Source organism: Achromobacter sp. AONIH1 (genome assembly GCF_002902905.1).
GTDB lineage: Bacteria > Pseudomonadota > Gammaproteobacteria > Burkholderiales > Burkholderiaceae_B > Achromobacter.
Genome location: NZ_CP026124.1, coordinates 6,314,408 through 6,423,006, shown reverse-complemented (window position 1 = coordinate 6,423,006; position 108,599 = coordinate 6,314,408). Strand labels below are relative to the sequence as shown.

At 69.5% G+C, this 108,599-nt stretch carries 109 protein-coding genes (1 of these 109 cut by a window edge); 41 read left to right on the top strand and 68 right to left on the bottom strand.

All coding sequences use genetic code 11. The features are described 5' to 3' along the window. The first annotated feature begins 9 nt into the window (after window positions 1-9). Window positions 10-777: an arylamine N-acetyltransferase gene (locus C2U31_RS29360; RefSeq protein ID WP_103276018.1), complete on the top strand. Its 768-nt coding sequence runs from the start codon at window positions 10-12 to the stop codon at window positions 775-777. Between the two features lie 6 nt (window positions 778-783). On the opposite strand, the gene C2U31_RS29355 is transcribed toward C2U31_RS29360, so the two are convergent. Continuing rightward, a complete protein-coding gene (locus C2U31_RS29355; RefSeq protein WP_103276017.1) occupies window positions 784-1,227 on the bottom strand; it encodes an anti-virulence regulator CigR family protein in 444 nt (147 codons plus the stop codon). Between the two features lie 290 nt (window positions 1,228-1,517). Between C2U31_RS29355 and C2U31_RS29350 the strand changes: the two genes are divergently transcribed. Next, window positions 1,518-2,411, top strand: a complete 894-nt coding sequence (locus tag C2U31_RS29350; protein ID WP_103276016.1) for a prohibitin family protein — start codon at window positions 1,518-1,520, stop codon at window positions 2,409-2,411. Here the strand turns inward: C2U31_RS29350 and C2U31_RS29345 are convergent. Beyond that, a complete protein-coding gene (locus C2U31_RS29345) occupies window positions 2,404-4,485 on the bottom strand; it encodes a PTS sugar transporter subunit IIC/EAL domain-containing protein (protein ID WP_103276015.1) in 2,082 nt (693 codons plus the stop codon). The genes C2U31_RS29350 and C2U31_RS29345 overlap by 8 nt on opposite strands. A 270-nt stretch (window positions 4,486-4,755) precedes the next feature. On the opposite strand from C2U31_RS29345, the gene C2U31_RS29340 reads away from it, so the two are divergent. Beyond that, window positions 4,756-4,998: a hypothetical protein gene (locus C2U31_RS29340; RefSeq protein WP_103276014.1), complete on the top strand. Its 243-nt coding sequence runs from the start codon at window positions 4,756-4,758 to the stop codon at window positions 4,996-4,998. Window positions 4,999-5,109: 111 nt separating this feature from the next. Here C2U31_RS29340 and C2U31_RS29335 read toward each other — a convergent pair whose 3' ends face one another. Then, window positions 5,110-5,703, bottom strand: coding sequence for a TetR/AcrR family transcriptional regulator (locus C2U31_RS29335; protein WP_103276013.1), 594 nt, complete (start codon window positions 5,701-5,703; stop codon window positions 5,110-5,112). A 162-nt stretch (window positions 5,704-5,865) separates the two neighbouring features. Here C2U31_RS29335 and C2U31_RS29330 point away from each other — a divergent pair, with 162 nt between their 5' ends. The 3 genes from C2U31_RS29330 to C2U31_RS29320 are packed head-to-tail and all read left to right on the top strand — an operon-like array spanning window position 5,866 to window position 8,778. Further along, window positions 5,866-6,921 (top strand): sugar phosphate isomerase/epimerase, encoded by a 1,056-nt coding sequence (locus tag C2U31_RS29330; protein WP_103276012.1) that lies wholly within the window; start codon window positions 5,866-5,868, stop codon window positions 6,919-6,921. A 19-nt stretch (window positions 6,922-6,940) separates the two neighbouring features. Further along, window positions 6,941-7,825, top strand: coding sequence for an alpha/beta fold hydrolase (locus tag C2U31_RS29325; RefSeq protein WP_103276011.1), 885 nt, complete (start codon window positions 6,941-6,943; stop codon window positions 7,823-7,825). 2 nt (window positions 7,826-7,827) lie between these two features. Further along, window positions 7,828-8,778 carry an alpha/beta hydrolase gene (locus tag C2U31_RS29320; RefSeq protein ID WP_103276010.1) on the top strand — a complete coding sequence of 317 codons (951 nt, stop codon included), beginning with the start codon at window positions 7,828-7,830 and terminating at the stop codon, window positions 8,776-8,778. Here the strand turns inward: C2U31_RS29320 and C2U31_RS29315 are convergent. Next, a complete protein-coding gene (locus tag C2U31_RS29315; RefSeq protein WP_103276009.1) occupies window positions 8,775-8,999 on the bottom strand; it encodes a hypothetical protein in 225 nt (74 codons plus the stop codon). The two genes, C2U31_RS29320 and C2U31_RS29315, sit on opposite strands and share 4 nt — an antisense overlap. Window positions 9,000-9,018: 19 nt before the next feature. On the opposite strand from C2U31_RS29315, the gene C2U31_RS29310 reads away from it, so the two are divergent. Next, window positions 9,019-9,714 carry an HAD family phosphatase gene (locus tag C2U31_RS29310; protein ID WP_103276008.1) on the top strand — a complete coding sequence of 232 codons (696 nt, stop codon included), beginning with the start codon at window positions 9,019-9,021 and terminating at the stop codon, window positions 9,712-9,714. Window positions 9,715-9,747: 33 nt separating this feature from the next. On the opposite strand, the gene C2U31_RS29305 is transcribed toward C2U31_RS29310, so the two are convergent. The 4 genes from C2U31_RS29305 to C2U31_RS29290 all read right to left on the bottom strand — a co-directional run bounded on the left by C2U31_RS29305 (window position 9,748) and on the right by C2U31_RS29290 (window position 13,298). Next, complete coding sequence (locus tag C2U31_RS29305; RefSeq protein ID WP_103276007.1) at window positions 9,748-10,521, bottom strand: short-chain dehydrogenase/reductase; 774 nt, start codon at window positions 10,519-10,521, stop codon at window positions 9,748-9,750. Window positions 10,522-10,550: 29 nt separating this feature from the next. Continuing rightward, entirely contained in the window at window positions 10,551-10,934 is a 384-nt protein-coding gene (locus C2U31_RS29300; RefSeq protein WP_103276006.1) for a VOC family protein, read from the bottom strand. Between the two features lie 93 nt (window positions 10,935-11,027). Then, entirely contained in the window at window positions 11,028-11,681 is a 654-nt protein-coding gene (gene alkB / locus C2U31_RS29295; RefSeq protein ID WP_369869716.1) for a DNA oxidative demethylase AlkB, read from the bottom strand. Between the two features lie 72 nt (window positions 11,682-11,753). After that, window positions 11,754-13,298, bottom strand: coding sequence for a phospholipase D family protein (locus tag C2U31_RS29290; protein WP_103276004.1), 1,545 nt, complete (start codon window positions 13,296-13,298; stop codon window positions 11,754-11,756). A gap of 97 nt (window positions 13,299-13,395) precedes the next feature. Between C2U31_RS29290 and C2U31_RS29285 the strand changes: the two genes are divergently transcribed. Both C2U31_RS29285 and C2U31_RS29280 read left to right on the top strand, forming a co-directional pair. Then, entirely contained in the window at window positions 13,396-13,968 is a 573-nt protein-coding gene (locus C2U31_RS29285) for a helix-turn-helix domain-containing protein (RefSeq protein WP_103276003.1), read from the top strand. A 23-nt stretch (window positions 13,969-13,991) separates the two neighbouring features. Then, a complete protein-coding gene (locus tag C2U31_RS29280) occupies window positions 13,992-14,534 on the top strand; it encodes a GNAT family N-acetyltransferase (RefSeq protein ID WP_369869715.1) in 543 nt (180 codons plus the stop codon). 17 nt (window positions 14,535-14,551) lie between these two features. Here the strand turns inward: C2U31_RS29280 and C2U31_RS29275 are convergent, their stop codons facing one another. Beyond that, window positions 14,552-14,884, bottom strand: a complete 333-nt coding sequence (locus C2U31_RS29275) for a hypothetical protein (RefSeq protein WP_103276002.1) — start codon at window positions 14,882-14,884, stop codon at window positions 14,552-14,554. Between the two features lie 155 nt (window positions 14,885-15,039). Beyond that, window positions 15,040-15,930, bottom strand: coding sequence for an alpha/beta fold hydrolase (locus C2U31_RS29270; RefSeq protein ID WP_103276001.1), 891 nt, complete (start codon window positions 15,928-15,930; stop codon window positions 15,040-15,042). A 315-nt stretch (window positions 15,931-16,245) separates the two neighbouring features. Between C2U31_RS29270 and C2U31_RS30885 the strand changes: the two genes are divergently transcribed. Together C2U31_RS30885 and C2U31_RS29265 are read left to right on the top strand one after the other, a co-directional pair. Beyond that, window positions 16,246-16,395: a hypothetical protein gene (locus C2U31_RS30885; RefSeq protein WP_199770917.1), complete on the top strand. Its 150-nt coding sequence runs from the start codon at window positions 16,246-16,248 to the stop codon at window positions 16,393-16,395. 137 nt (window positions 16,396-16,532) lie between these two features. Further along, window positions 16,533-17,282: an SDR family NAD(P)-dependent oxidoreductase gene (locus tag C2U31_RS29265; RefSeq protein ID WP_103276000.1), complete on the top strand. Its 750-nt coding sequence runs from the start codon at window positions 16,533-16,535 to the stop codon at window positions 17,280-17,282. A gap of 73 nt (window positions 17,283-17,355) precedes the next feature. On the opposite strand, the gene C2U31_RS29260 is transcribed toward C2U31_RS29265, so the two are convergent. After that, entirely contained in the window at window positions 17,356-18,141 is a 786-nt protein-coding gene (locus tag C2U31_RS29260) for a sulfite exporter TauE/SafE family protein (protein WP_103275999.1), read from the bottom strand. A gap of 242 nt (window positions 18,142-18,383) precedes the next feature. Between C2U31_RS29260 and C2U31_RS29255 the strand changes: the two genes are divergently transcribed. After that, a complete protein-coding gene (locus C2U31_RS29255; protein ID WP_103275998.1) occupies window positions 18,384-19,307 on the top strand; it encodes a LysR family transcriptional regulator in 924 nt (307 codons plus the stop codon). A 124-nt stretch (window positions 19,308-19,431) separates the two neighbouring features. After that, window positions 19,432-19,908: a MarR family winged helix-turn-helix transcriptional regulator gene (locus C2U31_RS29250; protein WP_103275997.1), complete on the top strand. Its 477-nt coding sequence runs from the start codon at window positions 19,432-19,434 to the stop codon at window positions 19,906-19,908. A 36-nt stretch (window positions 19,909-19,944) separates the two neighbouring features. Here the strand turns inward: C2U31_RS29250 and C2U31_RS29245 are convergent, their stop codons facing one another. From C2U31_RS29245 to C2U31_RS29235, 3 genes are all read right to left on the bottom strand, one after another. Further along, window positions 19,945-20,877, bottom strand: coding sequence for a DMT family transporter (locus C2U31_RS29245; RefSeq protein ID WP_233772549.1), 933 nt, complete (start codon window positions 20,875-20,877; stop codon window positions 19,945-19,947). A gap of 93 nt (window positions 20,878-20,970) precedes the next feature. Next, window positions 20,971-21,771: an AraC family transcriptional regulator gene (locus C2U31_RS29240; protein WP_103275995.1), complete on the bottom strand. Its 801-nt coding sequence runs from the start codon at window positions 21,769-21,771 to the stop codon at window positions 20,971-20,973. Between the two features lie 119 nt (window positions 21,772-21,890). Next, window positions 21,891-22,850 carry a LysR substrate-binding domain-containing protein gene (locus C2U31_RS29235; protein WP_103275994.1) on the bottom strand — a complete coding sequence of 320 codons (960 nt, stop codon included), beginning with the start codon at window positions 22,848-22,850 and terminating at the stop codon, window positions 21,891-21,893. 122 nt (window positions 22,851-22,972) lie between these two features. On the opposite strand from C2U31_RS29235, the gene C2U31_RS29230 reads away from it, so the two are divergent. Beyond that, entirely contained in the window at window positions 22,973-25,273 is a 2,301-nt protein-coding gene (locus C2U31_RS29230; RefSeq protein ID WP_103275993.1) for an NADP-dependent malic enzyme, read from the top strand. 180 nt (window positions 25,274-25,453) lie between these two features. Here C2U31_RS29230 and C2U31_RS29225 read toward each other — a convergent pair whose 3' ends face one another. From C2U31_RS29225 to C2U31_RS29135, 19 genes are all read right to left on the bottom strand, one after another. After that, a complete protein-coding gene (locus C2U31_RS29225; protein WP_103275992.1) occupies window positions 25,454-25,834 on the bottom strand; it encodes a hypothetical protein in 381 nt (126 codons plus the stop codon). A gap of 195 nt (window positions 25,835-26,029) precedes the next feature. Beyond that, entirely contained in the window at window positions 26,030-26,404 is a 375-nt protein-coding gene (locus tag C2U31_RS29220) for a DUF4148 domain-containing protein (RefSeq protein WP_103275991.1), read from the bottom strand. Between the two features lie 320 nt (window positions 26,405-26,724). After that, complete coding sequence (locus tag C2U31_RS29215) at window positions 26,725-26,940, bottom strand: SlyX family protein (protein ID WP_103275990.1); 216 nt, start codon at window positions 26,938-26,940, stop codon at window positions 26,725-26,727. A gap of 86 nt (window positions 26,941-27,026) precedes the next feature. Then, on the bottom strand, window positions 27,027-27,635 hold the full coding sequence (locus C2U31_RS29210; RefSeq protein ID WP_103275989.1) for a nitrogen fixation protein NifQ: 609 nt from the start codon (window positions 27,633-27,635) through the stop codon (window positions 27,027-27,029). A 119-nt stretch (window positions 27,636-27,754) separates the two neighbouring features. After that, window positions 27,755-28,183: a DUF3995 domain-containing protein gene (locus C2U31_RS29205; protein ID WP_233772548.1), complete on the bottom strand. Its 429-nt coding sequence runs from the start codon at window positions 28,181-28,183 to the stop codon at window positions 27,755-27,757. Window positions 28,184-28,360: 177 nt separating this feature from the next. Continuing rightward, window positions 28,361-29,470: a hypothetical protein gene (locus C2U31_RS29200; protein WP_103275987.1), complete on the bottom strand. Its 1,110-nt coding sequence runs from the start codon at window positions 29,468-29,470 to the stop codon at window positions 28,361-28,363. Next, complete coding sequence (locus C2U31_RS29195; RefSeq protein ID WP_103275986.1) at window positions 29,467-30,885, bottom strand: hypothetical protein; 1,419 nt, start codon at window positions 30,883-30,885, stop codon at window positions 29,467-29,469. Before C2U31_RS29195 ends, C2U31_RS29200 begins: the two co-directional genes overlap by 4 nt. Before the next feature lie 274 nt (window positions 30,886-31,159). Beyond that, window positions 31,160-31,510: a cytochrome o ubiquinol oxidase subunit IV gene (cyoD, locus tag C2U31_RS29190; RefSeq protein ID WP_103275985.1), complete on the bottom strand. Its 351-nt coding sequence runs from the start codon at window positions 31,508-31,510 to the stop codon at window positions 31,160-31,162. Beyond that, window positions 31,510-32,124, bottom strand: coding sequence for a cytochrome o ubiquinol oxidase subunit III (gene cyoC, locus C2U31_RS29185; RefSeq protein WP_103275984.1), 615 nt, complete (start codon window positions 32,122-32,124; stop codon window positions 31,510-31,512). Before cyoC ends, cyoD begins: the two co-directional genes overlap by 1 nt. A gap of 3 nt (window positions 32,125-32,127) precedes the next feature. Beyond that, a complete protein-coding gene (gene cyoB / locus C2U31_RS29180) occupies window positions 32,128-34,104 on the bottom strand; it encodes a cytochrome o ubiquinol oxidase subunit I (RefSeq protein WP_103275983.1) in 1,977 nt (658 codons plus the stop codon). Window positions 34,105-34,106: 2 nt separating this feature from the next. Beyond that, window positions 34,107-35,015 (bottom strand): ubiquinol oxidase subunit II, encoded by a 909-nt coding sequence (gene cyoA / locus C2U31_RS29175; protein WP_103275982.1) that lies wholly within the window; start codon window positions 35,013-35,015, stop codon window positions 34,107-34,109. Between the two features lie 224 nt (window positions 35,016-35,239). After that, window positions 35,240-35,791: a response regulator transcription factor gene (locus tag C2U31_RS29170; protein ID WP_103275981.1), complete on the bottom strand. Its 552-nt coding sequence runs from the start codon at window positions 35,789-35,791 to the stop codon at window positions 35,240-35,242. Between the two features lie 2 nt (window positions 35,792-35,793). Then, window positions 35,794-36,996: an ATP-binding protein gene (locus tag C2U31_RS29165; RefSeq protein ID WP_103275980.1), complete on the bottom strand. Its 1,203-nt coding sequence runs from the start codon at window positions 36,994-36,996 to the stop codon at window positions 35,794-35,796. Window positions 36,997-37,207: 211 nt separating this feature from the next. Then, the gene (locus C2U31_RS29160) at window positions 37,208-37,570 is read right to left on the bottom strand and encodes a DUF4148 domain-containing protein (protein ID WP_103275979.1); all 363 of its coding nucleotides are present in this window, start codon (window positions 37,568-37,570) and stop codon (window positions 37,208-37,210) included. A gap of 223 nt (window positions 37,571-37,793) precedes the next feature. Then, on the bottom strand, window positions 37,794-38,306 hold the full coding sequence (locus tag C2U31_RS29155; protein ID WP_103275978.1) for a copper chaperone PCu(A)C: 513 nt from the start codon (window positions 38,304-38,306) through the stop codon (window positions 37,794-37,796). Between the two features lie 28 nt (window positions 38,307-38,334). Next, entirely contained in the window at window positions 38,335-38,955 is a 621-nt protein-coding gene (locus tag C2U31_RS29150) for an SCO family protein (RefSeq protein WP_103275977.1), read from the bottom strand. A 64-nt stretch (window positions 38,956-39,019) separates the two neighbouring features. Further along, window positions 39,020-39,442: a DUF2946 family protein gene (locus C2U31_RS29145; protein ID WP_103275976.1), complete on the bottom strand. Its 423-nt coding sequence runs from the start codon at window positions 39,440-39,442 to the stop codon at window positions 39,020-39,022. A gap of 76 nt (window positions 39,443-39,518) precedes the next feature. Next, window positions 39,519-41,042 carry an acyl-CoA-binding protein gene (locus C2U31_RS29140; protein WP_103275975.1) on the bottom strand — a complete coding sequence of 508 codons (1,524 nt, stop codon included), beginning with the start codon at window positions 41,040-41,042 and terminating at the stop codon, window positions 39,519-39,521. Then, window positions 41,032-42,327 carry an MASE1 domain-containing protein gene (locus tag C2U31_RS29135; RefSeq protein WP_103275974.1) on the bottom strand — a complete coding sequence of 432 codons (1,296 nt, stop codon included), beginning with the start codon at window positions 42,325-42,327 and terminating at the stop codon, window positions 41,032-41,034. Before C2U31_RS29135 ends, C2U31_RS29140 begins: the two co-directional genes overlap by 11 nt. A 303-nt stretch (window positions 42,328-42,630) precedes the next feature. On the opposite strand from C2U31_RS29135, the gene C2U31_RS29130 reads away from it, so the two are divergent. Next, the gene (locus C2U31_RS29130) at window positions 42,631-43,317 is read left to right on the top strand and encodes a peptidoglycan DD-metalloendopeptidase family protein (RefSeq protein WP_369869804.1); all 687 of its coding nucleotides are present in this window, start codon (window positions 42,631-42,633) and stop codon (window positions 43,315-43,317) included. A gap of 50 nt (window positions 43,318-43,367) precedes the next feature. Here C2U31_RS29130 and C2U31_RS29125 read toward each other — a convergent pair whose 3' ends face one another. Further along, window positions 43,368-44,267, bottom strand: coding sequence for a LysR substrate-binding domain-containing protein (locus C2U31_RS29125; protein ID WP_103275972.1), 900 nt, complete (start codon window positions 44,265-44,267; stop codon window positions 43,368-43,370). Between the two features lie 93 nt (window positions 44,268-44,360). Between C2U31_RS29125 and C2U31_RS29120 the strand changes: the two genes are divergently transcribed. From C2U31_RS29120 to C2U31_RS29110, 3 genes are read left to right on the top strand one after another with little or no spacing between them, the layout of a single operon-like run. Further along, window positions 44,361-46,019: an FAD-dependent monooxygenase gene (locus C2U31_RS29120; RefSeq protein WP_103275971.1), complete on the top strand. Its 1,659-nt coding sequence runs from the start codon at window positions 44,361-44,363 to the stop codon at window positions 46,017-46,019. A gap of 29 nt (window positions 46,020-46,048) precedes the next feature. Continuing rightward, window positions 46,049-47,371 carry an MFS transporter gene (locus tag C2U31_RS29115; RefSeq protein WP_103275970.1) on the top strand — a complete coding sequence of 441 codons (1,323 nt, stop codon included), beginning with the start codon at window positions 46,049-46,051 and terminating at the stop codon, window positions 47,369-47,371. A gap of 34 nt (window positions 47,372-47,405) precedes the next feature. Next, the gene (locus C2U31_RS29110; protein WP_103275969.1) at window positions 47,406-48,107 is read left to right on the top strand and encodes an SDR family NAD(P)-dependent oxidoreductase; all 702 of its coding nucleotides are present in this window, start codon (window positions 47,406-47,408) and stop codon (window positions 48,105-48,107) included. 3 nt (window positions 48,108-48,110) lie between these two features. Here the strand turns inward: C2U31_RS29110 and C2U31_RS29105 are convergent, their stop codons facing one another. The 3 genes from C2U31_RS29105 to C2U31_RS29095 all read right to left on the bottom strand — a co-directional run bounded on the left by C2U31_RS29105 (window position 48,111) and on the right by C2U31_RS29095 (window position 50,410). Then, window positions 48,111-48,866 (bottom strand): amino acid ABC transporter ATP-binding protein, encoded by a 756-nt coding sequence (locus C2U31_RS29105; RefSeq protein WP_103275968.1) that lies wholly within the window; start codon window positions 48,864-48,866, stop codon window positions 48,111-48,113. After that, on the bottom strand, window positions 48,863-49,522 hold the full coding sequence (locus C2U31_RS29100; RefSeq protein ID WP_103276637.1) for an amino acid ABC transporter permease: 660 nt from the start codon (window positions 49,520-49,522) through the stop codon (window positions 48,863-48,865). Before C2U31_RS29100 ends, C2U31_RS29105 begins: the two co-directional genes overlap by 4 nt. Before the next feature lie 105 nt (window positions 49,523-49,627). Then, window positions 49,628-50,410 carry an amino acid ABC transporter substrate-binding protein gene (locus C2U31_RS29095; protein ID WP_103275967.1) on the bottom strand — a complete coding sequence of 261 codons (783 nt, stop codon included), beginning with the start codon at window positions 50,408-50,410 and terminating at the stop codon, window positions 49,628-49,630. Between the two features lie 228 nt (window positions 50,411-50,638). On the opposite strand from C2U31_RS29095, the gene C2U31_RS29090 reads away from it, so the two are divergent. Together C2U31_RS29090 and C2U31_RS29085 are read left to right on the top strand one after the other, a co-directional pair. Then, entirely contained in the window at window positions 50,639-51,685 is a 1,047-nt protein-coding gene (locus tag C2U31_RS29090) for a P1 family peptidase (protein WP_103275966.1), read from the top strand. Window positions 51,686-51,770: 85 nt separating this feature from the next. Continuing rightward, window positions 51,771-52,403, top strand: coding sequence for a hemolysin III family protein (locus tag C2U31_RS29085; RefSeq protein ID WP_103275965.1), 633 nt, complete (start codon window positions 51,771-51,773; stop codon window positions 52,401-52,403). Between the two features lie 54 nt (window positions 52,404-52,457). Here the strand turns inward: C2U31_RS29085 and C2U31_RS29080 are convergent, their stop codons facing one another. Then, the gene (locus C2U31_RS29080) at window positions 52,458-52,931 is read right to left on the bottom strand and encodes an Lrp/AsnC family transcriptional regulator (protein WP_103275964.1); all 474 of its coding nucleotides are present in this window, start codon (window positions 52,929-52,931) and stop codon (window positions 52,458-52,460) included. 140 nt (window positions 52,932-53,071) lie between these two features. Here C2U31_RS29080 and kynU point away from each other — a divergent pair, with 140 nt between their 5' ends. Further along, window positions 53,072-54,322: a kynureninase gene (gene kynU / locus C2U31_RS29075; RefSeq protein WP_103275963.1), complete on the top strand. Its 1,251-nt coding sequence runs from the start codon at window positions 53,072-53,074 to the stop codon at window positions 54,320-54,322. 73 nt (window positions 54,323-54,395) lie between these two features. Further along, window positions 54,396-55,802 carry an amino acid permease gene (locus C2U31_RS29070; protein WP_103275962.1) on the top strand — a complete coding sequence of 469 codons (1,407 nt, stop codon included), beginning with the start codon at window positions 54,396-54,398 and terminating at the stop codon, window positions 55,800-55,802. On the opposite strand, the gene C2U31_RS29065 is transcribed toward C2U31_RS29070, so the two are convergent. Then, the gene (locus tag C2U31_RS29065; protein ID WP_103275961.1) at window positions 55,750-56,703 is read right to left on the bottom strand and encodes a LysR substrate-binding domain-containing protein; all 954 of its coding nucleotides are present in this window, start codon (window positions 56,701-56,703) and stop codon (window positions 55,750-55,752) included. The two genes, C2U31_RS29070 and C2U31_RS29065, sit on opposite strands and share 53 nt — an antisense overlap. Before the next feature lie 98 nt (window positions 56,704-56,801). Between C2U31_RS29065 and C2U31_RS29060 the strand changes: the two genes are divergently transcribed. After that, window positions 56,802-57,929 carry a pyridoxal-phosphate dependent enzyme gene (locus tag C2U31_RS29060; RefSeq protein WP_103275960.1) on the top strand — a complete coding sequence of 376 codons (1,128 nt, stop codon included), beginning with the start codon at window positions 56,802-56,804 and terminating at the stop codon, window positions 57,927-57,929. Between the two features lie 15 nt (window positions 57,930-57,944). On the opposite strand, the gene C2U31_RS29055 is transcribed toward C2U31_RS29060, so the two are convergent. Next, window positions 57,945-58,859: a LysR substrate-binding domain-containing protein gene (locus tag C2U31_RS29055; protein WP_103275959.1), complete on the bottom strand. Its 915-nt coding sequence runs from the start codon at window positions 58,857-58,859 to the stop codon at window positions 57,945-57,947. Between the two features lie 118 nt (window positions 58,860-58,977). Between C2U31_RS29055 and C2U31_RS29050 the strand changes: the two genes are divergently transcribed. Continuing rightward, window positions 58,978-60,288, top strand: a complete 1,311-nt coding sequence (locus tag C2U31_RS29050; protein WP_103275958.1) for an SLC13 family permease — start codon at window positions 58,978-58,980, stop codon at window positions 60,286-60,288. Here C2U31_RS29050 and C2U31_RS29045 read toward each other — a convergent pair. From C2U31_RS29045 to C2U31_RS29030, 4 genes are all read right to left on the bottom strand, one after another. Continuing rightward, window positions 60,260-60,682: a VOC family protein gene (locus tag C2U31_RS29045; RefSeq protein ID WP_103275957.1), complete on the bottom strand. Its 423-nt coding sequence runs from the start codon at window positions 60,680-60,682 to the stop codon at window positions 60,260-60,262. The two genes, C2U31_RS29050 and C2U31_RS29045, sit on opposite strands and share 29 nt — an antisense overlap. A gap of 63 nt (window positions 60,683-60,745) precedes the next feature. Continuing rightward, on the bottom strand, window positions 60,746-61,477 hold the full coding sequence (locus C2U31_RS29040; protein ID WP_103275956.1) for a YafY family protein: 732 nt from the start codon (window positions 61,475-61,477) through the stop codon (window positions 60,746-60,748). 68 nt (window positions 61,478-61,545) lie between these two features. After that, complete coding sequence (locus C2U31_RS29035) at window positions 61,546-62,412, bottom strand: hypothetical protein (RefSeq protein WP_103275955.1); 867 nt, start codon at window positions 62,410-62,412, stop codon at window positions 61,546-61,548. Between the two features lie 181 nt (window positions 62,413-62,593). Next, entirely contained in the window at window positions 62,594-63,061 is a 468-nt protein-coding gene (locus C2U31_RS29030; RefSeq protein WP_103276636.1) for a CopD family protein, read from the bottom strand. A 148-nt stretch (window positions 63,062-63,209) separates the two neighbouring features. Here C2U31_RS29030 and C2U31_RS29025 point away from each other — a divergent pair, with 148 nt between their 5' ends. The 8 genes from C2U31_RS29025 (at window position 63,210) to C2U31_RS28990 (ending at window position 71,831) form a co-directional block, all read left to right on the top strand. Then, window positions 63,210-63,719 (top strand): sigma-70 family RNA polymerase sigma factor, encoded by a 510-nt coding sequence (locus C2U31_RS29025; protein WP_103275954.1) that lies wholly within the window; start codon window positions 63,210-63,212, stop codon window positions 63,717-63,719. After that, window positions 63,698-64,702 (top strand): FecR domain-containing protein, encoded by a 1,005-nt coding sequence (locus C2U31_RS29020; RefSeq protein WP_103275953.1) that lies wholly within the window; start codon window positions 63,698-63,700, stop codon window positions 64,700-64,702. Before C2U31_RS29025 ends, C2U31_RS29020 begins: the two co-directional genes overlap by 22 nt. A gap of 130 nt (window positions 64,703-64,832) precedes the next feature. After that, window positions 64,833-67,451 carry a TonB-dependent receptor gene (locus C2U31_RS29015; protein WP_103275952.1) on the top strand — a complete coding sequence of 873 codons (2,619 nt, stop codon included), beginning with the start codon at window positions 64,833-64,835 and terminating at the stop codon, window positions 67,449-67,451. 131 nt (window positions 67,452-67,582) lie between these two features. Beyond that, window positions 67,583-68,629, top strand: coding sequence for a hemin-degrading factor (locus tag C2U31_RS29010; RefSeq protein WP_103275951.1), 1,047 nt, complete (start codon window positions 67,583-67,585; stop codon window positions 68,627-68,629). A 13-nt stretch (window positions 68,630-68,642) separates the two neighbouring features. Beyond that, on the top strand, window positions 68,643-69,545 hold the full coding sequence (locus C2U31_RS29005) for a hemin ABC transporter substrate-binding protein (protein ID WP_369869803.1): 903 nt from the start codon (window positions 68,643-68,645) through the stop codon (window positions 69,543-69,545). Beyond that, window positions 69,529-70,527, top strand: a complete 999-nt coding sequence (locus C2U31_RS29000; RefSeq protein ID WP_103275950.1) for an iron ABC transporter permease — start codon at window positions 69,529-69,531, stop codon at window positions 70,525-70,527. Before C2U31_RS29005 ends, C2U31_RS29000 begins: the two co-directional genes overlap by 17 nt. After that, window positions 70,524-71,225, top strand: coding sequence for an ATP-binding cassette domain-containing protein (locus C2U31_RS28995; RefSeq protein WP_103275949.1), 702 nt, complete (start codon window positions 70,524-70,526; stop codon window positions 71,223-71,225). Before C2U31_RS29000 ends, C2U31_RS28995 begins: the two co-directional genes overlap by 4 nt. A 123-nt stretch (window positions 71,226-71,348) precedes the next feature. Further along, entirely contained in the window at window positions 71,349-71,831 is a 483-nt protein-coding gene (locus C2U31_RS28990) for a YajQ family cyclic di-GMP-binding protein (protein ID WP_103275948.1), read from the top strand. A 69-nt stretch (window positions 71,832-71,900) separates the two neighbouring features. Here C2U31_RS28990 and C2U31_RS28985 read toward each other — a convergent pair whose 3' ends face one another. After that, window positions 71,901-73,358: an AlkA N-terminal domain-containing protein gene (locus tag C2U31_RS28985; RefSeq protein ID WP_103275947.1), complete on the bottom strand. Its 1,458-nt coding sequence runs from the start codon at window positions 73,356-73,358 to the stop codon at window positions 71,901-71,903. Between the two features lie 204 nt (window positions 73,359-73,562). Here C2U31_RS28985 and ogt point away from each other — a divergent pair, with 204 nt between their 5' ends. Further along, complete coding sequence (gene ogt, locus C2U31_RS28980; protein WP_103276634.1) at window positions 73,563-74,093, top strand: methylated-DNA--[protein]-cysteine S-methyltransferase; 531 nt, start codon at window positions 73,563-73,565, stop codon at window positions 74,091-74,093. Window positions 74,094-74,133: 40 nt separating this feature from the next. Here the strand turns inward: ogt and C2U31_RS28975 are convergent, their stop codons facing one another. From C2U31_RS28975 to urtA, 12 genes are all read right to left on the bottom strand, one after another. Then, entirely contained in the window at window positions 74,134-74,739 is a 606-nt protein-coding gene (locus tag C2U31_RS28975; protein WP_103275946.1) for a phosphatase PAP2 family protein, read from the bottom strand. 92 nt (window positions 74,740-74,831) lie between these two features. Further along, a complete protein-coding gene (locus tag C2U31_RS28970; protein WP_103275945.1) occupies window positions 74,832-76,745 on the bottom strand; it encodes a 7TM diverse intracellular signaling domain-containing protein in 1,914 nt (637 codons plus the stop codon). 47 nt (window positions 76,746-76,792) lie between these two features. Next, complete coding sequence (locus C2U31_RS28965; RefSeq protein ID WP_103275944.1) at window positions 76,793-77,476, bottom strand: response regulator transcription factor; 684 nt, start codon at window positions 77,474-77,476, stop codon at window positions 76,793-76,795. A 119-nt stretch (window positions 77,477-77,595) separates the two neighbouring features. Next, a complete protein-coding gene (gene arsC, locus C2U31_RS28960) occupies window positions 77,596-78,024 on the bottom strand; it encodes an arsenate reductase (glutaredoxin) (protein ID WP_103275943.1) in 429 nt (142 codons plus the stop codon). A gap of 252 nt (window positions 78,025-78,276) precedes the next feature. Continuing rightward, entirely contained in the window at window positions 78,277-79,812 is a 1,536-nt protein-coding gene (locus tag C2U31_RS28955) for a PepSY-associated TM helix domain-containing protein (protein ID WP_103275942.1), read from the bottom strand. A gap of 8 nt (window positions 79,813-79,820) precedes the next feature. Beyond that, entirely contained in the window at window positions 79,821-82,028 is a 2,208-nt protein-coding gene (locus C2U31_RS28950) for a TonB-dependent siderophore receptor (RefSeq protein ID WP_103275941.1), read from the bottom strand. 247 nt (window positions 82,029-82,275) lie between these two features. Continuing rightward, window positions 82,276-82,680 (bottom strand): DUF2946 family protein, encoded by a 405-nt coding sequence (locus tag C2U31_RS28945; RefSeq protein ID WP_103275940.1) that lies wholly within the window; start codon window positions 82,678-82,680, stop codon window positions 82,276-82,278. 140 nt (window positions 82,681-82,820) lie between these two features. Next, the gene (gene urtE, locus C2U31_RS28940; RefSeq protein ID WP_103275939.1) at window positions 82,821-83,519 is read right to left on the bottom strand and encodes an urea ABC transporter ATP-binding subunit UrtE; all 699 of its coding nucleotides are present in this window, start codon (window positions 83,517-83,519) and stop codon (window positions 82,821-82,823) included. A 62-nt stretch (window positions 83,520-83,581) separates the two neighbouring features. Beyond that, the gene (urtD, locus tag C2U31_RS28935) at window positions 83,582-84,421 is read right to left on the bottom strand and encodes an urea ABC transporter ATP-binding protein UrtD (RefSeq protein WP_103275938.1); all 840 of its coding nucleotides are present in this window, start codon (window positions 84,419-84,421) and stop codon (window positions 83,582-83,584) included. Next, window positions 84,418-85,590, bottom strand: a complete 1,173-nt coding sequence (gene urtC, locus C2U31_RS28930) for an urea ABC transporter permease subunit UrtC (RefSeq protein ID WP_103275937.1) — start codon at window positions 85,588-85,590, stop codon at window positions 84,418-84,420. The genes urtD and urtC overlap by 4 nt, the downstream gene beginning before the upstream one ends. Then, window positions 85,587-87,209: an urea ABC transporter permease subunit UrtB gene (urtB, locus tag C2U31_RS28925; protein ID WP_103275936.1), complete on the bottom strand. Its 1,623-nt coding sequence runs from the start codon at window positions 87,207-87,209 to the stop codon at window positions 85,587-85,589. The genes urtC and urtB overlap by 4 nt, the downstream gene beginning before the upstream one ends. 14 nt (window positions 87,210-87,223) lie before the next feature. Continuing rightward, window positions 87,224-88,477, bottom strand: coding sequence for an urea ABC transporter substrate-binding protein (gene urtA / locus C2U31_RS28920; RefSeq protein ID WP_103275935.1), 1,254 nt, complete (start codon window positions 88,475-88,477; stop codon window positions 87,224-87,226). Between the two features lie 379 nt (window positions 88,478-88,856). Between urtA and atzF the strand changes: the two genes are divergently transcribed. From atzF to C2U31_RS28905, 3 genes are read left to right on the top strand one after another with little or no spacing between them, the layout of a single operon-like run. Next, window positions 88,857-90,689, top strand: coding sequence for an allophanate hydrolase (gene atzF, locus C2U31_RS28915; RefSeq protein WP_103275934.1), 1,833 nt, complete (start codon window positions 88,857-88,859; stop codon window positions 90,687-90,689). A gap of 29 nt (window positions 90,690-90,718) precedes the next feature. Continuing rightward, window positions 90,719-94,369 (top strand): urea carboxylase, encoded by a 3,651-nt coding sequence (uca, locus tag C2U31_RS28910; protein WP_103275933.1) that lies wholly within the window; start codon window positions 90,719-90,721, stop codon window positions 94,367-94,369. Continuing rightward, window positions 94,354-95,058, top strand: a complete 705-nt coding sequence (locus tag C2U31_RS28905) for a GntR family transcriptional regulator (RefSeq protein WP_103275932.1) — start codon at window positions 94,354-94,356, stop codon at window positions 95,056-95,058. Before uca ends, C2U31_RS28905 begins: the two co-directional genes overlap by 16 nt. A gap of 68 nt (window positions 95,059-95,126) precedes the next feature. Here the strand turns inward: C2U31_RS28905 and C2U31_RS28900 are convergent, their stop codons facing one another. The 5 genes from C2U31_RS28900 to C2U31_RS28880 all read right to left on the bottom strand — a co-directional run bounded on the left by C2U31_RS28900 (window position 95,127) and on the right by C2U31_RS28880 (window position 98,513). Beyond that, window positions 95,127-95,948, bottom strand: coding sequence for an anti-sigma factor (locus tag C2U31_RS28900; protein WP_103275931.1), 822 nt, complete (start codon window positions 95,946-95,948; stop codon window positions 95,127-95,129). Between the two features lie 139 nt (window positions 95,949-96,087). Next, on the bottom strand, window positions 96,088-96,600 hold the full coding sequence (locus C2U31_RS28895; protein ID WP_103275930.1) for an RNA polymerase sigma factor: 513 nt from the start codon (window positions 96,598-96,600) through the stop codon (window positions 96,088-96,090). A 21-nt stretch (window positions 96,601-96,621) separates the two neighbouring features. Next, window positions 96,622-96,990 (bottom strand): hypothetical protein, encoded by a 369-nt coding sequence (locus C2U31_RS28890; RefSeq protein WP_103275929.1) that lies wholly within the window; start codon window positions 96,988-96,990, stop codon window positions 96,622-96,624. Window positions 96,991-97,092: 102 nt separating this feature from the next. Beyond that, window positions 97,093-97,581 carry a GNAT family N-acetyltransferase gene (locus tag C2U31_RS28885; RefSeq protein ID WP_103275928.1) on the bottom strand — a complete coding sequence of 163 codons (489 nt, stop codon included), beginning with the start codon at window positions 97,579-97,581 and terminating at the stop codon, window positions 97,093-97,095. Then, complete coding sequence (locus tag C2U31_RS28880) at window positions 97,578-98,513, bottom strand: LysR family transcriptional regulator (protein WP_103275927.1); 936 nt, start codon at window positions 98,511-98,513, stop codon at window positions 97,578-97,580. The genes C2U31_RS28885 and C2U31_RS28880 overlap by 4 nt, the downstream gene beginning before the upstream one ends. A 61-nt stretch (window positions 98,514-98,574) precedes the next feature. On the opposite strand from C2U31_RS28880, the gene C2U31_RS28875 reads away from it, so the two are divergent. Both C2U31_RS28875 and C2U31_RS28870 read left to right on the top strand, forming a co-directional pair. Then, the gene (locus tag C2U31_RS28875) at window positions 98,575-99,663 is read left to right on the top strand and encodes a 4-oxalomesaconate tautomerase (RefSeq protein ID WP_103275926.1); all 1,089 of its coding nucleotides are present in this window, start codon (window positions 98,575-98,577) and stop codon (window positions 99,661-99,663) included. Window positions 99,664-99,695: 32 nt separating this feature from the next. Beyond that, window positions 99,696-100,670 carry a tripartite tricarboxylate transporter substrate binding protein gene (locus C2U31_RS28870; RefSeq protein ID WP_103275925.1) on the top strand — a complete coding sequence of 325 codons (975 nt, stop codon included), beginning with the start codon at window positions 99,696-99,698 and terminating at the stop codon, window positions 100,668-100,670. 10 nt (window positions 100,671-100,680) lie between these two features. Here C2U31_RS28870 and C2U31_RS28865 read toward each other — a convergent pair whose 3' ends face one another. From C2U31_RS28865 to C2U31_RS28840, 6 genes are all read right to left on the bottom strand, one after another. After that, window positions 100,681-102,087: a DUF1501 domain-containing protein gene (locus C2U31_RS28865; RefSeq protein ID WP_103275924.1), complete on the bottom strand. Its 1,407-nt coding sequence runs from the start codon at window positions 102,085-102,087 to the stop codon at window positions 100,681-100,683. Then, complete coding sequence (locus C2U31_RS28860; RefSeq protein ID WP_103275923.1) at window positions 102,084-103,646, bottom strand: DUF1800 family protein; 1,563 nt, start codon at window positions 103,644-103,646, stop codon at window positions 102,084-102,086. Before C2U31_RS28860 ends, C2U31_RS28865 begins: the two co-directional genes overlap by 4 nt. Before the next feature lie 145 nt (window positions 103,647-103,791). After that, window positions 103,792-104,496 carry an SDR family oxidoreductase gene (locus C2U31_RS28855; protein WP_103275922.1) on the bottom strand — a complete coding sequence of 235 codons (705 nt, stop codon included), beginning with the start codon at window positions 104,494-104,496 and terminating at the stop codon, window positions 103,792-103,794. A 132-nt stretch (window positions 104,497-104,628) separates the two neighbouring features. Then, window positions 104,629-105,081, bottom strand: a complete 453-nt coding sequence (gene azu / locus C2U31_RS28850; protein WP_103276633.1) for an azurin — start codon at window positions 105,079-105,081, stop codon at window positions 104,629-104,631. Window positions 105,082-105,343: 262 nt separating this feature from the next. Then, window positions 105,344-106,669: a ferric reductase-like transmembrane domain-containing protein gene (locus tag C2U31_RS28845; protein ID WP_233772543.1), complete on the bottom strand. Its 1,326-nt coding sequence runs from the start codon at window positions 106,667-106,669 to the stop codon at window positions 105,344-105,346. A 125-nt stretch (window positions 106,670-106,794) separates the two neighbouring features. Then, window positions 106,795-107,118, bottom strand: a complete 324-nt coding sequence (locus tag C2U31_RS28840; protein WP_103275920.1) for a PepSY domain-containing protein — start codon at window positions 107,116-107,118, stop codon at window positions 106,795-106,797. A gap of 129 nt (window positions 107,119-107,247) precedes the next feature. On the opposite strand from C2U31_RS28840, the gene C2U31_RS28835 reads away from it, so the two are divergent. The 3 genes in view from C2U31_RS28835 to C2U31_RS28825 are tightly spaced (each overlapping or abutting the next) and all read left to right on the top strand, a layout consistent with a single transcriptional unit that may run on beyond the window. Further along, entirely contained in the window at window positions 107,248-107,625 is a 378-nt protein-coding gene (locus tag C2U31_RS28835; protein ID WP_103275919.1) for a PepSY domain-containing protein, read from the top strand. Next, window positions 107,625-108,287 carry a response regulator transcription factor gene (locus C2U31_RS28830; protein WP_103275918.1) on the top strand — a complete coding sequence of 221 codons (663 nt, stop codon included), beginning with the start codon at window positions 107,625-107,627 and terminating at the stop codon, window positions 108,285-108,287. Before C2U31_RS28835 ends, C2U31_RS28830 begins: the two co-directional genes overlap by 1 nt. Then, on the top strand, window positions 108,284-108,599 hold the 5' portion of the coding sequence (locus C2U31_RS28825; RefSeq protein WP_103275917.1) for a sensor histidine kinase. 1,067 nt of this gene lie beyond the right edge of the window; the window shows 316 of its 1,383 coding nt (coding positions 1-316); its start codon is at window positions 108,284-108,286; its stop codon lies beyond the right edge, outside the window. Before C2U31_RS28830 ends, C2U31_RS28825 begins: the two co-directional genes overlap by 4 nt.

Below are 108,599 nucleotides of genomic sequence, written 5' to 3'. Positions count from 1 at the left end.
TCCCCCGCCATGCACGCAGATAATTTCTCCCTGGCCCGCTACTTCGACCGTATCGGCTACGCCGGCCCGGCCCACGCCGACCTGGCCACCGTGTCCGAACTGATGCGGCGCCAGTTGTACACCGTGCCGTTCGAAAACCTGGACGTGCAGGCCGGGCTGGGCGTGTCGCTGGCGCCCGAGGACATCGCCGACAAGATCCTGGCGCGCGGCAGGGGCGGCTACTGCTACGAGGTCAACGGCCTGTTCTGCATGGCCATGCAGGCGCTGGGCGTGCCGTATCGCTATGTGGCGGCGCGGCCGATGTTCTATCCCGCGCGTCGTCCCCGCACCCACATGGCGTTGGTGCTGCGGCTGGACGGCCAGGACTGGCTGTGCGACCTGGGCTTCGGCAGCTACGGCATCCGCGCGCCCATGAGCCTGGCGGTGCTGGACACCGACATCCGCCAGGATATGGATCGTTTCATGCTGAGCCGCGAGGCGGACGGGGTCTACGTGCTCAAGGCCTGGCGCGATGGCGGCTGGCAGAACCAGTACGGTTTCGACCTGTCGCCGCAGGAATGGATCGATTTCGCGCCCGCGAACTATCTGAATTCGAACCATCCCGACGCGATCTTCGTGCAGAAGCGCGTGGTGGTGCTGCACAGTGAGCGTGGCCGCGCGATCCTGGTCGGCAACACGCTCAAGCTGGTCGACGAGACCGGCACGGTCGAGTCCGAGCTGGACGACGGCGCTGTGGCGCAAGCGCTGCGCGAGCGCTTCGGCCTGGCGTCGGCCTGAGGCCGCTCAGTCGAACACGCCGGACAGCACGTCGGCGACCACCGAGGTGGCGATGGCCACCAGGATCAGGTCGCTGCCGGCTACGCGCCATTCATAGCCAGGGTGCACGGGCAGGCGCGCCAGCATGGCGCCCGGCACCATTTTCTTGGCGATGCCGGGAGGCATCGGCTTGCCGCGAGCCAGGTTCTTGCGGATGCCGGGCGGCAGCGAGCCGTAGCCGGTCGCGCCGGCCTGCACGGCGTAGCCGCGCGCCGTGGAGATGCTGATGCCGGCCGTGCTCAGCGTGACGCTGACCGAGCCGTCCGAATCGCGGTTGTCCTTGTTCTTGCCGTGACCCTGTCCGGCGTGATCGGGCTTGCCCTTGCCTTCGGGCGGCGCGGCATGCGCCGGGGCGGCGAGCACCAAGGCGGCGGCCAATATGGCACAGGACAAAGAGGAGGAACGGAACATGGCGTTGGTCCTTTGGGGTGGCATGCTGCGCTCAGCGTAGCGCCGCGCGGCCAACCATGCCACAGCTCGTCTCGGATTACTCTTAAAAATGGCGACAATCCGTGTCCTTGCAACGTCCCGGCCAGCTTTGGCGGATGAGCAGGCTAGAATGCCTTGCTTTTTTCCGGGAGGACGCACGATGAGGTATTTCCTGATCCTGGTAGGGGCCGCCGTAGTCGCCTACCTGCTCGCGCGGGGCATCGCCGCGGTCCTTTCCGACCGCAAACGTTCCAAGAAAGAGAGGGATTGAAATGAAGCCTGCGGATCTGCAGATCATCAAGGCGGCCAAGCCGCGCAGCCTGGCAGTGGCCATCGGCACCGGACTGTTGTTCGTGCTGATCCTGTTCCTGGCTTTCGGCTCATGGTTCCAGGTGGACCAGGGCGAGCGCGGCGTGGTGCTGCGCAACGGCAAGCTGGTGCGCGTGGCCGAGCCCGGCCTGGATTTCAAGACCCCTTTCATCGACAACGTGTCGGTGGTGTCGGTGCGCGACCATACCTTCGTGTTCGAGAACCTGGAAGCCTACAGCTACGACCAGCAGCCCGCGACGCTGCGCGTGTCGGTCACGTACCGCGTGCCGGCCGAGCGCGTGGCGGAACTCTATTCCGAGTACGGCACCATCAACAATCTGCAGGGACGCGTGCTGGAGCGCAAGACGCCCGACGCCGTCAAGAACGTGTTCGGCCGCTTCACCGCCGTGCGGGCCATCCAGGAACGCCAGAAGCTGGGCCTGGACGTGAACACCGCCGTGGTGGAAGCCATGGACGGCGCGCCGGTGCAGGTGGTGGGCGTGCAGATCGAGGAAGTCGGCTTCTCGAAGGCCTACGAGCATTCGATCGAGCAGCGCATGCTGGCCCAGGTGCAGATCGAGACCACGCGCCAGCAAAAGGAAACCGCCGTCATCAATGCCGAGATCCAGGTGGTCAAGGCCAAGGCCGAGGCCGATGCGCGGCGCCAGCAGTTCACCGCCGAGGCCGACGGCATCCGTTTGCGCGGCGAGGCCGAGGCGGCGGCGATCCGCGCCAAGGCCGAGGCCCTGGCCGCCAACACCAATCTGGTCGGCCTGAACGCTGTCGAGAAATGGGATGGCGTGTTGCCCACCACGCAGGTGCCGGGCGCGGCGCTGCCCTTCATCGGCATCAAGTAATCGCGCTGTCGGCGGCCTCGCGCCGCCGGGCGTAGTCCATCAGCCCGGGGCCGGGCAGCGCCTTGCTGAAGTACCAGCCCTGCACGATGATTTCGGCGCTCGATTCGAGCGCCGAAATTTCCTTGTCAGTCTCCACGCCCTCCACCACGATCTGCAGGTTCAGCGCCTCGCAGAATCGCAGCAGGCCGCTCATGACCAGCGCGCCGCGTTCGCTGCTTTGCGCCTGCACGAAGCTGCGGTCGATCTTGACCGCGTCGATGCGGAACTGGTGCAGGTAGCTGAGCGCCGAGTAGCCGGTGCCGAAATCGTCGATGTAGATGCGCGCGCCGATCTGGCGCAGGCGGTCGAAGGCCATGTGCAGTGCCTCGGCGTCCTCGACCAGCGCGTCCTCGGTCAATTCCACCGACACCTGCCCGCCGGCCTGCGCCAGCACGCCGATCAGCTTTTCCAGGTGGGGAGTGGACGTCAGGGTACCGCTGGTGACGTTGATCGTCATGGGCAGCGCGAAGCCCTGCGCGCGCCAGCTCTGGCATTGCACCACCGCCTGCCGGGCCACCCAGAGGTCGACGTCGCGCATCAGGCCGGCCTGGGCCAGGCCGCGCAGGAATTCCAGCGGCGCCTGTTGCCGGCCTTCGGGGCCGGTGGCGCGCAACAGCGCTTCGCAGCCGGTGCAGCGTCCGCTGCGCAACGAGACCTGCGGCTGGTATTCCAGATAGAAGTCATACTCGCTGATAGCGCGGATGCGGGTGATCTCGGCGCTGCGGCGCGCGCGGTCCGCGTAGGTGTTGATCAGCGGATCGTGCACGTAGAGCAGCGATTCGTCCTGCAGGCGCGGGAAGGTGGTGTCCAGCGATTTGAAGTACACGGTGGCGTCGGCCAGCTGCCGGCGTTCCAGCGCCAGCACGAAGGGCGTGTAGAGGCATACGCCCAGCGCCAGCAGTCCCAGTTGCAGCACGATGCCGCCCAGGTGACCGCCGGTGCTCAGGTAGGCGTTGACCAGCACGGGAGAGGTCAGCGGCAGTGTCACGGCTGCCGGCGGCAGCCAACCCAGCTGCACCACCGCCAGCGCGATCAGCGTGTTGCAGACCGGCGCCAGCATGAAAGGGATCAGCAGCCGGGGGTTGAGGATCAGCGGCAGGCCGAACAGCAGAATCTCGTTCACGTTCAGCAGCGAGGCCGGGACGCTGGCGACGGCCAGCATGCGCAGCGATTCCGTACGCGAGAACAACAGGATGGAGACCGCCAGCGACAGTGTCGCGCCGGCGCCGCCGATAAAGGTGAACGCGCCCATCAGGCTGCTGTTCAGCGCGTACACGCCTTCGTAGCCGGCGGCGTTGATGGCGGCGTTCAGGTAGGCGGCCTGGTCCAGCACGTCCATGATCGGCGCCAGCGCGTGGTAGCCGTGTATGCCGAAGAACCAGAGCAGCGAGTTCAGCGCCGAGATCAGCGCGCCGGTGGCATAGGGGTTCTGCAGCGAGGTCAGGCTGACGGGAATGCTGAACTGCGCCACGCCCGGAATGCTGAGCAGGGCGGACAGTGCGCCGATGAGCACGGCCGCGGTGAGGATGCCGGGCACGACCATGTTCAGCGTCTCGCGCACGTTCTCGCCGGTGAGGCCATCGGGCGCGAGCCGCGTCCAGCGGAACCGGTGCAGCCAGGACAGCAGCGGCACCGCGGCCAGCGGCGAGATGATGGCCACGAACAGGGTCAGCGTGGAGGCCGCCAGCGGATGGGCGGCCAGCAGCGTTTCGGCCACGGCCACGTAGGACAGGCACAGGAAGGCGGTGGGCAGGTGCGGCACGCGATGCCGGATCGACAGCATGTAGCCGATGGCCGCGGCCACCAGCATGGGCATGATGCCGGTGAGCTTCTGGTGGACCGAGGTCAGCAGTTCGGTGGCCGGTTCGGGCAGGCCGGCCTGGCGCGCCAGCACGGACAGGACCAGGAACAGCGCCGACACCAGCAGGCAGGGCAGGGTCCATAGCAGCCCTTCGCGGATGGCGCGCAGGGCGTTGGCGCTCGCGAGCAAGGCCAGTCGATCTTTCCGGTAGAGCGAGAGGATTGCTTTCAGCATTGTCGGTATGCCCAGATTGCCCAAGGTCTTTGGGGCAGAGCCTCCCCGCGCTTTGTAAGAATCCTTGTCGAATCCTAGCGCCTGCGGTCGGGCTTTAGCAATCCGGCCCGAAAATGTGGGCACTAGGGGATTCCCCTCTGTCAAGAATTGCAAAGCAGGCGCATCTTGCAGTGGCGGGGCCTGGACCGCGCTATACCATCGGCCCATGTCCCGCCGCGGCTCGCGGGCCGCGGCGCAGGCACGACAAGCTTCAAGCGGGAGGAGACACGGATGTCTCAGGGCAATTGGATGTCAGGCGATACCGCGCCGGAACGACAGGGATACTACGAAGCGCGGTATGACACGGGGCTGGTCGCCGTGACGTTGTACAGTGTGCTGGGCTGGCTGCCGACCCGCACGCCGGGGAACATGGTCGGCTGGCGGCCGCTGCCGCCGGGTGCCGAGAAGGAAGAGGCCGAACGGCATCTGCAGGAATTGCGCACCGCGCAGGCGCACATGCCGCTGGATGACTAGGACGAGTCCGAGGTCTGCGCCGGTCGCAGTTGCCCGTCGACGCGCCGATGGGCATGACGCGCCGGCAGGGGTCGGCGCGCCAGCCCATGACGAGCTGGCAATGCTGCCGGCCTAGCGCAAGGCCGCGTCCAGCGGCGCGAGGGCGGGTCCGATCAGGGCGAGCAGCCTGGCCTTGCCCACGCCATCGCGCGCTTGCACCGACAGGCCGTGCAACACGGCGGCGTAGTAATCGCCCAGGGCCTGTATGTCCGTGCCGGGAGCGAGTTCACCGTCCCGCGCGGCGGCGGCGATGCGGTCGACGACGGACTGCGTGCGCGCCTTGCGATGCGTCGCCAGCCAGCTCATCACCGGCTCGTTGGCGGCCGCGTAGTTGGTCGCGGCGGACACCACCATGCAACCCTGGGGACGGCCGCGCCGCGTGTACGTCAGCACGGCATCGCGCAGCATGTGCTCGACCGCGCTGCGTACGTCGCCCGCCTGCAACGCCTTTTCGGCAAAGGCGCCATCGCCCTCCTCATAGCGCGCCACGGCTTCGCGGAACAGGTCTTCCTTGGATCCGAACGCCGCATACAGCCGCGCCGACGCGAGCCCGGTGGCCGCGACCAGATCGGCCATCGACGTGCCTTCATAGCCGTGCTGCCAGAAGGCGAGCATCGCCTGCTGCAGCGCGAGATCGCGGTCGAATTCCCTGGGTCTGCCTGCCATTGCACTTTTGTCCTGATTGAAATTCCACGCAGTGTACCGCCGCGTCCTGAGGCGCGGTCGATTCAGGCGTGCTTGCGTCACAGATCGATTTTCGTCTATTCTTTGTCGTTTGACAAACAATTAGGGCGAGCCGGGAGACGGCAAGCCGAAGGCAGATTCATCATGCAAACCCTCAAAGGCCCGAGCATCCACCTCGCGCAATTCAGCGGCGCCGACGCGCCGTTCAACAGCCTGCCCGCCGTCGCCGAATGGGCGGCGGGCCTGGGCTTCAAGGCCCTGCAGGTGCCGGCCTGGGACCAGCGCTTCTTCGACGTGGAACTGGCCGCGTCCAGCCAGGACTATTGCGACGAGATCACCGGCATGCTGGCCGGCCACGGCCTGGTCATCAGCGAACTGACCACGCACATCTTCGGCCAGCTGCTGGCCGTGCATCCGGCCTACGACGCGATGTTCGACACCTTCGCGCCGGCGCCGGTCCGAGGCAATCCGGCGGCGCGCACCGAATGGGCCAGGCGCAACCTGTTGCTGGCGGCGCGCGCGTCGCGCCGGCTGGGCCTGACCGAGATGGGCACGTTCTCGGGCTCCTTCGCCTGGCCCTACCTGTTCCCGTTTCCGCAGCGGCCGGAGGGATTGATCGAGACCGCGTTCGACGAACTGGCGCGGCGCTGGCTGCCGGTGCTGGATGCCTGCGACGAGCAGGACGTGAATCTGTGCTTCGAAATCCATCCCAGCGAAGACCTGCACGACGGCATCAGCTTCGAGATGTTCCACGAGCGCGTAGCCGGGCACGCGCGCTGCGGCATCCTGTTCGATCCCAGCCATTTCGTGCTGCAGCAGCTCAACTACCTGGACTACCTGGACATCTACAAGGACCACATCCGCATGTTCCATGTGAAGGACGCCGAGTTCAATCCGACCGGACGCCAGGGCATCTATGGCGGCTATCAATCCTGGGTCGACCGCGCCGGCCGCTTCCGCTCGCTGGGCGATGGCCAGGTGGATTTCAAGTCCATCTTCTCCAAGCTCACGCAGCACGGCTATCAAGGCTGGGCCGCGCTGGAGTGGGAATGCTGCCTGAAGGACCAGGAGGCCGGCGCGCGCGAAGGCGCGGCCTTCATCAAGCAACACATCATTCCGGTCACGGACAAGGTGTTCGACGATTTCGCCGGCGCCGCCATCAGCCAGGCCCAGATCAACGCGCTGCTGGGCATCGCCTGAGCGGACAGGAACACAGACCATGACGAACTTTCATCAAGACATCCCCTCCGCCGGCGCGGAGTTCGCCCATCGCTACGTGATGGTGAACGGCGCGCGGCTGCATTGCGCCATCGCCGGCGACGGCGCGCCGGTGCTGCTGGTGCCCGGCTGGCCGCAAACGTGGTTCACCTGGCGCCACGTAATGCGCGCGCTGACGGGGCAGGGCTACATGGCCATCGCCGTGGACCCGCCGGGCACGGGCGATTCGGACCGTCCGGCCGCCGGCTATGACACGGGCGCCGTGGCGGCCACGCTGCATCAGCTGATGCGGCAGCTGGGCCATGCGCGCTATCAGGTCGTGGGCCACGACATCGGCATGTGGGTGGCCTATGCGCTGGCCAGCGACTTCCCGGACGCCGTCTCGCGGCTGGCGCTGACCGAGGCGGTGATCCCGGGCCTGGCGCCCGAGCCCACGATCTTCGCGCCGCCGGACCAGAACATCTTCCTGTGGCATTTCATGTTCAACCGGCTGCCCGACCTGCCGGAAGCGCTGATCGCCGGTCGCGAGCAGGCCTATCTGACCTATATGTTCGACAAGTGGTCGCACCGCCGCGACCGCGTGGCGGCGCAGGTCTATATCGACGCCTACGCGGCGCCGGGCGGCCTGCGCGCGGGCTTCTCCTACTACCGGGCGATTCCGGAAACGGTGCGGCAGAATGTCGAGCGCGCCCGGCGCAAACTGGCCATGCCGGTGCTGGCCATCGGCGCCGAGCATGCCACCCGCGACGCGCCGCTGATCACCATGCGCGAGAATGCGGTGGATGTGCGCGGCGCCATCATTCCCGACTGCGGCCACTTCGTCACGGAAGAATGCCCGGACGAGTTCCTGGCGCAGCTGTTGCCGTTCCTGTCGCGGGAGAGCTGAGCATGGCGCTGGATCCGAAGATCGATGCCTACCTGGCGCGGCTGTCCTCGACCGCCACGCCGATGTCCCTGGTGGAAATGCGCGCGGCCACCGAGACCAGCCTGGGCGCGCTGCACGGCCCGCTGGAAGACGTGGCTGACGTGCGCACCTACTTGGCGCCGGGCCACGACGGCGCGCCCCTGCGCGTGCGCGCTTACACGCCGGCGGGCGCGCCGCCCGGCGCCGTGCTGCCTGCGCTGGTGTATGCGCATGGCGGAGGCTGGTTCCTGTGCTCGCTGGAACTCTATGACAACCCGTGCCGCGCGCTGGCCAATGCCACCGGCTGCATGGTGCTGTCCGTGGACTACCGGCTGGCGCCGGAGCACAAGTTCCCGGTGCCGGTCGAGGACTTCTATTGCGCGCTGCGCTGGGTCTGCGAGCAGGCCAGCATGCTGGGCGTGGACCCGGCGCGCATCGCGGTGGGCGGCGACAGCGCCGGCGGCAACCTGGCGGCGGCCGCCGCCATCATGGCGCGCGACCGTGGCGGCCCCAGGATCGCGCACCAGCTGCTGTGCTATCCCGTGTTGGACCATTCCTTCAGCACCGATTCGTATCGCGCCTATGGGCAGAATTTCTTCCTGACGGAAGAGACGATGCGCTACTGCTGGTTCACCTACCTGCTCAACGAGCAGGACGGCGACTCGCCCTACGCATCGCCGCTGCGCGCGGCGGACCTGACGGGCCTGCCGCCGGCGACCGTGCTGGTATGCGAGTACGACCCGCTGCGCGACGAGGGCGAGGCCTATGCGCGCCGGCTGCGCGAGGCCGGGGTCGATGCGTGCGACCATCGCCTGCCGGGCATGGTCCATGCGTGCATCCACATGCTGGGCTTGACGCCGGCGGCGCGGCATCTGTTCGAACTGGCGGGCGGCGCGCTGCGCGCCGCCTTTGAGTCCGAGCCGCAAGCGGCCTAGGCGGACGCGTCTCCAGTGGCTTGCCGGCAGCGCACGGCCAGGGCCTGCCGGGTGATGACGATCACCACATCCGTGCGTGGCGCCACGGCGTCCGGATCGGCGACTTGTTCCAGATGGAAGGAGTCGTCATGCTCCAGCAGCGCGGACAGTTCATCGGGAGCGAGCAGGTCGTGGACATAAGTGCGCGGCTGGCCGTGCAGTATGCTTGTTGACTTGTTCATCCGTATCCTTCGCGAAGCAATGACAGACTTTCCTTTTGACGCCGTGCTGTTCGACTGCGACGGCGTGCTGGTCGATTCCGAACCCATCACCAGCCGCGTGCTGGCGGGCATGCTGACCGAGCTGGGCTGGGCCATCAGCACCGAAGAGACCATGCGCATTTTTACCGGAAAGGCGGTGCGCGATGAAGTGGCGCTGATCGAGGAGCGCACCGGGGCGCGCCTCAGCGAAGCCTGGCTGGCCGAGTTCCGCGAACGCCGCAACCAGGCGCTGGACCGCGACCTGGTCGAGATTCCGGGCGCGCCCGACGCGGTGCGCGCGCTGCACGGCATCCTGGACGGGCGCATCGCCGTGGCGTCCGGCGCCGATCGCCGCAAGGTCGAGTTCCAGCTGGCCAAGGTCGGCATCGCCGACTGCTTCGACGGCCGCGTGTTCAGCGGTCATGAAATGCCGCGCAGCAAGCCCTTCCCGGATGTGTACCTGGCGGCGGCCGAGTCGCTGGGCGCGGATCCGCGCCGCTGCGCGGTGGTCGAGGACACCGTCACCGGCGCCACCGCCGGCGTGGCGGCGGGCGCCACGGTGTTCGGCTACAGTCCGGGCGGCCTGGGCCATAGCGGCGCCGACGCGCTGCGCTCTGTGGGCGTGGCGCGCGTCTTCACCGACATGCGCGACCTGCCCGGCCTGCTGGCTGACTGGACCGGCCACTATCTGGGCTGAGCCCGGATCCGTCTCGGCCAGGACGCGCCGGGTTCAACCGGCGTATTGCTCGCCGCCGTCCAGGTCGATGACCGTGCCGCTCAGGTAGCCGGCGCGCGGCGAGGCGCAGAACGCCAGCATGTCGGCCACTTCGCCGGGTTCCATCAGGCGGCCGAACGGCAGGCCCGACAGCGTTTCCTGCCAGCGCGTTTCGTCACCCCAGCGCGCCTGGGCGCGCTGGCGCGCCAGCGTGAGTACGCGGTCGGTGCGCGTGCGCGAGGGATTCAGGCCGAAGACGCGCACGCCGTGGCGCGGAGCCTCGCCGCCCAGCGCGCGGGTGAAGGCGATCAGCGAGGCATTGGCCGCGGCGCCGCAGATATAGTCGGCGCGCGGCGCCGAGCCGGCCATGCCGATCACGTTGGCGATCACGCCGGCGCCGGCCTCGCGCATCAGCGGGTAGTACAGGCGCGCCAGCCGGATATAGCCGTGCACTTTCAGTTCCCAGCCCGCGAGCCAGCGTTCGTCGTCCACCTGATCCAGTGCGCCGCCTGGCACGGCGCCGGCATTGTTGACCAGGATGTCGACGGGGCCTGCCTGGCGCAGCAGTTCCTGCGGCGCGTCGGCGCGTCCCAGGTCCAGCGCCACGCAGGCGGCGGGCATGCCGGTCCGGGCGGAGACCGCGTCGGCGGCCGCGCGCAGCGCGGCCGGGTCGCGGCCGACCAGGGTGGGACTGGCGCCTTCGCGGGCGAAGGCCAGCGCCGCCGCCAGCCCGATGCCCTTGGACGCGCCCGTGATGAGCACGCGTTTGCCTTCAAGCTGCAGGTCCATGGCGGGTTCCTTCGCGTGAGCCGCGCGGCTCACTTCAGTTGCACGAGTACGAATTCGTTGCCGTACAGATCGATGAAATGCGCGTACACCGCGACGGCGTCCTCGACGGGCTCGCGCGTGAAACGCACGCCTTGCGCGGCGAAGCGCGCGTGATCGCGGCGCGTGTCGCTGGTGTAGAACACGCCCACCGGCTGGCCGCCGGTCTGGTCGCCCACGCGGTCGCGCTGCGCCTGCGTTTGCGCCTGCAGCAGCCATACGCCCACCGAGGGCTGCTCGGGCAGGCGCAGGTGCACGTAGCGCTGGGCGCCGACGGCCATGTCGACGAAGACCTCCATGCCCAGCTTGTCCTGGTAGAAGGCGATCGCGGTGTCGTAGTCGGTGACCAGGATGACGAGTCGGCCCAGCGCGTGCATATCGTTGTTCTCTTGAGGGTGTAGGGAAAGCGTGCGCCTATGCTAACCGGTTCCGCCCGCCTTGGTCCGGCGGGCCGGATCGGGCCCGCCGTCTCAACCCGCCTTGCGCAGCGTGAGGTTCAGACGCAGGCTGCCCAGGCGCGGATGCGGCCTGTCCTTCAGCGGCAGCACGCCGTGGAAACGCAGGCGGTCCGCGCCACCCCAGACCACCACGTCGCCGTGGAACAGCGGCACGCGGGCGGCGGGGTCCGAGCGCGCCAGGCCACCGAAAAGAAACACCGCCGGCATGCCCAGCGACACCGACACGATGGGCGCGCTGAAATCGCGCTCGTTGCGGTCCTGGTGCAAGGACATGCGCGCGCCCGGCTCGTAGCGGTTGAGCAGGCAGGCGTCCGGTTCGAAGCCGGCAAAGCCGGCCGCGGCGGCGGCCTCGCGTCCCAGGGCGGCGAAGGCCGGCGGCATGTCGGGCCAGGGCCGCCCCGACAGCGGGTCGGCCGGCGTGTAGCGGTAGCCGTCGTGGTCCGTGGTCCAGCCCAGCCGGCCGCAATTGCTCAGTGCGACAGACATCAGATGGCCGCCGGGGGTTTCCATGCGTCGGAACGGCGACTGCCGGATCACTTCGTCCAGGGATTGCAGCAGGGCGTCGGCGACGGGCAGGGCGTAGCCGCGCAGCACCACGGATCGCGGGCCGATGGATTCGCTGCGGGCGGGCTGGGGGTCGGCCTCGTCGAAAAGATCCAGGTTCATGCTCATGATGTTCAGTATGCCGCCGCGCGGGCTGAGGCGCGCTCCGCTTGTTGCGTCGCGTCCTGGCTGCGATTACAGCAAGGACTCCACCGGCAGCAGCGAGATGAACCAGACCGACAGGCGCTGCCAGACGCTGGCGCCGGGTTCGCTGTCATAACGTACGGTCTGGCCGTCGTCGCGCAGTTCCAGCCAGTAGACCTTGCCGCGTTCGTCCAGCAGCGCGCGATAGGCCGTGGCCGGCACGTCGCGCGTGAAGGCCGTCGAGATCTGGCTGGCCAGCCTGGGACTGTCGATGATGAAGCCGAGTTCGGTGTTGAGCCTGGCCGAGCGGGGATCAAAATTGAACGAGCCGACGAAGATGCGCTGGCCGTCTACCGCGAAGGTCTTGGCGTGCAGGCTGGACCCGGAGCTGCCCAGCGGGCCCAGGTTCTTGTTGCGTCCGCCGCCGGCGGCGCGCTTCATTTCGAACAGCTCCACCCCGCCCGCCAGCAGATCGGCGCGGCGCCTGGCGTAGCCGGAGTGCACGGCCGCCACGTCGGTGGCTTCCAGCGAGTTGGTCAGCACGCGCACCCGCACGCCGGCGCGGGCCATTTCGCTGAAGGCGCGCGTGCCGGATTCGCCGGGCACGAAGTAGGGCGACACCAGATCCAGCGACTGGGCGGGCTTGCCGATGATCTCGTGCAACTGATGCGGCAGCATGGCCTCTGGCGGCGCGGTGCCCAGGGTCTTGCGCGGATCGTCGCTGACCATGCGCGTGGGCGCCCATTCCAGTTCCAGCTCGCCCTTGAGCAACTGACGGATGAAGGGCAGGGCGCGCATGGCCTCGGCATAGGCGGCGGCGTCGGACGAGCGTTCCATGTCGTCGGCGCGCCGCTTGAGCAGGTCCAGCGCGCCCGCCTCGGCCGGCTTGAGCAGGCGCGCCACCGGATAGGCCGAGTCGCTGGCCCAGTAACGGTCGAAATCGGCGGACACGTCCTGCACCGCCGCGCCGATCGCCAGCACGTCCAGGTCGGTGAACAGCACGCCGTTGGCGGCGCCGAAATATTCATCGCCGACGTTGCGGCCGCCGATGATGGTGGCCTGGTTGTCGGCGGTGAAGGACTTGTTGTGCATGCGCCGGTTGAGCCGGCTGAAGTCGGTCAGGTAGCCCAGCGTCTTGGGCCAGCGCAGCGCGAAGGGGTTGTACAGCCGCACTTCGATGTTGGGATGTCCGTCCAGCGCGGCCAGCTCGCGGTCCAGGCCCGAGGTGCCGTTGTCGTCCAGCAGCAGGCGCACGCGCACGCCACGATCGGCGGCTTCGTGCAGCGCTTCGAGCAGCATCATGCCGGTCATGTCGCCGCGCCAGATGTAGTACTGCACGTCCAGGCTGCGCTCGGCGGCGCGCGCCAGCATCATGCGCGCGGCGAAGGCGTCGTGGGCGTCGGCCAGCGGGTGGATGCCGGACAGGCCGGCGTGGCCGGCGGCGACGGGCGCGATGGCGCGGCCCAGCGGGGTGGCCGCCGCCGCGTCGGGATCGAGCGCCTGCGACTGGCTGCGCTGTTCCTGCGAGGGCAGGGCGCAGCCGGCCAGCAGGCCCAGGCAGAGAATCGGCATGATCAGGTATCGAGCCAGGAACATGGGCCCTATTGTGCCGAATTCGGCGGGGCGTGGTTGACGGGCGGAGCGGACGCGGGCTCGCTTGACGGAATTTCTTATTTGAGAAAAAATCCCAAATATGGAAAATAATCCCGAATTCGATCACGGCCTGGACATGCGCATCGCCTCGCGCCTGAAGGGCCTGCGCCAGGAACGCGGCTGGTCCCTGGACGAACTGGCCGGCCGGGCCGGCGTCAGCCGCGCCACGCTGTCGAGGCTGGAAAACGCCGAGGTCAGCCCCACGGCCAGCGTGCTGGGGCGGCTGTGCGCCGCCTACGGCCTGACCATGTCGCGGCTGATGCTGATGGTGGAAGACGACTTCGCGCCGCTGGTGCCCGAAAGCGCGCAGCCGGTCTGGGTCGATGCGAGCGCGGGCTTCCGGCGCCGCTCGGTCTCGCCGCCGGCGGCCGCGCTGGCCGGGGAAGTGCTGGCCTGCGAGCTGGACGCCGGTGCCCGCATCGAATACCCGCAGCCGCCGCGTCCGAATCTGGAACACCATCTGCTGATGCTGGAAGGCGCGCTGCACATCACCGTGGATGGCCGCCGCCACGGGCTGCGTCCGGGCGACTGCCTGCGCTACCAGCTGGCCGGAGCCAGCCTTTTCGAGACGCCGCGGGACAGCGGCGCCCGCTACCTGCTTTTCATCGTCTGAACCACAACGTCTACAGGTGCTACATGCCCGACCATCTTGCCTCCCTGCGCATGGCCACGCTCTCGGCCGCCGAAACCGAAACCCTGCTGCCGGAACTGGCGGAGCTGCTGCACGCCAGCGTGCACGCGGGCGCCAGCGTCAGCTTCGTCCTGCCGTACAGCCCGGACGACGCGCTGGCGTTCTGGCGCGACAAGGTGCTGCCCGGCGTGGCCGGGGGCGGCCTGCTGTTGGTGGCCGCCTGGCAGGACGGCAGGCTGGCCGGCGCGGTGCAGCTCGATTGCGACACCCCGCCCAATCAACCGCACCGCGCCGAGGTGCGCAAGCTGCTGGTGCATCCGGATTTCCGGCGCCAGGGCATCGCGCGGGCCTTGATGGCAAAGGTCGAGGCGCTGGCCGTGGCTGCCGGGCGCAGCCTGATCACGCTGGACACGCGCACCGGCGATCGCGCCGAGCCTTTGTATGCCTCGCTGGGGTATGTGACGGTGGGCGTCATCCCGGGCTTCAGCCGCGATTCGCATGACGCGCACCGGCTGGACGGCACCACCATCATGTACAAGCAGCTGTAGCCGCCCTCGCGCGGGCGTCAGGCCAGCGGCTTGAGGCCCACGCTGTACGGGGGCGCGTTGCCGCGCGCGGCGGCCTTGATCTTCAGCATCGAGCCGCCGGGCGTGAACTCGAAATCCTGGTAGGGCACTTCGAACCATTGGTGGAAGCTGGTGCGCGAGAACTCGGGCACCCAGATCTTCGGACGCTTGGCGTCGCAGTGGAATTCCACCAGCGTGCAATCAATGCCCAGCGGGCGAGTATTGCCGATGCGGTAGCTGGCGCGCAGCTCCGCGCTTGCGGTGGCGCCGGGCCGCCAGACGAGGCCGATGGATTCCATGAAATGTTCGATCGCCTCGATGCCGCGATACATAGCTGACTCCGGATTACGGGCGCGGGCGACAGGCCCGCGAAAAACCGCCGCCCGGCGGGGCGGCGGCGCACAGACCGAATTATCCGTCATTCCGGGGGCGTGCAGGGGCGCGGGCCGGCTGACGAGCCGTGTACGGACGGATCCCGCGCCCGGTTTCAGGCCGGTTCGCAGAATCTCAGGATGGCCTGGGCCACCGCCTGCGGCGCCTCGCGTTGCGGGAAATGGCCAATGCCGTCCAGCACGCGGCGTTGATAGCGGCCGCTGAAATAAGCGTCCTTGCCCTCGGACGTGGCGGGCGAGTTGCAGGCGTCGGCCCCGCCGTGCAGCACCAGGGTCGGCACGGCCAGCTCCGGCGCGGGCGTCAGGCGCGCGGCATCTTCGGCATAGGCCGGGTCGCCCTGGGCGTGGCCCCAGCGCTGGCGATAGGAGTGCAGCACCACCTCGGCCCAGTCCGGATTGTCGAAGGCGCGGGCGGCTTCGTCGAAATCGGCTTCTTCGTACCAGCCGGCGGGCGACCAGGTGTCCCACATGTAGCGGGTGAATTCCCGCCGGCTGTCACGGACGGTGGCCGCGCCCCTGGGCGTGGCCATGAACCAGTGATACCAGTAATTGCGTGCCTGGGACAGCGGCACGGGTTGGTCCGGGCTGTTGGTGCCGTAGCCGACCGATAGCAGCACCAGGTGCGAGGCCGCGTCGGCGTCCAGGCCGCAGGCGTTGCCCGCGGCGCGCGCGCCCCAGTCGTGGCCGACCAGCACGGGGCGCTCCAGGCCCAGCTCCGAGCGGAAGTCCAGCAGGTCGCGGCCCAATGCGGCCAGTTCGCCGCTGCGGGGCGTGTCGGCGCGCAGGAAGCGGGTCGGGCCGAAGCCGCGCAGCGCCGGGCAGAGCACACGGTAGCCCGAGGCGGCCAGCTTGTCTGCCACGCTGTTCCAGCATTCGGGGCTGTCGGGCCAGCCATGCAGCAGCACGGCGGTGCGCGCGCCGGCCGGATTCCATTCCAGATAGGCGATGTCCAGCTGCGAGGTCTTTACGTGGTGATAGGCGGACATGGTGGAGCATTCCTGAGAGTCGTCACGCTTCGATCATAGGAGCGTTGAAGATCTTGATTGGTGAATAATTCTGCGTTGTTGTCCACGAATCATGACCAAAGACTTGCTGTCGGCGGGCGACAGCGGCGGTTGCCGGCGCGTCGGTGCTCCGTCCGGCGCGGCCGTCCGCAACGGTTCCAAATCCGGCGTCAATCGCCGCGATTGAACAAACCAAATGGACGCCCTGATGGCCTGCGGCCAAGATGAACCCCTGCTGTTTCCGCGCCGCCGGCCTGGCGGGCGGCGAGCGCATCATCTCAGCATGGAGAAAACATCATGACGGATTTTGTTCAAGCATTGGTCAGGGCCGAACTGTCGCTGTTCGGGGTTGTTGCAGGGGAACCCGCGCAGGACGAGGCCGCGCCGGCGCTGGCGGCCGATGCGCCGGCCTTCGACGCCGGGCACTATCGCAGCGCGCTGGGCTGAAGCTGTTTGGCGGGATTGCAGGATTAGGCAGGTTTCCCGCAAGAACGCGGCTGTACGCCGCGCGCCTCGTTTTCTAACATTCCTTTCCATGGCGCGGCGCCATCCGGCCCGCGCCGGGTTCTAGGGAAGGGATGAGCATGGAATCCGGAAAAATCTGGTTTGTGACCGGGGCCTCCGCGGGATTGGGACTGGCGCTGGTCAAGGCCCTGCTGGAGCAGGGCCATCGCGTGGCGGCGACCTCGCGCGACGTGGACGCCCTGCTGGAAGCGACCGGCGCGGCGCTCGATGGCCGCCTGCTGCCGCTGGCCGTGGACCTGGGCGATGAACGCAGCGTGCGGCGCGCGGTCGACGCGGCGCATGCCGCCTTCGGCGGTCTGGACGTGGTGGTGAACAACGCCGCCTGCGCCGCGCGGGGGCCGCTGGATCAGCTGTCCGACGCGGCGCTGCGCGAGGGTTTCGATATCGGCGTCTTCGGCGCCATGAACGTGATACGCGCCGCCATGCCGCGCCTGCGCGCGCAGCGTGGCGGGCATGTGTTCAATGTGTCGTCGATCCTGGGCTTCGATGGCGCGGCCGAGGGCTGGGGCGCGTACTGCGCGGCCAAGTTCGCGCTGGGCGGCCTGACCGAGGCCCTGGCCGTCGAAGCCGCGCCGCATGGCGTGCGCGTTACGCTGGTCTACCCGGGCGCGGCGCGCGTGCCGGCCCAGGTCGCGCGTACCCTTATCCAGGCCTCGCAGGCCCAGTACGCGCCACGGCATCTGTTCCTGGGCCGGGACGCCTTCGATCAGGCGCGCATCAAGATCCAATCGGTGCAGCAAGAGCTGGCGCGCTGGCGCGAGATGTCGATCGCCATCGGTCCGCTCGACGAGCGCCGCCTGGCCGCGTGAGGCGCGGGGAAGGCGACGCGGGGCGTCAGGACGCAAGCACCCCCGACCGCTTGGCAAGCGGCCTTGCTCGCCCCTAGGAATGGCTCGCGCCAGCTAGACCCTGGAAAACCTGGTAGATGCCCAGCAGCGCCAGGCTCGCCATGAAGCACAGCTTGAAGACGCGCGGGGACAGCCGGCCGCGCAGCCATTGTCCCAGTCCCATGCCCAGTAGCGCGGGCAGCAGCATCAGCAGCGAAGCGCCCGCCGCATCCGCGCCGTAGCTGCCGTTCAGCCACAGGCCCGCCGCCAGCGCCAGCGTGGACACCGAGAAGGAGATTCCCATGGCCTGGATCAGCCCGTCCTTGCCCAGGTTCAGCGCCTGCAGATAGGGCACGGCCGGGATCACGAACACGCCGGTGGCGGCGGTGACCAGTCCCGTCGCGGCGCCCACCGCCAGGCCCAGCGCGCCGTCGCGCCGCGTGGGAATGGAGGGTGGCGAACCGAACAGGCCCCAGGCCGCGTACAGGACCAGCGCGACGCCCATGCATACGCCTGCCCAGACGCCGGATGGCGCGCCCAGCCACCAGGCGCCCGCCAGCGTGCCGGCGCAAGCGCCCGCCTGCATGCCGGCGATGCGGCGCCAGATCGGGCCGAAGGTCGCGGCGGGCCGAGCCTGCCACAGGTTGGTGACCAGCGATGGCACCACCAGCAGCGCGGCGGCTTGCGCGGGCGCCATGATCAGCGCCAGCAGGGCCATGGAAATGGTGGGCAGCCCCAGCCCGACCACGCCCTTGACTACGCCGGCCAGGAGGAACACGGCGGCCGCCGCGGCCGCCAGCAGTGGCGTGGCGCCGGACATCATCAGGTCGGCGGGACTCATGGCCGGGCCTCCCGGTGGTCGGTGTCGACTGCCGAGGCTATGGAAAAGACTGATGGCAAGGCAGGCGCGGCAAGATCGGAATAGCGGGTGGACGTGGTTCGGATTGGCATGGAGAACACCGAAATAAAGGTTGTGGGTGCGGGCATGTCGTTCATTTTCGGCGCGTATCCGGCGCGGCCCTATCGGGAACTTGCGTATGCCGGGTTCGGAAATTCCATAGCCTGCGGTGCTACGATCCTTGCATGCGCTTCGATCTCACCGACCTGCGGCTGTTCCTGCATGTGCAGGAAACGGGCTCCATCACCGCCGGCGCCCGGCGTTCCAACATGACGCTGGCCTCGGCCAGCGAGCGCGTGCGCGGCATGGAAGACACGCTGGGCGTGCCCTTGCTGTTGCGCGGCCCGCGCGGCGCGGAGCCGACGCCGGCCGGGCGCACGCTGGCGCATCACGCGCGGCTGGTGCTGGCGCAGATGGACCGCATGCGCGGCGACCTGGACCAGTACGGCCAGGGCTTGAAGGGACTGGTGCGCGTGCAATGCAACACCACGGCGCTGAGCGAGCATCTGCCGCCGGTGCTGGGCGAATTCCTGCAGCGTCATCCGCGCGTGTCGGTGGACCTGGAAGAGCGGCCCAGCCACGAGATCGCCGACGCCTTGCGCGCCGGCACCTGTGACATCGGCGTGCTGGCGGACTCGGCCGATCTGGGCGGCCTGCGGGTGGCGGTGTTCCGCCACGATCCGCTATGCCTGATCGTGCCCTCGGGGCATGCGCTGGCCGCGCGCGGCGTCGTCGCGCTGGCCGACGCGGCGGACGAGGATTTCGTCGGGCTGGTCGAAGGCAGCGCCTTGCAGGAGCACATCGCGCAGCACGCGCGCCGCGATGGCAAGAGCCTGTCCTACCGCGTGCGGCTGCGCGGTTTCGACGCGGTCTGCCGGATGGTGGGCCAGGGCGTGGGCGTGGCGGTCGTGCCGCGCGCCGCCGCCGTCCGCCACGGGCGTTCGGCCGGCTTCCGGCGTCTGGATCTGGGCGATGACTGGGCCGCGCGCGATCTCGTGCTGTGCGTGCGCGGCGACCTGCCCGCCTATGCCGAGGAATTGGTGGCTCATGCCCTGCGCGGCGCGCCGGGCGCTACCCGCAGCGAGGCGGCGCCGGCGTCGGTGGAATAGGGGGCGGGGCTGGACTGTCCGAAGCGCCGGTTGTAGCGTATGAGGTTCCGGCCGCGCCGTGGGCTTGCCCCGCGGCGTCCGGCTGTCCCGCCGCTTCCCGCCACCTCTTGCCGTCCGAACCGCCATGTCCGACGTCATTGCCGTTTTTCCGATCGAGCGCGAGGATTCCCTGATTTGCCATGGCGCGGCCTTGCGCAAGGCCACCCGCCGTGTCTCGCAGCTCTACGATGCCGTGCTCGCGCCGTGCGGGCTGAAGGTGTCGCAGCATTCCATCCTGTCTCACATCGCGCGCGCCGGCGCGCCGTCCATGACCGACCTGGCCCGCCTGCTGGTGTTGGATCGTTCGGCGCTGGCGCACAACCTCAAGCCCCTGGTGCGCGATGGTTATGTCCGCACCACGCGCGACCTGCGCGACGGGCGCAGTCGCCGCGTCGCGCTCACCGATGCCGGTTGCGAGAAGCTGACGCAGTCGCGCCGCCTGTGGACCGACGCGCAGGCCCGCTTCGAGGCCGCCTACGGCGCCGAGCGCGCCGTCGCGTTGCGGCGCGCGCTGGCCGAGATATTCTCCGAGGATTTCGCGCTGGCGTTCAGCCGGGGCTAGGGACGGACGCGGCCAGCGCCTGATGGTGTCCGCGCCTTAGTGCGGGCCGCGAGCGGAGGCGCGGTTCGACAGTCCCAGCAGCGCGATGGCCGCCAGCACGCAGGCCATGCCGGCGAGCTGGCGGGTCTGCAGCGCCTCGCCCAGCAGGCCCGCCGCCAGCAGTACGGCGCATACCGGCGCGACCGCGGTGAACAGCGCGGCTTCCGCGCCATTGCTGCGGGCGGCGCCCGCGTACCAAAGCAGGAAGCCGCCCACCGTGGGCGCCAGCGCGTAATAGGCCACGGCCAGCACCGCGTCGGCGGGCAGCGCCAGCGTCCAGGGCGCCTCGGCCAGCAGGCTCGCCAGCGCCGAGGCGGCCAGGCCGATGGCGGTCATGATGGTCGACAGCGCGAGCGGCGGCACCGGCGTGCGCAGCCGCTTGTGCAGCAGGATGAACAGGCCTTCGCAGCACACGGCGCCCAGCACCAGCGCATTGCCCGTCAATGACGAGGCGCCTTCAGGGCCGGCGGGGCTGGCCATCGTCAGCCATACGCCCGCCGTGGCGATCGCGATCGCGACCAGCGTGGAGCGGCCGGGCCGTTCGCCCAGCAGCGTCACGGCCAGGGCGGCGGACACCAGCGGCAATGCGCCCAGGATGATGCCGGCGTCCACCGCCGACGCGCGCTGCAGGCCGGTGATGAGCAGCACCGTGTAGCCCACGCTGCCGGCGGCGGCCTGCGCCGTCAGCAACGCCCAGTCGCGTGCGCCGAGTCGGGGCAGGGACGCGCCGGTCAGTTTCATGATCAGGAGGAAGCAGGGCAGCGCCAGCGCAAAGCGCAGCGCGGTGGCGGTGAAAGGGGGGAGCCCTGCCGCGATGATCTTGCTGGCGACCACCGTGCTGCCGACCAGCGCCATCGCGGCGGCCAGGCAGGCGTAGCCTTGCATTCGCTCGCCCGAGGATTGAAGTGGCTTGCTTGCTGCGCTGCTCATGGACGTCCGGCCTTTGCGTGGAAAAGCGTGCAGCGTAGGCGGACGGCCGCCGGCGGGTCTTGAACGAAATTGCGGGGGGCTGCGAGCGGGCGCTCAGGCGGGACGCGCGGCGGCCGCGTAGCGGCCCGGCGACAGCCCGTAGGCGCGGACAAACAGGCGGGTCATGTGGCTCTGGTCCGAGAAACCGCCGGCCGCGGCCGCGTCGGCGAGCGTGGCGCCGGCCCGGATCCAGCCGCGCGCCAGCAACAGCCGGCGCTGGACCTGGTAAGCATGCGGTGTCATGCCGGTGTCGCGGGCAAAGGCACGCAGCGTCTGGTAGCGGCTCAGGCCGCAGGCGGCGGCCAGATCGGCCAGCGACAGGCTGGCTGCCGGATCGTCATCGATGCGGGCGCGGGCGTGACGGATGGCCGAGGGCGCGGATGGCGCGGCGGCGGCGCGGCGTCCGCCCGCCGCGCGCGCCAGCACGCGCAGCAGCAGCGCGTCGCAGGCCAGCGCTTCGGCACTGGCGATGGCTTGCGCATAGAGCGCCAGCACATCCCGGGCCAGGACGGGGTCGTCGAACACAGGCTGCGGAAATTCGAATTCGCCGGCGGGCAGGAACTCGCGGGCCGCTTCGGCGGCGACCGAGGGATCCAGGTAGAGCATCTGCCAGGCGCGGCCGGCGTCGCCCAGCGGCGCGCCGTCATGGATTTCACCGGGATTGACGGTGATGACCTGCCCGGCCTGGGCCTGCACCTGGCCGCGTCCGCTGTGCGAGGCCTGCGCGCCATGGCGGATCACGCCGATGCCGAACTGTTCGTGCGAGTGGCGTGCGAAGGTCCGGTTGCTGCGCGCGGCCACGGCCTGCACGCCGGCCAGGGCGCTGCGCTGCATGAGGAACTGGCTTGCGGGCATGGAACGGGCCGCCGGAAGGCAGGGAACGCGGGGCTTGCAGTATCGCGCGGCGCGCGGGCGCACGGCAAGCGCCTGGGCGGGCCGCGCCGGTCGGCGCCAGCGGCGCGCCCGAACGGGCCTCAGCGCAGGCCGTGCGTATAGACCTCGCGCAGCGCCGCCGAGAACAGCGCCTCGACATTGCGGCTCGGGCCTTCGTCGCGCATGAACAGCGAGATGGGCGGCATGGTCCAGTCCAGCGAGTAGGGCACGATGGCCACGCCGGCGATGCGCACCAGCTCCTCGGCGATATCGGCCGGCAGGATGGAGACGGCGCGTTCGTTGGCCACGATCATTTCGCCGATCAGCTTGGCCGAGTCGCTTTGCACCAGCGGCGTGGGCGGGGCCAGGCCGGCCCGCAGGAAGATGTAGACCACCTGCTCGCGGATCGGGCTGTCGGCCGTGCCCAGGATCCAGTCCAGGTCCGCCAGCATGTTCCATTCCAGCCGCGAGCGGCCCAGCCGGGCGGCCAGCCGGCGGCTGGCGATGAGCCGGGGCGGCTGGTGGTAAAGCGTCTCGAAGCGCATGCCGCTCAGGTCCACGGATGGCGTGGCCCAGCCGACCACGATATCCAGCGTATGGTCGCGTAGCTGGCGCAGCAGGGCGGGGCCCTGGCCCTCGTGGATGGTGGCGGTGATGCCGCGGCCTTGCGGCAGGGTGCGGCCGATGGCGGCCGACAGCATCTGGCCCGAGACGAAGGGAATGGCGCCGATGTTCAGGTGCGCTGCGTGGCCGGTGGCCAGCGCTTCCATTTCCTGGACCATGTGGCCCAGATCGTGGACCAGGGCGCGGGCGCGCGCCAGCACCACCGCGCCCAGCGGGGTGGGCGTCATGCCGCGCGCGGAGCGCTCGAACAGCGGCACGCCGAACATGCTTTCGAGTTCGGACAGGGCATTGGTCACGGCCGGCTGGCTGGTCGCCATCTGCTCGGCGACCCGGGTCAGCGACCCGTGCTGCTCGATCTGCAGCAGCAGCATCAGGTGCCGCATCTTGAGGCGCGAGCCCAGTTTCCGGACGACTTCCTCGGGATTAAACGAGGTCATATATTGGGGTCATAGCCAGGGCATAAGTTTTTTATGATTGAACAATATTAAAACCTTATGAATACCTTATGCCATTGGGCCTAGAATTTTTCCATACTTCAAGCCCAAGGAGGCATCGCCCCATGAATTCCCCATCCGACCGCCAGGCAGCCCTGGACTATCACCAGTATCCGGTCCCCGGCAAGATCTCGGTCGTGGCGTCCAAGCCGCTGGTCAACCAGCGCGACCTGGCGCTGGCCTATTCGCCCGGTGTGGCGGCGGCCTGTGAGGAAATCGTGGCCGACCCGGCCAATGTGTTCCGCTACACGGCGCGGGGCAATCTGGTGGGCGTGATCACCAACGGCACGGCGGTGCTGGGCCTGGGCAATATCGGCGCGCTGGCGTCCAAGCCGGTGATGGAAGGCAAGGCGGTGCTGTTCAAGAAGTTCGCCGGCCTGGATGTGTACGACATCGAGATCAACGAGACGGACCCGGACAAGCTGGTGGAGATCATCGCCGGTCTGGAGGCGACGTTCGGCGGGATCAATCTGGAGGACATCAAGGCGCCGGAGTGTTTCACGGTGGAGCGCAAGCTGCGCGAGCGGATGAAGATCCCGGTGTTCCACGATGACCAGCATGGCACGGCGATCTGCGTGTCGGCGGCGTTCATCAATGGCCTGAAGGTGGTGGGCAAGCAGATCGACCAGGTGAAGGTGGTGACCTCGGGCGCGGGGGCGGCGGCGCTGGCGTGCCTGGACCTGATGGTGGACCTGGGCCTGCCGCTGGAGAACATCTGGGTGACGGACATCGAAGGGGTGGTGTACGAGGGCCGCACGACGCTGATGGATCCGGACAAGGCGCGCTTCGCGCAGAAGACGGACGCGCGCAAGCTGGCCGAGGTGATCGAGGGGGCGGACGTGTTCCTGGGGCTGTCGGCCGGGGGCGTGCTCAAGCCGGAGATGGTGGCGGCGATGGGTACCCGGCCGCTGATCCTGGCGCTGGCCAACCCGACGCCGGAGATCCTGCCGGAGGTGGCGCACGGGGTGCGCGACGACGTGGTGATGGCCACGGGTCGGTCGGACTATCCGAACCAGGTGAACAACGTGCTGTGCTTCCCGTACATTTTCCGGGGTGCGCTGGACGTGGGCGCGACGACGATCACGCGCGAGATGGAAAAGGCGGCGGTGTACGCGATCGCGGAGCTGGCCGAGGAAGAGCAGAACGAAGTGGTGGCGGCGGCCTATGGCACGTATGACATCTCGTTCGGGGCGGACTACCTGATTCCGAAGCCGTTCGATCCGCGCCTGATCGTGCGGATCGCGCCGGCGGTGGCCAAGGCGGCGATGGAAGGCGGGGTGGCGACGCGTCCGCTGGCGGACCTGGAAGCGTACGAGGAACAGCTGCAGCAGTTCGTGTATCACTCGGGCGCCTTCATGAAGCCGCTGTTCTCGGCGGCCAAGCGCATCGTGCGCGGCGGCGGAAAATCCCGCATCGTCTTCACCGAGGGCGAAGATGAGCGCGTGCTGCGCGCCGTGCAGGTCATCGTCGACGAAGGCCTGGCGCGTCCCATCCTGGTGGGCCGTCCCGCCGTGCTGCTGTCGCGCATCGAGAAATTCGGCCTGCGCCTGCGCCTGGGCGAGGACGTGGAAGTCACCAACCCCGAATATGACGAACGCTTCCATCAGTACTGGACCACGTACTGGGAGCTGATGTGCCGCCGTGGCATCACCAAGGAGATGGCGCGCGTGGAAATGCGTCGCCGCCTGACGCTGATCGGCGCGATGATGGTGCACCTGGGCGACGCCGACGGCATGGTCTGCGGCACCGTGGGCGCCTATCACGACCATCTGCGCTTCGTTGATGAAGTGATCGGTCGTCGCCCCGGCGACAACGTCTACGCCGCCATGAACATCCTGCTGCTGAACGAGCGCACGGTGGTGCTGGTGGACACGCACGTCAACGACGAACCCACGGCCGAGCAGATCGCCGAATTCACGCGCATGGCGGCGCAAGCCATGCGCCGCATGAACCTGGCGCCGAAGGTCGCGCTGCTGTCGCGCTCGAATTTCGGCTCGGGCAGCTCGGCCTCGGGCGCGAAGATGCGCCGCGCGCTGGAGCTGGTGCGCCAGATGGAGCCGGACCTGGAGATCGACGGCGAGATGCACGGCGACTGCGCGCTGGACGAGGCGCTGCGCCTGCGCATCCTGCCTTCGTCCACGCTCAAGGGCGAGGCCAACCTGCTGGTGTGCCCGAACGTGGACTCGGGCAACATCGCCTACAACCTGCTCAAGACGGCGGCCGGCGGCAACGTGGCGGTGGGTCCGTTCCTGCTGGGCGCGAACGCGCCGGTGCACATCCTGACCTCCAGCTCGACCGTGCGTCGCATCATCAACATGACGGCCATGACGGTGCTGGACGCCAATCGCGCGGAAACGTCGGCCTGAGTCTCGCGCCGGGAACCCGCCGGCGCGAATCCGGCCAGCGGGTCCCGCAAGGTAGCGGGCCGCGCTGGTTTCGTGGCGGCCTTGCGATGAAAACAAAACGCCGCCCGGTCTGTGGACCGGGCGGCGTTTTGTCATTCGCGGGGCCGGTTCCGCGCCAGGCGCGGGCGGGCCCGGCCAGCCTTAGTTGCTGCTGGCCTTCCAGCTGCCGTCGGGCTGCTTGCAGAACCAGAACTTCCAGGACTCAGTGGTGTTGGCCCGCGCGAAATCGCCTTCCAGGAAGCGGCAGGCGCGATCGTCCTTGAGCTTGGTGGTCTGCGTCGGGGTGAGCTTGACCGTGATCGGCGGCGTGACCTTGCGCTTGGGCACGCTGGACCAGTTGGTGCTCTGGCCGTCGGCGGAGTTGTTCAGCGCGTCGGCGATCGCCTGGTGGAACGAGGGCTGGTCGGCCTTGGGGATCTGCGTGATCAGCGCATGGTTGAGCATCACGGCGGGCGCGGCCACGGCGGCCTGAGCCAGGCCGAGGGCGAGCGCCGCCGAGGCGAGAACGCGGGTGTATCTCAAGATGGGCTCCCGGATAATGTAGAACCGCTATTGTCCTACACCTGCCGGGAACGGGGCCATGTTCCCGTGATTCTTTTGCTGGCGGGGCGCTGGCCGCCGGGCAAAAAAATGCCGCCCCGGAACCGCGGGCGGCGAAATACAACACGGGGGAGGGTTGTTCGTTGCGGGGCGAGGCGGGCGGCGCCCGCCGGTGACTCATTCGCCGTGATAGACGCCGGAGAACGGCATGTCGTTGGGTTCGACGTTCGACACCTGGCCGGCGATCTTGGCGCTGGCCAGATCGGCTTCGACCTGGGCGCGGCTGGGGCCGTTGTACGGAGTGCCGTAGACGCCGGCGAAGGGCGTGTCGTTGGGCTCGACGTTCCAGACCTGGCCGGCCGCCTTGGCGGCGGCCTTGGCCGCGGCCAGCTCGGCCTGCACCTGGGCGCGGCTCGGGCCTTCATACGGCGTGCCGTAGACGCCCTGGAACGGTACGTTGTTCGGTTCGATGTTGGGCGAGGCGTGGGCGGCGGCGCCCAGCGCGGCCAGCGAGAACATCAGGGCGGTTGCGAAAGTCTTGGTGGTCTTCATGGTGCTTCTCCAATTTGTAGAGCCGGGGGGAGCGAATCCGGCGGCCTGCCGTCGTGGTTCGTTGTTGTTTCCGGTTGAATGAATGATGCGCCGATCCGGGATCCGGATAAACCCGTATATTCAAAAAGCATATTTCCACCAGTGGGATAATTTATTTGTTTTTTCTGAATAGACATCACCGGTGGCGGCCATGGGGGCGTGCGCAAGCCACCGACATGCCAGCTGATGCGCGGATAGGCGGGGGAATCGGAGCGGGGATGAGCCGGACGGGATCGTCCGGCACGGCGCAGGCGTGGCGCGGGCGCGCCGGAACCGGGCGGTCAGTAGTGCGGCGGCAGTTCGTCGCGCAGGCTGCGGAAGGCGGCGCCTTCGGGCTGCTGTTGCTGGCGCAGGTCGGCCAGCTCGCGCGCCAGCCGTTCCATCTGCTGTTGCTGGCGGACGATGATCTGGTTGAGCTGCTCCAGCATGTCGTCGGCGAAGCTGGCCTTGATCTCGAGTTCCGTCAGGCGGCGTTCAATGTCTTGCGTCGTGTCCATGGCGGGTATTAGAACCGATTCCCGGCGGCGCGCGGGATCCGCTCCGGTCGCCGCGCGCCAAGGCGCGACCGGGCGGCGCGGCGCAGTCAGGCCGCCGCGCCGCCGTAGCAATGTTCATGGTCCTCGCAGCCCGGACAGCCGGGCGCGGCGGCGGGCGGCAGCCCGGCATGTTCGCAGGCGGCATAGGCCAGGTATTGCTTCCAACGCAGGTTGCGCACGTTGCGCGCCGCCAGTCCGGGATAGTGGCGCGTCAGCAGGGCAGTCACGTCCTCGCGGCCGGACAGGCCCAGGTCGCGCCACAGATGGTCGGGGCGCAGGCAGGCGCGCGTGAGCACGCTGCTGACCAGCGGGGTGGTGTCCAGCTCGGGCGCGCTCCAGGTTTCCAGCAGCACGCGCAACAGCAGCGAAAAACCGGGCTGCGGATCGTCCAGGCCGCGCGCCTCATAGGCCTGGAGCTGCGGTCGCAGCGCTTCCAGCTCCGCGCTGGTGTCGTCCAGCGCGCCGGGGAACAGGGTCTCGAGTAGCGCGCGCAGCTCCGCTGGCGGCAGGCCGCTGCGGCCCGGATCGCCCAGCGCCAGGCACTTGCCAAGCACCGTGGCGAAGAACGCGGCGTCGGGGTCGTCGGGCTGCGCGTGGCGCAGCAGCGTACAGGCCAACAGGCGGGAGGACTCGTCGGCGACCAGGGCGTGATCCATGAGGGGCGGCTACGGAAAAGGAAGGCGGGAGCGGAGCGGGATATTGAAGGTGCCAATCAATCGTTATGTCGCAGAATATATAACGAATCGATCTTGCGTCGCCGGGCCGGGCGGCGTCATCAGGCCAGTGGCCAGGACGCGGCCAGCGTGCCGGCGGCCAGCAGCAGGCACAGCGGTGAATAGACGCGCGTGTCCAGGCGCGCGAAGGGGTTGCCGCCCTTGCGCTTGAAGAATCCCACATAGCCGAAGTCGCCGATGGCGCGGACCAGCAGGCCCAGTGCCAGCGCGGCGCCGGCCCAGCGCGTCCAGCGCGCGGCGCCGATGGCGGGCAGCAGCCCCGCGTTGAAGGCGACCAGCGCGGCGCAGGCCAGCAGCGCCGTTCCCACAGCGGCGGTGCCCGCGGCCGATGGGCGGAACAGCGGCGAGCCGTCCTGGCGCGTCGGAATCGCGGCGCCGTGCGCCAGCTTGCCGCCGGCTGCCCAGTACAGATGCCAGAGGCCGAGAATGACGAAGATGGCGCTGGTGAGCGTGTGGCCCATGGTAGTCATGTTTGCTTGTGTTCCAGGTGCGGCGGTAGGGAGCGGGCCGGGGCGGCGGCTCGAGGACATTCCATCGTCGCCAGCCGCGAGGCGTCGGCGCCAGCATAGCGGCAAGCGCCAGGTTCCGGACAACGATCCGGACAAGCGGCGCGCGGACGCGGCCACGAGCCCGCGCCGCGCTCGTGCTCACTGTGGCTTTGGAATCTGCAGCGATTGGTTCACGGATGCGGGTGCGCCAGCCTTGGCCGCCTGCGCGCCAAGCAGGTTGAGGTATTTCTGCAGATCGGCCAGACTGCCGGAGAACGTGGCCATCATGGTGGCCTTCTGGACCGTGCTGTCCTTGTAGACGGTTTCGGTCACGTTGATCACGGCCGCTGCCGTGGAGGCGTTGCTCAGTTGTGGAAGGGGTTCGTCGATGATGGTCCGGACTTCCTGCGCCAGTTGCACGACGGTCAGCACGCCTTGTAGCAGCCGGACAGTCTGCAGCGCCGAGGCGGCGCGTCGTTCGCGCTGCAAGGCGCGCTGCAACTCGGCGTCGGCCTTGGCGACGCGTTCCTGGGAGGCGCGGATTTCCAGCATGGCCGAGTCCACCGCCTTGCGCGCGAATGTGTCCGCCAGCCGCTTCTTGGTGGCTACGGCCACGTTCTCCCAGCGCGTGCGCGCGTTCCAGCTGCGCCGGGCATGGTCCGCCGCATAGCGGCCGAAATCGTCGCGCAGCCTGGCGTCCAGATCTCGCGCCAGGCCGCGCTCCACCGCCGCGATCACCGGTTTGTCGCCCTCCAATTTGATCCAGAAATAGGTCTCGCCCAGCGGGTGCACCGACCAGCTGTCGGGCACGCCGGGCCGCAGGCTCGGGCGCGACCAGTAGTCGTAGAGCGCGTCCTCGGGACGGGTGCCGGTACCGGCCAGCCACAGCCGGTCGCCCAGGATGCCCACGGCCTTGAAGGGGCTGTCGGGGTGGGAACGCTCGATCAGCCGTACTTCGACCAGTGCGCCGTCGCCAGTCCATTCGATGAGTTTCCTGGCGTCGGCGACCGATTCGCGTAGCAGCACATCGATCTGCTTGCGCACCGCCTGCTCGCCGTAGAGATTGACCCACCAGGCGATGCCGTCGATGGCGCCGGACCAGGCGTCGGCCACTTCGCTGGGCGAGCGGGGCACGGCCGCCGCGCTCCAGGTCTTGCTTGGGATCAGCACCGTCAGATCGGACGGCGACTTGCCATCCTGGGCATGGCTGTCCGCATGCATGCCGGCGGCCGCCACGACCAGCGCGAGTGTGAGGGCGAGGGCCTTCATGCGACCGCCCGCGCGAAGGCGTTGCGGCTCGCACGCGTGGCGTCGAGCAGCTTGTAGGTCGTGAACACCAGCGCGCGCTGGGCGTTGTAGCTTGCCAGTTCGTTGCCATCGAATCGGCCGAGCGCATCCTCCACGGATTTGAACTGGCGCTGCACCGCCGCCGCCTGTCCCGCCTCCGTGGTTTCGCCGCCGTTCACCGCGATGCCGCAGTGGGCGGGCGTCGCCGCTTTCCAGCCGCGGTCCAGGGCAAGCTGCGGCATCTGGTTCTCGTCCTGGTATGAGCGCAATGTCCCGACCAGGCCAGATGCCCGGTCTGGGGTGTAGATGGGATCGGCGGCGTAGCTGCCGCAATAGCAAAAGTCCTTGTGCCTCGCCAACACCGATGCGTCGCCCAAGGCGGGCGCGGCGCCCATTGTCGCTTTTGGCGCCAGTCGGTTCGACGCAGGCGGTGGCAATTCCGCCAGTTCCGGTTCCGCCATGCGGCTGGCTTCCAGGATGCGGCCAAGCGCCGAGTTGATCTCCAGGTCGCGGGATACCATGCGTGGATCGCAGACGGACTCGATGCACTTGCCACGCTTGGTACCGGTCTGTTTGCCATAGGTGCCGCAAGCCAGGACGAATTCCTGCGAGGCCGAGCCCGGCCCGTTGGCGATGATGGCTTGCCATTGCGCTGTCATGGCCTGTCGCTGCGCGGCCGGCAGACCGTTCAGCGCGGTCGCGCCCATGTTGGTCAGCAGCGTGCCCTCGTCGATCAGAGAGCGGTAGAGGCTGAACTCGCTGTCACCCAGGATGGCGTCGAACCAGGGCAGGTAGGCGATGGCGACCCAGCGGCGGAAGTCCGCCTGTCGGCCCAGGAACCAGTGCGCGCGGGCGTCGACCGCGCCGATGACGGCGATGCAGGATGCTGCGGTGCCGCCCACGCCATAGGCGGCCGCGCGCGCGCCGGTCAGGTTGGCGCAGGTCTGCAGGATCTGCTCGCAGCTGCGGCGGTCCACGTCGCGCAGCTTGCCTCGCTGCTTGTACGATTCTTCCACGGCCTGCAGCAGGTTCAGCGCGGTCTGCGTCTGCTGGGCCAGCTGATAGCCCTGGACCTCCACGAAAATCCGCCGCATCCGTTCGGGCAGCTCCGCCAGCTTGGCCTGGATTTCCGCGACGCGTAGCAGCACTTCGCGGGTCAGGCGGATGTTTTCTTCCGACAATTGCTTGATGTTGGCCAGGTAGGCGCCGAGCCCGCCGTCGCCGCCCCTGGAGAAAGCCGAAATGGCGCTCAGCGCCAGCGCGGCCACCTGTACCCAGGCATGGGCGTCGCGCATGAACGATAGCCTGCCCTGCCTGAGCCCCGGATTGATCCATGGCAGCGTCGCGGCCATGGCCCCCACGACGAAACGACGCCGCGTGACGCGCTCGATACGCATGTGCAAGTTCTCCCCGGTTCGGCTTGCCTCGGATTCGTGGGCAGGATTCTTGAACCTCCCGGGCGCTGACACAACTTGGTGGAAACGAGGATTATCTTTCCCGGGATTTCGGCGGAAGCTGATAGACCCCCGCTCGCCGCCCCGCTTGCCCGGTCCGACGGCGATTGCCCGTGCGAACCCCGCCGTTGCGCAGCGGCGGCGCAAGAAAAAAGCGGATGCCGTCAGGCATCCGCTTTTTTTACGCTGTCCGCGCAAGCGCGGCACGGGACGCGATTTACATCGCGTGGCCCATGTTGACGTTCATGTTGTACAGCACCCAGGCCGAACCGCCGACGATGATGGCGATGATCATCACGGTGAACAGGAACGTGGCCAGGTTGTCGCGGGCGGACTTGGAGGCGCCCATGTGCAGGAAGTACACCAGCTGCACCAGCAGCTGGAGCACGCACAGCGCCACCACGCCGATGATGGTGACGGTGTGCGACAGCGCGCCGTGCATCACCAGGCCGAAGGAGCCGAAGGTGAGGAGCAGCGACAGCACGAACCCGGTGATGTAGGACTTCAGGGTGCCGTGGTCGGCGGCGTGGTCGTCGTGGCCGTGAGCGGCCGCAGCGGAGTGCGACATCAGATGGCTCCCATGAGATAGACGAAGGTGAAGACGCAGATCCAGACGATGTCCAGGAAGTGCCAGAACAGGCTCAGGCACGCCAGGCGACGCTTGTTGATCGAGTCCAGGCCGTGGCGGCGGATCATGTCGATCATGACGATGATCCAGATCAGGCCGAAGGTCACGTGCAGGCCGTGCGTGCCGATCAGCGTGAAGAACGCCGACAGGTACGCGCTGCGGCCCGGGCCGGCGCCTTCCGTGATCAGGTGATGGAATTCATAGACTTCCATCGCGATGAAGCCCGCGCCGAACAGGAACGTGACCATCAACCAGCCCATCGCGCGGGACTTGTTGTTGGCGTGCACGTTCAGGTTCGCCATGCCGAAGGTGAAGCTGGAGAACAGCAGCAGCAGGGTCTCGACCAGCACGAACTTCAGGTCGAACAGCTCCTTGCCGGTGGGGCCGCCCGCCGTGGCGTTGGCCAGCACGGCGAAGGTGGCGAACAGCACCGAGAAGATGAGCAAGTCGCTCATGAGATAGACCCAGAAACCGAATACGGTCTTGGAACCATCGTCATGGTGCGCGTGATCGTCGTGACCCGCGTGGGGGTGGGTGGCAACAGCTTGGATCATGACTCAGGCGGCCTTCTGCATTTTGTCAAAGTGAGCGTTCTCGATGCGTTCGACTTCCGCGGCCGGGACCCAGTAGTCGACGTCGCGGTCATAGGCGCGAACGATGAACGAACCGATCATGCCGACGAAGCCGACGATCGACAGCCACCAGATGTGCCAGATCAGGGCAAAGCACATGACCAGGCCAAAGGCGCCGATGAATACGCCGGCGGCGGTGTTCTTCGGCATGTGGATGTCTTCGTACTTGGCCGGGCGCTTGTAGGCCTTGCCGCTTTGCTTGTCTTCCCAGAACTGGTCCAGCTCGTTAACCTGCGGCACGTGGGCGAAGTTGTAGAAAGGAGCCGGCGAGGAGATGGCCCATTCCAGCGTGCGGCCATCCCAGGGATCGCCGGTCACGTCCTGGTTCTGCTTGCGCTGGCGGACCGACACGAACACTTGCTGCAGCAGGAACCAGATGCCCAGCATGATCAGCGCGGCGCCGGCCAGGGCGACCAGCAGGTAGGGTTGCCATTCGGGGTTGTCGTAGTGGTTCAGGCGACGCGTCATGCCCTTGAAGCCCAGGATGTACAGGGGCATGAAGGCCAGGAAGAAGCCGACGAACCAGCAGTAGAACGAATAGCGGCCCAGGCGCTCGTTGAGCGTGAAGCCGAAGGCCTTGGGGAACCAGTAGGTCATGCCGGCGATGCAGCCGAAAACCACGCCGCCGATGATGGTGTTGTGGAAGTGAGCGATCAGGAACAGGCTGTTGTGCAGCACGAACGACACGCCGGGGATGGCCAGCATCACGCCGGTCATGCCGCCGATGACGAACACGATCATGAAGCCCAGCGTCCACAGCACCGGCGTGGTGATGCGCAGGCGGCCTCGGTAGATGGTGAACAGCCAGTTGAAGATCTTGGCCCCGGTCGGGATCGAGATGATCATTGTCGCTATGCCGAAGAAGGCATTGACGTCGGCTCCCGCGCCCATGGTGAAGAAGTGGTGCAGCCAGACCAGGAACGACAGCACGCCGATGGCGGCCGTGGCGTAAACCATGGATTTGTAGCCGAACAGCGTCTTGCGGGCGAAGGTGGCGACCACTTCCGAGTACACGCCGAAGGCCGGCAGCACCAGGATGTAGACCTCGGGGTGGCCCCAGATCCAGATCAGGTTCACGTACATCATGACGTTGCCGCCCATGTCGTTCGTGAAGAAGTGCGTGCCCAGGTAGCGGTCCATCGTCAGCAGCGCCAGCGTGGCGGCCAGCACGGGGAAGGCGGCGACGATCAGGACGTTGGTGACCAGCGAGGTCCAGGTGAAGATCGGCATCTTCATCAGGCTCATGCCCGGCGCGCGCATGCGCAGGATGGTCACGATGAAGTTGATGCCGGAAAGCGTGGTCCCCAGGCCGGATATCTGCAAGGCCCAGATGTAGTAGTCCACTCCGACGCTGGGGCTGTAGTCCAGCCCGGACAGCGGCGGATAGGCCAGCCAGCCGGTGGCGGCGAACTCGCCCACGAACAGCGAGACCATCATCAGCACGACGCCGGCGCCGAACAGCCAGAAGCTCAGCGAGTTCAGGAACGGGTAGGCCACGTCACGGGCGCCGATCTGCAGCGGCACCACGATGTTCATCAGCCCGGTGATGAAGGGCATCGCCATGAAGAAGATCATGATGACGCCGTGGGCGGTGAAGATCTGGTCGTAGTGGTGCGGAGGCAGGAAGCCGGCGGAATCGGCCGAGGCCACCGCTAGCTGGGTGCGCATCATGATGGCGTCGGCGAAGCCGCGCAGCAGCATGATCAGGGCGACGATGATGTACATCACGCCGATGCGCTTGTGGTCGACGGAGGTCAGCCATTCCGTCCACAGGTACTTCCACTTGCCGAAGTAGGTGATGGCGCCGAAGAGCGCGAGGCCCCCCAGGCACACGGCGGCCAGCGTAACCATGACGATGGGTTCATGGTACGGAATGGCCTCTAGGGTGAGTTTCCCGAACATTGTCAGTTGATTCCTGCGATCAGATTATTCGACGTGGGGGTGCACGTGGCGTCTTCCACGCCTGCCATCTTGGACATGGTCTTGCCCAGGATGAAATCGAACATGGCGGGCGGCACCGAGGCGTATTTCACGACCGGGTTGTGCTCGCTGCGCTTGGTCAGCTCCTGGTAGACCTCGGGCGTCAGCGCCTGGGGCGCGGCCTTGGCTTGCTTGACCCATTCGTCGAAGCCTTCCTGCGAGGTGGCGATGGCCTTGAAGCGCATGCCGGAGAAGCCGCCGCCGCTGTAGTTGGCGGAAATGCCGGCGTAGGTGCCGGGTTCGCGCGCGTTCAGGTGCAGCTTGGTTTCCATGCCCGCCATCGAATAGATCTGGCTGCCGAGCTGGGGAATGAAGAACGAGTTCATCACCGAGGCCGAGGTGATGCGGAAGTTCACCGGCACGTCCACGGGGAAGGCGATCTCGTTGACGGTGGCGATGTCGTATTCGGGGTAGATGAAGAGCCACTTCCAGTCCAGCGACACCACCTCGATGGTGACCGGCTTGTGTTCCGACACCAGGGGCTTGTACGGATCCAGCGCATGGGTCGAGCGCCAGGTGAGCACGGCCAGGATGGTGATGATGATCAGGGGAACGGTCCAGACCACGACCTCGATGGCGGTGGAGTGGGCCCACTTGGGCTGGTAAACGGCTTTGGTGTTGGAAGCGCGGTATTTCCAGGCAAAGCCCACGATCATGAAAAGGACGGGAATCACGACGAGGAGCATGAGCCCGGTGGCCGTGAGCAGGAGCGTCTTTTCCTGGGCGCCAATGTCTCCCTTGGGGGAGAGGATTTCCATGTTGCAGCCGCCAAGCAGCATGACCGCGCCGACGCCGAGAATGCGCGTAAGGGTCGCAAGGAGGGGGTGTTTCACGTACAGCCTTGGATGGAAGGTGGAAAATGCTGCAACGCAGCAGATGGTATGCTGCGAGGCAGCAACCTCCATCCTATCGACTTGATCTGAGTCAAGCCTGCGACGAATGGTCGCATTGCCCTGCGTGGCGCCAGCCCCATATTGCGGGATTCAGGGTTTTCCCAGGGAGCGGTGCGGCTGTCGCGGCGGTGGGCGGGTGCGACGATATGTCGCACCTGCACAAATCAATCCAGCAACACTTCGCGTTCCGGCCCCGGTTTCTTGGCCAGCTTGCGCTGCAGGGAGCGCCGGTGCATGCCCAGCAGGCGGGCGGCGGCCGAGACGTTGCCCCCGGTCTCGTGCAGCGCCTGGTGGATATGTTCCCACTCCAGCCGGTGCAGCGGGGTCATGGTGGCCTCGATCTCGACGCTTTCCGGCTTCACCAGGCCCAGGGTGCGCAGGATCATGGGGGCGGTGGCCGGCTTGGGCAGGTAGTCGTCGGCGCCGCGCTTGATCGCCTCGACCGCCGTGGCCACGCTGGCGTAGCCGGTGACCAGCAGGATCCGCATGTCGGCGCGCAGCGCGCGAAGGGGACGGATCAGGGTCAGGCCGGAGTCCTCGCCCAGGCGCAGGTCCACCAGGGCGAAGGCCGGCCGGATCTCCTCGGCCACGCGCAGCGCCTCGGCGATGCCGGTGGCGGTGCGGGTTTCCAGGCCCCGGCGCGACAGGCTGCGTTGCAGGGTGCGCACATACAGCTCGTCGTCGTCGATCAGCAGGCCAAGGTCGGTAGGATTCATAGTCAGGTCCCGGATGTGCCGAGAGGCAGATAGAAACGGATGCGGGTGCCCCCGTCTTCGGCGGCCGTCATGGTCATTTCGCCGCCCAGCTGTTCGACCGTGGCGTGCGACAGCGCCAGGCCCACGCCCAGGCCGCCCGGCTTGCCGCTGTTGAACAGGCTGGTGGCCGGCAGCAGGGTCCGGTCGGGATCGAAGCCCCGGCCGTAGTCCCGCACTTCGCCCCGCAGCGCGCCGTAGCCATATTCCAGATGCAGGTCCACGCGCGGCGCGCCGGCGGCTTCGCCGGCGTCGGCGGCATTGTTCAGCAGCGCCTGCAGCAGGTGGGCGATGGCCGGATCCACCCGCAGGCTGGACGGCAGGCTGCCCGAGCGCTGCAGGTCGATGGTGGGCCGGATCAGGCGCCACTGGCCCACCACTCGGACCAGGTCAACAGCGGTTGGGACCGCCAGATTGCGGATGCGTTCCCGGCACAGCGCCAGCAGCTGGCTCAGCGTGGCCACGTCGGCGCGCAGGTCGGGATCCTTGACCTCGGCGGAGATCTCGTCGGCCAGCAGGGTCATGGTGGCCAGCGGCGTGTTCAGCTCATGGGCCATCGCGGCGGCGTGCGTGGCCAGGGCCACGATGCCTTCATTGCGGGTGAAGCGCTCGCGCAGCCGGGCCAGTTCGCGCTCGCGGGCGCGCAGGTCGGCCGCCATGCGGGTCGAGAACACCAGCACCACCACCACGGAAATCAGGAAGTTGGCGCCCAGGCCCCACAGCAGCAGGGTGTGGGCGTCGATGCCGCCTTGCAGCGGCCGGCCGAACAGGGCCGCCAGCACATAGCCGCTGATGCCGGCCACGGCGGCGGCCAGGGCCCAGTTGCGCGGCAGCGCCAGCGCGGCCAGCGCCGTCAGGATCAGGAACATCATGCCGAACGGATTGCCGATGCCGCCGCTCCAGCCCACCATCCAGGCCAGCACCGCCATGTCGACCAGCAGGTGGGCGAAGGCCGTCACGTGGGACAGGTCGCGGCTGTGCCGCAGGCGCAGGATGGCGTAGAGGTTGAAGCCGATCAGCACGCCCACGCCGGTCCACAACGGTTCCAGCGGCAGGTCCAGCCGCAGCAGGCTGCTGGCCAGCAGGATGGTGGCGGCCTGGCCCGCGATGGCGAGCCAGCGCAGGCTGCATAGGGTACGCAGGAATGAAAAGGCGGAACTACCGGGCATGTCCAGACACTGATGAGCCGGCGCTTCCTGCCGGCGGGTACGGGCGCCCGGCTGCGCCAAACGCTCGCGTCCGCGGGGCCGGCCGGGGCGGCCAGGCCATGCCCGGGCGTGGTCGGCGCGGGCGGCGGATGCGGGCTTATTGTAGGCGAATCACAGGGGGCCGCCGGTCGGCGGGCCGGCCAGGCTGTCCCCGATAGCTGGCCTGCCGCGCTTACTGCATGCCGGCGGTGCCGCTGTGCGCCATCATGGGCGGCGGATAGTCTTCCTCGTCCGAGGCCATCAGGCCGGCGACCTCGGCCTGCTGCAGTTCCTGCTCGACCTGTGCGCGGCTTTCCGGCATGCCTGTCGCCGCGATGGCGGGCGGGTAGTCTTCCTGGCCGAACGAATACTGGCCGCTGGTCTTGGCCTGGGCCAGTTCGGCGGCGACCTGATCGGACGTCTTGGGCGCGGGCGCCGCGTAGCTGACGCGCCAGTCGCCGTAGAGATCGCGCTTGTACTGGGCCGGCTGCGCCTGCGCGGCGCCGGCGGCGGCCAGGCCCGCGCAGAGCCAGAGAGTGGCTGTTAGGGATTTCATGAAACGCTCCTTGCTGTCACAAAGCATGCGGCCTCGGAGCGAACCGGGCCGCGCCGTCGCCCGCGCGGCTGCCTGCGGGCGATTTCCCATTGCCGGTTGGACCGGCGGGCGGCAGTGGCGTTGCGTGGGGGACGGCGCGGTTACACAAGAAGCGTTTCAAGAATGCAGCAGAACTGTCGCGCCGCTTTCAGGGGGGCGGAGCGGCAGCGCCGCGGACGGTCGCCTACTTGGCCGGCGCGGCGCCGTGGCCGCCGGCGCCATGGCCGATCGCGGCGGCGCCCAGCGGACGGGCAATGGCATTCACCGGCACGCGGCGTTGCTGATGCTTGTCGTCCTCGACCACCAGCGTCAGGGCGACGTGGTCGCCTTCCTTGATCTGGCCGGGCAGGTCGAGCAGCATGATGTGATACCCGCCAGGCTTGAGTTCGACGGCCTGTCCGGCGGGCAGGTCGATACCGCTGACCTGGCGCATCTTCATCACGTTGTCCTGCATGGCCATTTCGTGGACTTCGGCATGCTTGGCCGCCTGGGACTCCACCGCCACCAGGCGGGCGGGCGTGGCCGAGGTCAGGCGCATGAAGACGCCGGTGGCGTGCTGGCTGGGCACGGTGGCGCGGACCCACGGGTCGTCGATTTTCAGGCTGGCTTCCTGCGCCAGGGAGGGAGCGGCGGCGGACAGCGCCAGCGTGCACAGGGCGAGCGCGGCCAGGGGCTTGAAGAATTTGATTGCTTGCATGGTGTATTCCTGATTCGGTGCGGTTGGGTCAGATCACGGTGCGCAGGTCCTGCGCGCATTCCTCGGCGCTTTGCTGGTGGCGCAACGCCAGGCGCAGCTTGCCCTTGGCGTCGATCACATAGCTCAGCGCGGTGTGGTCCATGGTGTAGGAAGAGCCCGTGGTGACCTTCTGGTAGAAGACCTTGAAGGACTGGGCGGCGGCGCGGGTCTGCTCGGCGTCGCCGCGCAGGCCGACGAATTCCGGGTCGAAGGCCTGGGTATAGGCCTTCAGGATTTCGGGGGTGTCGCGCTCCGGGTCCACGGTGATGAACAGCACGCGCAGCTTGCCGGCGTCGGCGCCCAGCAGTCGCTTGATCTCGGTGGCGCGCGTGAGCGCCGTGGGGCAGACGTCCGGGCATTGGGTGAAGCCGAAGAACAGCAGCACGGCCTGGCCACGGTAGTCGGCCAGCCGGCGCTCGCGATCCTCGGTGTCACGCAGCTGGAAATCGCCGGTGGGCATGCCGGACAGGTCCATGCCGTTGAGCTTGGGGGCTTCCTGGCCGCAGGCGGCCAGGGTCATGAGGCCGGCCGCGGACAGCAGCAGCCGGCGCCGCCGCGTATCGGGCGCGCGTGCCGCGCCGGTCGGCGCGGACAGGATGGGGGAACGCATGGAAAACCTCGGGTCGGACGGTTCGACAGGGCGCGCGGCGACAGGGCCGCGCGGTCGGTGCGAGTCAGGCCAGGGGAGGTGGCGCCCGCGAGCCCAGCGGCGGACCGTGGGCGACTGTCGCGGGCAGGGGAGGTTGCGCGGGTTGCGCCGTCGGCGTCGTGTCGGCCGGCAGCGACAGGGGATTCAGGGAAAACGCGGGCGCGGGCGTCAGGTGCGCCAGCAGCCCGAACGGGCATTGCGCGCCCGTCTGCGCGTCATGCGCGGGCTTGCCGTCCTTGAGCGTGCTCAGCGCCGCGCTGAGCGCGGCAGGCGCGCCGGCGGCGGTGCAGAACGTGACTTCGAAGCGGCCGGCGTCCAGGGCGCGGGTGTCGGGCATGTAGCCCGCTGGCACCAGCGCGCGCAGCAGCAGCGTCATCAGCGCCAGCCATAGCACCAGGCGGCCGCGCGTGGCGGTCCGGTTGCTGGGCGGGGCGTTGTAGCGGGACATGGCCGTATTCTAGGGCGGTTTTCGCGTCGGCAGTTTGCGCCGGGCCGTGTTGCCGTCGTATATGGGCGAGCCGGCGTCAGGCGTCCGCGTCCAGCCGCCGCACCAGGGCGATATAGCGCCGCCGCGCCTGGTCGGCGGGCAGGCCCGCCAGCAGCCGCCAGGCGGCGTGGCGCACCTGGGCGCGGGCATCAGCGTCCGTGGGCGCTTCGGGCGGGGCGTCGCCTCGCCGGACCTGCCATTCATACGCCTGCAGCCGGATTTGCACGGCGGCCGATGGCGGCTGTTGCAGCGTGCGCAGTTCGATCATGGCGGCCTCGAAGGCGTCGGCCAGTTCCTCGGCCGGGATCGCCAGCGTCTGCGGATCCATGGCGTCGGCCTCCGGCTCCACGCCGCTGGCGGCCGCCAGCCTGCGCCATAGCGCGTCCGCGCGCGGCGGATCGTCCGCCACGGAATTGACGCGGGTGATGACATTGGCGCGCAGCCGCAGCGTATGGGTCGCGCCGCTTTCCTGCAGGCCGGGACCGTCCTGGACCTGGAAGCGCAGCGGCATGGCGAAAGCGCGGCCGCGCGGCTCCGGCGCGCCGACCTCGAGAATGCGCAGCGTGTTGCGCGAATAGTCCATCAGCCGGGAGAACAGATCGATCAGCGCGCTCTTGCCCCGATAGACGCCGCTGAGCGGGCTGTCGCCTTCCTCGGTCCAGACCACGTTCTCGGCGAATAGCGGGAACAGGGTTTCGAACTCGCCCGCCCGCAGCGATTCGCGATAGGTCGACAGCAGGCGCTGCGCGTCCTCGCCTTCCAGCGATTGCAGCCGGCTCGGCTGGGAAGCTTCGGCGACGCGGTCCATGAAGCGCAGCACCTCCGCCGCGACGCGGTCGCGGTCATTGTCCACGCAGATCATGTGATAGCTGTTGTCCAGCAGGACCAGGCGGCTGTCCGCGATGCCGTCGCGCAGGAAATGCGCCGACCGCGCCGAGGTCAGCTCGTCCTCGTGCGCGTGCATGATCAGCGTCGGACAGGCGATGGCGTCCAGGCCGCGCATGACCCAGCCGCGCAGCCGGTCGACCTCCCGGACGCAGGACAGGGGCACCCAGCGGTAATGGAAGTTCTCGCCGCGCTCGAACTTGGCCTTGACGATGGAGCGGACCAGCTCGTTCTTCAGGCCATAGGGTTCTTCCTCTTCGACCCGCATGCCGTCGGCCAGCCCGGGAATGCGGTAGACCAGGTGGCGCAGGCCGCGGTACCAGGGCGTGCTCCAGCCGTCGATGAACACGGGGGCGGCCAGCGACACCAGCCTGCCCTTGCGGTGGTTTTCTCGCTTGCACAGTTCCACCGCCAGCAGCCCGCCCAGGCACATGCCCATGACGTGCAGCGTGTCGTGGCGACCGGCCACTTCGCGGTATTTCGCCGTGACGGCGTCCAGCCAGGATTCCGCGCGCACGCCGATCAGGTCTTCCGGCGCGGCGCCGTGGCCGGGCAGCGTCAGGGCATGGGTCTCCACGCCGGCGCGCCTGAGGATCTTGTGCATGGCCCCCAGGTCGTACTGCGTGCCGCCCAGCCCGTGGATGAGCAGGACTCCGGTGTCGGTGTCAGCGGACATCGCCTGTTCCCGGCTCCATCTCGCCGAGCCGCCACATGCCGGCCACCACGGCGACGCTGCCATCGAAATCGGCCAGCGGCGATCCCTTGTCGCTGATCAGCCGCCAGCCGCCCGCGCCATGCGCCAGCCGGAACAGCAGCGGCGTCATGTCCTGCGTGCCGGCGCGGCGCGCGGCCCAGTGCAGGGACAGGCGCGATCGGTCGTCCGGATGGGCGCGCGCCAGCAGCGCGTCCAGGTCGCGCATCGCATCGGCCGGCGCGCCCAGCGCCGCCTGCACGTCGCCGGCCAGCTCCAGCGAGCCGTCTTGCGGGTTGTAGCGGTACATCAGCTGATGGCTGCCGGCCAGCGCCAGCTCGAAGCGGCCACGCCATTGCTCGGCGCGCTCCAGCGACTGGGCGCGGGCGCTGCGCAGCGTGTTGACCAGCAGGATCAGCAGCGCGGTGATCGCCAGGTAGGCCTGGGTGGCCAGCAAGGCCTGCCAGGGATTGTCGGGGGCGACGAAAGGGCCTTCTCCCTGGCCGCTCTGGTAAAGCACCATGAACGCCAGCGTGACCACGGCCAGCGAACCGCCCAGCGGGCCCCAGACCAGGGCGACCAGCACCGCGAACACCAGTGGCAGATAGGTCAGCTCGAAGGTGACGACATAGGGCAGGTTGCGGATCATGTCGCCGTCGAAGGTCATGAAGGTGGCGCCGATCAGCAGCGCGTAGGCGACGGCGCCCAGCGCCAGGTCGCGCGCGCGGGGCCCGCCGGAACGGCGCGGCCGGAAATGCGCCAGGCCCAGGAGCGCCGGCGTCATGATGAGCACGCCGGCCAGGTAGGACGAGACCCAGTTGCGCAGCCGCAGCAGCGCGTGCGCCTCGTGCGCCAGCCAGAGCCAGCCGCCGCCCAGCAGCGCGCTGCTGGCCGCGCCCGCGACGGCGCCGGCCAGCAGCGCCGCGACGAAGCTCACGTCGCCCTCGCGCGGCGTCAGGCGCTGCACGGTCCAGGCCGCCAGCAGCGAGGACAGCGCCGCCGTGATGGCGAACACCAGCGCCGTCGCGGCCTGTCCGCGCCAGAGAAAGCTCAGGATCAGCTGGGCGCAGAACAGGCCCGCCATCAGCATCGGCCAGTGGCGGCGGGCCGTCAGCAGGTAGGCGCCCACCGCCACGCCCGAGGGCAGCCAGACGAAGCTGGCATGGCTGACCGGGTCGTTGAACAGATGCGAGAACGCGGCGCACAGCAGGTAGGGGATGGCCCAGAGCAGGCAGAGCGGCTGGCGTGGTCGGGTGTCGGGCTGGCCCATGGCTATCCTTGCGAGCGGTCGTGTCTTATTGGTCTGTTACGGCGAGATTGCGTCATCTTGCCATTTTGCGCGTTATACACGGCCTTGGGGGATGCGCGCAGCCGGCGGGCCGCGCCGGCCTCCCAAAATCTTGGTACGCTAAGGCCTGCCTGCATCCAGGGGCGCGCCCCGCGCGGGGCGCGCCTCCGGTTCCCCATCCGCCTTCGCCGCCCGTCTTCAGTGCCTTCGCCGACCGCTCTGCATCCTGCCTTTTCAGCGCCCGCTTCTGATCGGGCCAGTCCTCATCCGCGCCTGATTTCCTGGATACGCGTCGCCTGCGTGGCGGCGCTGCTGGCCGTGCTGGCGGCCTGCGGCACGACCAAGGTGCAGCCGGGTTACTACCGGGTGCAGTCGGGCGATACGCTGACGCAGATCGCGCGCAAGCAGGGCGTCAGCGTCGGCGACCTGGTGCGCTGGAACAAGCTGTCGAATTCCAACGCGATCGAAGTCGGCCAGACCTTGCGGGTCGAGGCGCCGGCCGGCCAGCAGGCTTCGTCCCAGCCCAGCCGGGCGCGCGCCAAGCCCTCAGGCGGCGGGCGCCAGGCCACGGCGCAGCCGCCGCGCCGGCGCACCGCGCCGCCGGGCGCGATCTCGCTGGTGTGGCCGGCCCAGGGCAAGGTGACGCGCGGCTACGACGGCTCGGGCTCGAATGGCATCGTGATCTCCAATGCCTCGGGCACCTCGGTGGTGGCCGCGGCCGCCGGCACCGTGGCCTATTCGGGCAGCGGCCTGCGCGGCTACGGGCACCTGGTGATCGTCAAGCACAACGCCAGCTTCCTCAGCATCTACGCGCACAACAGCAAGCTGCTGGTCAAGGAAGGGCAGCGCGTGACCCAGGGCCAGAAGATCGCCGAAATGGGCAATAGCGACAGCAAGCAGGTCGGCCTGTATTTCGAGCTGCGCTACGACGGCCAGGCGGTGGATCCGGCCGGATCGCTGCCGTCGCGCTGAACGCGCGCGGCCTGGACCTCTGTCGACGGTTGCCCGGGCGCCAGTGGGCGCTACCGCTTCCTGATGTGCCCGGCGGCGCGCCGCAGCAGCGTGCAGTAGTGTTCGGCCGCCGGCGTCAGCGGCAGTCCTGTGCGCTGCACGATGCAAACGGGCGGCGCGGGCAGCTTCTCCCGGACCTTGATTTCCTGGAACGTGTCCCGCAGCAGCGGGTAGCGCAGCCATTGGACCGGCAGCATCATCAGCAGGTCCGAACTGGGCAGCGCCGTCAGGAAGGTCAGCGCGGATTGCGCCCGCATCGCCAGCTTCGGCGCGGGCAGGCCATGCTTCTCGAACAGCGGGCCCAGTTCTTCCTCGGCCTTGTGGGTGATGGACGTGGTGATCCAGTGGGCGTCTGCCAGTTCGCGCAGCGATTTCGCCTGCGCCAGCGGATGGCCCTTGCGGCCCAGGATGACGCGGGTATTGTCGAACAGCTTCTCGACCCGCAGCTCGCCCGGCACGCGCGCGGGCGCCGGGCCGACGTAGAAATCCATGGAACCGTCCAGCAGCGCGCCCTCGACCAGCGGATAGACGCCGTCGACGATTTCCAGGTGGATGTCGGGAAAGCGCGCGCGGAACGCCGGCAGCACGTCGGGGAACAGCTCCAGGTGCGGGGCGGTGGACATGCCCAGCGTGACGCGGCCGTTGACGGCGCCGCGCAATTGGCCCGCCTCGTCGCGGGCGCGCTGGATCTCATGGTGGATGGCGGTGGCGCGGCGCAGGAAGGCCTGTCCGACCGGCGTGAGCTGCACGCCCTTGGCGTGGCGCTCGAACAGCGCCGCGCCCAGTTCCTTTTCCAGTTCCGCGATGCTGCGGGAAATCGCCGGCTGCGCCAGCCCCAGGTGGCGGGCCGCCGCCCGCACGCCGCCGCGTTCGGCGACGGCCAGGAAATCGCGCAGCGCGTTCAGCTTCATGGTCAGGGTGATACGAATTTGATATCGGCCTGGAAATTTTGCCATCTTTTTGTATCGAAGGGGGCTATCTAAGATACGCCGCAGTCCCGCAACATGGCGGGCGACCAGGGAGACGGCAAGGTGGAACAGCAAGCATCGCCACGGGTTCTGATCGTGGGCGCGGGACCGGCCGGTCTGAGCCTGGCGATCGAGTTGGGGCAGCGCGGCATCGCCTGCCTGGTGATCGAGCGCAACGACCGGGTGGGATACGCGCCGCGCGCCAAGACCACCAATGTGCGCACGCGCGAGCACTTGCGGCGCTGGGGCATCGCGGACCGCTTGCGGGCCGCCTCGCCGTTGGGCGTGGACTACCCGTCCAATGTGGTGTTCTGCACGCGCCTGGCCGGCGTCGAGCTGGCCAGGCACGAGAACGCCATGTACTGCGCGCCCGGACGCAATCCGCTGTATTCGGAGCATGCGCAATGGATTCCGCAATACACGGTCGAGGGCGTGCTGCGCGATCACGCGCAGTCGTTGCCGGGCGTCCAGATCCGCTACTGCTGCGAACTGCTGGACCTGAGCCAGGACGCGGACGGCGTGCGGACCAGGCTGCGCGATCTGTCGGGCGGCGCGGAATCGTCGGTCCGTGCCGACTACCTGGTTGGCGCCGACGGCGCGCGCAGCCGGGTGCGTGACCTGATCGGCACCCGCATGCTGGGTGAGTACGGCCTGTCGCGCAACCGCAATATCGTGTTCAGCGCGCCTGGCCTGGACCGCGCTCACCGGCACGGGCCGGCCATCATGTACTGGCAGGTGAATCGCGACGCTCCCAGCCTGATCGGCCCCATGGACCGGGGCGACACCTGGTTCTTCATGCCCACGCACGTCGATGCGGCGCGGCACGCGGGTGTGGCCGATGAGCGGGCGTTGATCGCGCGGGCGACGGGCATAGACCTGCCCTATCAGGTGCTGAGCAGCGACGAATGGGTCGCCAGCAAGCTGTTGGGAGACCGCTACCGCAAGGGGCGGGTCTTCCTGGCGGGCGACGCCTGTCACCTGCACCCGCCCTTCGGCGGCTATGGCATGAACATGGGCATCGCCGACAGCGTCGACCTGGGCTGGAAACTGGCCGCCGTGCTGCAGGGCTGGGCCGGGCCGGGGTTGCTCGACAGCTACGAGGCCGAGCGTCGTCCGGTGCATCAGTGGGTGATGGACGAGGCCGAGCGCAACCACGCGGTCCTGGGCAACCAGTTGCTGGCCGACGGCATCGAGGATGACGGCGAACGCGGGCAACGGATCCGGCGCGAGGTCGGCGGCCGCATCCAGGCCGCCAAGATGCGCGAGTTCGCGACCCTGGGCGTGGTGCTGGGCTACCAGTACGAGGATTCCCCCGTGATCGCGGCGGAGTCCGGCCCGTGTCCGGCCAGGGACTTCATCAACTACGTGCCGACCTCCAGGCCGGGCGCGCTGGCCCCGCATGCCTGGCTGCACGACGGCAGCTCCCTGTACGACCATTTTGGCCAGGGCTACACGCTGCTGGCGGCTTCGGCGTCGCTGGACGATATCGCGGCGGCCAGGGCCGATGCCCGGCGCGCCGGCGTCCCGCTGACCGTGATCCAGCCCGCCGAGGGCGCGATCGCCAGCCTGTATCCGGCCCGCCTGACCCTGATCCGCCCCGATCAGCACGTGGCCTGGCGCGGCGACGCCTGGCCGGGCGAGGGCGTGCTGGCCCGAGCGTGCGCCCTATCACTTCACCCACAACGAGGCGCATAGCCCGACGCAGGAAGCACGAGGAGACAACCATGCTGCGAAACGAAGACATAGCGGGGGCGACGCAGGCGGTCGCCCTGTTCAGGAACCGGGTGCTGCCGCTGCTGTTCGCGGGCTACCTGCTCAATTTCCTCGACCGCACCAATATCAGCTATGCCCAGCTGCAGATGGGCGCCGACCTGGACATTTCGCTGGCCGCCTACGGCCTGGGCGCGGGCCTGTTTTTCTTCGGCTACGCCAGCGTCTGCGTGCCGGCCAACCTCGCGCTGCAGCGCTTCGGCGTCCGGCGCTGGCTGGCTTTCATGTTCTTGGCCTGGGGGCTGGTGTCCTGCCTGATGGCGGCGCTGCAGGGCGTGAAGTCGTTCTACGTGTTGCGATTCCTGCTCGGGGTCGCCGAGGGCGGCTTCATCCCCGCCGTGAACTTCTACCTGGCATCGTGGATTCCGCCGCGTTTTCGCAGTCGGATCAACGCGGTGTTCATCATGGCGCTGCCGCTGGCCATGATATTCGGCGGCCCGCTGGCGGGCGTCCTGCTGAAGATCGATCTGGGCATGCAGGGCTGGCGCTGGCTGTTCCTGCTGGAGGGCCTGCCGACCGTGCTGCTGGGCCTGCTGATCCTGCGCTTGCTGCCGGCCTCGCCCGAGGAAGCTCATTGGCTGAGCGACGCGCAGCGGCGCGGCCTGCGCGCCGTGATGGAGGCCGAGGCCGCGCCGCGCCAGCCGGCCGGCAGCCTGCCCTGGACCCACGGCTTCGCCGTGTTCCGCCAGCCCTTGCTGTGGGGCCTGCTGCTGATCCTCCTGAGCGCCTATGCGGCCACCTTCGCGCTGGCGTACTTCCTGCCGACCATCCTGAAGAACCTGTACGGCATCACGCCGCTGGAAATCGGCGCGCTGCTGATGATCCCGAACGTGGTGGCGCTGGCCTTCAGCTATGTGGTCGGACACAGCAGCGAACGCAGCGGCGACATCCGCTGGCACCTGGCCGTGGTCTGTTTGATCGGCAGCGGCGGCTTCCTGCTGCTGCCCGTCGCGGCGACCGTGTCGCTGGCGCTGTTCCTGGCCGCGGTGTCCATCATCACCGGCTACACCATCGCCTACTACGGGCCGCTGAACACGGCGCTGCAGAACCGCATCGGCGCCCATGCCGGGCCGCTGGCGCTGGTCACGACCATCGGCTCGCTGGGCGGCTTCTTCGGCCCGACCCTGACCGGCTGGGTCATGCAGGCGACCGGCGGGCAGTGGACGCTGGCAGCGCGGATATTCGCGCTGACGACGCTGGCCAGCGCCGCGCTGGCGATCGTCTGCGTGCGCAATCTCGGCGGCGCGCGTCGGGCGGCCGCGCCATCGCGCGCCTGAACACGCGCTTCGGAACAGACAAGGAGACAGGACCATGAGCAAGGATCAAACCCGGATCGCCGTCGTCACCGGCGGCGCCAGCGGCATCGGCGAGGAGTGCGCGCGCCAGTTGCGCGACCAGGGCTGGCGCGTCGTCGTGTGGGACCGCCATGCGACTGACGGCGAGCCGACGGTGGACGTGGCCGACTACGCCTCGGTGGCGGCCGCCGCGTCCCGGCTCGACGGCGTCGACCTGCTGATCAACGCCGCCGGCATCGCCGGCAGCCGCGATCCGGTCGGGCGCAAGGATCCCGCCGAATGGGCCCAGGTGATGGCGGTCAACCTGAACGGCACGTTCCACTGCGCGCATGCGCTGTACGAGGCGCTGCGCGCGCGCGGCGGCGTGGTGGTCAACATCGCGTCGGTGGCGGGCATGGTGATGATGAAGGGCCGCGCCCACTACGCGGTGTCGAAGGCGGGCGTGGCGACCTTGACGCGCTCGCTCGCCAATGAGTGGGCCGAGGACGGCATTCGCGTGATCGCCGTGGCGCCGGGCTACGTCAAGACGCCGATGATCCAGCGGTCGATCGAGGCGGGCGAACTGGACGAGCGCAAGCTGGCGGCCATGCATCCGCTGAACCGGCTGGCCACGACCCAGGAGATCGCCGCGGCCATGATCGCGCTGGCCCAGCCGCCGTTCCTGTTCATGACCGGCGCGGTCGTCACCATCGACGGCGGCATGACGCTGGGCAAGTAGGCCTCAGCCGCCCGCTTCCTGCGTCAGGGTGGAGATGAAGGCGGCCGTGCGCGGGTCGCGCGGCTGCGTGAACACGGTCTTGGACGAGCCGGATTCGATCACCGCGCCGTCCAGCAGGAACACCACTTCGCGCGACACGCTGGCGGCCAGGCGCAGGTCGTGCGTGGCCATCAGCATGGTCATGCCTTCTGCGGCCAGCTGGCGCAGCACCTCGACCACCTCGGCGGCCAGGCCTGGGTCCAGCGCCGAGGTCGGCTCGTCGCACAGCAGCACGCGCGGCGCCGGCGCCAGCGCGCGGGCGATGGCCACGCGCTGCTGCTGGCCACCGGACAGGTTGGCCGGCCAGGCGTCGGCCTTGTCCTGCATGCCGACCTTGCGCAGCAGCTCCTCGGCGCGCGCGCGGGCGCGGTCGGCGGACCATTTCTGCACCGTGACCAGCCCTTCCATGACGTTGCCGATCACGGTCTGGTGCGGGAACAGCTGGAAGTTCTGGAACACCATGCCGGTCTGCTTGCGCACGCGCAGCACCTGCTCGCGACCCAGTTTCTGGCCGGGCTGGAAATGCACGGTCTCGGGGCCGATGGACAGCGTGCCCCGGTCGGGCGTCTCCAGCAGGTTCACGCAGCGCAGCAGCGTGCTCTTGCCGCTGCCCGACGGGCCGATCAGCGCGGTCACGCTGCCTTCGGCGATGGCGACATCCACTTTCTTGAGGACGGGATTGCCGCCGAAGGCTTTCTCGATCTTTTCCAGGCGGATCATCGATTCTTCTCGGAAAACACGGCATGCTGGCCGAAGCGCCGCTCCAGGCGGACCTGCAGGGCCGACAGGACGGAACTGAACGCCAGGTAGATCAGCGCCGCCTCGGTGTAGAGGATCAGCGGTTCATAGGTGACGGCGGCGATGCGCTGGGCGGCCTGGAAGATCTCGGGCACCGTCAGCACCGCGGCCAGCGAGGTGTCCTTCACCAGCGAGATGAAGGAGTTCGACAGCGGCGGCACCGCCACGCGCGCGGCCTGCGGCAGGATGGTGCGGCGCAGGGCCTGCGCGCGCGTCATGCTCAATGAGTACGCGGCTTCCCACTGGCCCTTGGTGATCGATTCGATGGCTGCGCGGATCACCTCGGAGTTGTAGGCGCCCACGTTCAGCGTGAAGCCGATCAGCGCGGCGGGCAGCGGATCCAGCACGATGCCGGCGCTGGGCAGGCCGTAGAAGATCACGAACAGCTGCACCAGCAGCGGCGTGCCGCGCACCAGCCAGACATAGAAGCGCACCACGGCCACCAGCGGCGCCGGGCCGAACAGCCGGATCAGCGCCACCACGAAGGCCAGCGCCAGGCCCAGCGCGAACGAGGCCAGCGTCAGCGGCACCGTGAACACCAGGCCGGCGTGCAGCAGCGGCCAGAACGAGTCCGCCATCAGCTGCGCCCAGGCCGGCGCCGCCCAGCCATTGATCTGCGCCAGCAGCGCGTCGGGCAGGGCGGCCTGCAACCAGGTGGGTAGCGTCATGGGCGGACCCGCGGCTTACTGCGCCGACACGTCGGTGCCGAAGTACTTGACCGAGATGGTCTTGTAGGTGCCGTCGGCCTTGATGTCGGCCAGCGCCTTGTTGATGGCGGCGACCAGCTCGGGGTTGCCCTTGCGCAGCAGCACGCCCGAGCTGCTGAACTCGGCGGCTTTGTCGGTGGCGGCGATCTTGACCTTGGCGTTGGGCTTCTGCTTCTTGAAGTCCAGGTACGACAGGTTGTCGTTGACCGTGGCTTCGACGCGGCCCGAGGTCAGCAGGTCGATGGATTCGTTGAAGCCCTGCACGGCGACCAGATCGGCGCCGTGGCGCTGCGCCAGCTTGCCGAAGTTGCTGGTCAGCGTGTTGGCGGACTTGCGGCCCTTCAGGTCCTCGAAGGACTTGATGGTGGTATTGTCGTCACGCACGATCAGCACCGCGGCGGACGAGATGTAGGGATCCGAGAAATCGTATTTGGCTTTGCGCGCGTCGGTGATGCCGACCTGGTTGATGACCGCGTCGTAGCGCTTGGCGTCCAGGCCGGCGATCAGGCCGTCCCACTTGCCTTCGACGAATTCGGCCTTCACGCCCAGGCGCTGCGCGATGGCGCGGCCGATGTCCACGTCGAAGCCGACCAGCTGGCCCGATGCCTCGTGAAAGGTGAAGGGGGCGTAGGTGCCCTCGGTGCCGAACTTGAGCACGCCGGCGGACTTGATCTGGTCCAGGCCCGACTGGGCGTGGGCGGCGGAGAGGGCGGCGACCTGGACCAGGCCGGCGACGAACAGCGTACGGAAGAGTTTCATTGGCGATGCTCCACGGGTATGGGGGCCTGGAGGAGCGACCTGTGGTTCAGGGCGCACTCCAGCGTAGCCGCACTCTAACAACGCGTCTATTTTTCCACAAAGCATAAGAAATAGTGAAAATATAACTTCCAGATATAACGAAAATCTCCGGAAACCCGGCTTTCCGGAGCCACGCAGGCAGCACCCCAAGGAGACGATGTGGAACAGCGATTGAACAGGAGGAAGTTCATGATGGCGGCGGCAGGCGCGGCCGCGCTGGCGGGCAGCGTGCCCGCGCAGGGCGGGGGAGGACTACGGCTGACGCCGGGCGGCGGGTCCATCACCCAGGTGCCGGGGCTGAAGGTCGGGCACTACACGGATACGCGGCGGCCGACCGGCTGCACGGTGATCATCGCCGAGGCCGGCGCCACGGCGGGCGTGGACGTGCGCGGCGCGGCGCCCGGCACGCGCGAGACCGACCTGCTCAATCCGTCCAACATGGTCGAGAAGGTCCACGCCGTGATGCTGGCCGGCGGCAGCGCGTTCGGCCTGGACGCGGCCGGCGGCGTGATGCGCTACCTGGAAGAACGCAAGATCGGTTTCGACGTGGGCGTGGCCCATGTACCCATCGTGCCGGCGGCGATCCTGTTCGACCTGGGCGTGGGCGACGCCTCGGTGCGGCCGGACGCGGCGGCGGGCTATCAGGCCTGCAAGTCCGCGAGCGCCGGCCCAGTCCAGGAAGGCAACGTCGGCGCCGGCGCCGGCGCCACGGTGGGCAAGCTGTACGGTCCGCAGCGCGCCATGAAGGGCGGCATCGGCAGCGCGTCGCTGACGGTCGGCGGCGTGACGGTCGGCGCGCTGATCGCGGTCAACGCGGTCGGCGACGTGCTCGATCCATCCAACGGCCGCATCCTGGCCGGCGCGCGCACGGCGGACGGGCGCGCCTTGCTGGACACGCGCGCGGCGATCCTGGCGGGCGACCTGCCCAAGTCCATGCGCGCCGGCGCGGCCACCACCATCGGCGTGGTGGCCACCGACGTCAAGCTGACCAAGGCCCAGGCGCAGAAGATGGCGCAGATGGCGCACGACGGGCTGGCCCGCACCATCAATCCCATCCACACCATGCTGGATGGCGATACGATCTTCGCGCTGGGCACGGGCGTGTCGGACAAGGCCGCCAACGTGATGCTGCTGGGCGTGCTGGCCGCCGAGGCCACGGCGCTGGCGGTGCAGCGCGCGATCCTGGCTGCGCGCGCGATCGAGGGTTATCCGGCGGCGGTGGATTTCATCGGCTGAACCGCGGCCTCCCGCTGACTTCGCCCTGTCACACACCTGCGTCAGCATGACCAGGCGCCGGCAGCGCGCCGGCGGGAGGCCATGCATGTACAAGGGTGAACGATTCAACGGCGCGACCCACCTGGCCGGCCTGGGGCTGGCCGTGGCCGCGTCGGGCGCGCTGCTGTCGCGGGCCGCCACGGTCCAGGCCGACGCGGTGCAGCTGACCGCCTGCGCGGTGTTCGCGGCGTCGATGATCGCCGTGTATGCCTCGTCCGTGCTGTTCCATTGGACGCGCGGACGGCGCAAGGCCTTCTGGGCCAAGGCCGATCATTGCGCCATCTATCTGCTGATCGCCGGCACCTACACGCCGCTGGCCTTCGTGCCCGAGCCCGACGGCATGTCCATGGCGGCCGGCGCGGGCATCTGGCTGCTGGCCCTGGCCGGCATCGCCCGCGAGCTGTGGTGGTCGTCGCGTGGCGCGTCGCCGGCGCTGCCGTTGTACCTGGGCATGGGCTGGCTGGGCGTGGCCTTCGCCATCCCCATCGCCGGGTCGCTGTCGACGGCGGGCCTGGCCTGGCTACTGGCCGGCGCGGCGGTCTATTCCGCGGGCACCGTGTTCTACGCCAACAGCAGGCGCTGGCCGCACGCGCACGGCATCTGGCATCTGTTCGTGATGGGCGGCACGGCCTGCCACTTCGTCACGGTGTTCGGCTTCCTGCGCCAGGGCATCGTCTGAGCCCGGGATGCCGCCGGGCGCGAGACCGGGCAGGGTGGTGAGCCGGGCAGTGCGCTAGCGCCAGCCCGCCAGCGGCAGCATGCCGCTGCGGTCCTTCACCTTGCGCATGACCAGGTGCGAGCAGATGTCGCGCACGCCGGCGATCTTGCTCAGCTTGTCTTCCACGAATTGCGAGAAGGCCGACAGGTTGCGCGCGCGCACCGTGAGGATGTAGTTGGACGCGCCGGTCACGATGCTGGCCTCGGTGATTTCGTCGTAGAGCGCGATGCCGGCCAGGAACTCCTCGTGCCAGCCGCTGCGCGACTGGTCCAGCGCGACGTGGACGATGGCTTCCAGCTCGAAGCCCAGTTTCTCGGCGTCCAGCACGGCGCGGTAGCGCTTGATCAGTCCGCCTTCCTCCAGCGCCCGGACGCGGCGCAGGCAGGCCGATGGCGACAGCGATACCTGCTCGGCCAGGTCCTGGTTGCTGATCTGGCTGTTCTCCTGGAGGCGGCTCAGGATGCGCCGGTCTATCGCGTCGATCTGCATCGTGCAATCCAATTCGAATATTTTATATGGAACGCAATTTACTGCGAAATACTAGGGTAAGCCACGCCTGGATTTGCAACTTTTCGGCGGAAGGGCGCTGCTAGTATGTACGCAGAATTTTCGTCTCCAGGAGTGTTTTCATGCATACCCGCGAAGCCTGCGTCGCCGCAGACCGCCTCGACCCGCTGGCATCCATCAAGAACCAGTTCGACCTGCCACCCGGCGTGATCTACCTGGATGGCAACTCGCTGGGCGTACTGCCCAGGACCGCGGCGGCGCGCGCCGCCGACGTGATCGGCAAGGAATGGGGCGCGGGCCTCATCCGCAGCTGGAACACGGCCGGCTGGTTCGACCTGCCCGCCCGCCTGGGCGACAAGCTGGCGGGCCTGATCGGCGCCGGCAAGGGCGAGGTCGTCATCACCGACACCACCTCGCTGAACATCTTCAAGGCGCTGGCCGCCGCGCTGCGCATCCAGCAGCAGGCCAGGCCGGGCCGCCGGGTGATCCTGTCCGAGCGCGACAACTTCCCGACCGACCTGTACATGATCCAGGGCCTGATCGACCTGCTGCAGCAGGGCTACGAGATGCGCCTGATCGATGACGAGCTGCCGCTGGAACAGGCGCTGGACGATTCTGTGGCCGTGGTGCTGCTGTCGCACGTCAACTATCGCAGCGGCCAGATGCACGACATGCGCGCGGTGACGGCGCTGGCGCACGAGCGCGGCGCGCTGACGATCTGGGACCTGGCGCACGCCGCCGGCGCGGTGCCGGTGGACCTGCAGGGCGCCAAGGCCGACTTCGCCGTGGGTTGCACCTACAAGTACCTCAATGGCGGCCCCGGCGCGCCGGCCTTCATCTGGGTGGCGCCGCGCCACACCGACAATTTCTGGCAGCCGCTGACCGGCTGGTGGGGGCACCAGCGCCCGTTCGACATGACCGTGGCCTACGAGCCGGCCGGCGGCATCCGCCGCTACCTGTGCGGCACGCAGCCCATCGTCTCGCTGTCGCTGGTCGAATGCGGCCTGGACATCGCCCACGCCGCCGGCATCGACGAAGTCCGCAAGAAGTCGCTGGCGCTGGGCGATCTGTTCATCGCGCTGGTCGAGGAACGCTGCGCCGGCCATCCGCTGACGCTGGCCACGCCGCGCGAGCACGCGCTGCGCGGCAGCCACGTCAGCTTCCGCCACCCGAACGGTTTCGAGGTCATGCAGGCGCTGATCGCGCGCGGCGTGATCGGCGACTACCGCGAGCCCGAGGTGCTGCGCTTCGGCCTGACGCCGCTGTACCTGGGCCACGCCGATGTCTGGGACGCCGTCGAGGTCCTGAAGGATGTGCTCGATACCCGCGCCTGGGACAAGCCCGAGTTCAAGCATCGCGCCGCCGTGACCTGAGCACGGCGCCGGCACGGACCACGCAGGCCCCCGCAGAGGGGCCGCGCCCGCACAACAACACAAGGAGGAAGACATGTCGCAACCGCAAGGATTCGGCCGCATCGCCGAACGCGAGCAAGGCCTGAAGCGGCGCCTGAGTTCCGGCCAGATGAGCATGATCGCCATCGGCGGGGCCATCGGCACCGGCCTGTTCCTGGGCAGCAAGTTCGCCATCGGCTTCGCCGGCCCCAGCGTGCTGATCAGCTACGCCATAGGCGGGCTGATCACGCTGCTGTTGATGGGCTGCCTGGCCGAGATGACGGTGGCGCATTCCACCTCTGGCTCCTTCGGCGCCTATGCCGAACACTACATCGGCCCGCTGGCCGGCTTCCTGGTGCGCTATGCCTACTGGTCCTGCGTGGTGCTGGCGGTCGGCACCGAGGTCACCGCGGTGGCCGAGTACATGAAGTTCTGGTTTCCCTCGGTGCCCGGCTGGCAGTGGGTCTGCGTGTTTTCGGCCGCGCTGATCTTCATCAACGCCATGAGCGTGAAGGCCTTCGGCACGGTGGAATACTGGTTCTCGACCATCAAGGTCAGCGCCATCGTCGCCTTCATCGTGCTGGGCGCCTATGTGGTCTGGGGCAGCCCGGAGCACGGCGTGGCGCAGTACACCGCGCATGGCGGCTTCTTTCCCAACGGCGTCTGGGGCATGTGGGTCGCGGTGGTGATCTCTATCTTCAGCTACCTCAGCGTGGAGATGATCGCGGTGGCGGCCGGCGAGGCCGAGGATCCGGAGCGGGCCGTGAAGCAGGCGTTCCGCGCCACCATCGTGCGCCTGGTGGTGTTCTACCTGCTGACGCTGGCGCTGATCCTGGCCATCGTGCCCTGGGACCAGGCCGGCAAGGGCGGCAGTCCCTTCGTCAAGGTGATGCAGGCCGTGGACATTCCCTATGCGGCCGGCGTGATCAACTTCATCGTGCTGGTGGCGGCGCTGTCGGCCATGAACAGCCAGCTCTACATCACCACCCGCATGATGTTCAGCCTGTCGCGCGCCGGCCATGCGCCGGCCGCGCTGGGCCGGCTTACGCGCGGCGGCACGCCGCTGAACGCGCTGCTGCTGTCGACCAGCGGCATCGCCATCGCCACGGTGCTGAACGTGCTGTATCCGGAGACCTCGTTCACGCTGATGATGGCCATCTCCATGTTCGGCGCGCTGTTCACCTGGATGATGATCTTCGTCACGCACTATTTCTTCCGCCGTCGCTGGGCGCGCGAGGGCGGGGCGCGGCTGTCGTTCCGCATGCCGGGCTTTCCGGCGCTGACGCTGCTGGGGGCGCTGGCCATGCTGGCGATCCTGCTCACCACCTACTTCACGTCGGTGTTCAAGATGACGCTGGTGTTCGGCGTGCCCTTCCTGTTGGCGCTGTCGGCGCTGTATTACCTGCTGTTCAGGAAGCGTGGCGAGCGGGCGGCGTTGCGGGCGGGGCTGGAGCGTCCATGAGGCCTGCGCCGGCCTGGCGCAAGGCGGCCAGCATGGCGCGGGCGCGGGCCGGCAAGGAGCGCGATGCGTACACGGCGTGGACCTGGGGCGACACGCCCCGGGCCGAGGTCACGGTATAGGCCGGACACACGCGCACCAGCGTGCCGCGTGCGATTTCCGGCAGCGCGGCCCAGTCCGCCAGCCGCGCCACGCCCGCGCCTGCCAGCGCCAGCGCCATCAGGCTGCTGCCAGTGCTGACGCGCAGGGCCGGCTCCGCGCGCAGGCGCTGGATGCTGCCCTCGCCGCGCAGGTGCCAGTCCTTGAGCACGCGCGGGCCGGTGTGCATGATGAGGCGGTGGCGCACCAGGTCTTCCGGTTCGCGCGGCAGTCCCATGCGCGCCACGTAGTCCGGGCTGGCGCATAGCAGTCGCTCATAGGGCCACAGGCGCGCGCCCAGCAGCTCGCTGGAGGCGGGAAAGCCGCCGCGAACGGCGAAGTCCAGTCCTTCGGCGATCGGATCCACCCATTTGTCGGTATAGCTGATGTCGATGCGCACGTCGGGGTAGTCCTCGGCATAGCGCCGCAGCACGGCCGGCAGCAGCGCCACGCCCAGCAGGTCGGGCGCGGAAAAGCGCAGCCGGCCCTGGGCGCCGCGCTGCGTCTCGCGCAGCGCTTCGCGCGCGCTTTCTTCCAGGCGCAGCATGTCGCGCGCCGACTCGACATAGCGCTCGCCCTGCGGCGTCAGCGTCACGCTGGTCTTGCTGCGCGTCAGCAGTTGCGCGCCCAGCTGGCGCTCCAGCGCCTGCACCGCCCGTGTTACGGCGCTGGGCGAGGCGCCCAGCGCGCGGGCGGCCAACACGAAGCTCTGGCGTTCGGCCACGGCGCAAAAGACCTGGTGTTCCCATAGCGGCCCACGTTCCATGGCGCCTCCTTGATTGCGGATATCGCAACATGATATTGCAACGCCAGACGATCCGGCGCGCCTAGACTGCGGCCATCGACATTATTCGGCCGCACGCCATGAACGAACCGCATTACTACGATCCCCAGACCGGCGCCCGCTACGCGCTGGACGAGCCGCGCTGGTGTTCCGACGCGCGCACGCCGCTGATGATCTCGCCGCTGGCCGGCATTTCGCGCGACGACATCGACACGCGCGCGCGTTCGCTGTGGCGCTACCGGGCCGCGTTGCCGCGCGTCATCGACGCGCCGGTCTCCATGGGCGAGGGCTGCACGCCCATGGCCGAGCGCGCCTGGGGCGCTCTGCGCCCGCATTTCAAGCTGGAGTGGTTCAACCCGACCTGCAGCTTCAAGGATCGCGGCGCGGCGGTGATGCTGTCCTGGCTGCGCCAGATCGGCATCGGCGCTGTCGGCGAGGACAGCTCGGGCAACGGCGGCGCGGCCATCGCGGCGTTCGGCGCGGCGGCGGGCATGGCGGTGACCATCTTCGCGCCGGCCTATGCCTCGCCGGCCAAGATCGCGCAGATCCGCGCCTTCGGCGCCGACGTGAGGCTGGTGGACGGGCCGCGCGAAGCCTCGCAGGACGCGGCCATCCGCGCATCAGGCGAGCTGTACTACGCCAGCCATAACTGGCAGCCCTTCTTCCTGCAGGGCACCAAGTCCATCGCCTACGAAATGTGGGAGGACTTCGGCTTCGAGGCGCCGGACAACGTGGTGATTCCGGCAGGCGCCGGCAGCAATGTGCTGGGCTGCGCCATCGGCTTCGCCGAGCTGCTGGCGGCCGGCCAGATCCGCCGGCTGCCGCGCCTGTTCGTGGCCCAGCCGCTGCATTGCTCGCCGGTGGACGCGAGCTTCCAGGCGGGCGCGGACACCCTGGTCGAGCGCCCGGTGCTACCCACGGTGGCCGAGGGCACGGCCATCCGCCAACCCTTGCGCCTGCGCGAAATGCTGCAGGCCGTGCGCGCCAGCGGCGGGCAGACCGTGGCGGTGCCCGAGGATGCGATCGTGGCCGCCGTGCGCAAGCTGGCCGCGATGGGGCTCTATGCCGAGCCGACCAGCGCGACGGCCGCCGCCGCGCTCGACATGCTGGCCGCGCGCGGCGCCATCGCGCAGACCGAACGCACGGTCGTGCTGCTGACGGGGTCGGGCCTGAAGGCCTCGCAGTTCATGACGGAGCTGTATTCGTAACGGCCTCGTCCGGGGCTAGCCGGCGGCCTGGCCCGCCGCGCCCTCGCTGTCCGCCAGCAAGTGGTCGAGCAGGCGGCAGGCGCGCGCGCTCAGGCCCTGGCGCGACTGCACGCAGATCAGCAGCTGGCGCGTGGCCCAGGCGTCGGACAGCGTCACCGCGCCTACGTCCAGCAGCCGGCTCATGCCGTGCGCCGTGCTTTCAGGAACGATGCCCACGCCCACGCCGGCCTGCACCAGCCGGCACATGGCGTCGAAGCTGCGCAGCTGCACGCGCAGCCTGATGGGCTTGCCCGCCACCAGGGCCTGGCGCGCCAGGAAGCGCTGCAGCGCGCTGCTGCGGTCCAGGCCGACGAAATCCTCGTCCAGCACCTCGCCGAAGGCGACCTGGGCGCGGCCGGCCAGCGCGTGTCCGCGCGGCACGATCAGGACGAAGCGGTCGCAGCGGTAGGGATGGGTTTCCAGCGCGCCGGTGTCCACCGTGCCCGCGACGATGCCGATGTCGGCCGAGCCGTCGGCGATGGCTTCGACGATCTCGTCGCTCAGCATCTCCTGCAGTTCGACGTTGATGCGCGGATGCGCGGCCAGGAAGCCGCTCAGCGCCTCCGGCAGGAAGGCGGTCAGCGCGTTGGTGTTGGACAGCACGCGCACCGAGCCGCCGAACTCGCCGGCGTAGCCGGACAGGTCGTCGCGCAGGCGCTCGGCCTGCGCCAGCATCAGGCGCGCGTGCGAGGCCAGTTTCTGGCCGGCCGGCGTGGGCGTGACGCCGTGGCGGCCGCGTTCCAGCAGCGGCGCGCCCAGCGAGGCTTCCAGGTTGCGGATGCGGGCGCTGGCGGCGGCCAGGGCCAGGTTGGCGCGGGCGGCGCCGTGCGTGATGCTGCCGGCCTGCACCACGTGCAGGAAGAGCGCCAGATCAGTCAGGTCGAAACGCATGCGTATCCGTTGCGTCAGCCTACGCCAGCCGTGTAGGCAGCCTGCGCCAATCGCGCATTTTCAGCGTCGTACAGGGTCCGTACACTGCGCCGATTCTTATTTTCGCCACGGTGGTTCCATGCATGCCTTAGTCTCCGGGTTTCCGATTCTACCCGCCGCCCTGACGGCGATCACGATCGCGCTATGGGCTTTTTCGCGCCTGCCGGAATACCTCACGGCGCTGCTGTTCTTCGGCGGCGCCATGGCGCTGGCGGCGGCGCCGCGCGAGGTGGTGTTCTCGGGTTTCGCCTCGGCCGCGTTCTGGCTGGTGCTCAGCGGCTATGTGCTGGGCCTGGCGCTGAAGTACACCGGCCTGGCCGACCGCATGGCCGGCCTGCTGTCGCGCCGCCTGGCAGGGGGCTACCTGACCGTGACGGCCGGCGTGGTCACGCTGACCTATCTGCTGGCCTTCGTCATGCCGTCGAACATGGGGCGCATCGCGCTGCTGATGCCCATCGTGCTGGCTTATGCCGACCGCATCGGCCTGGCGCCCGGCAGCCGTGGCCGCATCGGGCTGGCGCTGGCGGTGGGCTTCGGCACCTTCCAGTTGTCCACCTCCGTCCTGCCGGCCAACGTGCCGAACCTGGTCATGGCCGGCAGCATCGAGGGCAGCTACGGGCTGCAGCTGGGCTATCTGCCCTATCTGTGGCTGCACGCGCCGGTGCTGGGCATCCTGAAGGGCGTGCTGCTGACCTGTTGCATCGCCTGGATGTTCCGCGACACGCCCAGGCGCGCGGAGCAAGCCGCCGCCGCCGCGCCGCTGTCGGCCGCCGAGAAACGGCTGGGCTGGCTGCTGGCGCTGACGTTGCTGGGCTGGGTGACGGACAGTGTGCACGGCGTGTCGCCGGCCTGGATCGGGCTGCTGTCGGCCTGCGTCTGCCTGCTGCCCAAGGTGGGCTTCGTCAGCGGCGACCAGTTCGGCAAGGAAGTGAACTTTCGCACCGCCATCTATGTGGCGGGCATCCTGGGGCTGGCGGCGATGGTGGCTGACAGCGGGCTGGGGGGCATCATCGGCAAGGCGCTGCTGGCCTGGTTGCCGCTGTCGCCGGACGCGCCGATGCGCAGCTTTTTCTCGTTGGTGGGCTTGTCTGCGTTGCTGAACTTCGTGGTCACCGCCAATGGCGTGCCGGCGCTGTACACGCCGCTGGCCGAGACGCTGGCGCAGGCCTCGGGTTTTTCGCTGATGGCGGTGTTGATGGCGCAGGTGGCGGGCTACGCCACGGTGGTCATGCCGTACCAGGCCTCGCCCATCGTGGTGGCGATGGGCATGGGGCAGGTGCCGGCGCGCAGCGGCCTGGCCTTGAGCCTGGTCACCGCGCTGCTGTCGTTCGCGCTGCTGGTGCCGCTGGACTATCTGTGGTTCAGGCTCCTTGGAATGCTGGGATCGTGACCATGGCGTCGGGCTCGGCCGCCGGTTCTTCCCTGGGCGCGAAGACGCGCAGACGATGGCCGTCCGGGTCCAGCGCCACGAAGGTGCGGCCGAAGTCCATGTCGATCGGCGCCTGCAGGATGGGCAGGCCGCGCAGGCTCCAGTCGCGGTAGCGGTCGGCCAGGGCCTGGGTGTCCGGCACGGTGAAGGCCAGTTCGGTGGCGCCGCCCCGGCCGGCGGCGGCCGGTTCCACGGTGTAGCGCGACCACAGGCCCAGCATCAGGCCGGAGTCCAGCGCGAACAGCGCGAAGGTGGGCGAGCTTTCGACGGGCGGACGTTGCAGCAGCGCGCTGTAGAACGCCGCGCTGGCTTCGGGTTTTTCGACGTAGAGGATGAGAAAGTTCGTGTCGGACATGATGCGCTCCTGGCGGCGGATGGGACCTTGAGGTCGGTAGCGCAAGCTTAGGAGCGGATACTGTCAGTTTTTGGCAGCAGTCTTCGGCCGCCGCGATCCCTCGGCCTCGGGCTGTTCCCGAGCCTGATTGAGAGCGCGCCATTCCTTGAGCAGCGCGTGGCGCCGGCGCGGGTAGCGCGGACCGGCGCTCAGCGCGGCGATGCGGTCGGTGCGGAAATGGCGGTAGTCCTGGCGCAGCTCGCACCAGGCCATGACGATGCGCACGCTGTCGAAGAAGCCCAGCGCGAAGGGCCAGATGGTGCGCACCGAATCCGCGCCCTTGTCGTCGCGGTAGGTGATGTCCACTTTCTGCTCGGCGCGGATGGCCTGGCGGATCTGGGACAGGTCGACCCGGTCCACCACGCAGACGGCGCTGGGGCCGATCAGCAGCGGTATCGCGTCCAGCTCATCGCGCACTTCTGGCGGCAGCACCGCGCCGATCTTGGCCAGCGCATTGCGGGCGGCCAGGCCCAGGCGCGCGTCCGAGCGCTGCGCGACCCAGCGCGTGCCCAGCACCAGCGCCTCGATTTCCTCGGTGCTGAACATCAGCGGCGGCAGCATGAAACCGGGCTTGAGCACATAGCCCATGCCCGGCTCGCCGTCGATCTCCGCGCCCTGGGCCTGCAGCGTGGCGATGTCGCGGTACAGCGTGCGCAGGCTGATGCCCAGTTCCGACGCCAGGCGGTGACCACTGACTGGCAGACGGTGGCGACGCAGGGTTTGCAGCAGGTCGAGCAGGCGTTCGGCGCGGGACATGGACAGACGGTGGGGCGGGAATCACGCAATACTGCCACGAAATGGCAGTATTACGCATTGCTTGCGCCCTAGCGCTTGACCGGCTTGCCGGTGGCCACGTCGATCGCCGAGCCGTCTTCCAGGCTGATGCGGTAGATCTCGCGCAGCACGTTGCCGGCGAAACCGATCTCGACGATGGAGACATCCTTGAAGGTGGTCTGGATGCCGTCGGGCAGGATGGCGTTGAACTTGTCGGCTTCCTGCTTCATGGCGTCTTGCAGCCGCGCGTCGTACAGAGTCATGCTGTAGACCAGCGTGGTGTGCGGGTTGTGCGCGCGCACTTCCTGGCCGTCCCGCACGACGTTCACGCCGCTCACGCCCACGCTGCGGACCAGATCGCGGCCGGCGTCGGCCATCTTGGCGTACACCGGACCGGTGACGCGCGGCAGCGGGCCATCGCGCAGCGGCGCCAGCGCTGCCGTGACCACGGTGTTGTAGCGCATCAGTTCCTCGAAGCCGGCGCCGCTCTTGACCACGCCCAGGTCCAGCCACCATGGATGGCCGGCGCCCTTGGCGGCTTCGGTCGGATAGAAAGTCTTGAGCGTGACCGGAATCGGCGCGGGCGGCTTGGGCAGCGCGACCAGCATGCGAGCGGGCGTGGTCGGATCGGCGCTGTGGATGTGGACCACCGTCACGTGTGGGATGTTGGGCGTTTCCGCCTCGGTCTTCAGACCCAGCTTGAGCAGGTCCGACTTGAGCGCGCCGTTGATCTTGCCGTCCAGCACGGCGTTGACTTCCTGGGGCAGGCGGTAGACCACGCCATAGGTCGCCTTGTGTTCGCGAAAGCCGGGCTGTTCCAGCGAGCTGTTGTCCTGGACGGCCGTGGCGGCGACGGCGGCCGGGCCGCAAAGGACGGACAGGCCGAGCGTGGCCAGGGGCAGGATGCGTTTGAACATGGGATTTCCTTCTCGTTGTGATTGGGGACCCGCGAGAGTCGCGTCCAGTGTGAGAAGGCGGGATGTACGCCGTATTGCGCCGAACCAAAGAATTCCGATAGGTGCCGCCGATGTTCTGATAGCTGCGGGCGGGGGGGCCTGCGCCAGGCGGCGCCCGCCCCGTGCCGGCGCGGATGCCGGGTCAGGCCAGGAAAACCGCCGCCACGACCGCCAGGCCCAGCAGCAGGTTCACGCCCACCCAGCGGCGGATCAGGGCCATGTTGCGCCCGCCCGCCGGCCAATCGGCGGCCGCCACGGCGGCGGCCAGGCCCTTGAAGGGCACCAGCCGGATGTAGGCGTAGATGGCCGTCATGACGATGCCGCCTGCCGCCATCAGCGTCCAGGCGCGCGGCATGAAGAAGGCGCCGCCGCTTTGCGAGGCCTGCGCCGCTTCCTGCCCGATCATCGCCGCGCCGGTCGCCAGGATCAGCACGATGGCCGCCAGCACCGCGTTCAGGAACGGACCCAGCACCGCCGCCATCAGGCTCAGGCGCTGCGGCGGCTCCAGCCGCGCGGCCGCCGGCCGCAGGAAACAGTGGGCGAACAGCATGCCGCCAACCCAGAGGATGACGGCCAGGAGGTGGACAAGCTTCAGCAGGGCGTAGGACATGGTCTTGGGACAGTGGAAGTGGGGACGGCGTCCCATCATATCGCCCCGGCGATTGCGCGGCGGGCTTGACCTGGATCAGGGTTTTTCACTTAGAATGAGATTGATTTCTATTTGTGATTATTCAAAGCTCGATATCAGGGAAGCCGCCGTGCCGAATTCCGCGCTCCTTACCGGCGACGCCGTCCACACGCTCTACAGCAGGCACCACGGCTGGCTGCACAACTGGCTGCGCGCCAAGCTGGGCAATAGCTTCGATGCGGCCGACCTGGCGCAGGACACCTTCATCCGGGTGCTGCGGCACCGGCAGGAAATCGAGGCGCTGCGCGAGCCGCGCGCCTACCTGACCGCCATCGCCAAGCGGCTGATGCTGAACCATCACCGCCGCCGCGCGCTGGAGCAGGCCTATCTGGACGCGCTGGCGGTCATGCCGCCGGCGCTGGCGCCGTCGGTGGAACAGCGGCTGCTGATCCTGGAGGCGCTGCACGAGATCGACGAAATGCTGTCGGGTCTGCCGGGTCCGGTGCGCGAGGCCTTCCTGCTGGCGCAGCTCGAGGGCCTGAGCCACGGCGAGATCGCCGCGCGCCTGGATGTCTCGCCGCGCACCGTCCACCGCTACATCGCGCGCGGATACGAGCAATGCATCCTGGCGGTGGCATGAGCGCGCCGGCGGGCGGAACGGGCGAGCTGCCCGAGGTGGAACGGAGCGTCGCCCGGCAGGCGGCGCGCTGGATGATGCTGCTGGGCTCCGGCCGCGCCAGCCCGTCGGACCTGCTGGCCTGCGAGCAATGGCGCTCCAGCAAGGCCGAGCATGAACATGCCTGGCAGCGCGCGCAGCGCGTCAGCCAGCGCTTCGGCCTGGTGCCGGCCACGCTGGGCATGGCGGCGCTGAACCGGCCCGCGTCGCCGCGCCGCCGCGCCGTGCTCAAGACCCTGGCGCTGGCCTCGGCGACGGGTCCGCTAGCCTGGGCCGCGTGGCGCGCCGATCCGCTGGATTGGACCGCCGACTACCGCAGCGCCGCCGGCGAGCTGCGCGAAGTGGCGCTCAGCGACGGATCCCGTCTTTACCTGAACACGGCCAGCGCCGTGGACGTGGCGTTCAGCGCCGCCTCGCGGCTGCTGCGGCTGCGCGCCGGCGAGATCGCGCTGCATGTGCGTGACGAGTCGGGCGCGCAGGCGCGGCCCTTCGTGGTGCGCACGCGTTACGGCGACATCGAGGCGCGCGCCGGCCGCTACTGCGTGCGACAGGAAGACGGGTTTTGCCGCGTCAGCGTGCAGGAGGGCGCGCTGCGCGTGGCGGCGCGCGCGGGACGGTATCTGCCGCTGGCGGCGGGCGCCGAGCTGCGCCTGGACGATCAGGGCCCATCCGACGCCGCGCCCGCCGATCCCCATGCCGCCGACTGGATGCGCAACGTGCTGCACGCCCGTGAAATGCGGCTCGACGCCTTCGCCGCCGAGCTGGGGCGCTACCGGCCCGGCCTGCTGCGCTGCGATCCGGCCGTGGCGCCTTTGCGCGTTTCGGGCGCGTTCCAACTGCACGACACCGACGCGGTGCTGGCGGCGCTGCCTGCCACGCTGCCGGTGAGCGTGCGTTACCGCACGTCCTACTGGGTCACGATCGGGCCGCGCATCGCGGCGGCCTGAATCGCCGTTGTTACAAAAAAGTGAGAGCCATGTTGTCCGATTCGTCGTGCTCGAGGGTCATGGAGGGTAGAGGCAGATGAATGCCTGTGCATGCCCGCAAGTCGCTACCCGCTGGATCGAAAGGACGATCATGACCCACACCCTCAACCGCCGTTCTCGCCGCCCGGACGGTCCGCAGGCCGCCGACGGCGCGCCGCGCCGCCCAACCCGTTTATCCCTGGCCTTGCGCGCGGCGCTGGCCCTGTTGGCCGCGCCGGCGGTGCTTGCACCTGGCGCCGCGCAGGCGCAAGCGGTTCAGGCCCGCGCGGCCAGTTACCGCATCCCGGCGGGGCCGCTGGCAGAGGCGCTGCCGCGTTTCGCCGACGCCGCCGGCGTGACCGTGCTGTTCGATGCCGCCTTGCTGGGCGCGCGCGGCACCGGCGGCCTGAACGGTTCCTACTCCGTGTCCGAGGGCTTCGCCCGCCTGCTGGCCGGCTCGGGCCTGGCCGCGCGCGAGCGCAGCGCCGGCATTTACGTACTGGTGCCGCAGGCCGGCGTGACGAACCTGGATCCCGTGCGCGTCGAGGGCGAGGGCAGCCGCCCCGCGCCCGCCTGGCAAAGCAGCACCGACCGCAAGCGCCTGGACGAGTTGCAGGTGCGCAACTGGAGCGACTTCGGCAGGCGCGTCGAGCCGGGCGTCAATTTCAATCGCCTGACCAACAGCATCAATATCCGTGGCCTGGACCAGGACCGCGTGCTGACTCGCGTGGACGGCATCCGCCTGCCCTGGCTGGACGATGGCGCGCGCGGCGTGAAGGGCGGATTGGAGTCGGTGGACTTCAACAGCCTGTCGCGCCTGGACATCGTGCGCGGCGCCGACGCCAGCGGCAGCGGCGGCGGCTCGGGCGCGATCTCCGGCATCGCCGACCTGCGCACGCTCAATCCGTCCGACCTGCTGGAGGATGGCAAGCGCTTCGGCGCGCTGGCCAAGACCGACTACGACACCACCGATAGCAGTTGGGGCGCCAACGCGGCGCTGGCCGGCCAGATCCACGAGAACACCTTCTGGCTGGTGCAGGCGGGCCTGCGCAACGGGCACGCGGTCGACAACCGCGGCGACGTGGGCGGCTACGGCCCGCGCCGCAACCAGCCCACGCCCGAGGACTACAGCCAGCGCAGCTTCCTGCTCAAGCTGCAGCAGCGCGTGGACGGCGGCCATCGCTTCGGCGTGACCGGCGAGTATTTCAAGCGCACGGCGGATTTCGACAATATGTTCGAACAGGGCGCGGGCACGTCCTACCTGTACGGCGAGAACAGCGTGCGCAAGGAAACCGAGCGCCAGCGCGTGTCGCTGGACTACAGCTACAGGGCGCCGTCCGACGGCGGCCTGCTCGATACCGTCACGGCCGCGCTCTATTGGCAGCGCGTGTCGCTGGACACCCGTCAGACGGCGGTGCGCAGCGTGGATCCGCGGGCCTTCATCATTCCCCGCGATCCGTTCCGCTATGGCTTTCCCAGCGGCCCGTATGGCCGCGACAACAGCATCCGCCAGACCATGTACGGCGTGAACGCCGAGGCGACCAAGCGCCTGGGCGGCGCGGTGACGCAGTTGTGGACCCTGGGCGGCGAGTGGTACGGCAACAAAACCGAGCAGCAATCCAGCGGCTACGACAACTGCCCCGTGATCCGTCCCGGCACGCCCGCGCCATTCGGCCCGCGCGCCTGCGACATGCTGCACACCAACCAGGCCGACGTGCCGCAATCCAAGGGCAGCCAGTGGGCCATGTGGGTGCAGGACGAATTCGGCTTCGCCGACGGCCGCTACACGCTGACGCCGGCGCTGCGCTACGACCACTACAAGCAGAAGCCCGAGAGCACCGACAGCTACGCCAGCAATCCCAATGCCGGCAAGCTGCCCTCGGCCAACAGCGCCGGCCGCTTCTCGCCCAAGCTGCTGGCCGGCTGGAAGGCGGCCGACGAACTCAGCCTGTACGCGCAATACGCCTATGGCTTCAAGGCGCCCAGCCCGTCCCAGCTCTACACCAACTACGGCGGCGCCGGCACCTATCTGCGCGTGGGCAATCCCGACCTGAAACCCGAAACCAGCAAGGGCTGGGAACTGGGCGCCAAGCTGGGCTCCGATGACCTGGGCGGCGCGCTGTCGTTCTTCGACAACCGCTACCAGAACTTCATCGACACCAGCGTGCCGCTGGACGCCAATTCGCCGATGTGGCAGCCGGCCTGGGCGGGCCAGTATCCGCTGGGCGTCACCGGCACCGTCAATCGCGCCCGCGTGCGCATCTACGGCGCCGAGGCCAGCGCGCACTGGAAATTCGCGACCGGCTGGCGCACCTGGGGCTCGCTGGCCTGGGCCGTGGGCAAGGATGAAGGCACCGGCCAGCACCTGAACTCGGTCGCGCCGCTCAAGGCCATCGTCGGCCTGGGCTATGGCCGCGACGCCTGGGGCGTGGATGCGATGCTGACGGCCGCGCTCAAGCGCGATAAGGTGGAGTATCCAAACCCGACGGCCAAGGCGCCCAACGCCGATTTCCAGGCGCCGGGCTACGGCGTGATGGACCTGATGGGGTACTGGCGGCCGGAAGCGGTCAAGGGCCTGCAGCTGCAGGCCGGTGTGTACAACCTGTTCGACAAGAAATACTGGGAGGCCATCAACTTGCCGACCGCGGGCGCGATGCAAATAGCGCGCCCGGTGGATTGGTATACCGAGCCGGGCCGCAGCCTGCGGATATCGCTCACGTACCAATATTGACCCGATAGGCCGCCGCCCCTGCCCGCATGGCGCATCGCTTCACGGTGCATGACGGGCAAGGGCGACGGCGGTATCGCCGCCGACGATCCGACATCCTTTCCATCACCCCCTTTCAGGCCGGAGGGCCAGACATGAGCAACATCGATTTCGACACCCGCGCCGCCGAACTGCGCGCCCGCAACGAGGCCCTGGCGGCCGAACAGCCCAAGCTGCGCGCCCGCAACCTGGCCCAGGCGCTGGGCGTGTCCGAGGCGCAGTGGGTCGCCGCCGGCTGTGGCGGCGTCAAGGCGACCGCGCTGCACGGCGAGCCCCAGGCCATCTTCCGCGACCTGGGCACGCTGGGCGAGGTCATGGCGCTGACGCGCAACGACTGGTGCGTGCACGAACGCCACGGCCGCTACCTGGACATCCAGGCCGACGGTCCGGTCGGGCTGGTGCTGGGGCCGGACATCGACCTGCGCGTGTTCTTCTCGTGCTGGCGCTCGGCCTGGGCCGTGGAGCAGGACGGGCGGCACAGCCTGCAGTTCTTCGACGGCGAGGGCGTGGCCGTGCACAAGGTCTATCGCACCGAGGCCACCGATGTGGCCGCCTACGACGCGCTGGTCGCGCGTCACGCGGGTCCGTCGCGGTGGCCGGAAAGCACGCCGGCCGCGCCCGCGTCCGACGCCGCCAGCGTGGCCGATGGCGAGCAGTGGCGCGCCGCCTGGCTGGGCATGAAGGACACGCACGAGTTCTTCCCGCTGCTGCGCAAGTTCAAGATCACCCGGCTGGCGGCGCTGGCCGCCGCCGGCGAGGATCTGGCCCAGCAGGTGCCGGCCGACGCCGTCGAACGCGCGCTGGAGTCGGCGGCTGCCTCGGGCCTGTCCATCATGTGCTTCGTGGGCAACCGAGGCATGATCCAGATCCACACCGGCCCGGTGCGCCAGCTGCGCCGCACCGGCCCCTGGTACAACGTGCTGGATCCGAAGTTCAACCTGCACCTGGACACCACCGCCATCGCCTCGTCCTGGGTGGTGAACAAGCCGACCTCCGACGGCTGGGTCACGTCGCTGGAGCTGTATGCCGCCAACGGCGACCTGATTGCCCAGTTCTTCGGCGAGCGCAAGCCCGGCAAGCCCGAGCTGCCCGGCTGGCGCGAGCTGATGAGCGGCCTGTGCGCCGTGCCGCTGGCCGTATGAGGACATGCCGATGATGCGCAAGACTCCGATGCCTCGCCCCTTCTCCGGATGGTTTGCCCGCGTGCGTTCGCCGCGCCGGCTGCCTGCGCGCCTGTCCGCCGTCGCGGCGGCCTGGCTGGCCGGGCTGTGCGTGGCCCAGGCCGCGCCCGAGCGCGTGGTCACGCTGGGCGGCAGCGTCACCGAGATCGTGTACGGACTGGGCCAGGGCGCGCGGCTGGTCGGCGACGACCAATCCAGCCTGTATCCGCCCGAAGCCCGCCGGCTGCCCAGCGTGGGCTACTACCGCGCCGTGCCGGTCGAGGGCGTGCTGTCGCTCAAGCCGGATCTGGTGCTGGCTTCGGAGCAGGCCGGTCCGCCGGACGCGCTCAAGCGCCTGGGCGAGGTCGGCGTGCGCGTGGTGACGGTGCCCGACCAGCCTTCGGTCGATTCGCTCAAGGCGCGCATCCGCGCCGTGGCCGAGGCGCTGGATGCGCGGCCGGCCGGCGAGCGCATGATCGAGGATCTGGGCCGCGAGCTGGCCCGCGCCGAGGCGCTGCCCGGCAGGCCCGCGCGCGCCATGCTGCTGATCAATCGTGGCGGCGCGCCGCAGGCGGCGGGGCGTGACACCGCGGCCAGCCAGCTCATGGCGCTGGCCGGTCTGGTCAACGTGATGCAGGGCCAGCAGGGCTACAAGCCACTGTCGGCCGAGGCCGTGGGCGCGCTGGCGCCCGACGTGCTGATCGTGACCAGCATGTCGGTCGAAGCCAGCGGCGGGCTGGACGCGCTCCTGGGCCTGCCCGGCCTGGCCTCGACCGAGGCGGCGGCGAAGCGGCGCGTGGTGGTCATGGACGACCTGCTGCTGCTGGGGCTGGGACCGCGCCTGCCGCAGGCGCTGACGCAGCTCAAGCAAGAGGTCGCGAATGTCATGGCGCGCTAGCGCGCCGCGCTCGGTGGCGCTGATCTGTCTGGCGCTGGCGATCGCCGTGCTGGCCGCCAGCGCCAGCGGGGCCGTGTCCATTCCGCTGCGCGCGCTGCCGGCGCTGCTCTGGGGCGAGCCCGCGCCCGATCAGGTGCTGTGGCGCAATGTGTTGATCGACATCCGCCTGCCGCGCGTGCTGTTCGCCGTGGTGGCGGGGGCGGGCTTGGCCGTTTCGGGGGCGGCCATGCAGGCGCTGTTCCGCAATCCGCTGGCCGAGCCGGGCCTGATCGGCATCACCGCCGGCGGCGCGCTGGGCGCGGTCGGCGCCATCGTGCTGACGGCCGGCGGCTTCTGGATCACCGCGCCGGCGGCCTTCGCCGGCAGCCTGCTGGCCACGTTGTGCGCCTATGCGGTGGGCCGGCGCGTGCCGGGCGTGGCGGGCCTGCTGCTGGCCGGCGTGGCCATCACGGCGGTCGCCTTCAGCCTGATCGGGCTGCTGACTTTCATGGCCAACGACGCCCAGCTGCGCGACCTGACCTTCTGGAACATGGGCAGCCTGGCGCGCGCCAACTGGACGCTGCTGGCCTTCCTGGGCCCCTGGGTGGCGCTGCTGTCGGCCTGGATGATGACGCAGTGGCGCGCGATGAACGCGCTGCTGCTGGGCGAGCGCGAGGCCCAGCACCTGGGCTACGCGCTCAAGCCGTTGCGCGTGCGCCTGGTGCTGGCCAGCGCGCTCATCATCGGCCCGCTGGTCGCCGTGACCGGCAGTATCGTCTTCGTGGGGCTGGTGGTGCCGCACCTGGCGCGCATGACGCTGGGCGCCAACCACCGCTGGCTGTTGCCGGCCAGCGTGGCGGGCGGCGGTCTGGCCCTGGTGCTGGCTGACTGGGCCTCGCGCGTGGCGTTGACGCCGGCCGAATTGCCCATCGGGCTGATTACGGGACTGGTCGGCGGCCCCTTCTTCTTGTGGCTGCTGGCGCGGGGCAGGAGGGTCGGATGACGCTGGCCGCGGAAAACCTCATCCTGTCGCGCGGCGGCGCGCGCGTGCTGGACCGCGTGTCGCTGGCGCTGGGGCCGGGCGAAGTGGTGGGCCTGCTGGGCGCCAACGGCGCCGGCAAGTCGACGCTGCTGGGCGCGCTGGCCGCCGTGCTGCCGCAGAAACCAGGGCTGGGCTTCGACCTGGGCGTGGCCGAGGTGGTGGCGATGGGCGCCTACCCCTTTCCCGAGCTGCCGCCCGCGGCCGTGGAGGCGCTGGTGGACAGGACGCTGGCGCTGGCCGACGCCACCCATCTGCGCGCGCGCCGTTATCCCGAACTGTCGGGCGGTGAGCAGCAGCGCGTGCAGTTCGCGCGCGTGCTGACCCAGTGCCTGGCGGCGCGCGCCGAGGGCGAGGCGCGCTACCTGCTGCTGGACGAGCCGACCGCCAGTCTGGATCCCAGGCATCAGGGCGAGCTGCTGCGCGTGGCGGCGGACCTGGCGCGCGACGAGCGCGTGGGCGTGCTGGTGATCCTGCACGACATGAACTTGGCCGCGCGCTGGTGCGACCGGCTGCTGCTGCTCGGCGGCGGACGCGCCATCGCGTCCGGACCGCCGTCGCAGGTACTGACGCCGGCCAGCCTGCACCTGGCCTATGGCATCGCCGCCCAGGTGGTGCCGCATCCGCTGGCGCCGGGCCGGGTGCTGGTGCTGACCGCCTGAGGGGCGGCGGCGCGGTTCCGTTCCGGGGCCGCGCCGCCGGTAGAATAGGGGTTTCGGGCCGGCTGCCGGGCGGCTGGCCCAGGCATTTTCCCTTCATCTCTCTACCCACAGGATTTTCGCGTCATGCCTAGTTTCGACGTCGTCTCCGAAGTCGACAAACACGAACTGACCAACGCCATCGATCAGGCCAACCGCGAGCTGGCCACCCGTTTCGATTTCAAGGGAACGGACGCCAAGTTCGAACTGGAAGGCTTTGTCGTGACTCAGGTGGCGTCCAGCGCCTTCCAGCTCAAGCAGATGCTGGACATCCTGCGCGGCCGGCTGTCGGCGCGCGGCATCGACGTGCGCTGTCTGGATGTGGCCGATCCGCTGGAGAACCTGGGCGGCGCGCGCCAGAAGGTCACCATCAAGCAGGGCATCGAACAGCCCGTGGCCAAGAAACTCATCGCCGCCATCAAGGCCGCCAAGCTCAAGGTCGAATCGCAGATCAACGGCGACAAGCTGCGCATCACCGGCAAGAAGCGCGATGACCTGCAGACCGCGATCGCGCTGCTGAAGAAGACCGACGTCGACCTGCCGCTGCAGTTCGAGAATTTCCGCGACTGAGCCCCGGGCTTCGGGCCGCGCCCGCGCGGCCCGGCGGCGTGCGTTCCGGGCATTGCGCGACGGCCGGCCTCAGCCCGCCGCGCCCTGCGCCCACAGCTGCTGGGCAGCGTAGGCCCGCCAGGGCCGCCATGCGGCCGAGCGCTCCAGCAGTTCCGCCGCCGTATAGCTGCGCGATTCCAGCGCTTCCAGCGCCCGGATCAGGCCGATGTCGGCCGCCGGGAACGCGTCCGGCTCGCGCAGCAGGCGCAGCGCGATGTACTGCGCCGTCCATTCCCCGACTCCCCAGATTTCCCGCAGGCGCCTGACCGAGACGTCCAGGTCGTTGCCGGCCTCGAACAGCGTCGGGTCCGCCAGCGCCGCCGAGGCCACGGCCGACAGCGTGCGCGCGCGGCTGCGCGGCATGCCCAGCGGCGCCAGGTCGGCGGCCGCGATGGCGGCCGGCTCCGGGAATACATGCGTCAGGCCGTCCTGCGGCCGCGCCAGCGGCGCGCCATGCGCCGCCACCAGCTTGCCGCCCAGGCGGATCGCGGCGACCACGGTGATCTGCTGGCCCAGCACGGCGCGCATCGCCAGTTCGAAGCCATCCCAGGCGCCGGGGATGCGCAAGCCGGGCCGGGCCGCCGTCAGCGCCGCCAGCACCGGGTCATGCGACAGCTGCGCCGCGATGGCGGCCGGATCGCTGTCCAGGTCGAATTGCCGCCGCAGGCGGGCGATGATCACGGGCAGGGATGGCAGCCGGGGAAAGCGCACGGTGGCCAGCAGCGCGTCGCCCTTGCCGGGTTCCACCGCCACCGTGCCCTGCGCGCCGTCCAGGCTGATGCTGCGCGTGTAGCGGCGTCCCTGCACCTGTTCGATGCCGGCGATGGCGCGCAGCCGCAGGAAGTCCAGCATCGCGTCCCAATCGTAGGGCGGTCGATAGCGCAGCAGCAGCCGGATCTCGCCCTCGGGTCCGGCCGGTACGTCCGGCTGCGAGGAACGGCGCAAGGCGCCGGGCGGGCGGTCGAACAGCTGCTGGAAGCGCTCGTTGAAGCGGCGGATACTGCCAAAGCCCGAGGCGAACGCGATCTCGGCCATGGGCAGGCGCGTCTCGTGGATCAGTTGCTTGGCCAGCAGCACGCGGCGGGTCTGGGCGACGGCGACGGGAGAGGCGCCCAGGTGCTCGCGGAACTGCCGCCGCAGCTGGCGCGCGCCGACGCCGGTCCGGGCGGCCAGCGCATCCAGGTCGCCGTCGTCCAGCGCGCCCAGCTCGATCAGCTGCAACGCGCGCGCCACGCTGGCGGGCAGCCCCGGCGCGGGGCCGGCGGCGGGCGCGATTTCCGGGCGGCAGCGCAGGCAGGGATGGAAGCCGGCCTCCTGCGCGGCCGCGGCCGTGGCGTAGAAGACGACATTGCGCGACAGCGGCGTGCGCGCCGGACAGACCGGGCGGCAATAGATGCGCGTGGTCTTGACCGCGGTGAAGAAGCGTCCATCGTAGCGGGCGTCGCGCACGCGGATGGCGCTGTAGCAGGCGTCGTGATCGAGATTCATGCGGCCATGCTAACGCCGGTCCGGGATGGCGTTCTAGCGGTTTTCGGACCGTGTTGTCCGGCCGACACTGATGTCCGAAAACCGCGAGCAGGAGTCCGGCGCGGACCCTATATTCTGTTGCGAATGCCTGTCCTGGCCGCGCGGTCGCGCCGCCTGTCGCCGGCGATTCGGTCCTTGTTCCTTTCCGCTATGGAAGTCCGCGCCATGTCCGCCCATCTTTTTTTCGAAGAACGCCTGAAGACGCCCATCGGCGTGATGCTGGTGCTGACCGACGCGCAAGGACGGCTGCGCGCCGTCGATTGGGACGACTATGAAAGCCGCATGCACAAACTGTTGGGGCGGCAGTATGGCAAGGAAGCGGTCGCCTTGCGGCCGGCGACGGCGGCCTCCGAGGCGGGCCGCTGCCTGGAAGCGTATTTCGACGGTCGGATCGATGCCATCGACGCCGTGGAGGTGGCCATGGGCGGCACCGTGTTCCAGCGTGAGGTATGGGCGGCGTTGCGCGGCATTCCGGCGGGCAGCCATCTCAACTATGGCCGGCTCGCCGAGCGCATCGGCCGGCCCGAGGCGGTGCGCGCCGTGGGCGCCGCCAACGGCGCGAATCCGATCGGCATCGTGGTGCCATGCCATCGTGTGATCGGCGCCAACGCCGCGCTTACCGGCTACGGTGGCGGCTTGCACCGCAAGCGCTGGCTGCTGGAGCACGAAGGCGCGGCGGGTTTCGCGCCGGCCTGAGGACGGCGCGAGGAACGGTCCCGGGATCGTTCCGGCGCCCCTAGGCGCGGATCCAGCCGCGCGCGATCGGCAGGGCCAGCAGCTTGCCGTGCAGCGCCTGGCACGCCGCGGTCACGGGGGTGCCCACGCGCCGCCACACGGGCACCACCAGCGCGGCGGCCAGCGGCGCCAGCAGCAGGCCGCCGGCGATGTCCAGCGGGAAGTGCACGCCCAGGTAGACGCGCGACAGGCCGACCACGGCCGCCAGCGCCAGCGTGGCCCAGCCCCAGCCCGCCCAGCGCCGGTCGAACAGCAGCGTGAAGGCCAGCGTGGCGATGATGATGGTGTGGTTGCTGGGGAAGGAGGAGGTGGCCTTGTGTGCGAAGAAGGCATGGCCCAGGCCGATGGTGAAGGGTCGTGGATGCGGCCACAGCGCGCCGCACAGATAGCTGATGAACAGCGCCACGCCGATGCCGGTCAGCGTCTTGAGCACCAGGCCGCGCTGCGGCTGGCCGCCCCACAGCCAGAGTCCGGCGAGCGCCGCCGGCACCAGCAGGATCAGCCGGTTGGCGATGAACATCCCTGCCTGGATGCGCCAGGCGGGCGAGGCCGGGTCGGCGTTGATCAGAAGAAATAGGGACTGGTTCAGGTGTTCAAGCGTATCCATGACGCGTCATCTTGCTGAAATTTGCGGATGACCGCGATGGTAGTGGGATTTGCCGTCAAATACCTTGCAAATGTGTGGCTGAGTTCCCGGAATTACGTCCGGATGCGATTTTTCGATACATCTTGCGCCGAAGCCGTCGCCGGGGCCGCCTCGGCGTCTTCCGCCTCCAGGGTCAGGCTGGCGGTCAGGCGCGTGCGGCCGGGCGCGGAATCGATCCGCAAGCTGCCGCCGACCCGGGCGATGCGCGTGGACATGCTGCGCATGCCGACGCTGATGCCGGCCTGGCACACGGCGGCCACGTCGAAGCCCGCGCCGTCGTCTGCGACCATGAGTTCCAGCGCCCGGGGGTCGGGCTGCGCCAGGCGCACCGCGACGCGCCCGGCGCGGCTGTGCTTGATGACGTTGGTCAGTCCTTCCTCGATCAGCCGGGTCAACGCCAGGCACTGCAAGGCGGAGGGCGGGACGATCCAAGAGGCGGGAACATCCCAGCGGACTTCGATGCCCAGCTCGTCGAACAGCTGCGTGTAGCGGTGGCGCAGCGGAGCGATCCATTCGCGCGGTGTGGCGGGCGGTTTCATGTCGGCGCTGGCGCCGCTGTCTATCGTCTGGCGCAGGTCGTTGCGCAGCAGGTTGAGCATGGACAGGAACTGCCGGTTCTGCAGCGGCGCGCCGGACTGTTCGACCAGGGCCGTCATGCGGACCAGCGAGCCGCCCAATCCGTCGTGCAGGTCGCGCGCGATATCCAGCCGGTCCTGCAGCCGGCTGTGGGCCAGCGCCAGCTCGTGTTCGCGGGCCAGCGTGACGGCCAGCTCATCGCGGGCGCGCTGCACGGATATCTCCAGTTCCTCGTTGAAGCGCTCGATGCGGCGCACGCTGCGCGCGTGGCGCAATCCCTGGACGGCGGACATGCCGATCAGCACCGCGATGCTGGTGTAGGGAATGTAGGACAGGCCGTCTATCCGCTTGAACAGCAGCAGCAGGTCGTGCACGGCAGCGCCCAGGAATACCAGCAGGCAGGCGGCCAGCAACTGCTGTTCGCGGTCGCGGCCGCGCAGGGCCTGGATGGAGAAGTGCAGGCAGTTCAGGCAGAACAGCGCCGTCAGGGCCATCACGATGACGAATTGCGCCGAGGGCTGGACGTCGTCGGGCACGAAGGCCAGCGCCGCCAGCGACAGCGCCACGCCCACCCACATGACTTTTTCCAGCCGAGGTCGGTAGCGGCCGGCGAAGCGCCAGGTGAACATGCAGAAGCAGGCGATGTGCAGCGTCAGCGCCATGGCGTTGGCGCGCGCGGCGGCCAGCGTGGTGGCGAAGGGCCAGGGGCTGGTGGCCACGATGTTGGCCGCGAACAGCACCCAGAACAACGCGGTCAGCGCATACCAGCCATGGCTGGATTGTTGCGGACGCAGGATCCACAGGCTGAAGAAGAACAGGCCCAGCGCCGCCGAGATGGTCAGGTTGACATGGAACAGCGTGCGGTTGCGCCACACGCGCTGCTCGTGCCCGCGTTCGATGGCCTCGGGCTCGCCCAGGTACACCGGCCCCAGCCCCGGATGTTGGCCGGCGACGCCGGCCACGCGCACCCAGATGGTGTTGACGCCGTCGCGCATCGCGGATTCGGGCAGGCGCCAGTAGCGCGGCATGTTCCAGCTGCGCGACAGCGGTTCGGACTGGCTGGCGTCGCGCCACAGCAGGTCGTCGTTGGCGTAGACCTCGCCGGCCATGATGATGGATTCGAGCGCCAGCGCGGCCGGAGCGCGGCTCGCGCCGTCACAGCGCCAGTCGATCCGGTACCAGGCCTTGCCGGTATGGCCGGGCCAGCGCGCGCTCCAATCGTCGGGCAGCGTGACCGGCCGCCAGGCGGGGCCGTCGGCGGGTCGCGCGCCGTCCGGCAGGGCCTGGGCGATGCGGACGTCCAGGATCCGCGCGGCGCAGTCGCCTGCGGCATCGGCCGTCGCCGCCCGCGCGCCGCCGCACAGGAGCAGCAGCGCCAGCAGGCCGAGCATTGCGGCCAGCGCCTGTCCGGCGCGCCGCGCCACCGGCGTCGGCCGCGTCAATCGAGCAGGCCGCGCGAGCGCGCCGCGTGGATGGCCCGGGTGCGCGAGGACACCGCCAGCTTGCGGTAGATGTGCTTGATGTGGCATTCGACGGTGTAGCGGGACAGATGCAGCTGGTCGGCGATCTCCCGGTTGCCCAACCCCTCGGCCACCAGGCGCAGGATCTGGTCTTCGCGCGGGCTGAGCGTTTCGCCGGGCGGCGGGCTGGCGGGCTGCGCGGGCGCGGGGCGCAGCTCCGCGATGATGCGGCGGGCGACGAAGGGATCGATCGGCGCGCCGCCGCGCAGCACGCTGCGCAGCGAGATCAGCACTTCCAGGTCGTCGCGTTCCTTCAGCAGGTAGCCGGTGGCGCCGGCGCGCAGCGCCGCCAGGATGGCGTCCTCGGTGCTCCAGGCCGAGATGACCAGGATGCCCAGCGCCGGATCGGCCGCGCGCAGCTCGGCGATCAGCTCGATGCCGTTGCCGTCGGGCAGGCCCAGGTCCACCAGCGCCAGCGCGACGGGCGCGTCGGCCAGCCGGCCGCGGGCCTCGGCCAGCGAGCCGGCGAACAGCAGCGCGTCGGCGGGATAGCCCAGCTGGTGCAGCAGCCGTTCCAGCCGGGCGCGGACCAGCGGTTCGTCTTCCACCACCAGCACCGGGGCGGGCAGGGCGAGCGCGGGAACGGGCGGCAGATCGGTCATGGTGGCGGGCCAAGTGGGAGCGGGCGAAATTGCCCGCTTGGGATTGTGCTGATCCCGGCCGTCGGCGGCTATCCCTGAAAGTGGGTATTGGATGTGGCCGCTCGCCGCGCCGGGCGCGTTCACTTCTGGATGCGCTTGCCCTGCGCGTCGATCACGGCCTCGCCGTCTTCCTTGGTGAAGGCGCCTTGCTGCGGCGCCGGCAGGATGTCCAGCACCAGCTCCGACGGGCGGCACAGCCGCGCGCCCAGCGGCGTGCTGACGAAGGGGCGGTTCAGCAGGATGGGATGGGCCTCGATGGCGTCCAGCAGGGCTTCGTCGTCCAGGGCCGGGTTGTCCAGGCCCAGCTCGGCATAGGGCGTGCCCTTTTCGCGCAGCGCGTCGCGCACGCCGACGCCGGCGCGCTTGAACAGCGCCTTCAGTTCCGCGCGCGAGGGCGGGGTTTCCAGGTACAGCACGACCTGCGGCTCGATGCCGGCGTTGCGGATCATGGCCAGGGTGTTGCGGGAGGTGCCGCACTTGGGGTTGTGATAGATGGTGACGTCGGACATGGGCTGCTCCTTGGGCCTGGTGTGCTGTCCCGCAGATACGCCCGCACGAAATCCACCCCTAGCCGCCATGGCGTCGTTGCAAATCCTCGCGATACCTACGGGTATCGCTGCGGTTTGCGCCTAGCCCTGACGTCTATGGATGAATTTCGCTATGCGGACGTACCTACGGGACAGCACACTAGCAGAGTCGAGGCTGGGAGCATAGTGCATCCCGCGCCGCGTTCCCAGGCCGCGCCCGGCCCGCCGCCGGGTTCAGTGCCGCAACTTCTTCCCCAGCCGGCGCCAGCCGATCACCACGCCGGTCAGGCTGAGCGCGGCCCCGCCCAGGCTCAGGAAGATCAGCAGCGCGTCCCACAATGGGCGGCGCGCCAGCAGGCCGGTCCAGTCCCAGCTGTGCAGGAAGGCGAACAGCCAGCGGCTGGCGCGGTTGGCGCGATCCTGCCGGCTGATGAGCTGTCCGGTGGCCGGATCCAGGTAGACCCAGCTGGCCTCGGGGTTGTCGTAGACCAGCCGCCAGGCCGGCAGCGGCTTTTCCACATGGCCCAGCATGGCGTGTTCGTCGCGCGCGTAGTAGTAGAAGTCGTAGCGCTCCAGCGTCTGCACCTCGGCCAGCCGGGCGTCCGGCAGCAGCGTGGCGGCGGCCGCGCGCAGCACGGCGGGGTCGAGCGCGGCGGGGCGCGCTTCCCGCGCCGACAGCAGCAGCGGCGCGCCGGCCGCCATGCGCGCCTGGACCAGGCTCTGCCCGGCGGCGCGCGTCCAGCTCAGTTCCCGGGGCGCGGCGGGCAAGGCCGCGATCAGCGCGGCGGGCGCGGCCAGCGTGGCGGCGGGCGCGGGCGGGCCCTCATAGGCCGCCTGCGCCAGCGGGGCGGCGCCGCTGGCGAAGAGTTTCCAGGGGTTCATCGACATCAGCCCGCTGAAGATCCAGGTGATGGTGACGACGGCGAACAGCAGGCCGCTCAGATGATGCCAGCGCATCATGTTCTCGCGGTACGGCGAGCGGCTGCCGCTGGCATAGGGGCGCGAGAAACGCCAGCGCATCAGGCCCACCACGGTGCCGGTGAGCGCCAGCGTCACGCCCGCCACCGACAGCCACACCACGATGTCGTGCCACCAGCGGTCCAGCGCGTTGCCTCGGAACGGATAGAGCCAGTGGATCCAGGCGCCCACGTAGTTCCAGGCGCGTTCGGCGCGGGTGGCGTCCAGCACCACGGCGCCGGTGGCCGAGGAGATGTAGAGCCGGGTGTGTTCCGGATCGGCTACGTCGACGCGGTGCAGCGGCCGGTGCTGATCCAGCGCGCGCGAGTGCGTGTAGACGTCCTCGGCCACCGCGCCCGCGTATCGCAACGGGTAGGCCCCGCCGAACCAGGCCGAGGCCGTGGCGGCGGCCACCCGCTCGTCCGCCACGGGCAACAGCGCGCCGCTGGCGGCGTCCACCGCCTTGGGCGCCGCGCGCCGGCCGCCGCCGGCCAGATACACGGCCTGGCCGGCGCGGCTGGCCGACAGGCTCAGGGCGGCGCCGTCTTCCAGCCCGGCCGCCGCCAGCGCCTGCGCCGGCGTCACCGTGACGCCGGCGGGATCCAGCGGCGCCAGGTGCCCCAGGCGCTCGGCGGGCGTGAGCTTGGGATAGCCCACGTACATCATGACCACGCCGGAGATGAACCACATGGTGAAGAACAGGCACAGCGTGATGCCGGCCCAGCGGTGCAGCAGGTAGAGCCAGCGCTTGGCGCGGGCGGCCAGCGACGGTCCGGTCGCGGCGCGCGGTCGGGTCTGGGGCAGGGCGCTCATGGCGGTCCTCAGTAGCGCGCTTGCAGCGTCAGTTCGAACGAGCGCGGCGCGCCCAGGTAGAACATGCCGGCGCTGCTGACGTTGGCCGCGTAGACCTTGTCGGTCAGGTTGCGCACGCGGGCGGTCACGGTGAGGTTCCGGTCGATGCGGTGCGAGACGGCGGCGTCGAACACCATGTAGGCCGGCGCCCAGGTGGTGTTGGCGGCGTCGGCGTAGGTCTTGCCCACATAGCGCGCGGCGGCGCTGGCGGTCCAGTCGGGCAGGAAGGCGTAGTCGACCCAGATATTGGCGATGCGGCGCGGCGTGTTGGTCGGCACCTTGCCGTTGCGCGACACCGCCACGCCGTTGACGGTCTGCGAGAAGTCGTCGTAGCGCGGCGCGACGAAGGCTATGTTGGCCTGCAGCGTCACCTGCCTGCTCAGCCGCAGGCCGCTTGCCAGCTCCAGGCCGCGCGAGGACTGCTCGCCCACCGGCAGGCTGACGCCGGGGTTGTTGGCGTCGGGCGTCGAGATGTTCTTGCGCCGGATGTCGTACAGCGCCACCGTGGCCGAGCCGCGGCCGTCCCAGAAATCGAACTTGCCGCCGACCTCGGCCTGGCGACCAGTGGTCAGCTTGTCGTTGTACAGCACGTCGGCGAACGAGGCCGTGGCCATCAGGCCGGACGGGGGATCGGCGGCGGTGGCGTATTGCGCGTACAGCGAGGCTTCCGGGCTGAGCTGCCAGTTCAGGCCGAGCCGGCCGGTCAGCGGCGAATACGAGCGCGAGGCGCTGGCCGGCGAGCTGGCGGTGACGGCGCGGCGGTTGGTCAGATCCACGTCGATGAAGTCCTTGCGCAGCGCCGAGACCAGCGACAGACCGGGCAGCACCTCGGTACGGTTCTCCAGCGTGAAGGCCAGCGTGCGGATGCGGTTGTCGCGGTCGGCGACGTGGCCGCGCTTCATGCCGGGGATGTCGTAGAAATCTCCCGGCGAGAAGTCGTAGGGATCGATGGCGTCCACCTGGCCGGGCAGGCTGGTCGGATAGCGGGTCTGCTTGTTGACGCTGTAGTCCGCGCCGAAGGACCAGTCGCTGGGCAGGCCGGCCAGGGTCGAGCGGTACAGGCCCTCGACCCGGTTGCCGATCAGACGCTGCTCGTGCCGCTGCAGCAGCGCGCCCGAGCGCAGCACCTGGGTGTTGCCGGCGTTGAAGCGATAGGTCTCCAGGTTGCGGAAGTCGCGGTCGGCGCGGTAGTAGTACAGCGTGTTCTTGAACGTCAGCGCGGGGCTGGCGCGCCATTCGGTGATCGAGCGCGCCCACAGCACCGACTGCTCGTAGAGGCCGTCGTTGACGTTGTAGTTCTTGTAGCGGGTGCCGTCCTCGATGTGGCCCTCGCCGCTGACCACGCCGTTGGCGCCGGTCTTGAGCGGCGTGCCCCAGTAGGGGCGGTCGACTTTTTCGCGCTGGTATTCGAAGGCCCAGGTCTGGGTCACGTCGCTGCCCAGGTCCGACAGCAGCGAGAGCGCGAGCTGGCTGGCGCGGGAGTGGTTGCCGTCGACCCAGCCCTGGCTGGAGCCGGTGTTCGCGTCCAGCCGCAGGTAGTGGCCGCGGCCGCCGGGCTCGCCGGCCAGCTGCTGGTTCAGGCCGACGGAATATTGCCGCGAGTTGAAGGAGCCGAGACGGAAGCGGCCTTCGTAGAACGTGTCGCGTTCCGGCAGCTTGGTCACGTAGTTGATGGCGCCGCCCACGGCGCCGGCGCCGAACAGGAAGGTGGATGGACCGCCGATGGCCTCGACACGGTCGTAGATCCAGCTGTCGATGGGGCGGGCGGCGATGGCGTCGTACTGCACCGAGATGCCGTTGAACAGCTGCGAGATCTGGCTGCCGCTGAAGCCGCGGTAGCTGACGGCGCCGGCCATGCCGGGCGGCGAGGCGTTGTCCACGCCGGGGATGCCGCGCGCGATGTCCTGGGTGTTGGCGGCGCCGCGCGCCTCGATCTGCTCGCGCGAGATCACGGTGACGGACGCGGGCGTTTCGCGCAGCGTCAGCCCCAGGCGGCTGCCGGTGCCGTCGCGGGCGTCCAGGTTGATGCGGCCATTGGGCGGCGTCTCGGCGGCGGCGTCGCCGTAGACGACGGTGGGCGCCAGCGTTTCCACCGACGGATCGGCGCTGAGCGCCAGGGCGGGGGCCGTGGGCGCGAGCGCGGCCAGCAGCAGGAGGTAAGCGTATGCAGGTTTCATGGTCGGATGCCGCGCGCTCGCGCCGCCGGGGGGCGGCAGCCGCGCGATGTGTCGCGGACGGGTAGGGCAAGCCAGGACTGCGGACCCGTCGCCGCCCGGCGTTCCAGGCGGACCGGACGCGCAAGCACGCGGGCGGACCGGCCACGGAAGGGCGGATCGATCGGGAGCGGAAGGGGCGGTCGGCGGGGAGCCGTCAGGCGCGGTTCACGCGCATGGGCGCGCGGCGCGGTGCATCAGGCGTGGCCGGTCAGGCGGCCGGCGGGGCGCGCGGCTGGGCCGCGCTCCAGGCATGCAGCGGCCGGGCCGACTGGTAGTAGAGCGGGGGATAGCTGACCTTGCGGGCCAGGGAGGCTGGCAGCAGCAGCGGCGCCGGATCGGGCAGGATGCCGATATCGGCTTGCTGGTTGCGGCAGAACGGGCAATGCTGGCTGCCTTCGTGCGCATCGTGTTGCGGCGACTGGCCGCTGTCGTCCGCGCGCACGTCGATCTGAACCAGGCCCGCGCCGTCGGGGGCGCAATACTCCACCGACACGCGCTGCGCCGGGTGCGCCGGGCTGAATGCGCGCGCCAGCGACGGGACCAGCGACGCCCACAGGATCACGGCGAGCGCGATCCATATGGCGGGTCGGGTCAGGAAGGAGGCGGAGCACATGAGCGCGGATTATATCGGAGCAGATCCGCGCGCAGGCCTAATTTCAAGCAATGATCAAAGATCCCGCCGACAGGGAAATCGGTTCCGGAAGGCTCCCCCGGACGCCGGCGCGCACGGCATGCGCCGGCGTGGTTCTTTGCCTAGACCGACAGATGCCGGCGCACGTCCTCGCCGTCCATGGTTTCGCGGCCGCCGCTGGCCACGACCTCGCCGCGCGACAGCACCACGTAGCGGTCGGCCAGCTCGCGGGCGAAGTCGAAGTACTGCTCGCACAACAGGATGCCGATGTCGCCGCGCTGGCGCAGCATGCGGATGACGCGTCCGATGTCCTTGATGATGGACGGCTGTATCCCTTCGGTGGGTTCGTCCAGGATGATGAGGCGGGGCTCGGCCACCAGCGCCCGCGCGATCGCCAGCTGTTGCTGCTGTCCGCCCGACAGATCGCCGCCGCGCCGCGACAGCATGCCGCGCAGCACGGGGAACAGCTCGAACACTTCCTCCTTGATGCGCCGCGCGCGCGCGGCCGGCTTGGTCGCCATGCCCATCAGGATGTTCTCTTCTACCGTCAGCCGCGCGAAGATGTCGCGCCCCTGCGGCACATAGGCCATGCCGCGCGCGGCGCGCTGGTGCGGCGCCAGCCGCGTGATGTCGGCGCCGTCCAGCGACACGCCGCCGCGCGCCACCGGCAGCACGCCCATCAGGCACTTGAGCAGCGTGGTCTTGCCCACGCCATTGCGTCCCAGCAGCGCCAGGCACTCGCCCTGGCGCACCGACAGCGACACGCCGCGCAGCGTGTGGCTGCCGCCATAGTATTGATCGATTCCGTTCGCATCCAGCATGTCTTTCTCCGTGGCGTCGCGGCTAGGGGGATTTCGTGCGGGCGTATCCGTGGGACGGCACACTAGCGCCCCAGATACACTTCGATCACGCGGGGGTCGGCCTGTACCTTGGCCATCGGCCCCTCGGCCAGCACCGCGCCCTCATGCAGCACCGTGACCTTGCCGTCGCCGGCGATCTGGTTGACGAAGTCCATGTCGTGCTCCACCACCATCAGCGAATGGCGGCCGCGCAGCGCATTGAGCAGCTCGCCGGTGCGCTCGGTCTCGGCGTCGGTCATGCCGGCCACCGGTTCGTCCAGCAGCAGGAGTCGCGGCTCCTGCATCAGCAGCATGCCGATCTCCAGCCATTGCTTCTGGCCGTGCGACAGCAGGCCGGCCTCGCGGAACGCCTCGGGCCGCAGGCGCACCAGGTCCAGCGTCTCGCCGATGCGGTCGGCCTGCGCGCCGCTCAGTCGCGCGAACAGTGTGGGGCGCACGCGCTTGTCGGCGCGCATGGCCAGCTCCAGGTTCTCGAACACCGTGTGCTGCTCGAACACCGTGGGCCGCTGGAACTTGCGGCCGATGCCCGCATGCGCGATCTGCGTTTCGCTGAGCGTGGTCAGATCGATGCTCTGGCCGAAGTAGGCGCTGCCGGACGCGGGCCGGGTCTTGCCGGTGATCACGTCCATCATGGTGGTCTTGCCGGCGCCGTTGGGACCGATGATGCAGCGCAGTTCGCCCACGCCGATGTCCAGCGTCAGGCCGTTGAGCGCCTTGAAACCGTCGAAGCTGACCGTGACGTCTTCCAGGTACAGGATGGCGCCGTGGGTGGTGTCCAGTCCCTTGGCGCTGACGCGGCCGTAGCCGGCTTCGCCGCTGGGGCCGCCGTCCAGCGGATCGGATGCGGGGTGGGGAGTATTCATGCCTTGGGCTCCTGGACGGGGGCGGGCGCGACGCAGGACAGCGTGTCGCGGCGGCGGGCCGAGAGGCGGGCGGCGATGCGGCGGGCCAGGCCGACGATGCCGGTTGGCAGGAACAGCGTGACCAGCACGAAGATCAGTCCCAGCGCGTAGAGCCAGAATTCCGGCAGCACGCTGGTGAACCAGGTCTTCAGGCCGTTGACCGCGCCGGCGCCGATGATGGGGCCGATCAGCGTGCCGCGTCCGCCCGTGGCCACCCAGATCACCATTTCGATGGAGTTCTCGGTGGACATCTCGCCGGGATTGATGATGCCGACCTGCGGCACGTACAGCGCGCCGGCGATGCCGCAGAGCACGGCCGACAGCGTCCAGACGAAGAGCTTGAAGCCCAGCGGCTCGTAGCCGATGAAGCGCAGCCGGCTTTCGCTGTCGCGCACGGCGGTCAGCACCCGGCCCAGCTTGGACTGCGTGACGGCGCGCGCCAGCACCAGCGCGCCGGCCAGCGCCGCCAGCGTGCACCAGTACAGCGCGGCGCGCGTGCCCGGCGCCGTGATGTCGTAGCCCAGGATGCGCTTGAAGTCGGTGAAGCCGTTATTGCCGCCGAAGCCGGTGTCGTTGCGGAAGAACAGCAGCATGGCCGCGAAGGTCAGCGCCTGCGTGATGATGGAGAAGTACACGCCCTTGATGCGCGAGCGGAAAGCGAAGTAGCCGAACAGAAAGGCCAGCGCGCCCGGAACCAGCACGACCAGCAGCATGGCGTACCAGAAGTGCTCGGTGTACGACCAGTACCAGGGGTAGCTCTTCCAGTCCAGGAACACCATGAAGTCCGGCAGCGTGCTCTGGTAGGCGCCGTCGCGGCCGATGGCGCGCATCAGGTACATGCCGTGGGCATAGCCGCCCAGCGCGAAGAACAGGCCGTGGCCCAGCGACAGGATACCGGCGTAGCCCCAGACCAGGTCCAGCGCCAGCGCGGCCAGCGCGTAGCACATGAACTTGCCCAGCAGGGCGACGGCATAGGACGAGACATGCAGCGGATGGCCCGGAGAGTACGCCAGGTTCAGCAGCGGCAGCAGCGCCAGCAGCGCGGCGACGATGGCCAGCGCCGCCCAGGCGCGGGGGGAATACAGCGGCCGGCGCAACGCCAGGCCCGGATCCTGCGCGGCGGGCTTCATTCGACGCTCCGGCCGCGCGGGGCGAACAGGCCTTGCGGCCGCTTCTGCACAAACAGCACGATAAGCGCCAGGATGGTGATCTTGGCCATGACCGCTCCCGCATAGGGTTCCAGGAATTTGTTGACGCCGCCCAGGCCCAGCGCGGCGATGACGGTGCCGGCCAGCTGGCCCACGCCGCCCAGCACCACCACCATGAACGAATCGACGATGTAGCCGCGCCCCAGGTCCGGGCCCACATTGCCCAGCTGCGACAGCGCCACGCCGGCCAGCCCGGCGATGCCCGAGCCCAGGCCGAAGGCCAGCATGTCCACGCGTCCGGTGGGCACGCCGGTGCAGTCGGCCATGCGCCGGTTCTGCGTGATGGCGCGCACGAACAGGCCCAGGCGCGTGTGGTTGAGCAAGACCCAGACCAGCGCCACCACGGCCAGCGCGAAGCCGATGATGACCAGGCGGTTGTAGCTGAGCACCAGTCCGCCCAGCACCGTGACGCCGCCCGACATCCAGCCCGGATTGCCGACCTCTACGTTCTGCGCGCCGAACAGGCTGCGCACGCCCTGCATCAGCATCAGGCTGATGCCCCAGGTCGCCAGCAGCGTTTCCAGGGGCCGGCCGTAGAGCCAGCGGATCACGGTGCGTTCCAGCGCCATGCCCACCAGCGCCGTGACCAGGAAGGCCAGCGGCAGCGCCGCCGCCACGTACCAATCCAGCCAGCCAGGCAGCCAGGCGCGGAACAGCGTCTGCACCACATAGGTAACGTAGGCGCCGATCATCAGCAGCTCGCCATGCGCCATATTGATCACGCCCATCAGCCCGAAGGTGATGGCCAGCCCCAGCGCCGCCAGCAGCAGCACGCTGCCCAGGCTCAGGCCGTAGAAGAGATTGCCTGCCCATTCGACGGTGGCCAGGCGGCGGTCGATGCGGCGCAGCGCGTCGGCGGCGGCCTCGCGCACGCCGGCGTCGGGTTCGGCATAGGCGCCGTCGCGCTGTTGCGTCAAGGCCGCCAGCACGGGACGAAACGCGGCGTCGTCACTGCGGCCCAGCAGTTCCACGGCATGACGTCGCGCGGCCGGATCGGCGCTTTGCAATTCCAGCCTGGCCTGCGCGATCTCCAGCGCGGCGCGCACGGTCGGGTCGCGTTCCGTGGCCAGCGCCTGCGCGATCAGGGGCAGCCGCGAGGGATCGTTGGTCTGTTGCAGGCGGCGCGCGGCGGCCAGCCGAGAGCCGGCATCGGCCGCGTGCAGCTGCGCGCCGGCCAGCGCTGCCTCGATGGCGCGGCGCAGGCGGTTGTTGATGCCGATGGACGCGGATCCCGCCGGCAGGTCCAGCGCGGCGCCGCTGGCCGGGTCGGTGGCGCGGGCGCCATCACCGATCAGCACGCGGCCGTCCGGCGCCGCGTAGAGCTGGTCGGCGCCCAAGGCCCGCAGCACAGCCGCGCCCTCGCCGCCGGGCAGCGCGCCCAGCGCGGCGATCGCACGCAGCCTGGCGTCGGTATCGTCGCCCGCCAGCGGCGCCAGCAGGTCCTGGCCGACGCCGGCCGCCGCCACGGGCAGCGCCGGCCAGGCCAGGAACATGGCGAGCAGGAGACGACGCAGGTAGCGTGCGATCGCAGCGTTGCGCATGGCGGCCGTCTCCCTCAGAGGCCCTGCTTGCCTTCGTTGCCCGGGATATACGGGCTCCAGGGCTGGGCGCGGATCGGACCCTTGCTCTTCCAGACCACGTTGAACTGGCCGTCGGCCTTGATCTCGCCGATGTACACCGGCTTGTGCAGGTGGTGGTTGGTCTTGTCCATCATGATCTTGAAGCCGCTGGGCGAGCTGAACGTCTGGCCGCCCATGGCCGCGATGACCTTGTCCACGTCCGTACTCTTGGCCTGCTCGACGGCCTGCTTCCACATGTGGATGCCGATGTAGGTCGCCTCCATCGGATCGTTGGTGACCACGGTCGCGGCGTTGGGCAGGTTCTTGGCCTTGGCGTAGGCCTTCCACTTGGCGATGAAGTCGGTGTTGACCGGGGTCTTGATCGACTCGAAATAGTTCCAGGCCGCCAGGTGGCCGACCAGCGGCTTGGTGTCCACGCCGCGCAGTTCCTCTTCGCCCACCGAGAAGGCGACCACCGGCACGTCGGTGGCCTTCAGGCCGGCGTTGCCCAGTTCCTTGTAGAAGGGCACGTTGGAGTCGCCGTTGATGGTGGAGATGACGGCGGTCTTGCCGCCGGTGGCGAACTTCTTGATGTTGGCGACGATGGTCTGGTAGTCGGAATGGCCGAAGGGCGTGTAGACCTCGTCGATGTCGCTGTCCTTCACGCCTTTGGAATGCAGGAAGGCGCGCAGGATCTTGTTGGTGGTGCGCGGGTACACGTAGTCGGTGCCCAGCAGCACGAAGCGCTTGGCCCCGCCGCCGTCCTCGCTCATCAGGTACTCGACGGCGGGTATGGCCTGCTGGTTGGGCGCGGCGCCGGTGTAGAACACGTTCTTCTCCAGTTCCTCGCCTTCGTACTGCACCGGATAGAACAGCAGGCCGTTCAGCTCCTTGAACACCGGCAGCACCGATTTACGCGACACCGAGGTCCAGCAGCCGAACACCACCGCCACCTTGTCCTGCGCCAGCAGCTGGCGCGACTTCTCGGCGAACAGCGGCCAGTTCGAGGCCGGATCGACCACCACGGGCTCCAGCTTCCTGCCCATGACGCCGCCCTTGGCGTTGATCTCATCGATCGCCATCAGCGCCACGTCCTTGAGCGAGGTCTCCGAGATCGCCATCGTGCCGGACAGGGAATGCAGGATGCCGACCTTGATCGTGTCTTCGGCGGCATGGACCGAGGGCATCCAGCCGGCCAGGGCCAGCAGGCTCACGGCGGTCAGTTGCTTGAGGGCTAGTCTGCGTTTCATGGGGACTCCTGGGTAGGTTGCGCCGGCATTGCCGGCATGAAATGGACAGGGCCTGTACCGCGCCTCGCCAGGACATCAAAGCAAGACCCGTGCCAGCCGCGCCGGAGGCGGCGGCGCGGCGGGGCCGCTATATGTAGGCGGGAAGGGCGGGGCGCGGGAACGATGCGGCGGAGCGGCTTGCTCAATCTGGTGCCGCGTGCACAAAACAGGTGCGTGATCTGCGCGGCGCTGGTGCGCGCCGGCGCCGCGACGGCGCGCCGCGCCTTGTGGCCGCGCGGGATGTCGTGGCAGGGAAACAGGGGGAAAACGCGCTGCGGGCGCGGACATGGCATGCCGCTTGCTTGGGAATCCGTACTTGCATACCAGAGAGGATTCCAGCATGAACGCCGCAGCAACTCAGTTCGACACCGCCGGTTGGACCATCGCGCAATGGCAGGCCGCCTATTTCGCGGGCGCCCGGCCCGAGGCGCTGCTGGCCGGCCACGCCGCCGCGCCGGACGCGCCCGCCGACAATGCCTGGATCCTGCGGGTCGACGGCCAGGCGCTGGCGCGCCAGCTGGACGAACTGGCGCGGCTGCTGGCGGCGGCGGACGGCGACCTGTCGCGCCTGCCGCTGTATGGCGTGCCCTACGCGGTCAAGGACAACATCGACGTCGCGGGCTGGCCGACCACCGCCGCCTGCCCCGCGTTCGCCTACACGCCCGACGAGGATGCCGGCGTGGTGCGGCGCCTGCGCGCCGCCGGCGCCATCCTGATCGGCAAGACCAATCTGGACCAGTTCGCCACCGGCCTGGTGGGCACGCGTTCGCCGCACGGCGCGGTGGCCAACGCGTTTCGGCCCGAGTACATCAGCGGCGGATCGAGTTCGGGCTCGGCCTCGGTGGTGGCGCGCGGACTGGCGGCGTTCTCGCTGGGCACCGACACGGCCGGCTCGGGACGCGTGCCGGCGGGCTTCAACAACATCGTCGGACTCAAGCCCACGCGCGGCTGGCTCAGCGCCGCCGGCGTGGTGCCGGCCTGCCGCACGCTGGACTGCGTGTCGGTGTTCGCCTTGACGGTCGACGACGCCTTGCGCGTGGCCGACATCGCCGGCGGCTACGACGCGCGCGATCCCTACTCGCGGCCCGTGCCGGCCGGCACGGCCCGTCCCTGGCCGGCGCGGCCGCGTTTCGCGGTGCCGGACAAGCTGGAGTTCCACGGCGACGCCGAGGCCGAGGCCGCCTTCGACGCGGCGCTGCGTGAGGTGCGAGCCACCGGCGCCGAGCTGCGGACCGTCGATTTCTCGCCCTATGCCGAGCTGGCCGCGCTGCTGTACCAGGGGCCGTGGGTGGCCGAGCGGTTCGCGGCGGTCGAGGCCTTGTGGCGCGAGCAGCCGGGCGTGATCGACCCGGTGGTGCGCGGCATCGTCGAAGAGGCCGGGCGCTACAGCGCGCTGGACGCCTTCCAGGCCGAATACCGCCGCGCCGCGCTGGCGCGCGTCATCCAGCAGTCGCTGGCGGACGTGGACGCGCTGCTGGTGCCCACCGCGCCGTCCATCTACACCATCGCACAGCTGCGCGAGGATCCGCTGGCGCTCAATTCGCGGCTGGGCCGCTATACCAATTTCGCCAATCTGGCCGACCTGTGCGCGCTGGCCTTGCCGGCGGGCATGCGCGGCGACGGCCTGCCCGCCGGCATCACCGTGCTGGGCCTGGCCTGGCAGGACCATGCGCTGGCCGAATTCGGCAGGCGCTGGCAGGCGCGCCTGGGCCTGCCGCTGGGCGCCACCGGCAAGCCGCTGCCCGCCGCGCCGGCGTCGCGTGATCCGGCGCCGGGCATGCTGCGCGTGGCCGTGGTGGGCGCGCACCTCAGCGGCATGCCGTTGAACCATCAGCTCCGTTCGCGCCATGCCGTCTTGGTGGAAAAGACGCGCACGGCGGGCGACTACCGGCTGTATGCGCTGGCCAACACCACGCCGCCCAAGCCGGGCCTGGCCAAGCGCGCCGATGGCGCGCCCATCGAGGTCGAGCTGTGGGACATCCCTCTCGCCGCGTTCGGCGGCTTCGTCGCCGAGATCCCGCCGCCGCTGGGCATCGGCACGCTGGAGCTGGAGGACGGGCGGCAGGTCAAGGGCTTCATCTGCGAGCCGCGCGGCCTGGAGGGCGCGAGCGACATCACGGCGCATGGCGGCTGGCGCGCCTACCTGGCCAGCCTGAATCCCGCCGTCCGCTGATCCCCCCAATTCTTTCCAGGAGTCGCAACGTGTTCGATACCGTTCTGATCGCCAACCGAGGCGAAATCGCCGTCCGCGCCATCCGTACCCTGAAGCGCCTGGGCATCCGCAGCGTGGCGGTGTATTCCGACGCCGACCGCAATGCCGCCCATGTGCGCGAGGCCGACGCTGCCGTCGCGCTGGGCGGCGAGAAAGCCGCCGACAGCTATCTGCGCATGGACCTGCTGCTGGCCGCCGCCCGCGAACAGGGCGCGCAGGCCATCTACCCCGGCTATGGCTTCCTGTCCGAAAGCGCCGAATTCGCCGAGGCCTGCGAAGCCGCCGGCATCGCCTTCGTCGGACCCACGCCCATGCAGATCCGCGAGTTCGGCCTGAAGCACCGTTCGCGCGAGCTGGCGGCGCTGGCCGGCGTGCCCATGACGCCGGGCACCGGGCTGCTGTCCAGCCTGGGCGAGGCGCTGGCGCAGGCCGAGCGCATCGGCTATCCGGTCATGCTCAAGAGCACGGCGGGCGGCGGCGGCATCGGCCTGTCGCGCTGCGACAACGAGGCCGAGCTGACGGCGGCCTTCGACAGCGTGCAGCGCATGGGCGAGCATTTCTTCCGCGACGGCGGCGCCTTCATCGAGCGCTACGTGGACAACGCGCGCCACGTCGAGGTGCAGATCTTCGGCGATGGCCAGGGCCGCGTGCTGGCGCTGGGCGAGCGCGACTGCTCGGTGCAGCGGCGCAACCAGAAGGTGATCGAGGAGACGCCGGCCCCGAACCTGCCGCCCGCCACCCGCGCCGCCTTGCTCGAAGCGGCGGTGCGGCTGGGCGAGTCGGTCGGCTACCGCTCGGCCGGCACGGTGGAGTTCATCTACGACCCGGCCCGCGACAGCTTCTATTTCCTGGAGGTCAACACGCGGCTGCAGGTCGAGCATCCGGTCACCGAGGCGGTGACGGGCCTGGACCTGGTCGAGTGCATGCTGCGCGTGGCGGCGGGCGAACCGCTGGACCTGCAAGCCATGTCGCGCGCGCCGCGTGGCGCGTCCATCGAGGTGCGGCTGTACGCCGAGGATCCGCTGCGCCAGTTCCAGCCTTCGCCGGGCGTGCTGACCGAGGTTTATTTTCCCGAGGGCCCGCGCGTGGATGGCTGGGTGGCGACCGGCACCGAGGTGCCGGCCTACTACGATCCCATGCTGGCCAAGCTGATCGTGCATGGCGACACGCGCGAAACGGCGCTGGCCCGGCTGTCCGACGCGCTGGCGCGCACGCGCCTGCACGGCATCGCCACCAACCTGGACTACCTGCGCCAGATCGTGGCCGACGCGCGCTTCGCGGCGGGGGAGCTGTCCACCCGCTTCCTGGAAACCTTCGAGTACCGGCCCGCGGCGATCGAGGTGCTGGAGGCCGGCACCTACACCAGCGTGCAGGATTATCCGGGTCGGGCCGGCTACTGGGATATCGGCGTGCCGCCGTCCGGTCCGATGGACGATTACGCGTTCCGGCTGGCCAACCGCATCGTCGGCAACGCGCCGGACGCCGCCGGCATCGAGGCCACGCTGGCCGGCCCCACGCTGCGCTTTCATGGCGACGCCGTCATCGCGCTGACCGGCGCGCAATGCGCGGCCACGCTGGACGGCGCGCCCGTGCCGATGTGGCGGCCGGTGGCGGTGCGCGCGGGCCAGGTGCTGGCCACGGGCCGCGCGCTGTCGGGCTGCCGCATGTACCTGGCCGTGCGCGACGGCCTGGACGTGCCCGTCTACCTGGGCAGCCGCTCGACCTTCGCGCTGGGACAGTTCGGAGGCCATGCCGGGCGCACGCTGCGCGTGGGCGACATGCTGCCGCGCGTGCGTCCCGAGCTGCCGGGCGCGCCCGCCGCGCCCGAGGCCGAACCGCAGGCCGCGCCGCCCGAGCTGGTGCCGGCCTATGGCGATACCTGGCGCATCGGCGTGCTATACGGGCCGCATGGCGCGCCGGACTTCTTCAAGCCGGAGGCCATCGACGCCTTCTTCGCCGCCGACTGGGAAGTCCACTACAACTCCAATCGCCTGGGCGTGCGCCTGACCGGCCCCAAGCCGGACTGGGCGCGCGAGAGCGGCGGCGAGGCCGGGCTGCATCCGTCCAACATCCACGACTGCGAATACGCCATCGGCAGCATCAACTTCACCGGCGACAGCCCCGTGATCCTGACCCGCGACGGCCCCAGCCTGGGCGGCTTCGTCTGCCCGGTCACGATCGCCAAGGCCGAGCTGTGGAAGGTGGGGCAGGTCAAGCCGGGCGACCGCATCCGCTTCGTGCGCATGGACTATGAACAGGCGGTGGCGCTGGAGGCGGCGCAGGACCACAGCCTGCGCGAGCTGAGCGCTGCGGCGCCAGCCATGCCCGCCGCCGCGTCCATCGGCGCGCCGGCCCGCGCCACCGCGTCCGAGACCATCATCGCCGCGTTGCCGGCCGAAGGGACGCGACCGTCGGTCGCCTACCGCCAGGCGGGCGACGGCTACCTGCTGCTGGAGTACGGCGACAACGTGCTGGACCTGGCGCTGCGCATGCGCATCCACCTGCTGATGGAGGCGCTGCGCGAGCGGCCGGTGGCCGGCGTGCGGGAGCTGTCGCCGGGCGTGCGTTCCCTGCAGATCCGCTACGACAGCCGCCTGATCCGCCAGGACGCGCTGATCGCGCGGCTGTTGGAGATCGAGGCCGGACTGGCCGACGTGGCCACGCTCAAGGTGCCCACGCGCGTGGTCCACCTGCCGCTGGCCTTCGAGGACAGCGCCACGCTGGGCGCGGTGCGACGCTACCAGGAGACCGTGCGCGCCAGCGCGCCCTGGCTGCCGAACAACGTGGACTTCATCCAGCGCATCAACGGCCTGGCCTCGCGCGACGAGGTGCGGCGCATCGTGTACGACGCCAGCTATCTGGTGATGGGGCTGGGCGATGTCTACCTGGGCGCGCCCTGCGCCGTGCCGATCGATCCGCGCCATCGGCTGCTGACGTCCAAGTACAACCCGGCGCGCACCTACACGGCCGAAGGCACCGTCGGCATCGGCGGCGTGTACATGTGCATCTACGGCATGGACTCGCCGGGCGGCTACCAGCTGGTGGGGCGTAGCCTGCCGATCTGGAACACGTTCATGAGGAATCCGGTGTTCCAGGACGGCAAGCCCTGGCTGTTGCGCTTCTTCGACCAGGTGCGCTTTTATCCCGTCAGCGAGGCCGAGCTGGACGTCTTGCGCGAAGACTTCCGCCACGGCCGGGCCAGCGTCCGCATCGAGGAGGAAGTGTTCGACTTCGCCGCGCATCAGCGCTTCCTGGCCGAGCAGGCGACCAGCATCGCCGCCTTCCAGACGCGCCAGAAAAGCGCCTTCGACGCGGAAGTCGCGCTGTGGCGGAGCGAGGATGTGGCGCCGCCTCCGGCCGGGCCGGAAGCCGCCCCGGAAGCGCAGGCCGAGCTGCGCGAGGGCGAGCGGCTGGTCAGCGCCGACATGTGCGGCAATGTGTGGAAGGTGCCGGTCGAGGTCGGCCAGAGCGTGTCGGCGGGCGACACGCTGGTGGTGGTCGAGGCCATGAAGATGGAGCTGTCCGTCATCGCGCCGGCCGCCGGCGTTGTGACCGCGATCCGCTGCCTGCCGGGCAAGCCCGTGAACGCCGGCGATCCGCTGGTCGTCCTGGCGGAGGATGCGCCATGCACGGTAGCCTGAGCCTGCGACCCGCGCTGGCGCTGGGGGCATCCCTGGCCGACCAGGCCTATCAGCTGATAAAGGACGATCTGTTCAGCTTCCGGCTGCTGCCCGGCGAGCGCTTCACCGAGACCGACCTGGCGGCGCGGCTGGGCGTGAGCCGCACGCCGGTGCGGTTGGGCCTGGCGCGGCTGGAGCGCGAGGGCTTCGTGCTCGCCAGCCCGCGCAGCGGCTGGCAGGCGCGGCCCTTCGACTTCGAGCGCTTCGAGGCGCTGTACGATCTGCGCATCGTGCTGGAACTGGCGGCGGTGGAACGCCTGTGCGCGCGCGAGCGCGCGGACGGGGAGGATCTGCTGGAGGCCTTGCGCGACATCTGGCACGCGCCGCCGCAGCGGCGCCTGCTGGATGGCCGGCGGGTGGCCGAGCTGGACGAGGCTTTCCACTGCGCGCTGGTCGAGGCGGCGGGCAATCCGGAAATGGCTCAGGTGCATCGTGACGTGACCGAGAAGATCCGCATCGTGCGCCGGTTGGATTTCACCAAGGACTTCCGCATCGACGCCACTTACGAGGAACATGGCGCCATCCTGAGCGCGGTGCTGGCGCGCCGGGCGGACGAGGCCGCGCGCCTGCTGCGCGCGCACATCGGCATGAGCCGGGCCGAAGTCAGCAAGATCACGCTGCGCATGCTGCACGAGGCGCGCGGCGGCTAGGGCCGGTCCACGCCGGCGCCGCCGCGCGCCGGCCGGATACGGCGCCGCGAGCGACGCGTGGCGCGATGTCAGCCCTGCAGCTGTCGGTAGACTTCCAGCGACACCCGTTGCAGTGCTTCCCGGCTGACGGCGCCCGACAGCGCGTAGCCGAACGGGCCCTCGGCCCAATAGAACACGCGTACCGGCCCTTCCTGCGTGAACTGGAAGGCGGTCTGGCCGCCGGCGGCCTCGCGCGTGACGTACAGGGTCAGGCGCTGCCCGTCGGGCGCGCCGTACATGAACAGCGCCACCGGGCCGGCGCCGCCGGGCAACAGGCGGCCGCCGACCAGCTCATAGCCCAGCGTGGACAGCGAGGGCGCGCTGACGGGCGCGCCCAGCCGCTTGGTCAGCCAGGTCACCAGGGCCTTTTCGTTGTCGCCGCCGACTTCAACCGGCCGGCCCATGTCGGGTGCGTAGACCGCGTGCGCCACGGCGGCGCGCTGCGCATAGCTGGCCGCCGCGCGCTCGGGCGTCTGGGCCGCGGCGGCCAGCGCCGCGCGGATCCGGTCGTGGTCCAGCTCGCCGCGCGCGATCCAGGCCGCGCCGCCGCTGAACACCGCCACGGCGATGCCGGCGGCCAGCGCGCGCCAGGGCCAGGCGCGCGCCGGCGGCGCCAGCGGCAGGCGCAGCGGCAGCGGCTCGTCCAGCACCGGGTCGAGCAGGGAGCGCAGCGCCTGGCGCTGCGCCTGCCATGCGTCCACGCGGGCGCGGTCCTGCGGATGCGCGGCCAGGAAGGTCTCGACCTCCGCTCGGCGCGCAGCCGCGAGCTGGCCGTCGGCGTAGGCGTGCAGGTCGGCCTCGGCGATGGGGCTGCCCATGGACGGTAGGGCATGCAGGCGTTTGTCGTTCATGTCAGTTGTCCATGACGCTGGTACATCATCCGCGACGTTTCAATCGGGCGTTGCTCCGTGGGGCCACGCGGAGCCGGCTCCGCCGGTCCGCTGTGGCGCCCCCTTGAGGGGGGGGCGCGAAGCGCTACGGGGGTGGGCTTCATTTCACGCGATGTAGCTTAGTGGCTGCTTCGCGTCCTTGCAGCAGCGCGCCCAGCCGTTCGCGGGCGCGCGACAGGCGCGACATCACCGTGCCGATCGGCACGTCCAGGACTTGCGCGGTGTCCTGGTAGGACAGCTCCTCGACGCAGACCAGCAGCAGCACCTCGCGCTGTTCGGGCGGCAGCGCCCGCAGGCAGCGGTCCAGGTCGCGCACGTCCAGCCCGTCGGACTGGGTGGCGCGCACCGGCACCTCGGGCAGCTCGTCCACGGGCGTCAGCTCGGCCTGCCGCCGGCTGGCGCGCAGGCCGTCGACGAAATGGTTGTGCATGATGCCGAACATCCATGCGCGCAGCTCGCCGCGCCGTTGCCAGCGCGAGTAGCGGCTCCAGGCGCGTTCCAGCGTGTCCTGGACCAGATCGTCGGCGCGCTGCGGATCGCCCGCCAGCCCGCGCGCATAGCGGCGCAGGCTGGGAATGCAGGCGAGGATCGCGGCTTCGTCTTCGGCGCGCATGGATCGGAGGGCGCGATGGGATCAGGGCTTGGCCGCGTGCCACACATCCTTGAAGTTGTCGCCGCTCTTGTCGCCGGCCTTGGCGTCCTTGCTGTACAGATAGACCGGCTTGCCCTTGTAGGCCCACTGCTTGCCGCCGTCGTCGCGGGTGATGATGGTGAGGTCGCCGGAGGCCTTGGCGTCGGCGGCGGCCATGACGGGCGGCCAGATCTTGGCGCACTGGTCGTTGCAGGCGCTCTTGCCGCCCGCGTCCTTGTCGAAGGTGTAGAGGGTCATGCCGGCTTCGTTGACCAGGACGCCGTCCTTGGCCTTGACGGGTTGGGCCTGGACGGCGGCCGAGAACAGGGCGGCGCCGGCCAGGGCCAGCAGGGCTGCGGTGGGTTTGCGCATGGTGTGCCTCGCGGAAAGAGTTGGGTTGGGGACTGCCTGGGATAGACGCTGCCCGCTCCTTGCTTATTCCACGTCCGGAAAAAAAATCCGGACCGGCGCGGTTCACGCCGCCGAGCGGGCCGCGGATGTGGCCAGGGGCGCGCGCGGCGCTCGGGGCGTGTAGCGCATCTCGATTTCCTGGCCCCGGGTTTCCTGGGCCGTGAAGCCCATCGCCTCGTAGAGCCGGCGCGCGGGGTTGCCGTCCAGCACCGACAGCGTCACCGGCGCGCCCTCGGCGTCGGCCTGTTCCAGCAGGCCGGCCAGCAGGCGGCGGCCCAGCCCCTGGCCCTGGAACGCGGGATCGATCTGGATCTGCACCAGGCGCCAGCCGGCGGGATCGCGATGCGCCTTGAACAGGCCGGCGGGCCGGCCATGGAACCAGACGATCTGCGCGTCGCTGAAGTGGTGACGGATGCGCGCCAGATGATGCTCGTCGTCTTGAGGGACGCCCGCGCGGTCCAGGTGTTCTGTCATGGTCGCCTTGCGCAGCGTCAGCAGGAAAGGCAGATCGTCTTCGGTGGCTGGTTGCAAGGCCAGGCAGATGAGGTTCATGGGGAGGACGGCCGGGGAGAGGGTTTGCGCTTGGCTGATTTTCCAGTCTGGTCAATCAGGTTATATAACTGTTGCGCCGCCGGCGCCAGCGGGCGGCCTCGGCGCGAGATCAGGCCAAGGCTGCGGGTGACCCTGGGCTGTTCCAGCAGCACGCTGGCCAGCGTGGAATGTCCTTTCAGCGGCATGGCCAGTCGCGGCACGGCGGCGACGCCCAGTCCGGCTTCCACCAGGCCGAGCAGCGTCATGACATGGCTGACTTCATAAGCGCTGACCGTGCGCTTGCCGCTCTTGGCCAGCGCGTCGTCGATCAGCAGCCGGTTGCCGCTTTCCTTGGCCACGGTCATGTAGCGCTCGCCCGCCAGCTCATCCCAGGTGATGCTGCGGCGGCGCGACAGCGGGTGGTCGTTGCGAACGGCAAGCACGAAGTCTTCGCGCAGCACGGCCTTGAAGTCCACGTCGGGTTCCTGGGTGCCGAAGAAGCTGATGCCGAAATCGGCACGGCCCGATACGACGCTGTTGAGCACCGTGTTGGCCGTTTCGTCAATGATGCGCACGCGGATGCGGGGAAAGCGCAGCGAATACTCGTGAATGATGGTCGGCAGGAAGTAGTACGCCACCGAGGGCACGCAGGCCACGGTGATCAGTCCCTCCCGTTGCGTGGCCAGGTCGCCAATGCTGAGCACCGCGCTTTCCAGCTCGTCGATGGCCGTCCGGGCGCGTTCGAGAAAGACTCGTCCGATATTCGTGAGGGACACGCGGCGCGTGGTGCGCTCCAGCAGCTTCGCGCCCAACTGCGCCTCCAGTTTGTCGACGCGCCGGCTCAAGGCCGGTTGCGACAGATGGAGATCCTCGGCGGCCGCGCGGAAGCTGGCGCGTTCCGCCACCGCCACGAAGGCCTGCAGTTCCTGGAGATCGAAATTGATGCGTCCCATGCATTAATCCATCCGTAAATTGCAATTCAAATATTAGCCCGCCCTGCGCAGAATGGCAGCCATGGAAACGATCATCCCTTGCGTCCTGATGCGCGGCGGCACGTCGCGCGGCCCTTTCTTCCTGGCGGATTGGCTGCCCGCCGATCCAGCCGAGCGCGACCGCTTGCTGCTGACCGCGATGGGGTCGCCGCATGCGCTGCAGGTCGATGGCCTGGGCGGCGGCAACAGCCTTACCAGCAAGGTCGCCATCGTGTCGCGTTCGCGCCGTCCCGGCTGCGATATCGACTACCTGTTCGCGCAGGTGTCGGTGGACCAGGCCAGCGTGGACCTGCGGCCCAACTGCGGCAACATGCTGTCCGGCGCCGCGCCTTTCGCCATCGATGAAGGGCTGCTCGCGGCCAACGATGGCGTGACCTCGGTGCGGGTCCACAATGTCAACACGGGATCGGTGATCGAGGCGATCGTGCAGACGCCGGGCGGCCGGCTGACCTACGAAGGCGCCGCGCGCATCGACGGCGTGGCCGGCACGGCGGCGCCTGTCCGGCTGAACTTCCTGGATGCCTGGGGCGCGGTGACTGGCGGCCTGTTCCCTTCCGGGCAGCGGCAGGACGACATCGATGGCCTGCGCGTCACGCTGATCGATGCCGCCATGCCGATGGCGCTGATGCGGGCTTCGGACCTGGGCGCGCGCGGCGACGAGACGCCGGCGGAGCTGGACGCCAATCCGGCCCTGATGGCGCGGATCGAGGCGGTGCGCCTGGAGGCGGGCCGACGCATGGGGCTGGGCGATGTCCGCGACAGCGTGCTTCCCAAGCCCGTGCTGCTGGCGCCGGGCGCGCAGCCCATGGCGCTGCGCTCGCGTTATTTCACGCCACGGTCCTGCCATCGCTCGCATGCCGCGACCGGCGCGGTGGGCGTGGCCTGCGCATTTCTCATACCGGGCACGGTGGCGCATGGCTTCGGCGGCCCGGAGCCGGCCGCTGGCAGCCGTGGCGTGCGCATCGAGCATCCGTCGGGGGCGATGGATATCGAGGTGGAGCTTGGTGACGACGGCGTCTCGATACGGCGCGCCGGTCTGGTGCGCACCGCGCGAAAGATCATGAAGGGGGTGCTGTACCTGCCCAATCCCATTTCCCGCGCCGTCCCGTAGAGGCCGGCAATCAAAAAAACAGGAGACATCCCATGCATTCCCGTTCTTTCGCCGCGGCTTGCGCCGCGGCCTTGCTGCTGCTCAACGCCACGCCGGCATCCGCCGCCTATCCGGAGCGGATGCTCACCATGGTCGTGCCCACGGCCGCCGGCGGCGGCAATGACGTGCTGGCCCGCATCGTTGGCCAGAAGATGGGCGAACTGCTTGGCCAGACCGTCGTGGTGGTGAACAAGCCGGGCGCGCAGGGCGCCATCGCCTCGGAATATGTGGCTAGGCAGGCGCCCGATGGCTACACCCTGATGCTGGGCTACATCGGCACGCACGGCATCAATCCCGCCTTGCAAAGGCTGAGCTACGATCCGGTGCGGGACTTCACGCCCATCGGCTTCGTGGCGGATTCGCCCACGCTGCTGGTGGTGAACGCCGGCCTGGGAGTGGACGACGTCGCCGGTCTGGTGAACTATGGCAAGCAGCATCCCGACGGCTTGAACTACGCATCGGCCGGCCCCGGCACCGCGCCGTCTGTCGCCGGCGTCCTCTTCAACCGCGCCGCCGGCGTGAACATGCTGGATGTGCCGTACAAAGGCTCGGCGCCGGCCATGACCGACACGCTGGCCGGGGTCACACAGGTCATGTTCCCCAGCCTGTTCAGCGCGTATCCCCAGCTTCAGTCGGGCAAGATCCGCGCCCTGGCGGTGGCTGGTCCGAAACGGCTGGCCTCGCTGCCGAACCTGCCCACGCTGGCCGAAGCGGGCGTGCCGGGCGTCGAGGTGCCGCAGTGGTATGCGGTGTTCGCGCCGGCGGGATTGGATGCGTCGGTGGCGAGCAGGCTGAATACGACATTGAATCAGGCGCTCGCGGATGCCGGCGTGGCCGCCAAGATCGCGGAGCAGGGCGCTGAGGTCCGGCGCGGTTCGTCCGAGGAGCTGGCGCGGTTCGTTGAAAGCGAGGCCGCGCGCTGGAAGCGCCTGGTCGACAGCGAGCGTCTGATGGCGGGCGGGCTGTGATCGATCTGGCCTAGGCGGCCCTGTCGGGCGCGGGCAGCAGGCCCTCCGGCCCGGGGCCGAAGCGCGACAGATTGGGAAAGGCGAGCGCCAGTTCGTCGCGGCCAGCGCCGAACCACGCGCCCAGCTCGGCGCCCAGCTGTTCCACCGCCATGTCCGGCAGCAGGCGGCCGTTGTCGACGAAGCCCGGCCCGTCCAGCGCGATATCGGGATGCGCGCCATAGCAGCGCCCGCCCCGCACCGCGCCGCCAAGCACCAGGTGATGTCCGCCCCAGCCGTGGTCCGAGCCGTTGCCGTTCGAACCCAGGGTGCGGCCGAATTCGGAAGCGGTGAAGGTGGTCACCTGATCGGCCATCCCCATCCTGTCCAGTTCCGCCTGGAAGGCCGCCAGCGCCTGGCCCAGTTCGCGCAGCAGGGCGGGATGGTCGTCGCGCAGGCCGGTGTGGTTGTCATAGCCGTTCTGGGACACGAAGAACACTTGGCGGCGCGCGCCCAGCGGCTGGCGCGCGGCGATGATGCGGGCCACGATGCGCAGCTGCCCCGCCAGCGGCGTATCGACGCCGGCGAAGCTGGGCGGTGGCGGCACGGCGGCCAGCGCATCGCGCAGGCGCGCGTCCGTGGCGATCGAGCGCAGGGCGATGGCCGCCAGCTCGCTTTCCATCAGGTGCGGGCGCGGCGCGGTGATCAGATCGCGCAGCAGCGCGGTGCAGGCTTCGGAGCCGTAGAGCCCGTGGCGCAGCAGGTCGATGGCGGTCGATCCCAGCGGACCGACGCGATAGCCGGAGGAATGGCGGCCGGCCAGCAGCACCGTGTTGCCGCCGGCGGTGACGCCCGCCATGCCCGATGTGGCCGAGCCGGCCAGCAGCAGATCGGTCAGGCGTCCGGCCCAGCCGGACGACGCGCCTTCCGGCGCCAGCGCCTGCCAGTACGACTGCTGGTCGTTGTGCGAGAACAGCTTGGGCGGCAGCGCGGCTTTCCCGGCCACATAGTCGGCCTTGCTGGTGGGCGCGACCAGCGGACCGACGTTCAGCGCCACGGCCAGGCGCCCGCGCGCGTACAGGGGCGCCAGCGGCGCCAGCGATGGGGCCAGCGCGAAGCGCATGCCGTTGGCCTCCGGCCCGTTGCCCAGGACGGTGGCGTGCAGCGACTCGCGCGGCAGCGCGATGTCGGCGCGCGCGGCGGCGTAGGCGCGGTGCGAGGCCTCGTCATACGGCACGATGGTGTTGTATGGGTCGTTGCCGCCGTACAGGAACACGCAGACCAGCGCCTTGTAGGAGCCGGCGGGCGCTTCATGCGCCGCGGCCGCGCCCAGCGCCGCCAGGTTGGCGGCCAGCGGCGCCGCGGCGCCCGCCGCCCCGAGCGCGCAGGCGCGTAGCAGGAAAGCGCGCCGGCCGGCATCGGCATGTCGTGTCGCAGTCATTTCTGCACCAGATATTCGGGCGAGGCCGCCACCAGCACGATGGCGGCGCGCACGCGGTCGCGCGGCCGCTCGGGCGGGATGTCGCGCAGCGCCGTCGCGATCCGTCGCGCCGTCGCCTCGCTGAAGGCGTCGCCCGCCAGCAGCAGCGCGACATGGGCGACCAGCGCATCGGGATCGCCGGCCAGCGCCAGCTCGGCGGCGTAGTCGGTCTGCAGGTCTTCCCAGCCCCGATCGGCGTAGATGGCGAGGAAGTTCAGGTAGCCGGCGATGCTGGTTTCGTCGGTGATCTGCAATTCCGGCGCGGCCAGGCCCTGGCGCGCCAGCTCGGTGGCGGCGCGCGTGTAGCGCGGCCGGAAGAAGTTGAACACGCTGGGCGCGCGCATCGGGCTTTGCGCCAGCCGGATGGTGTTGTCGCTGGTGTCGGGCATGGCCCAGGCGCCGTTGCTCGAGCGCGCGCCGAAGGCCCGCGCCCAGCCGGAGAAGCGCAGGATGGGTTCGCGCACCTTGCCCCAATGGGGCGAGGCCAGGTCGGGAAAGCGCGCCTCCGGGTCGAGCAGCACGGCGCGCGTCACGGCCTTCAGGTTGCCGCGCGCGCCCAGGCCGTCGTCGGCGAAGACCGCCGCCACGCGCGCCACGTAGGCCGGGCTGGGATTGCTGGCGACCAGCCGTTGAATCAGCTGCGCGCCGATGAAGGGGCCGACGTTGGGATGGGCCGAGATCGCGTCCATGGCCAGCGCCAGCGACTGCGGGCCGCCCGTGCCGGCCGGAATGACTGTGCCCAGGAAGCGCTTTTCCGCCATCGAATGCAGCGCGGGGTCCAGCTTCATCGGCCGGCGGTGGAATTCCACGTCGGTTTCTGGGCCATCCAGGTCCCAGCCGGTGAAGACCCGGGCCAGGCCCTGGACGTCGGCGTTCGTATAGGTTTCCACCGGCGCGCCGCCTTCCAGGCGGGGCGTGCCGTCGGGATGCAGTTGCAGCAGGCCGATGCTGAACAGCTGCATGACCTCGCGCGCGTAGTTCTCGTCGGGATGGCGGCCGGTGCGCGGGTCTTCCTTGCGGCTGCCGCGATAGGTCAGCATGCAGCCCATGGACAGGTTGCGGCTGACGGCGGCGAGCAGGCTCCGGTAGTTGCCCAGCGCATGTTCGGCCAGCAGGTCCATGAAGCCGGCCGCGCCGAACAGCGGCCAGGACGCGGTGATGGACGCCACGTTCACCACGAAGATCTCGGACAGCGCGAAGGCGACGCGGGTGCGCACCTGGTCGGTGGCGCTGATGAACTTGCGCCACAGCGTCGCGTCCAGCGGCGCGTTGATGCCGTTGCCCTTGTATTCCTCGGTGTTCCTGCCCTGTTGCAGCAGCCAGTCGAAATGCGTCTGCGACGGCGGCATGGCCAGCTGCGCGTCCAGCCACGCGGCATAGCCGTCGCGCATGACGGCGGCGATATCCGCCGGCGTGGCGCCGAAAGTGGCCTGGGCCAGGAAGCGCGAGGCCTGGCCGGCGTTGGGCGGGGGATAGTCGGCCGGCGCCGTGGCGGGCGCCATGGACGGCGTCGCGGGCATGGCGGGCGCCTTCGTCGGGAAGCGGAACCCTAAGGTAACGACGGGCGCGCCTGAGCTTCAATACCGCCAGACGGATGAGCGCCATCCAAAGGATGAGCCGTCCCCCGCGCCGCGCCGGGCGGACGCTCGGGGACAGCCGACTGGATTAGACCGAACGGGTGATGCCGCCGTCGATGCGGATGTTCTGGCCGGTGATGTAGGACGAAGCGTCAGAGGCCAGGAAGGCGATCAGGTCGGCCACTTCCTGGGCCGTGCCGTAGCGGCCCATCGGAATGCGGGAGCGGCGCTCTTCCTTTTCGGGCAGGCTGTCGATGAAGCCGGGCAGCACGTTGTTCATGCGCACGTTGTGCGCCGCGTACTCGTCCGAGAACACCTTGGTGAAGGCGGCTAGGCCGGCGCGGAACACGCCGGAGGTCGGGAACAGCGCTTCGGGCTCGAAGGTGGCGTAGGTGGAGATGTTGACGATGGCGCCGGACCGCTGCGCCTGCATGATCGGGGCCACCAGGCGCGTGATGCGCACGACGTTGAGCAGGTAGAACTCCATGCCCAGCTGCCAGTCGGCGTCGCTGATCTCCAGCAGCGGACCCTTGGGGCCGTGGCCGGCGCTGTTGACCACCGCGTCGATGCGGCCCCACTTGGCCATCACCGTCTCGACCAGGCGCGCCAGGTCCTCGGGCGAGCGGTTCGAGCCGGTCACGCCCAGTCCGCCCAGTTCTCCAGCCAGGGCCTCGCCCTTGCCCGACGAGGACAGGATGGCGACGCGAAAGCCATCGGCCGCCAGCTTGCGCGCCGCGGCCGCGCCCATGCCGCTGCCGCCGGCGGTGACGATCGCTACTTTTTCCTTGCTCATGTTCGCTCCTGCGTGTGGGGCCGTGCCCGGGATCATGGGAGCGGCCATTGTAGGGGCAGGCGCCGGACGGCAAAACGCCCCGCGCTTCCGGCCGGGGGCCGGGAGGACGGGGCGCCGCGAGACGCGGGCGGGTCAGTCGACCAGCTTGAGCGTGCCCTTCATCATGGCGAAGTGGCCGGGGAAGGAGCAGAAGTAGGTGTAGTCCTGGCCAGCCGCGAGCTTGCTCACGTCGAAGGTCACGGAATCCGATTCGCCGCCGCCGATCACCTTGGTGTGGGCGATGACGCGGGCGTCATCCTTCTTGACGTAGTCGGAGGGCAGGCCGGCGGCCATGCCGTCGTTCACCGCGCCCTGCATGTCGGCCGTCTTGGTCAGCACCCAGTTGTGGCCCATGACGTTCTTGGCCAGCTTGCCGGGATGCTTCAGGTTCACCGTGAACTGCTTGCAGCTCTTGCTGACGGTGATTTCCTTCTTGTCGAACTGCATCTGGTCATTGCCCGCGATGTCGACCGAGCATTCGGCCGCCAGCACCGGGGTCGAAGCCACCGCCAGGATCGCCGCGACGCAGAGTTTCTTGAACACCATATACATGCCTCCAGATTTTCGGGTAGAGGGTTGCTGGCCGCCCGCCGCGGACCGCCGGGACGGGGTCCGGGCCTCGGGCTTGCCGGGATGGATCTATTGTCGTCCCGATCGCGAGCGGATCGGGCGTCGAGGACGGGACGGGTTTGACCCAGCGCAAGCAAAGCCGATCGCGTTGCCGGAAATCCTGCGGAAAACGGAGCAGTCCGCCGGCGCGGCGAGCGGCGCAGCGGCCCCGCCTTGACGCGCGGGGCCGTCTTCGATGCTAACGCATCTGGAACGCTTCCTGATGCCAGCGCACGTCGGTCCGGCCCAGCCGTCGCAGGCCGTCGCGCAGGCTGCGCGCCAGTCCGGCGGGACCGCAGAACCAGACCTGGGCGGCATGTCCCGGGGCCGAATCCAGCGTCAGCTGCGTCGCGTCCAGCCGCTGTCCCCGGGCCGCGTCATGGATGTTCAGCTGGATCGAGGGCAGGGCCGCGCAGCGTTCCCGCAGCGTGGCGGCGAAGGGATCGGCGGCCGCGTCGCGCACGCAGTAATGCAGTTGCGCGCTGGGCGCACGGCTCGGGTCGGCGGCCAGGGTGTCCAACCAGGCCAGGAAGGGCGTGATGCCGATGCCGCCCGCGACCCAGACCTGCGGCGCGCCCGCGTCGGCGTCGAGCTGGAAGCAGCCGTTGGGGCCTTCGACCTCCACCGGCTGGCCCACGCGCAGCGCGCCGGGAAGCCGCGAGGTGTAGTCGCCCAGCGCCTTGATTTCGAAGCGGATGGTGCCATCCGGCCTGGGCGCGCTGGCGATGGTGTACGGATGCGCGCCCTCGCGGCGGTCGAAGCGCACGAAGGCGAACTGTCCCGCCTGGTGGCCGCGCCAGCCCGCGTCCAGGCGGCATTCGACTTCCAGCACGCCGTCGCGCTTGCGCTCCAGCGCCGTGATGCGTCCGTGGCTGCGGCGACCGTGGCCGATGCGGCCGGCCAGCGCCACGCCGGCGCTCCAGGCGCCGGCCGCCAGCAGCGGGACGAGCAGCAGGCCGGTGATGCCGGTCCAGTAGCCGGCGGGCGCGAGCGCCACGGCGTGGAAGGCCAGAACCAGGAACAGCGCGGGCATGACGCGATGGATCAGGCGCCATGCGTGATAGGGAAAGCGGCGCCATAGCGTCAGCGCCAGCATCAGCAGCAGCGCATAGATCGACCATTCACCCAGGTCCTTGGCGATGCCGCGGCTGCCTTCGAACAGGGCCAGCGTCAGGTCGCGCGCGGGCCGGCCCTGCGTGCCCAGAAGGGATTTCATGGGACCGCTGGCCAACTTGATCAGCCAGTGCGCGGCGCCGGCGCCGACGGCCAGTATGCCCGCCCACTTATGCAGCCGGTAGACCCGGTCCATGCCGCCCAGCGGTCGCTCCAGCCAGGCCGGGCGCAACGCCAGCAGCATGATCAGCGCCATCAGCGCGATGGACCAGATGCCCGTCAGGTACAGGGCCTGTCGTTGCAGAACCCAGGGCCAGGCGCCGGCGGGCGCGGCTTGCAGGACGAATACGTCGCAGGCCCAGGCGAGCGTGAGGACGATCAGGAAACCGCCCAGGGCGGTACGGGTTTTCATGATGACTTCCATCGAAGAAGGCCGCCCGGGAGGGCGGGACGGGCGCGGACAGTCAAAGGGGAGCGCCGGGGACGGCGCGGGGGCGGCGCTGCGCCGGCGCCGCCCGCCCCGGGGGAAACGCCGCCTCAATCCTTCAGGCGGCTGCGCAGCACGGCGCCGTTCTGCGCGTCCACGCGCAGCTTCACGCGCTGGCCCTGTGGGTTGTCGGCCTTCACGTCGTAGCGGCCATGTTCCAGTTCGATCTCGGTGATATTGCGGTAGCCGGCGCTGGTCAGCGTGTCGTAGACCTGGCGCACGGTCAGGAACGTTTGGGGTTGGACCGTGGCGACGGGGGCCGCGGCGGCGGGAGCGGCCGCGGGCTGGGGCGCGGTCTGGGCGTAGGCGGCGGAGCCTGCCAGCGTGGCGGCGCCCAGGGCAAGCGCGGCGAAAGTGTTGCGGATCGAGGTCATGAGTGGGTCTCCTTGACGAGGGGCATGGCGCGAGATCGGCCACGGAACGCATTATTCGCAAGAGGCCATGAACCCTTTCTGAAGCGGCCGTTCACCCGCCGTTCATCCTGGACGCGGTATAAGAACCTCATGTTTTCCTTCAATCTGCGCGGCGCTGGCCGCTATCCGATCGCGCGCCCCGGCCTCTGGCTGTGCGGCGCCGCCCTGGCCGTGGTCCTGGCCGCGGGTCCGGGCCTGGGCACGGCCGGCGAGGACGACCACGACCGTGCGCGCCAGGCCTTGCAGGATGGCAAGATCCTGCCGCTGCGCGACGTGCTGGACCGGGTCGAGCGCGACTATCCCGGCCAGGTGGTCAAGGTCGAGTTCGAAGAGGATGATGGCGAATTCATCTACGAGATCCGGCTGCTGCAGAGCGGCGGCGGGCTGATCAAGATGAAAATCGACGCGCGCGACGGCAAGGTGCTGGGCGTGAAGGGGCGGGACATTCAATTCCGGGGCAAACACTGATGCGGATCCTCGTGGTGGAAGACGAGCCCACGTTGTCGGCGCAGCTGTCCGAGGCGCTGGGCCAGGCGGGCTATCTGGTGGACAGCGCGGCGGATGGCGGACGCGCGCACTACCTGGGCGAGGTCGAAACCTATGACCTGGTGGTGCTGGACCTGGGGCTGCCGGTGATGGACGGCCTGACGGTGCTGAAGAAATGGCGCGCGGCGGGGCTGGGCATGCCGGTGCTGATCCTGACCGCGCGCGACAACTGGCACGAGAAGGTCGCCGGCATCGACGCCGGCGCCGACGACTACCTGACCAAGCCCTTCCACATGGAAGAGCTGCTGGCGAGGCTGCGCGCCCTGCTCAGGCGCCAGAGCGCTCACACCAGCGCGCAATGGCGCTGCGGCCCGATCATGCTGGACACGCGCCAGGCCCGCGTCACCGTGGACGGCCAGGCGCTGTCGCTGACCAGCCATGAATTCAAGGTGCTGGCCGTGCTGATGCAGCGCGCCGGCGAGGTGGTCTCGCGCGCCGAGCTGAACGAGCACATCTACGCGCAGGACCAGGACCGCGATTCCAACACCATCGAGGTCTTCATCGGCCGGCTGCGCAAGAAGCTGCCGCCCGACACCATCGAAACCGTGCGTGGCCTGGGGTATCGGCTGGCGAGGACGGAATGAGCGCTGCGCGCGCGCCCGGCTCGCTGCGCTGGCGCCTGCTGGCGGGCACGCTGGCCTGGATCCTGGCCACCGTGGCGCTGGCCGGCTGGGGTCTGGGCAATCTGTTCCGCCAGCACGTGGCCGAGCAACTGCGCGCCGAGCTGGTCCTGCACCTGAACCAGCTGACCGCGGCGGTCAATGTCGCGCCCGACGGCGCGCTGAGCGTGACGCCGCTGAGCGACCCCCGGCTGGGACAGCCGCTGTCCGGGCTGTATTGGCAGATCGACCGCCTGGACGACCAGGGGCGCACGGTGATGCCCGGGGCCGCGCGCT

What these genes read in the sequence shown, in the direction of transcription:
- C2U31_RS29110 (WP_103275969.1), top strand. Translation starts at nt 47,406, where the DNA reads ATGAGCAAGGATCAAACCCGGATCGCCGTCGTCACCGGCGGCGCCAGC.
- C2U31_RS29060 (WP_103275960.1), top strand. Translation starts at nt 56,802, where the DNA reads ATGAACGAACCGCATTACTACGATCCCCAGACCGGCGCCCGCTACGCG.
- C2U31_RS28845 (WP_233772543.1), bottom strand. Translation starts at nt 106,669, where the DNA reads ATGAAAACCCGTACCGCCCTGGGCGGTTTCCTGATCGTCCTCACGCTC.
- kynU (WP_103275963.1), top strand. Translation starts at nt 53,072, where the DNA reads ATGCATACCCGCGAAGCCTGCGTCGCCGCAGACCGCCTCGACCCGCTG.
- C2U31_RS29220 (WP_103275991.1), bottom strand. Translation starts at nt 26,404, where the DNA reads ATGAAGACCACCAAGACTTTCGCAACCGCCCTGATGTTCTCGCTGGCC.
- urtE (WP_103275939.1), bottom strand. Translation starts at nt 83,519, where the DNA reads ATGCTGGATGCGAACGGAATCGATCAATACTATGGCGGCAGCCACACG.
- atzF (WP_103275934.1), top strand. Translation starts at nt 88,857, where the DNA reads ATGAACGCCGCAGCAACTCAGTTCGACACCGCCGGTTGGACCATCGCG.
- urtB (WP_103275936.1), bottom strand. Translation starts at nt 87,209, where the DNA reads ATGCGCAACGCTGCGATCGCACGCTACCTGCGTCGTCTCCTGCTCGCC.
- C2U31_RS29300 (WP_103276006.1), bottom strand. Translation starts at nt 10,934, where the DNA reads ATGCACGCGCTGGGCCGACTCGTCATCCTGGTCACCGACTACGACACC.
- C2U31_RS28860 (WP_103275923.1), bottom strand. Translation starts at nt 103,646, where the DNA reads ATGCCCGCGACGCCGTCCATGGCGCCCGCCACGGCGCCGGCCGACTAT.
- C2U31_RS28830 (WP_103275918.1), top strand. Translation starts at nt 107,625, where the DNA reads ATGCGGATCCTCGTGGTGGAAGACGAGCCCACGTTGTCGGCGCAGCTG.
- C2U31_RS29200 (WP_103275987.1), bottom strand. Translation starts at nt 29,470, where the DNA reads ATGAAGGCCCTCGCCCTCACACTCGCGCTGGTCGTGGCGGCCGCCGGC.
- C2U31_RS29095 (WP_103275967.1), bottom strand. Translation starts at nt 50,410, where the DNA reads ATGAAACTCTTCCGTACGCTGTTCGTCGCCGGCCTGGTCCAGGTCGCC.
- C2U31_RS29215 (WP_103275990.1), bottom strand. Translation starts at nt 26,940, where the DNA reads ATGGACACGACGCAAGACATTGAACGCCGCCTGACGGAACTCGAGATC.
- C2U31_RS29255 (WP_103275998.1), top strand. Translation starts at nt 18,384, where the DNA reads ATGCGCTTCGATCTCACCGACCTGCGGCTGTTCCTGCATGTGCAGGAA.
- C2U31_RS29205 (WP_233772548.1), bottom strand. Translation starts at nt 28,183, where the DNA reads ATGACTACCATGGGCCACACGCTCACCAGCGCCATCTTCGTCATTCTC.
- C2U31_RS29305 (WP_103276007.1), bottom strand. Translation starts at nt 10,521, where the DNA reads ATGGACCTGCAGCTTGAAGGCAAACGCGTGCTCATCACGGGCGCGTCC.
- C2U31_RS28895 (WP_103275930.1), bottom strand. Translation starts at nt 96,600, where the DNA reads ATGCGCGCCGAAGACGAAGCCGCGATCCTCGCCTGCATTCCCAGCCTG.
- C2U31_RS28880 (WP_103275927.1), bottom strand. Translation starts at nt 98,513, where the DNA reads ATGGGACGCATCAATTTCGATCTCCAGGAACTGCAGGCCTTCGTGGCG.
- C2U31_RS29240 (WP_103275995.1), bottom strand. Translation starts at nt 21,771, where the DNA reads ATGCCCGCAAGCCAGTTCCTCATGCAGCGCAGCGCCCTGGCCGGCGTG.
- C2U31_RS29310 (WP_103276008.1), top strand. Translation starts at nt 9,019, where the DNA reads ATGACAGACTTTCCTTTTGACGCCGTGCTGTTCGACTGCGACGGCGTG.
- C2U31_RS28995 (WP_103275949.1), top strand. Translation starts at nt 70,524, where the DNA reads ATGACGCTGGCCGCGGAAAACCTCATCCTGTCGCGCGGCGGCGCGCGC.
- C2U31_RS29360 (WP_103276018.1), top strand. Translation starts at nt 10, where the DNA reads ATGCACGCAGATAATTTCTCCCTGGCCCGCTACTTCGACCGTATCGGC.
- urtC (WP_103275937.1), bottom strand. Translation starts at nt 85,590, where the DNA reads ATGAAGCCCGCCGCGCAGGATCCGGGCCTGGCGTTGCGCCGGCCGCTG.
- C2U31_RS28875 (WP_103275926.1), top strand. Translation starts at nt 98,575, where the DNA reads ATGGAAACGATCATCCCTTGCGTCCTGATGCGCGGCGGCACGTCGCGC.
- urtD (WP_103275938.1), bottom strand. Translation starts at nt 84,421, where the DNA reads ATGAATACTCCCCACCCCGCATCCGATCCGCTGGACGGCGGCCCCAGC.
- azu (WP_103276633.1), bottom strand. Translation starts at nt 105,081, where the DNA reads ATGGTGTTCAAGAAACTCTGCGTCGCGGCGATCCTGGCGGTGGCTTCG.
- C2U31_RS29335 (WP_103276013.1), bottom strand. Translation starts at nt 5,703, where the DNA reads ATGGCAGGCAGACCCAGGGAATTCGACCGCGATCTCGCGCTGCAGCAG.
- C2U31_RS29330 (WP_103276012.1), top strand. Translation starts at nt 5,866, where the DNA reads ATGCAAACCCTCAAAGGCCCGAGCATCCACCTCGCGCAATTCAGCGGC.
- C2U31_RS29320 (WP_103276010.1), top strand. Translation starts at nt 7,828, where the DNA reads ATGGCGCTGGATCCGAAGATCGATGCCTACCTGGCGCGGCTGTCCTCG.
- C2U31_RS29285 (WP_103276003.1), top strand. Translation starts at nt 13,396, where the DNA reads ATGGAAAATAATCCCGAATTCGATCACGGCCTGGACATGCGCATCGCC.
- cyoB (WP_103275983.1), bottom strand. Translation starts at nt 34,104, where the DNA reads ATGTTCGGGAAACTCACCCTAGAGGCCATTCCGTACCATGAACCCATC.
- ogt (WP_103276634.1), top strand. Translation starts at nt 73,563, where the DNA reads ATGTCCGCCCATCTTTTTTTCGAAGAACGCCTGAAGACGCCCATCGGC.
- C2U31_RS29125 (WP_103275972.1), bottom strand. Translation starts at nt 44,267, where the DNA reads ATGAAGCTGAACGCGCTGCGCGATTTCCTGGCCGTCGCCGAACGCGGC.
- C2U31_RS29055 (WP_103275959.1), bottom strand. Translation starts at nt 58,859, where the DNA reads ATGCGTTTCGACCTGACTGATCTGGCGCTCTTCCTGCACGTGGTGCAG.
- C2U31_RS28870 (WP_103275925.1), top strand. Translation starts at nt 99,696, where the DNA reads ATGCATTCCCGTTCTTTCGCCGCGGCTTGCGCCGCGGCCTTGCTGCTG.
- C2U31_RS29165 (WP_103275980.1), bottom strand. Translation starts at nt 36,996, where the DNA reads ATGCCCGGTAGTTCCGCCTTTTCATTCCTGCGTACCCTATGCAGCCTG.
- C2U31_RS29105 (WP_103275968.1), bottom strand. Translation starts at nt 48,866, where the DNA reads ATGATCCGCCTGGAAAAGATCGAGAAAGCCTTCGGCGGCAATCCCGTC.
- C2U31_RS29015 (WP_103275952.1), top strand. Translation starts at nt 64,833, where the DNA reads ATGACCCACACCCTCAACCGCCGTTCTCGCCGCCCGGACGGTCCGCAG.
- C2U31_RS28970 (WP_103275945.1), bottom strand. Translation starts at nt 76,745, where the DNA reads ATGCTCGGCCTGCTGGCGCTGCTGCTCCTGTGCGGCGGCGCGCGGGCG.
- C2U31_RS29265 (WP_103276000.1), top strand. Translation starts at nt 16,533, where the DNA reads ATGGAATCCGGAAAAATCTGGTTTGTGACCGGGGCCTCCGCGGGATTG.
- C2U31_RS29150 (WP_103275977.1), bottom strand. Translation starts at nt 38,955, where the DNA reads ATGCGTTCCCCCATCCTGTCCGCGCCGACCGGCGCGGCACGCGCGCCC.
- C2U31_RS29280 (WP_369869715.1), top strand. Translation starts at nt 13,992, where the DNA reads ATGCCCGACCATCTTGCCTCCCTGCGCATGGCCACGCTCTCGGCCGCC.
- C2U31_RS29005 (WP_369869803.1), top strand. Translation starts at nt 68,643, where the DNA reads ATGCGCAAGACTCCGATGCCTCGCCCCTTCTCCGGATGGTTTGCCCGC.
- C2U31_RS29140 (WP_103275975.1), bottom strand. Translation starts at nt 41,042, where the DNA reads ATGTCCGCTGACACCGACACCGGAGTCCTGCTCATCCACGGGCTGGGC.
- C2U31_RS29290 (WP_103276004.1), bottom strand. Translation starts at nt 13,298, where the DNA reads ATGTTCCTGGCTCGATACCTGATCATGCCGATTCTCTGCCTGGGCCTG.
- C2U31_RS29100 (WP_103276637.1), bottom strand. Translation starts at nt 49,522, where the DNA reads ATGGCGGACTCGTTCTGGCCGCTGCTGCACGCCGGCCTGGTGTTCACG.
- C2U31_RS28965 (WP_103275944.1), bottom strand. Translation starts at nt 77,476, where the DNA reads ATGACCGATCTGCCGCCCGTTCCCGCGCTCGCCCTGCCCGCCCCGGTG.
- C2U31_RS29145 (WP_103275976.1), bottom strand. Translation starts at nt 39,442, where the DNA reads ATGTCCCGCTACAACGCCCCGCCCAGCAACCGGACCGCCACGCGCGGC.
- C2U31_RS29340 (WP_103276014.1), top strand. Translation starts at nt 4,756, where the DNA reads ATGTCTCAGGGCAATTGGATGTCAGGCGATACCGCGCCGGAACGACAG.
- C2U31_RS29155 (WP_103275978.1), bottom strand. Translation starts at nt 38,306, where the DNA reads ATGCAAGCAATCAAATTCTTCAAGCCCCTGGCCGCGCTCGCCCTGTGC.
- C2U31_RS29350 (WP_103276016.1), top strand. Translation starts at nt 1,518, where the DNA reads ATGAAGCCTGCGGATCTGCAGATCATCAAGGCGGCCAAGCCGCGCAGC.
- C2U31_RS29135 (WP_103275974.1), bottom strand. Translation starts at nt 42,327, where the DNA reads ATGGGCCAGCCCGACACCCGACCACGCCAGCCGCTCTGCCTGCTCTGG.
- alkB (WP_369869716.1), bottom strand. Translation starts at nt 11,681, where the DNA reads ATGAACCTGGATCTTTTCGACGAGGCCGACCCCCAGCCCGCCCGCAGC.
- C2U31_RS29090 (WP_103275966.1), top strand. Translation starts at nt 50,639, where the DNA reads ATGATGGCGGCGGCAGGCGCGGCCGCGCTGGCGGGCAGCGTGCCCGCG.
- C2U31_RS29020 (WP_103275953.1), top strand. Translation starts at nt 63,698, where the DNA reads ATGCATCCTGGCGGTGGCATGAGCGCGCCGGCGGGCGGAACGGGCGAG.
- C2U31_RS29030 (WP_103276636.1), bottom strand. Translation starts at nt 63,061, where the DNA reads ATGTCCTACGCCCTGCTGAAGCTTGTCCACCTCCTGGCCGTCATCCTC.
- C2U31_RS28950 (WP_103275941.1), bottom strand. Translation starts at nt 82,028, where the DNA reads ATGAAACCTGCATACGCTTACCTCCTGCTGCTGGCCGCGCTCGCGCCC.
- C2U31_RS29010 (WP_103275951.1), top strand. Translation starts at nt 67,583, where the DNA reads ATGAGCAACATCGATTTCGACACCCGCGCCGCCGAACTGCGCGCCCGC.
- C2U31_RS29080 (WP_103275964.1), bottom strand. Translation starts at nt 52,931, where the DNA reads ATGCAGATCGACGCGATAGACCGGCGCATCCTGAGCCGCCTCCAGGAG.
- C2U31_RS28955 (WP_103275942.1), bottom strand. Translation starts at nt 79,812, where the DNA reads ATGAGCGCCCTGCCCCAGACCCGACCGCGCGCCGCGACCGGACCGTCG.
- C2U31_RS29035 (WP_103275955.1), bottom strand. Translation starts at nt 62,412, where the DNA reads ATGTTCAAACGCATCCTGCCCCTGGCCACGCTCGGCCTGTCCGTCCTT.
- C2U31_RS29065 (WP_103275961.1), bottom strand. Translation starts at nt 56,703, where the DNA reads ATGGAACGTGGGCCGCTATGGGAACACCAGGTCTTTTGCGCCGTGGCC.
- urtA (WP_103275935.1), bottom strand. Translation starts at nt 88,477, where the DNA reads ATGAAACGCAGACTAGCCCTCAAGCAACTGACCGCCGTGAGCCTGCTG.
- C2U31_RS29250 (WP_103275997.1), top strand. Translation starts at nt 19,432, where the DNA reads ATGTCCGACGTCATTGCCGTTTTTCCGATCGAGCGCGAGGATTCCCTG.
- C2U31_RS29270 (WP_103276001.1), bottom strand. Translation starts at nt 15,930, where the DNA reads ATGTCCGCCTATCACCACGTAAAGACCTCGCAGCTGGACATCGCCTAT.
- C2U31_RS29355 (WP_103276017.1), bottom strand. Translation starts at nt 1,227, where the DNA reads ATGTTCCGTTCCTCCTCTTTGTCCTGTGCCATATTGGCCGCCGCCTTG.
- C2U31_RS29275 (WP_103276002.1), bottom strand. Translation starts at nt 14,884, where the DNA reads ATGTATCGCGGCATCGAGGCGATCGAACATTTCATGGAATCCATCGGC.
- C2U31_RS28885 (WP_103275928.1), bottom strand. Translation starts at nt 97,581, where the DNA reads ATGAACCTCATCTGCCTGGCCTTGCAACCAGCCACCGAAGACGATCTG.
- C2U31_RS28840 (WP_103275920.1), bottom strand. Translation starts at nt 107,118, where the DNA reads ATGACCTCGATCCGCAACACTTTCGCCGCGCTTGCCCTGGGCGCCGCC.
- C2U31_RS29050 (WP_103275958.1), top strand. Translation starts at nt 58,978, where the DNA reads ATGCATGCCTTAGTCTCCGGGTTTCCGATTCTACCCGCCGCCCTGACG.
- C2U31_RS29085 (WP_103275965.1), top strand. Translation starts at nt 51,771, where the DNA reads ATGTACAAGGGTGAACGATTCAACGGCGCGACCCACCTGGCCGGCCTG.
- C2U31_RS29170 (WP_103275981.1), bottom strand. Translation starts at nt 35,791, where the DNA reads ATGAATCCTACCGACCTTGGCCTGCTGATCGACGACGACGAGCTGTAT.
- C2U31_RS29235 (WP_103275994.1), bottom strand. Translation starts at nt 22,850, where the DNA reads ATGACCTCGTTTAATCCCGAGGAAGTCGTCCGGAAACTGGGCTCGCGC.
- C2U31_RS28865 (WP_103275924.1), bottom strand. Translation starts at nt 102,087, where the DNA reads ATGACTGCGACACGACATGCCGATGCCGGCCGGCGCGCTTTCCTGCTA.
- cyoC (WP_103275984.1), bottom strand. Translation starts at nt 32,124, where the DNA reads ATGATCCAAGCTGTTGCCACCCACCCCCACGCGGGTCACGACGATCAC.
- C2U31_RS28905 (WP_103275932.1), top strand. Translation starts at nt 94,354, where the DNA reads ATGCACGGTAGCCTGAGCCTGCGACCCGCGCTGGCGCTGGGGGCATCC.
- C2U31_RS28900 (WP_103275931.1), bottom strand. Translation starts at nt 95,948, where the DNA reads ATGAACGACAAACGCCTGCATGCCCTACCGTCCATGGGCAGCCCCATC.
- C2U31_RS29070 (WP_103275962.1), top strand. Translation starts at nt 54,396, where the DNA reads ATGTCGCAACCGCAAGGATTCGGCCGCATCGCCGAACGCGAGCAAGGC.
- C2U31_RS29315 (WP_103276009.1), bottom strand. Translation starts at nt 8,999, where the DNA reads ATGAACAAGTCAACAAGCATACTGCACGGCCAGCCGCGCACTTATGTC.
- C2U31_RS28855 (WP_103275922.1), bottom strand. Translation starts at nt 104,496, where the DNA reads ATGAGCAAGGAAAAAGTAGCGATCGTCACCGCCGGCGGCAGCGGCATG.
- C2U31_RS29195 (WP_103275986.1), bottom strand. Translation starts at nt 30,885, where the DNA reads ATGCGTATCGAGCGCGTCACGCGGCGTCGTTTCGTCGTGGGGGCCATG.
- C2U31_RS29325 (WP_103276011.1), top strand. Translation starts at nt 6,941, where the DNA reads ATGACGAACTTTCATCAAGACATCCCCTCCGCCGGCGCGGAGTTCGCC.
- C2U31_RS28990 (WP_103275948.1), top strand. Translation starts at nt 71,349, where the DNA reads ATGCCTAGTTTCGACGTCGTCTCCGAAGTCGACAAACACGAACTGACC.
- C2U31_RS29000 (WP_103275950.1), top strand. Translation starts at nt 69,529, where the DNA reads ATGTCATGGCGCGCTAGCGCGCCGCGCTCGGTGGCGCTGATCTGTCTG.
- C2U31_RS29245 (WP_233772549.1), bottom strand. Translation starts at nt 20,877, where the DNA reads ATGAGCAGCGCAGCAAGCAAGCCACTTCAATCCTCGGGCGAGCGAATG.
- C2U31_RS28835 (WP_103275919.1), top strand. Translation starts at nt 107,248, where the DNA reads ATGTTTTCCTTCAATCTGCGCGGCGCTGGCCGCTATCCGATCGCGCGC.
- C2U31_RS28985 (WP_103275947.1), bottom strand. Translation starts at nt 73,358, where the DNA reads ATGAATCTCGATCACGACGCCTGCTACAGCGCCATCCGCGTGCGCGAC.
- C2U31_RS30885 (WP_199770917.1), top strand. Translation starts at nt 16,246, where the DNA reads ATGACGGATTTTGTTCAAGCATTGGTCAGGGCCGAACTGTCGCTGTTC.
- arsC (WP_103275943.1), bottom strand. Translation starts at nt 78,024, where the DNA reads ATGTCCGACGTCACCATCTATCACAACCCCAAGTGCGGCACCTCCCGC.
- C2U31_RS29210 (WP_103275989.1), bottom strand. Translation starts at nt 27,635, where the DNA reads ATGGATCACGCCCTGGTCGCCGACGAGTCCTCCCGCCTGTTGGCCTGT.
- C2U31_RS29230 (WP_103275993.1), top strand. Translation starts at nt 22,973, where the DNA reads ATGAATTCCCCATCCGACCGCCAGGCAGCCCTGGACTATCACCAGTAT.
- C2U31_RS28890 (WP_103275929.1), bottom strand. Translation starts at nt 96,990, where the DNA reads ATGCGCAAACCCACCGCAGCCCTGCTGGCCCTGGCCGGCGCCGCCCTG.
- C2U31_RS29120 (WP_103275971.1), top strand. Translation starts at nt 44,361, where the DNA reads ATGGCGGGCGACCAGGGAGACGGCAAGGTGGAACAGCAAGCATCGCCA.
- cyoD (WP_103275985.1), bottom strand. Translation starts at nt 31,510, where the DNA reads ATGTCGCACTCCGCTGCGGCCGCTCACGGCCACGACGACCACGCCGCC.
- C2U31_RS29040 (WP_103275956.1), bottom strand. Translation starts at nt 61,477, where the DNA reads ATGTCCCGCGCCGAACGCCTGCTCGACCTGCTGCAAACCCTGCGTCGC.
- C2U31_RS29115 (WP_103275970.1), top strand. Translation starts at nt 46,049, where the DNA reads ATGCTGCGAAACGAAGACATAGCGGGGGCGACGCAGGCGGTCGCCCTG.
- C2U31_RS29260 (WP_103275999.1), bottom strand. Translation starts at nt 18,141, where the DNA reads ATGAGTCCCGCCGACCTGATGATGTCCGGCGCCACGCCACTGCTGGCG.
- C2U31_RS29345 (WP_103276015.1), bottom strand. Translation starts at nt 4,485, where the DNA reads ATGCTGAAAGCAATCCTCTCGCTCTACCGGAAAGATCGACTGGCCTTG.
- C2U31_RS29045 (WP_103275957.1), bottom strand. Translation starts at nt 60,682, where the DNA reads ATGTCCGACACGAACTTTCTCATCCTCTACGTCGAAAAACCCGAAGCC.
- C2U31_RS28975 (WP_103275946.1), bottom strand. Translation starts at nt 74,739, where the DNA reads ATGGATACGCTTGAACACCTGAACCAGTCCCTATTTCTTCTGATCAAC.
- C2U31_RS28945 (WP_103275940.1), bottom strand. Translation starts at nt 82,680, where the DNA reads ATGTGCTCCGCCTCCTTCCTGACCCGACCCGCCATATGGATCGCGCTC.
- C2U31_RS29160 (WP_103275979.1), bottom strand. Translation starts at nt 37,570, where the DNA reads ATGAAATCCCTAACAGCCACTCTCTGGCTCTGCGCGGGCCTGGCCGCC.